Raw genomic sequence first — 115,343 nt, 5'->3', positions numbered from 1 at the left:
TATTTTAGTTTATTTTTTATGCTAATTCGCCAAACTATTTCCCTGTGATCGAATCCCAAAGACCACTAAAGAAGCTTTTGATATTTTCCCAAAGTCCCTTAGATTTTTCTTGAAGTTGTTCCTTCGTTTTGGTTAAATCTAGTTGGTTCACAAAGTCATCAAAAATGTTTTTATCCTTCATGTCACTCATCAAGGTAGTCAATTCATTGACTTGATCTGAGGTCATGACATCTTGGATGCCTTGGCTTTTTAATGCATTATCAACTGCTTGCTGGATATCTTCCTTGGTTAACTTTGTGCCATCAGCTGTTTTAGCTGCTAACTCTTTTTTGGCTTCTTCCTGAGCTGCATTTAGCGCTTCATCCGAATAACCTTCTTTGTCTTTATTTTCCTCTGTGATCTTAGATAAAACGTCCATTTCATCTTGCGCTACGCCAACACGGTCACGATTGATGATGCCGCCAGATTCTTCAACGATCTTATAGACACCAGCCAATGCGCCAGAACCATCGATCGGTACAGCGGAAGCAACGGTCAATTTGGCATCAGAGATACCAGCCGTCAAGGCGGCATTTTGGTATTGAGCGGCAGTGATTTTCGTGATATTTTCAGGTGTCGCAATATCTACTGTGATACCTGAACCTTTTTTCTGGGTTTCCATCCGAACCGAGCTGTATACTGCCCATTCTGCGTTAAAACCACCGTCTGGGATGAAGCTCATCAAATCAGCGCCATTTGTAGTATAAGTTGGTGTTTCGCCCTTTGCACCAAGTGCTTTCAAGGTATAGTCTTTTTGTTCCTGTGTTAAGGCGTTTCCTAAAGCAACTGCATTGATTTGAAGTACTTTTTCAGAGCTGCTTGTTGTTGTCGTAGATTCACTAGTTGCAGTAATTTCAGTTGACGTTTGTTGTGTGGCAAAAGCTGTGGTTCCATTATAGACACCTGCTGAAATCAAAAGTAAGGTCATCGCAAGTGCGAGTTTTTTTTGTTTATGTTTCATAAAAATCCTCCTATAAAAACTTGTTCTTGCATATTACTATACAGTAATCTTTTTCAATATGCTTTAAGGAGGCTCCGTTTTAAGAAAATTTTAGTAGATATCTTGCGTTTTTGTTATACTAATTTCTAACTATTTTAAGTTTCATCTAAATAGTACTATCAAATTCTTGGAACCGAAAATTCTTCCCGATTCCTTGCGTTGTCGTCGTATATTCTCTAAATTTGTAAATGAGCGGATGCCATAGATCAACATTTATGTATCGCTCATCATGCAAGATTTTTTCATCAATAAAAATCCCTTTTATCGTACACTCTACGATTGCAAACTCTTCTCTGAGGGAAATAGTTGCGACCGTTGCTTCTATTTGAATCGGACATTCCTTGATCCTTACTGTTTGAACCTCTTGACCAGCTAGCTTAGTGAAGTTCCCTAAATCAAATTTATCTGCACAATATGAGTATCCTGCCTGCTTTTTATACGCTGGAATCTGTTTGCTTCCTGTAACTTGCGCAATTCGTTCAATATTTTCCCAAAGGGTTTTATCAGCAAGATTAAGCGTCACTTCACTTCCTGTTTCGAGATTCAAAAATCCCTTATTATGCAAACCGATTCCTAGAACAATTGACTTGCCTAATGTCCAAGTAGAACTGATCGGAGTGATGTTGTCTCGATCAGTCTCTAAATCTTTCGTTGTCATCAACACGACTGGAAATCCATAATAAAAACTTGTTTTTTCTACTTTTTTAAACATATCTTTCACCTCTTAATATAGTATACTAACGATAAACCTCGATGCGTATCGAACTATTAAAGGAGAAAAAAAATGAATGGTTTTCCAGATTTACAGCAGACAACGAAACTATTAGCCGATCAGTCACGCTTAGAAATTTTGACACTTTTGATGGACGGAACATTTCACACGGTCCATGAAATCGCGCAAGCAGTGAAAATAAAAGACCAAACAGCTTCTTACCACTTGAAGAAACTTGAAGCTTTGGAATGGGTGACATATTACAAACAAGGCCGCCATGTTTATTACCAACTGATAAATCCTGCGGTAGCAGAGCTTCTAGAAAGCTTGATGTTGATCAGTCCTGTCAAAAAAATCAACTCCTATAATCAAAATAAAGAGTTTCAGGAATTGAAATGTGGTCGAACCTGTTACCACCATCTGGCAGGAGCTTTAGGTGTCATATTTTTTGATTTTCTGATCGCAAAAAATTATCTGATCTTAGCAAATAACCAAGTTGAACTCACGCATGAAGGTATGCTCTTCTTGAATCGTATTGAAGTAGACACTAATGAAGTGAAAAAAAGGGCTGGGATCTTCGCTAAACCCTGTTTAGATTGGACTGAACGAACATTCCACTTAGGCGGAAATTTAGGGAAAGCATTTCTAAAGATGATTATTAGAAAGGAATATATTTATCAGAATTCAGACAACCGGAGTGTCACTTTAACTCGAGCAGGAGAACAATTTTTTCAGCAGTTTTCATTGGAAAATCAGCGTTCATAAAAATTGACCTATAAATATTTTCTGTTGAGATAAATAGGGCAGAAAAAATAATAGATTAAATAGTAATTGAACCACCATGTACCTTTATGTAACTTGATCTATTTACTCATAATTTAATTAAAATATAGTTGCTTTTCATAAGGATACAATTCAAATTTTAATATCATTTTTGAATAGTAACAATCTAGATGCAGAATTCCAATTACGCCCTTTGCAAAAAATTGATAATGGACTAGCTTAGAGATACTTTTAAAAACTAAATCAAATTTATTCGTATAATCAGTAAAATCTCCAGGACCGTAACTCTCCCACAAAAAAATTAAATTTTAGTATATTGATATTTCTAGTATTTCCTATGACTATATAAACACATGCTCCTATGAAGATTAGGTCACTTAATAGATTATAGATTGTTTGCTTTGAAAAAAATTTGTTATTTTTTCTTATATATAATAGGGAGTGTTTTGGGTTTTATTTAATCATAAAATGTAAGATTTTTTACTGCGAACAGCTGTTTTTTTCGGTATACTAATAGCCATAGGATAGAAATAATTAACAAGGGAAATAGTAATCATCCACTTAGCACGAAATGAGTGAATTAGATGTAATTTCTCCTAACGATAAAACTAAATAATTGGCGCTTCCTGATCTGGCTACCAACCAAACTAGAGAAGTTTTGATTAATCAGAGTAACCTGCTTAAACAAATCGCCAATAGTGTTAGACATAATCTTGTTTTTACATTCTTTTGTATTCCAGAAGATTAACAACCTTCTCCTTTCAAACACAAAAAAGTAAAAATGATGTTTATTTGTCTTGCCTATTGTCAACGATTGCAGGTGAACTGTAGTCGTTTTTTTGTTTCTATACTTTAAAAATTGAGAAAAAGAATAAAATAAATAGGCACTTCATTTATCGGTACCACCCAATAAATGAAGCCCTGAATAGACAGCGTAACCTATCTATCCAAGTTGCCTGATTACCAGCACCGTAGCACTGGTTTCTTTATTGTACCTAATTTTTGTAAGAATTTCTAGACATTTTCACAAATTTTTGTGTTTTGTAAGGAAAGTGCTATTGATCGGTAATCATTTCAACGGTAGAGACGGCACTCTCTTATTGTTTTTCTTTTTCTCATTTGTCGACTGCTACTTAATAGATTTAGAAAAAGGAGAACTTACTTATGAAACATTCCGCAATTTGTATCAAAGCTGTTCCTTATCAGGAAATTATCGACCTTCGCAATACGCTTGAGCGTTTGGACTCTTGGCAAGAACCGTTGGCGGTTTTGGAGAAGTATTTTACCAATCCTGGTGCGCCAATCAATAAGAAAAAAGTGGTGAAGGAGTATTATGCTTGTTCGAAAATTTTCCAAACATTTAATCTAGAATTCAATCGATTGATTCAAGAAGCTGAATTGCAAATACTAGCTATTGGAACCCAAGAAAAAACAAAATATCATACATTAGTCTGAATTATTTATATACACTCAGGAAGTGATTTATTAGATTATTTAAATCACTTCTAATTTCATTTAAAGAAACTTATTTTACATACTTTTCATCATCTTCAGCTACTTTAATATATCGATTTTCTGTTGTATAGGGTTCATTGTTTTCTTTCATTCGTTTATAAATTTCATCCATAAACAAATCAAAGATAGCGTGCTTCATCTCATCATTAGATAGTAATGTATTATTGAAATTTTGGTTTCTATCCATCCCTTCAATCAATGCATCATCTAATCGTAAATTATATTCCAATCTAAAATCACTTTTATTATTTACTTTTGAAGAACGTTGTAATTCTTTATCCTTCGCAAGAATTTCTTTCACATGAAACACGGATTCTATTTCAATTTCAGTATCAAAATTGGTGCCATGTAACAGATTGAATTCTTCAATGATTTCAGATAATTTTTTGATAATTGGATCGTAAGGTTTGGGCGCATCTGCTCCTGGAAGCTTCAACTCTCCTTGTCCTGATTTTAGATTACCTGTCTTTATATTATCGATAATTTTTGGTGTTCCGAATTCAGCATCAATTTTCCCAGTTAAATCAACACCAGTATTTGCACCAGATACATCCATTTCTTTTAATAAAAATCGAATGAAATTATATTTTTTATGCAAATCAATATTTTTAAAACTTGTTACTTGAATTAAAAATGTATAGAAGCTGACAAAATGCTTTAACTCTAAAAATGCTTCTTCACGTTCTTCTTTTGACAGTCTGTAAAATCTTTTTACCGCCTTATCTAGGTAATATTCAACTTTTAGTCGTTCTTTTTTTAAGCGTTTTTCAAGATACATCAACGTATTAAAGGCATTAATATCATCATAATCTAAAATATTTCGCAACTCGATTTTTTCTTCAATTTCAAAAATGTCATGAGGATTTATCTCATTTCCTAAATGAGTGCCCGTATAGTATTTTGAAAAAGCTTTTTCAATGTCTTTGTATGAATTAACAAAATCTAATACAAATGTATGCTTTTCAGGATAGATTCTATTTAATCTAGACAATGTTTGAACTGCTGTAACGCCAGATAATTTCTTATCCACGTACATTGCACAAAGTTTGGGCTGATCAAAACCTGTTTGGTATTTGTTGGCAACCAGCAATACTTGATACTGATCTGTATCAAATTTCTCAGCCAAATCCTCTTCTGCAAACCCGTTAATTGACGTTTCACTGACTTCTCCAACCTTATCAAGTTTTACCTTACCACTAAAAGCAACTAATGGCTTAATATCCTTGTAACGTCGTTCCGACACATACTTTTCGAATGCATAATAATACTTTGCTGCAGCCTCACGAGAACTTGTTACAATCATCGCTTTAGCTTGTCCTTTTAACATGTGCTTTATATTTTCTCTAAAGTGTTCGACGATAATCTCAACTTTTTGGCGAATATTCACATCATGTAAGGAAACAAAACGAGTAATCTCTTTTTTCGCTTGAGAAGTATCTAAGTCAGGATCTTCCATCGCTTTCAAAATAATTTTGTAGTATGTTTCAAACGTTGTATAGTTCTCCAAAACATTGAGAATAAATTTTTCTTCAATAGCCTGTTTCATTGAGTAGAGATCAAATTCTTTTTCATGACCATTAATGTCTTTTGTTCCAAATACTTTCAGCGTTTTTGGTTTAGGTGTCGCTGTAAATGCAATCATGGTTACATTATTTTGTTTGCCATGTGCTTCAATATCCGTTTCAATTTTTGCAGTCACTAACTCTTGCTGATCAAGCTCTTCTCCTTCTTCATCTGCCATTTTTTGTGCCTTTTTGCTCAATACTTCAGTGACTCCATCCATCATCCGACCACTAGTTGATGAATGGGCTTCATCAATAATTACAGCAAATTTTTGCTCGTCTAATTCACGAACGTTGTCTAAGATGTAACTAAACTTATGAATCGTTGAAACAATAATCTTATAGCTACTATTTAATGCATCCGCTAAGTCTTGACTGGTAGCATCTTCATCCATTACCTTCACTAGACCTGACTTATGTTCAATCTGTTGAATCGCACGCTGTAACTGACGATCAACCACCACACGATCTGTAATAATGATAATACTATCTACCACCGCTTTTCCGTCAGCACCAATTAGTTGAGATAACTGATGAGATAACCAAGCGATAGTTTTTGTTTTACCACTACCAGCAGAATGTTGAATCAAATAATTTTTGCTTGTAGCATGGCTATGCATGTCTTCTATGACTCGATTTACTGCACGATGTTGATGAAAACGTGGGAAAATCAACGATTCTTTTTCCTTTTTCTTGCCCTCTTCTTTTGTACGTTCCAAAAATATAAACTTAGAAATTAAGGTTAATAACCTATCTTTAGTGAAAATTTCTTCCCACATGTAAGCTACACCAAAGCCATCTTCGTTCGGTTCATTGCCAGCCCCGTCTTGATATCCTCTATTGAAAGGCAGGAAAAATGCATTTTCTTTTAACTCAGTACACATATACACTTCTTTAAAATCCATGGCAAAGTGAACCAAGGCACCTTTTTTAAATCGAAGCAATCGAGTTCTATGGTCTCTATCCTTGCGGTACTGAACAATAGCATCTTTATACGATTGACCAGAAGTATTCGCTTTTAATTCAATGGTAATAATCGGCAACCCGTTTAAGAAAAGAACTAAGTCAATGCGTTCACCTTCTTTATGGTAGACCTCTTCCATCACTGTAAAACGATTTTTCTGATAGTTTTCTGACCACGTTCGGTTATAATCATTTCCTGGTTTTCGATACATTAACTCAAAATGAGTATTGTCAATATCTACTCCATGTTTTAGTGCAGTTAGCATCATACCGTTCTTTGTATCGATTTGTTTTAGAATGGTGCTAACTATAATTTCATCTGTATTTTCGCTGTAGTATGCATGGAGCTCATCATACTCGTCAGGCTGGGTATCTTTTAGGAATGTAAGTAGTTCTTTGATATCCATTGCTTTATGTTGATCGTAAGTGGCTTCTGAATATTTTCTTTCAACAAAATTGTTCTTTTCTACCAAATAATCAATAATGAACTTTTGGTACTCTGAACGTTCACGAATTGGATTTTTCAACAACTTTTTTTCCTCCTTTTTTTAGTTCATATAAATTTTATAAATCTACTCTTTTTTTACCCGTTACATATTCGAAAATTATGGATTTTCTAATTTGCTTCAATAGCTTTAATTCAACTTTTTTCTCATCTAAAATTTTATCTATATTTTCAGTCTTATAAACTAAATATTTAGATATTTCAAGTTGCTCAATATATGGAGGAGTTAACAACAAAATATTATTCAACTTTTCTTGAGATAATTTTGGTTGAGCTGATCCTGTTATAAAGTCAGAATAGTCTAAAGTTTCCATTAAAAATGCCATATAAGTTAAATCATGGTTTTCCTTCGGAGTAAGAATATGCGCATGATTATTTACCCAATATTTTCCTTTAGCAATATAAATCAATGGCAAACTTCTCATTACCAAGTTAGCCCCATCTTCACCAATAAGTAAGGCATCCATATCGAATATATAATCATCTATTTTATCAACAACCCCACTTGCTCCATAATAATCATAAAGAGTTTCACCGACCTGACTTCTCTCAGAAGCTTCAATTGGTTGCCTTTTAGAATCATGGTTATCCATTACATATTTTAAACGTTTAACTTCCCAATTTTCAGGTATTTTACCAATCCATTTTACTCCACTATCTTTCATTTTAACACTTGAATTAAGACCTTTTGTTACAGTTTCATAGATCAATGATTTCTTGAATTCACCTAACACTTTAACTTCTAACTCCAACAGGTTAATTGATTTGTCCATCGCACTAACTTTATTATCTAAAAATTCTGCTATGGCAATTTGCTCAGGGAAAGAAGGTCTAATAACTTTAGTATTTTTTAGTATTAATTGAGTTACACTATATACTTTTACACCACTTACGCTATCTTGAATTTGGCATCTAAACCAATCCGATTCAAATAAATACATAAAATATCTTGGATGATTGCTATTTTTTAGTCTAGCTATGATTGAATGGTATCCTGCAAAAATTAGACCATCTTCACTGACGTTCATTTTAAAATTTCCAGAACCATCAATATCTTCTGAAGTATCTGCAAAAACAAAATCCCCATAATTTAAAAGAGCAGACTTAGCTCTTTTTAAATACTTTAAAGAAATGAATGGAAGATTATCAAATTTACAATTTATTTCCATTCCCTTTATTGAATGAATTTGTCCATAATTAACAACAGCTAAACCTTCATCTTGAAGATTTTCTTTCGTTATACTTAATCCCTTTTCTGTAGTAAATATTGTTTTAAATTTATTGAGTTTCCATCCTGTAGGTAACTTTAACTCATTTTTCATTTCAAACACCTATCCTAATTCTTCTAGTAATTTATTTAATTCCAAATCGATATCCTTAAACTCTTTTAATAATTCATCAGAAGACTCGGGTGCCTGATATTTATAAAAATAACGGGTAAATGGGATTTCAGCCCCAGTTTTTATCGCCGGTGTAGATTTTCCTTTTGTCTTCTTACTTAAATCCTCTTCAAAAAATACCATTGCATCTGGAACATGTGGTAATACTTCTTTTTCCATATATTCATCTATAGACTGTTTATAAGGAACTAATTCAATATCTTTTGTTTCTTTATCAGGAATAATATTACCCAATGCGTCTTTTTGAATATCAGCTGTTTTATCCATTCTACTCATTGATTTAATAATAGAATTCACTACTCCAGCTGGGATATCTAAATCTTTAAATAGTTTCTTAACTCTTTTGGTGAACTCTTTTGGCTCTTTAAATTCACCAATTTCTTCACCTTTAGTCACTAAACGATGGATAATTTCTTCATACGTTGATTCATTCTCAAGAAACTTATTCAATAATAGCTTGGTTTTTGTAGGAAGAGGATCCATCAATTGATATTCTTCAATTTTGTCTTTGTCATAAAAGTTCTTCAATGTATTATTATCAATCATTGCTTGGATCCGTTCTTCATCAATTCGATAATTCCGTTGCATTGGTTGGTACACAGCGTACTCTTTGTAAAGAAATTCTTCATTATCAAAAATTTTCGAATAGTCATTTTCTTTAAAATCTGCATATAAATGAGTAATTTTCTTGATATGATCGTTTGATAGCTCATTACGTTTATTTCCCATAGATTTACGCATTTTTTTATAAAATTTTGTTGCATCAATTAACTGTACTTTTCCTTTTCTCTTAGGCTGTTTATTATAGCTTAATATATAAGCATAGATTGAAATACCAGTATTATAAAATAATTGATCAGGAAACCCAATAATTGCTTCAATCAAATCATTTTCTAGCATCCAACGACGAATCTGACTTTCACCTGAACCTGTACCACCAGAAAATAACGGCGAGCCATTCGTAATAATTGCTGCTCGACCATTTTCTTTATTTAACTTTTTTAAAGCATGTTGCATAAATAATAATTGAGCATCTCCACTTGCAGGTGTCATCGTGATTTCTGGTCCATCAATTCCTACTCGATGCTTGAAACGATCACTTTCCTCAACCGCTTCTTTAGTCCCATTCGCCGCTTTATCTCCACTCCAAGGTGTACCAAATGGCGGATTCATAATAACAAAACGAAATTCATCATCAGGGAAGGCATCCTCTTTCAACGTGTTCACTTGTTGAATATGACTTGCATCTTGGCCTTTAATTAACATATCAGCTAAACAGATAGCATATGAACTATCTAAAATTTCTTGCCCATACATATGGATTTTTGCACTTGAATTTTTACGTAAAATAAAATCATTTATCGTAGAGAGCATCCCCCCAGTACCACACGCAAAGTCACCAATTTTAACGATTTTCCCATCTTGATAAATATCATCGCAACCTTCTGCAAGTAATAGATTTGCTAAACAGCGAATCACTTCCCGTGGAGTATAATGATCTCCAGCGTTTACATTCTCTGAATATCGACGTAAAATATCCTCAAATAAATAACCCATTCGCATATTATCAACTGTTTTTGGAGATAAATCAAAGTTAGCAAAAGCTTTGATGATTAATAAAAGTTTATTCGCTTTGTCCAATTTATCGATTTGTTTAATAAAGTCTAAATCTTCGATGATTGTTTTTACATTAGCGGAGAACCCTTTAATGTAGTCTTTAAAATTACCTTTTATATCGTCTGCTTGATCTTGTAGATTACTAAGATTAAAATGACTAACATTGTAAAAGCTATGGCCTGACTTTCTTTCTAATACTTTTGGGGCAATCTTAGGATTTGCCTCATATGTTTTAACAACTTCATCTTTTGTGTCTTCTAAAGCACATTCGAAACGACGAATAATAACCATTGGAATTATCACATCTTGATAATCCTCTGCTTTGTATGTTCCTCTTAATTTGTTTGCAATAGCTAAAACGAGATTTGTCTCTTTAGTAACATTAATTTCTGTGTTCTCATATAATATTTCTACTGATTTCGTCATTATCTTTGTCTCTCCAATTTTCCCGTGTTTTATTTACATTAAGAATTATATTGATAAAGAAATAATTTCAATTTTTATTTCTATTACTAAGTTAATTCTAACATTTTTTCTACAAAAAAGTGTATTTCTATATAATAAGTAGAAATTTAAACCTACCTTAACCATCACTAAAGCATTCTTAACAAATCAATATGATCGTTACTTACAATTATTTTTAATCCAAGAAATAACTTCATCTTGCGAAACTTTATTAATAGCAATTCCCACACTCATATCTTCCAACTCTCTATTGTCCACCTCTAAAATCAATCCATTTCGCTTCAAAAAAACCAACAATGCTAAAACTGCCGTACGTTTATTACCATTGTGGAAACAATGCTTTTTGATCAATTTTTCATATAAAATATAGGCTTTATCAAAAACAGTTGGGTACAATTCTTTTCCAAATACTTCCTGCTTTGGTTGAGCAATAATCCTTTCCAAAGCGCCCATTTCCTTGACACCAATAACCTCAAGTGGACTGTATCGTTTAATCAATGCATAATTCATCGCAATGACTTCTTCTATCGTCAAATACTTCATTATTTCTCAACCAAATTTTTAAACGCTTGATCATGTTTATTCATAAAAAAGTCGATGTCATCGTAAAACTCATCAGGAACATTATCTGATTTGATCGATAATGGTTTCTCTAATAACACTTGCCCATCACGAATAACGAATTCAAGCTTATCACCTTCATGTAGAGATAACGCTTGAATTACCTCTTTAGGTAAAGTTGTAATGTATGTATTTCCTTGTTTTCTTGTTTTTCTCGTTTTTTTTATAGTCTCAGACATCCTTATTCCCTCCTTGATTTTATTTATTATATCATAAAAAGAAGGTTTTATAGAAAAAACTTCTTTTTTTCAATATGTATATTTTTATAAATAGTAACATTCTCATCGAATCTATAATTTTTAAAACTTTGCCTATCATAAATTATTTTTTTCTTTCATGATATACTATTCCTAGGGTAAATACTCTAAGATAGGAGGTGTGCTATCATGAAACTAAATAGAATGTTTGAAATCGTCTATCTTCTACTCGAAAGAAAAAAGATGACGACAATGGAGTTAGCAAAACATTTCGAAGTCTCTAAACGGACGATCTTACGGGACATAGAAGCGTTATCTATCGCTGGTATTCCAATTTACACAACTAAAGGAAAAGGTGGCGGGATCTCTCTGCTTGATCATTACGTGTTAGACAGATCGATGATTTCAGCTGACGAACAAGACCAAATTCTCTTTGCTCTTCAAAGCTTAGCTGTGACACATCATTTAAATGCTGCAACGACTTTATCAAAACTTCAAACTCTTTTTAAAAAGACTGACACTAGTTGGATCGAAGTTGACTTTTCCCGTTGGGGGAAAACAGATCCCGACAATCAAAAATTTGAACTTTTGAAAAATGCTATCCTTACAGAAAAAGCTCTCTCTTTTTCCTATGCAACCTCTTACGGATCAACAAGTTTAAAAATCGTTTATCCATTAAAATTACTCTTTAAATCTAAAGCCTGGTATCTACAAGCTTACTGCATTTCAAAACAAGATTACAGAACCTATAAAATCAATAGGATCACTGATTTGGAAATACTTGACGAAGCTTTTTCTAGAAGTAGCTACACCGTTCCTGCTCTTGAAGAAAAAGACAGCCCCACTTTATTGCACTTAACTCTTTTATTCACAAAAGAGATTGCTTTCAGAGCGTATGATGAATTTGATATGAAGGATATCCAGATCAATCAAGACGGCTCTTTACTTGTAGATGCGCTATTACCGGAAGATTATTGGCTATACTCTTTTCTCTTATCTTTAGGTGCTTCAGTCAAAGTCCTTTCACCAGCACATGTAGAAAAAAAGTTACTGACTCAGGTCGAAGAGATAAAAAAAAATTATTTAAATCTATAAAGTGACAAACAGCTGTCACCTTATCTATGCTACCATGAAAGTATAAATGCAAAGGAGAGTGTATATTATGCCTAGACCTACAACTAAAATAGACTTGATCACAACAGCAGACGAACAGTTTTCGAAATTATGGCAGCTGATCGATTCTATGTCTGCTGAAAAACAGAATGCATCATTTGTCTTTAGTGAAACCTTTTTGGAAAAAAGAAAGGAAGCTCACTGGCAACGTGATAAGAATTTGCGGGATGTGCTGATTCATTTATATGAATGGCATCAATTGCTTTTAAATTGGGTAGACTCTAATCAAAACGGCGAAACAAAGCCTTTCATACCCACTCCCTATAATTGGCGAACTTACGGTAAACTCAATGAAGAATTTATAGAAAAACATCAAAATACCTCTCTGAATGAGGCAAAGGAACTTCTAAAAAATAGCCATGCTGAGGTATTAAAAATGATTGAGACATTCACGAATGAAGAATTATTCGCTAAAAATACATTGCCTTGGACTGGAACATCTACACTAGGAAGCTACTGTGTTTCTGCAACTTCTAGTCACTACGAATGGGCAATAAAAAAGATCAAGCAGCATATCAAATCATAAAAGAGTTCTTATACAAAAAAAGCTTCTGTTGTTTAGACACATGTCTAAACAACAGAAGCTTTAAATTCTTATTTTGTGAACTCTTCAACCAATTCCATAACTTCTTCCATTGTATCGCAGTCATTCAACGCACGATCCGCAAGTTCAGTCATTTTCTTAGTATCTAGACGTTTCATCAAGCTGCGTGTTTTAAGGATAGATGTTGCACTCATAGAGAACTCATCTAAGCCCATCCCTACTAATAGAGGTACTGCAGTTTGGTCGCCCGCCATTTCTCCACACATACCAGTCCATTTGCCTTCAGCATGAGATGCGTCGATCACGTTTTTGATCAAACGTAAGATTGAAGGATTGTATGGTTGGTATAGGTAAGAAACACGTTCGTTCATACGGTCTGCTGCCATTGTGTATTGGATCAAGTCATTTGTTCCGATACTAAAGAAGTCAACTTCTTTGGCGAATTTATCCGCAATCACAGCTGCTGCAGGAATTTCGATCATGATACCGACTTGAATCGTATCAGATACGCTTGTTCCTTCAGAAACTAATTTTGCTTTTTCTTCATCGAAGATTTTCTTCGCTGCTCTGAATTCTTTCAATGTAGCAACCATTGGGAACATGATACGTAAGTTACCATGAACAGAAGCACGTAATAATGCACGCATTTGTGTGCGGAACATATCGTCGCCGCGTTCAGATAAGCTGATACGTAATGCACGGTAACCTAAGAACGGATTCATTTCATGCGGTAATTGAAGATAAGGTAATTCTTTGTCTCCACCGATATCCATTGTACGAACCACGACAGGTTTGCCGTCCATGCCTTCTAGTACAGCTTTGTATGCAACATATTGATCTTCTTCTGTTGGGAAGTCCGGAGAATCCATGTATAAGAATTCTGTACGGTATAAACCAACAGCTTCTCCGCCATTGTTGTGTACGCCTTCTAAATCTTTAGGTGTACCAATATTGGCAGCTAATTCGATATGTTTGCCGTCAGCAGTCACTGTTTCAGCATGTTTTAATTTATCCCATTCAGCTTTAAGGTCAGCATACGCTTTACCTTTTGCTTCAAAATCAGCTTTTTCAGCGTCCGTTGGATGAACGATCACATCGCCATCGATCCCGTTTACCGCTAAAATATCGCCTTCTTTCACTTTTGCAGTGATTTCTTTTGTTCCTACGATCGCAGGAATTTCAAGAGAACGCGCCATAATAGCAGAGTGAGACGTACGTCCACCGATATCCGTTACAAATGCTTTCACATATGTACGGTCTAACTGAGCAGTATCACTTGGAGTCAAGTCATGAGCAACCACAACCACTTCTTCGTTGATCATTGAAGGATTAGGAAGCGTAACTCCTAGTAAGTGAGCTAAAATACGTTTTGCAACGTCGCGAATATCTGCTGCACGTTCTTGCATGTAGGCATTGTCATCCATTGCTTCGAACATACCGATATACATATCAGTCACTTCTTTTAATGCTGCTTCAGCGTTTACTTTATTATCTTGGATGTTTTGTTTGATTTGACCAATCATTTCAGGGTCAGATAAAACCATCAAATGCGCATCAAAAACTTGCGCTTCTTCTTCGCCAAGGCTTTGAGCTGCTTTTTCTCTGATTGCTTGCAGTTCAGTCGTTGATTTTGCTAAAGCATCATCTAAACGTCTTTCTTCCGCAGCAGTATCTTCTACAGATTTTTTGTCGAAAGATAAATCAGGTTGAACTAACAGGTAAGCTTTAGCGATAGCGACACCATCACTTGCGGCAATTCCTTTTAGCATATCAGACATTATTCTGACAATCCTTCTTTTTTCATTGTGTCAACGATTGCTGCTAATGCATCAGCTTCGTCTACACCATCAACTGAGATAGTAACGTCTGAACCTTGGCCAACGCCTAGAGACATAACGCCCATGATTGATTTAAGGTTAACAGATTTACCTTTGTATTCTAAGTTGATATCTGAGTTGAATTTACTTGCAGTTTGTACTAATAATGTAGCTGGACGAGCGTGAATCCCTGTTTCTGCTACGATGTGAAAATCTTTCTTTTCCATATGAATCGGTCTCCTTCGTAAGTAAAATAATTTTTTATGTTAGGGTTTTCCTTTCTCTGCTTGATTCGAATAAAACAGACATCAAGAAAAGACCCTTTCAATTTTTAAGATTACCATTTTTTTAAAGTAGATACAACACTTTTCACCTATTTTTTATTGATTGAACGGCCCTCTTAATTTTCTTCTTTCATATAATGATATATAATTCGTCCATTTAATCCAGCTTCTCCGACAATCGACATCCGATCTGGTAAATTCTTCCACGCTTCCCTAAACGCAGGAAAATCCTGCGGATCAACGATCAGCTCAGAGATCGTTCCTTCTTTCAGCGCATTGATTTGTTCTTCAAACGAATTCTCGACCATTATTTATTCACCGCTTTCTGTATATTTTTAGACTGAGGTTATTGTATGACAAAATGAAGTATTTGTCTAAGCTATTTCTCGATTTTTATATGTGTGATCGGATTCTATTTAAAGTTCAATTGCTTGATTCTTCTGAGAAAGATGCTATAATATTCTCAAAGGTCAAAAATGGTCAATTGGTTTTTGACTTTCTTATTAATGACTTTGATACATGATTAGTCTTATTTTGAAAGGACGTGTTTTATCCTATGATCTGTCAAAATTGTCAGCAAAATCCAGCAACGATCCATTTATATGCGAATGTCAATGGTCAAAGAAAACAATTAGACTATTGCCAAAGTTGCTACCAAAAATTAAAAGCACAAGCAAATGATAATCAACCAACAATGTCTCAGCAAGATCCATTTGGTTTTGGAAGTTTAGATGATCTCTACCGCTCTTTATCTCGTCAAATGCAGGAACAACAAGGTAACCCGAATGGCCAAGTCCCTCCAACACAGTTTGGTGACGGTAACGGCTTCAATGGCGGACAACCTCCTCGCGGCGGTGTCGCACAAGCGGACGGCTTACTTGGAGAATATGGTATCAATATCACTCAAGCAGCTCGCAATGGTGATATCGATCCTGTTGTCGGTCGTGATGAAGAAATCAAGCGTGTGATCGAAATTCTCAATCGCCGGACAAAAAATAATCCTGTCTTGATCGGTGAACCCGGTGTTGGTAAAACAGCCGTTGTCGAAGGACTTGCTCAAAAAATCGTCGATGGTGATGTTCCCCAAAAACTATTGGACAAAGAAGTGATTCGTTTAGACGTTGTTTCATTAGTTCAAGGAACAGGCATTCGCGGACAATTTGAAGAACGCATGCAAAAATTGATCGAAGAAATCAAGCAAGCTGAAAATGTTATCTTATTTATCGATGAAGTCCATGAAATTGTCGGTGCCGGTGCTGCTGGTGACGGCAATATGGATGCCGGTAACATTTTAAAACCTGCGCTTGCTCGTGGAGAACTCCAAATGGTTGGGGCAACAACATTGAATGAATACCGCATCATCGAAAAAGACGCTGCTTTAGAACGTCGGATGCAGCCCGTTCGTGTAGACGAACCCACTGTCGATGAAACGATCAAGATCTTGAAAGGTTTGCAAAAACGCTATGAAGATTATCATCACGTAAAATATACAGATGAAGCAATCAAAGCGGCTGCAACCTTATCTAATCGTTATATCCAAGACCGTTTCTTACCAGATAAAGCGATCGACCTATTAGATGAATCAGGCTCTAAAATGAATTTGACGATTCAAATCGTCGATCCAAAAACGATCGAAAAGAAATTAGCCGAAGCAGAACAGCAAAAACAACAAGCCTCTGCTGAAGAAGATTTTGAAAAGGCGGCTTACTACCGTGATCAAATCAATAAGTTACAAGCGATGAAGGAAAAACAAATCAGCGATGAAGAAACACCTGTGATCGATGAGAAAAATATCGAAGCGATCGTTGAACAAAAAACAGGGATTCCAGTTGGTGATCTGAAAGAAAAAGAACAAACACAATTGAAGAACTTAGCAGTCGACTTGAAAGCTCATGTTGTCGGACAAGATGATGCTGTCGATAAAGTCTCAAAAGCGATCCGCCGTAACCGTGTAGGTTTGGGTAAACAAAATCGACCAATCGGTTCTTTCCTATTTGTTGGACCAACTGGTGTTGGTAAAACGGAATTAGCAAAACAATTGGCCTTTGAACTATTTGGATCAGAAGATTCAATGATTCGTTTTGACATGAGTGAATATATGGAAAAACATAGTGTCTCTAAATTGATCGGTTCACCTCCTGGCTATGTTGGATATGATGAAGCTGGACAATTGACTGAAAAAGTACGCCGCAATCCATACAGCCTAGTGTTACTTGATGAAATCGAAAAAGCACATCCAGATGTTTTGCATATGTTCTTGCAAATCCTTGATGACGGACGTTTGACAGATGCTCAAGGTCGAACAGTCAGCTTCAAAGATACGATCATCATCATGACAAGTAATGCTGGAACTGGGAATGTGGAAGCCAACGTTGGATTTGGCGCTGCTCGCGAAGGCGTGACGAAATCTGTTTTAGGCCAATTGAATAACTTCTTTACTCCTGAGTTCTTGAATCGTTTTGATGGTATCATCGAATTCAAAGCTTTGAGCAAAGAAAACTTGATGAATATCGTCAGCTTGATGCTGGATGAAGTGAACGGCTTACTTGCTCATCAAAAAATCCATATCGAAGTTCCAACAGACGTAAAAGAAAAATTAGTTGATTTAGGCTACGATCCTTCTATGGGTGCAAGACCATTGCGTCGAACGATCCAAGAACAGATCGAAGACGGAATTGCTGAATATTATTTGGATCATCCAGAAGATCATGATTTAGTGGCTAAATTGGATGATGATGGGAAGATCAGTGTAACTGGTTCAACTGAAACTGTTTCTGAAGAAGCTCCTTTATCTGATTCTCCTGATAGCGAACAAACAATAGAAGAATAAAAAAATGAGGTCAGCGAATGAACGCTGATCTCATTTTTTGTTTTAATGGGGAAAGCCATAAGTCGTTTTACTTTCATCATCATGGAAAATCACATGTGCCTGCTCTAATTCCGCAATTGCTTTTTCAGATAATCAATAGGGTCTTGTGACCAATCCAATCTAAAATCTTCTTGATCTTTGCACCTTCTGGCTATTCATCTACAAACGTTTAGACGCATCACAGCATGTCCAGCCTCTTTCATCTAATTGACGATCTATCCTAGGCTAGATCGATCGTTCAGCCAAATGATATTTCTCTCCATATAGCATATGTCAAATAATTCCGCTTTAAACAGTCGTTTTTAGTAGGTTCCTTCTCTGGTGTAGCATTACCTTCACTTCAAACTATTTTTAGTCTTTTACGACTCAAATAAAATGAAAACGATTGCGTTTTTTTGTTTATTCAGTGTCTTTTTTTCGTTTTTTTGAGTCAAAATTCTTTTTATTTAGGCTAAAAAAATTTATAATAATAATGAGTAAATCTACAACAAACGTCAAAAATGTCTATTTTAAGCGAAATTAGCACATTTTAAGTATCAATCTAAAATATAGAAATAAGTCGGGGTGAAAAAAAATGAAGCTAGTCAATGTAACCAACAGCTACAAGCAATTAGTCAATAAACAATTGGAAAATACTGATGCCTACTTTGTTAAAGTATACTCAGCAGGTAATACCACTGTCGTTTATTCTGAGGCAACAAAGCATGCAGAAATATTGATCGTCAATAAAAAACGTGCTGTACGCAAAACTGAGATCAACGAAATTTTAGCTTACTTCTTAAAGCGTATTCCTAAAGAAAAATACCGTCAAGAAGATATTTCGATCATCGAATTAAAAGACGTGACTGAAATTTCAATTCCTGTAACCTCTAGTTTAGTTGAACAGTAGATAAAACGGCATACTCTATTCTTTTGAGTAGAATGTGTCTTTTTATTTTGCCAAACACGTGATTATCACAATAGCAAGTGACACTTTCCCTCTTGCAAGCACTGCTTTCTTGCTAAGTTCTGTGATCCTCTTTATGCTTGAGAAACATCAGTGAAAGGAATTTAGACGATGGAATTTGGAGCTAAAATCAAAGTATTACGAACAGAAAATCAATTAACACAAGAACAATTTGCCTCACGTTTAAATGTTACAAGACAAGCCGTTTCAAACTGGGAAAATAATCGAAATTTACCAGACCTCGAAATGTTGATCCTCATTGCTCGTTCATTTCATATTTCACTTGATGATTTGATATTAGGAGGAAATACCGTGAATAATATAACTGAAAAACTGATTCAGGATGGTAGTGAAACAAGGCGGGCAAGATTCAATATGATCACAACATTGATTGGCGCTTTTTTATTGTTTTTTGGTTTTGCTTGTTTCTTTATCAAAGCAAACTCTGTCGAATATATCGATCAATCAGGAATTTTGCATGAAAATTTTTATCTTTTACCAATTGGTTTCTTCTTCATTTTTACAGGGATCATCGTCTTTTTGGTCATTGGAATCAACTATGTGAGAGAGTTGATCAAACGCAAAGTCTAGACTTTCAGCGATTTGTTCTTTCTACACTAAAAGAGGATGGGCCAGAAGTATTCAGCTTATTTCCGAAGTTTTCAACTCTTAGTACTTTAGCACTTAGAATTTTGCTAACTTCGCTTTGTTCTTTGAACAATAGTGAAACTGTATGCGTTAGCTGATGTGATCGAAGCGAAGCAGAGTGGTTACTTCTGCTTCCAACGTTTATTCGTTTTAAAAAGGACTGGGTCATAACTCTATGAGCTATGACCCAGTCCCTTTTCTATTTTATAATAAACTCTTTAATTCTACGTCTGGATACTTATCTGCAAACCAACGCTCAGCAAATTGATTTTCAAATAGGAACAATGGTTGATCAAAACGGTCTCTTGCTAAAATATTTCGACTTGAGCTCATCCGTTCATCTAAGTCTTCCGGCTTGATCCAGCGAGCGATTTTACTACCCATTGGCGTCATAACGACTTCTGCATTATATTCATTCAGCATCCGATGCTGGAACACTTCAAACTGCAATTGTCCTACTGCTCCAATGATATATTCTTCTGTCAGATAGGTTTTGTATAATTGGATCGCACCTTCTTGTACAAGCTGATAAATTCCTTTATGGAATGATTTTTGTTTCATCACATTTTTAGCGACAACTTTCATAAATAGCTCAGGTGTGAATGAAGGCAGCTCTTCATATTCGACTTTCAATTTACCTTCATATAATGTGTCGCCGATTTGATAATTTCCTGTATCATAGATACCGATGATATCACCAGCAACAGCTTCTTCCACATTTTCTCTAGAATCCGCCATAAATTGCGTCACATTACTTAATTTTATTTTCTTTCCAGTTCTTCCTAAGATGACATCCATCCCACGCTCAAAAGTTCCTGAACAAATTCGAACAAATGCGATACGGTCACGGTGAGCCGGATTCATATTCGCCTGAATCTTGAAAACAAAACCTGAGAACTCTTCCTCATAAGGACTGACTTCTTGTCCATCTTCTGTTTTATGACTGTACGGTGAAGGGGCAAATTGTAAAAAGGTTTCTAAAAATGTTTGTACACCAAAATTCGTTAAAGCTGAACCAAAGAAGACAGGTGTTTGATCGCCGCGAGCAATTTTTTCTGTGTCAAATTCATCTCCCGCTTCCACCAATAGCTCAACTTCTTCTAATACTTGTTGATACACGCTTTCCTTATGCAGTGGATGATCACTTGGAATATCCCCATCTACTAATGGAATAAAACGCTCATCATTGTTTGTCTCAGGTCGATACACTTCTACACGTTTATTATAGATATCGTAAAGTCCTTCTAGACCTTTCCCCATACCGATCGGCCAATTCATTGGATAGGATTCGATATCGAGCAGTTCTTCTAATTCTTCCAGCAAATCCAAAGGTTCACGACCATCACGGTCCAATTTATTGATGAACGTGAAAATCGGAATTCCACGTTTTTTGACCACTTGGAATAATTTCTTCGTTTGCGCCTCGATCCCTTTCGCACTATCAATGACCATCACAGCACTATCTACCGCCATCAACGTACGATACGTGTCCTCGGAGAAATCCTCATGCCCAGGGGTATCTAGAATATTGACACGTTTATCATCATAATCAAATTGCATCACAGAACTGGTAACGGAAATCCCTCTTTGTTTTTCAATTTCCATCCAGTCTGATTTAGCGAAGTTTCCGGTCTTTTTCCCTTTAACAGTCCCTGCTTGACGAATCGCTCCGCCAAATAATAATAGTTGCTCTGTAATAGTTGTTTTCCCGGCATCCGGATGGGAAATGATCGCAAATGTACGGCGGCTGTCAACTTGTTCTTTTAAATGTGAATTTTTCATTTGTTGCTCCAATCTATCGTTTTTTCTTAAATAGGTATAACAGATCAATCATTTATTTTTTAAGAATCCTTCTACATGGGAATATTCTCCTTGGTCTTTATTATTCAACTAGTGTAGTATATCATGTAATTACCCTAGTTTTCAAAGGCTTTAGCTAAGTTTCAAAAAAAGAGTCAGACAAAGTCTAAAGACCATGCCTGACACTTAATAATAGGGGAAGAAACACCTCTTGATAAGTTACCTAGGAAAAACAGTAGTAATTTAAATAGAAATTACTTTGTAACCATAAAACAAGTATAAAGTCAGAGTTATAATTGCGCAAATAAGCGCATAGACACACTATTTTAGTTATCTAAAAATAATTTTTGTTATTTTATCCAAAAATATCTTGATTTTCAAGCATCAATTTCAAACGTATGTTATTAATTGACGCTCTTTTATTCAAATTGTTCAAAAAAAACGAACTAACTTATTTTTATTGATAAATATTTTATACGAGGATGTGAAAAAATGTTAGATGCAATGATGTTGGAAAACACTGATAAACGTAAATTAACTCTTTTTCGACTACTAACCCTTTTCTCTGATAAGAGGTATAGCATCAAATTTTTTGAGAGTAAACTTGATTATTCGTATAGTCGAGTTGTCTATCTCCTTGAGCTGATTCAGCAAGATTTAACGGATATGACTGGTAAAAAGGTCGATCTGCTCACAAAAAATGGTGTCCATCACAAGCAAAATATCACTTATGATATGTATTATCAGTATTTGATCACACAAAGTATCCCATACAAATTATTGATCTCGTTGCTCTATTTTCCTGAAGATAATCTAGATCGATTTTGCGATAAACATTATCAAAGTAGAACAACTGTCGTTCGCAAATCAAAACTATTGATCGATTACTTCAAACACTTTACGATCAGAGTAAATATTTCTCAATTGAGTCTCTCAGGTGATGAACGTATCATTCGGATCTTATTTTATAATCTCATTTGGATGACCACTCAAGGAACCAACCTGCCAAAAATCAAGCGTAACCCAATCACTTATGATGAGGTCAGCAAAATTGTCAGCCCCTATTTTCCAGATACCTTTAGCTATGGCGCTCGCAAACAGATTTCTTTAATGCTTGATATCGTCTATTTACGAATACGAAAAGGAAATGTTTTAACAGAAAAAACAGAAATCGAGCCGTATATCAGTGTTCCTGAAGTATACACTATTACTCATTTTGGGAACCTGATAAAAGATCCAGATGCTTTAGCTGCTGAAGCTCAATTTGCAGCATTCTTATTGATCGCATCCCCTAATTTTTTTAGAGAAGGTGAGCATCGATTATTACTTCTAGATTCTTATTTGGAAAAACATTCAAATAGTGCTACAAAATTACTGGAAGAATTTACTGTTTTCTTTAGAGATAAGTTTATGCCTATTGGTTTTTCTTGGAACAATGAGGTAATCCTTTTTGGAAATGTTGCCAACATTCTTTTTTCTCATAGCATTATCCAGCAAAGGTTTCCTACCTTATTTCACTTGACTGATAATAATATTTATTCAAAAAATAAATATTATTATCAATTATTTACTGAATTCAAAGCATTATTTCAAAAAATTTCTAACAGAAAAAACTACGCTTGGCTAAAAACAAATATCGATGCTTTATCTGACACACTTTCGGCTTTACTTGTTCCACTTTATGAATCTTTTCTAGGGAATAATCTTATTCGAATTGCTTTAGTAGCAGAGTCAAACTATCTCTTGGTTGAACCATTGACGCAATTTATAAAAGATATTCCTTTCGTTCAGTTAGTCGCATACAAATATGGTGAATTTTCCTCTTTTGATTTTATGGTAACGACTTCTTCTTTCTTGATTCCCGAAGATTGTCCTTTACCTTCATTTGTGTTTCGTTTTTCTGCAGATAGTGATGAACAATATCTCAGTCTCTATCAAGCAATCAAAGATGTTCATAATCAAAAAGGAAGTAATTTAATCCAACAAAAAAAGACTAACATCTAACGTTAGTCTTCTTTAACTCTATCTTCTTGGTTCATCTTCTTCCAGCTCTTTACGGAAGAAACGACGATTTTCTTCTGGTTCTTCATCAACCTCTTCTTCATCATGAAAAACAACTTTTAAAGCTAACACTCTAGTTCCTTCCATTTCTTCAGAAGTCAATGTCAAATTCCCAACATCAAAGGATAATTTCTCTCCCTCATCCGGAATCGTTCCTAAAGCTGTGATCAAGTAGCCAGCCATCGTATCAACATCGCTCATATGAAGATCAGTTTCAAACGCTTCATTGAACTCATCGATCAGCATTCTACCTTGAATCAAGTATTCATGTTCATTGATCTTTGTATATAGATTTTCGACTTCATCAGATTCATCATCGATCTCTCCAACGATTTCTTCTAATAAATCTTCTAAGGTAGCTAGTCCAACGACACCACCGTATTCATCAAGCAAAATCGCCATTTGATTTTGTGTTCTTTTCAGCTCATACAATAGATCATCAATAAAAATTGTTTCAGGTACGAACAATGGCTCTTGGATGATATTTTTTAGCTGAACATTATCGAAACCGAATGTATGGGCAGCTTTCAATAAGTTTTTCGTATGAAGAATCCCTACGATCTTATCTTTATCTTCGTTATAAACAGGTATTCTTGAAAAGTTTTCTGATAAAACAGCATTGATATTCTCGTGGATATCATCTTCGATATCGATCATAAAGGCATCTGTTCGTGGAACCATGACCTCACGAGCAACTTTTGTATCTAGAGAAAAGACTCCTTGGAGCATTTCCAATTCGTCATTGTCCAGCACACCTTCTGATTCCAGCATATAGCGCATTTCATCACGCGTCATTTTAGAATCAGCATCATCAAACTTCATTGGTGTCAGCTTCGAAAGTAAATCTGTCGATGCAGAAAGCAACCAAACAAATGGTCGAGCAACAACACCGATCGTGCGGACAAAGCCAGACGTAAATTGAGCAACTTCCTCAGATTTATTCATAGCGATTCGTTTAGGATATAATTCACCAAAAACGATCGAAACATATGTCAGTAAAGCTAAAATAATAATGTTGGCAAGATTTTTTGCTGCAGCTCCTCCACCTAAAATTGGGGCTAATTTTGCAGACAAAGAATCAGCTAAAGATGCACCAGATAAAATATTGACTAAGGTAATACCAACTTGGATCGTTGATAGGAAACTGGTCGGATCTTTAAGGACTTTTAAAAGCTTGATCGCTTTTTTATCTCCTTCTTCTGCCTTTTGTTCAACACGATTCTTATTTACAGAAACTACCGCAATTTCTGATGCCGCAAGAAATGCATTGATCAAGGTTAACACGATCAATAATAAGACTTGTGCGATAAGCGACTGACTATCGGGGTCAGCATTGTTCATAATGTTTTCTCTCCTTAAATGTCTGTAAAATAGTTAAACAGGTCATTTAACTATTTTAGTATTTTGAAAGATCACTCTTTCGTTTTAAAAAACGTGACTACACAATGTAGTCACGATGAAATCGTATCACAAATAGAAAGTGATTTCAATATTCTCACCCTATTTTTCCTTACTTGATGGTGAATTTATTTCGCCACTTAAATCCAGCACTAAATCCTCAGCCATTTTATCCTTACGCACCATGCTATATACATGAATTGCTATCGTTTTACAAATCGCATAAAATGGAACACCTAAGAAAATCCCTAACAGTCCGGCAATATTTCCAGCAACAAGTAAAATGATAATGATCGTTAAAGGATGGATCTGTAAAGATTTACCGATCACATTTGGATAAATGATGTTTCCATCAATTTGTTGTACAACCAATACGACTAAACAACAAAGCAATGCTTTGAATGGCTCGTCAAAAACGGTCACAAACACAGCTGGGGCTAAACCTAAATACGGTCCTAAATATGGGATCAAATTGGTTATACCAGCGATAACACCGAATAAAAAGGCATAGCGTACACCGATCAGAGAATAGCCAATCACAGTAAATGTAGCAACGAATAAACATTCGATTGCTTGTCCGCTGATATAACTTGATAATGTTTTATTTAATTTATTTAATAATTCAACGATGTCATCCTGACGTTTTTTCGGTAAAAAACGCTTGATTCCAGGAACTAAGCGATCACCATCTTTTAGCATATAAAACAGGATGAATGGAGCTGTCACAATAATGATCGTCGTTGAGGCAACCGTTGAAACGATGGAGCCTAAACTACTTGATAAACCACTCAAAAATTGCTGGATGATATTCCCATATGAAATGTCCAATTGCTCAATATATTTCGTCAATTCTGCTTCTTTGAAAATCGGCAGCTCAGACATCTGAGTGACCCAAGCCTCCACACCCTTGAATACCTCAGGCATATTCGATGCTAAACTAGATAATTGAGAAACCAAACTAGGAATAACACTGACTAAAAGCAATACGATCGTTGCAATCAAAAGCAAAAATACGATCAAAATCGCATAAATTCGTTTCATCTTAGTTTTCATCAATAAATTGACGATCGGATTCAAAATGTAATAAAGAAACCCTGCCACAAGTACTGGCGCAAATAATGTCGAGAAAAATGTCCCTACTGGTGCAAAAATAAAATTGATTTTTGAAGAGACAAGAATCAACGTAGCAATAACCAATAACTCCGCTGACCAAAAAAATAACTTAGATTGCCTTAAACGTTCAAACACAAATACTCCTCCTTAAAATAAAAGCGGAACAAATCGTCTAATCCTGTAGAAAATTAGGAAATTGACTTTGTGACGCCCTTTGTCACACTGGCAATTTATCTATTTTCCTAAGGATTGATTTGTGCAGCTGGATAAAATAAATGATCAACACTTTCTTCGAAAGTCTTGTACTGTTCATCATCAACTCAAATTCTTCCATTGTGGTTCTCAGCAAATGATCAATACTCTCTTACGAAGATCTGATACTATTTTATATCTGAAAAAGTTCAATTTCTTACCTATAGATTTTAGCATACCTTTTCCTATATAAGATAGCAATACTTCTTTGGACCTATAAAAATCACCTCTGTTTATACTTGTTCAAGAAAGTCAAGGTGTCTTTAAATGCAATTTTCGCAGGTTCTGATTTCATTTCAAATTGGTACTCATGAGCTGTTTTATATTCTGATTTTGGAAAGAATCGTTGACTGACAGAAATATCTTTAGAAGCCAATGTTCTGACTAACTTTTTACCTTGGTTCTCAAAGGATAGCGTATTGCCGTCTGTGATATAGGCAGGTGGAAAATCTGCAGTAACAAAATTGGATATTACAGAACTCTCTGCCAATTTACCATGAAGCCAGTTTTTATCCCGTGCATAGCCCCAACCGATTTTTTGAAACATAAATTTAACTGGCGGTATTGAATAGGAGTGGACGACCTCTGGTACATCGTATACGCCACAATAAAGTAAACTACCTTTAATTTGATCTTTTTTTATTACTTGATCGATATTCATAAGTTCACGATATGCTTCGTTCGTTTGTGTTGTGATAAATTGACTTGCGATTTGAGCTCCGGCAGAATCACCTGCGATAAAAAGATTATCCAAATTGATCGAATAGTTTTCGGCATGCTTTTTTAAATAGGCTAAAAATTCTGAGGTCTGAACGACTGGTATAGGATATTTAGTTTCTGGAACAAGTGCATAGTTCATTACAGCAACTGTATATCCTTCTTCAGCTAGTTTTGTTGCAAATTCTTTTTCTTCTAATTTATCTCCACCAACAAAGCCACCGCCATGTACCCATGCGATAACGGGTTTTCCTGCCATTTGTTTTTTAGGCAAATAGAGATCAAATTGATTATTTTTATAAGCTGATGTATAGGACTCATTTACAAAAACTGTTACATTCCCATCCTCATATTGATTTGCTCTTGTTTCCTTAGGAATTTTAAACGCTGTATGCTTTGCGAAAAAGATTACGGGATAAGGTGAGATATTGATAATAATAGCAACAATGATAAACAGAATAGTAAATATCCCCAAAATATACACAAATTTTGCGTTCAAGGTTATCCCTCCTTTTCATTTATTCAACAGAATAGTTAAGATTTCAATTATAACTGATCTATAACTAAAAAAGTTACAAATCTTTATTTCAACAATGATTTTAAGGTATAATAAATAAAATAATAAGAGTTAGAGGTGCCAAATGAAAATCGTTCAAACAAGAGATACGATGAGCGACATCTATTTAGATGCCGTTCAAATCCGTCATCAAGTATTCATGCTGGAGCAAGGGGTTCCTAGCGAGATAGAAATCGATAAATATGAAGCAATGTGCATTCATTTTGTCTTATATGGTGATGATAACAAACCCATCGCTACTTGTCGCCTATTACCACTTGAAAATGATAGGATAAAACTACAACGAATGGCTGTTCAAAAAGAGTATCGAGGTAAAGAATACGGCCGGATCATTGTAGAAAAAGCCGAAGAATTTGCAAAAGAGCAAGGATATAAAGTGATCACTTTAGGTGCACAAATCACTGCTTTGGGATTTTATGAGCGGATGGGTTACGTTAAAGAAGGCGATATGTTCCTTGATGCTAATATAGAGCATTATCAAATGAATAAAACGCTACAGTAAAAAAATAATAAAACAGCAGCCAAAACATCTACTTGTTTTAGTTGCTGTTTTATTATTCACTTAACATCTTACATTCGCTATTTTCTAGATAGCTCCTGATAGCGTTGGTACCAGATATTCACATAGTCTTCAGAGAACGGACCTTTTCCACTATTAATCCAATCCACTAATGTCTTCACATTTTCTTTTAGAATAAAATCGATATCTTCCGGATACTCCATGATTTTACTGTGAAACTCGTATTCGTCTACATCTAACAAACGTTTTTCTCCATCAGGAAAAACCTTGATATCCAAATCGTAATCGATATACTTCAATGCTTCATCATCTAAAAGATATGGTGACGCAAGATTGCAGTAATAAGAAACCCCCTTTTCTCTGATCATCGCTATTATGTTGAACCAGTATTTTTTATGAAAATAAACAATCGCTGGTTCCCGAGTAACCCATCGACGCCCATCAGACTCTGTCACCAAAGTATGATCGTTAACGCCAATCAAAGAATACTCGCTTGTTTTCAATACCATAGTATCTCGCCATGTTCGATGCAAATGTCCATCGTGTTTGTAACTTTGGATCGTTACAAATTCACCTTCTTTTGGAATTGCCATAGTCCCCCAACTTTCCCTCGTACGAAAAATCGCATATCAAAGCTGATTGCGCTTCGTTTGGGTGTTCATTACACCGATATCACTATAATTATATCATAATTTTCAACTTTGCATACTAAGGAGTTTGATTTCTTACGACTGTTTTAAATGAAATACTATAAATTACGTTTAAATAACTTTTAGTCTATTATATTTCATAATAAAAAATCCAGCTCTAAATAGAGCTAGACAAAAAAGGGTGCTATATTTGGTTTCCGCTCGAAAATTTCAATCCACTAGCTCTAAACAGAGCTAGACTGTGAAATAGGCTGAAATATCTGACATATCCCAGCCGTTCCACGACTAAGGCGATTATAACATTAAATATAAATGAGAAAACAGCCTTTTACAGCTGAAATCTTAAAAAATTTCGGTGCGAATCTCCTAGCTATTTCATGGGCACTTAACGTTCGCACCAACTAATTATTTCTTCATTCTAAATTCTTTTTGATAAAGTTCTACCATTTTTTGCTGCGGCTTTGGAAATACATAGTTTGAAAATTCTTCTGGAGTTATCCAATTCTGATTGTCATTGATAGAAATTGGACCTGTTTGTCTTCCATAAAACACCAGAATATGCCATTTTAAATGGCTAAAAATATGAACGACTTCTCCCAAGTTTCGCTTTTGCCAAACAACCTGAGGATACTCTTCAAAAATCTCTGAATTTTCTTCTGCGACAAAAAGTGTTTCTTCAAATTCAAGAGATAACTGTTGTTCTTCTTTTACCCGTGATTTTTGTAGAAAATCAAATCGTTCCTTGCTGACTTCCTCTATCGGAAATAGCCACATATTCGCTAATAACCCTTTAGCACTACGCTGCTCCAGCAAGAACTCCCGTTGATTATTTTCGATGATCCCACCTACATAATAAACATCTTTCGGTTTTTGTTTCTTTGATTTGACTGGATAATCAGTCATTGTATTCATTTCATAACTCAAACAATATTGCTGAATTGGGCATTCCTCACATTTAGGCGACGTTGGTGTACAGATCGCTGAACCTAGATCCATCATTGCCTGATTGAAATCCCCCGGACGCTCCTTATCGATGATTCTATACATCGCTTCTTCAAAAACTTTGCGGCTGCCAGCTTTTGCAATATCATCACTGATTTCAAATAAACGGCTGACCACACGCATCACATTTCCGTCAATCGCTGGTTCTGGCAGTTGAAAGGCAATGCTGCCGATCGCTCCTGCCGTATACGGTCCGATTCCTTTCAATTGCCTGATTTCCTCGATCGTTTGGGGCATTTGGCCATCAAATTCTGTCATGATCTGTTGCGCTGCCACTTTTAAATTTCTAGCTCGGGAATAATAGCCCAGCCCTTCCCAAGCTTTTAATAAACGATCATCAGGTGCTTCAGCCAGGTCTTTGATCGTCGGAAACCACTCCATAAAACGATAATAATAATCGATCACAGTATCGACACGTGTCTGCTGCAGCATGATCTCTGAAATCCAAATACGGTATGGATCTAAATTGACGCGCCATGGCAAGTTACGTTTTTCTTTTTCATACCAATCAATAAATTCTTCTTGAAAAGACTGAAGTTTTTCTGTGCTCCATGTCTCCCAATATTTTTCATTCTTCATCCTCTAATTCCTTTTCATCAAAATATTGCTGGATCAATTCTGAATCAAACTGCTTTTGAAACAGACTTTGTTTGACCTTCATCGAGCGTTTATAAGGATCAAGCTTACGGTGTTTCTCCCAAAGCTTATCTCCTTCTTTTTTGATTGCCTCTATCTCTTGTTCCTCATCCCGTTCAAAAGCTAACCCTTCAAGCGCTAGATCGATCACCTCACGGTTAAATCCTTTTTGCATCAGGTGAATTTGAACTTTCTGCAATGCCTCTCTAAAACTTTTCGTTCTATAGCGTTTCATTGCCTTTTGAGCGGCAGCGGCAGCGACTTCAACTTGATCTTCCATTGCATAAAAAGTCAAACCATGCTGAATATCTTCATCGCTCAGCCCTTTGCGTTTTAGTTGTTGTTCGATCATCTTAGGCCCTTTATCACTGGTTCGCATCAAAGTCCGTACATAACTTTCACTGAAAGATTTATCATCCAGCAGATTCATCTCTTCTAACCGAGCAACGATTTTTTTTCGATCTTCCGGTAAAATCTCTTTCTCTTTCAAATGATCAAGAATTTCTTTTTTCGAGCGTAATTGATAACTAAGATAATTTAAAGACAGCTGCAGACCAACGTCATACGAACCAGCTTTTTTTATTTGTTCGATCATTGTATCAGTTAGTTCTTGTCCTTTTAATAAGCGCTGACGGACGAGTGTATCTTCTGATACGCGTAATTTTTCTCCCGAAGACAGCCAGACTAAATAAAACTGCCCTTTGTCCTTCGTGATTTTCGTGATTGTTTCCATCTTCCTCCGCCTTTCTAGTGAGAACATATATTCTACTATAACATATAAATGACAGAAGCTAAACCAGTCAAATTGTGCTAAAATAGGATGAAGTAAAAAAGCAAAGTTTTAGAACAACTACACAGTACTTAATAAAATCATGAAATAAAAGGATGAAACCATGACCACACATCAATTAAAAGAAGGCCAAAGTATTTCTTTGAAGATAAAACGTTTAGGCATCAACGGAGAAGGTATCGGGTATTATAAAAAGACGATCGTTTTTGTTCCAGGTGCTTTACCTAAAGAAGACATTTCTGTAAAAATCACAAAAGTCGCTCCCCGCTTCGTGGAAGCACAACTAACAAAGATCATTAAATCCGCACCTGAACGTGTGGTACCGCCTTGTCCTGTCTATGAAGAATGCGGTGGCTGTCAATTACAGCACCTTGCTTATCCAGCTCAATTGACGTTTAAAAAGGATCTATTAAAACAAGCCTTGAACAAATTTAAACCAAGAAATTTCGAGAAGTATCCATTGCGAAAAACAATCGGGATGAAAAAGCCTTGGAATTATCGGAATAAAGCACAATTTCAGTTACGGAAAATCGACGGAGAAATCGAAGCGGGACTCTATCAAGCGGATTCACACCACTTAGTTCCGATCGATGATTGTCTCGTACAGCAACCCGCTACAACAAAGGTTATGAACGCTTTAGTCGAATTATTAAATAAATATCAACTGCCGATCTACAATGAACGCAAAAATAGCGGTATCTTCCGTACATTGATGGTTCGTGTCGGCATCAAAACCAATGAAGTTCAAGTCGTTTTTATCACTCAATCAAAAAAGTTCCCGCAAAAACATGTATTGATCGATGAAATCACCCAGCAGCTTCCCGAAGTTGTGTCAATTATGCAAAACGTTCAAAACAAGCGGACATCGATCGTTATGGGTGACGAAACGATCCATTTATGGGGAAAAGAAAGCATCGAAGAAAAAATCAACGAGGTCACTTTTGATTTATCACCAAGAGCCTTTTTCCAATTAAATCCGGAACAGACCGAGGTTTTATATAATGAAGCGATCAAAGCATTAGATTTACAGGAAAACGAAACCGTTGTCGATGCTTATTGCGGTGTAGGTACGATTGGTTTAAGCCTTGCTAAAAAAGCTAAGGAAGTTCGAGGAATGGACATCATTCCTGCGGCGATCGAAGATGCCAAACTCAATGCTGAGCGCTTAGGTTTCACCAACACCCATTATGAAGTCGGCACAGCAGAAGAGTTATTGCCGAAATGGTTACAGGCTGGCTTTAAACCCGATGCAATCGTCGTTGACCCACCTAGAACTGGATTAGACCAAAAGCTGCTGAATGCGATCATGAAGCAGCCGCCTAAAAAAATGGTCTATATTTCTTGTAATGTATCGACCTTAGCAAAAGATCTAGTTGATCTAGCTAAAGTCTTTGACATCGATTATTTACAATCAGTAGATATGTTTCCACAAACAGCACGTTGTGAAGCTGTGGTAAAATTGACTAGAAAATAAACAGCTTTTTCAGAGTAGAATAAACTAAGAACCGTACAATGCAAGGCATGCATCGTACGGTTTCTCTATTCTTTTACATCTATATGTTCTATTCTTTTCCTTTTTCCAAATAACTTAGGTCACCGATTTTATCAATCGTAAATGTATCATCTTTGACTTTGACTGTTGTTACACTACAATTTTTGATGTCTTCTCCTTGATAGCCTCCTGGAACTAATATTTCCAAAATCGTCGGGATTTCACTACCATGAGCCACGATCAACACATTCCCGCCGCCTTTTACTTTCGCTTCTACTAAAATTTGGTCCATTGCTTCTTTCGATCGTTTAACGATCTGTTTGTAATTTTCAGCAGTGCCAGTTTTATCATTTGCGGCAATTTCATCAGCGATCTCTTCATCACTTAATTTTCTTGTCAGTTCTCCATATTGAGTCCATTCCTCATCAAATTTTAGCCCATTTTTTTCAAAAATCGGTGTCCACATATCCGCATTATCCCGACCTTCATAGCCGCCATAATTCCATTCCCTTAATCCTGATAAGGTCTCCAGCGTTACTCCTTTGCGATCGCCTTCATCGAGTATATGATTTGCCGTAGACATGGCTCGGCCTAAATCACTCGAGTATGCTAAAACAAAGGGTGTTTCTTTTAATCCTATCGCTAATTCCTTGGCTCCTTGCACCCCTTCGTCAGTCAGCGGCGTGTCAGACCAGCCCTGAACTTGGCCTGTTTTATTGAACATCGTTTTGCCATGTCGGACAAAATATAAGGTTGTTTCTTGTTTCGCTTTCGTTTCAGATGCTTTTGTTTTCTCAGTTGTTTTTCCAGTACTGCAGCCGCTCAACAAAAATACTAAACCAACAAATACTACCCAACTCTTTTTCACTATCGAACTCCTCCAATCGATTATAAAGCTTCCCCATTCGTCTCGATCACTTGTTTCATCCAGGCATAGCTATCTTTCAAATAGCGTTTTTGACTGCCTTTGCCATAATCATCCTGATCCACATAAATAAAACCATAACGCTTGCTCATCTCTGAAGAAGAACAGCTGATGATATCGATCGGCCCCCACGCACAATAGCCTCTAAGATCCACACCGTCTTTGATTGCTTCTTTCATTTGTTCGATATGCGCTTTATAATAATCGATTCGGTAATCATCGTGGATCGTTCCATCTGCTTCCAGTTTGTCATAACAGCCGATCCCATTTTCAGTAATGTAGATCGGACACTGGTAACGGTCATAAAAAGAATTCAGCAATGTTCTTAGTCCTAAGGGATCGATCGTCCAGCCCCAAGGATTTGCTGGTAATTCTTTATTTCGGTAAGGTTCATCATGCTTTGCATCACAAATTTGCGTATAGTAGTATGAAAAGGACATATAATCAGCTGTATTTTTTAAAACTGCTTCATCCTCTTCAGCAAAGGTGAGCTTGATTCCCTGCTCTTCAAAATAGCGAAACGCATAGCCTGGATAGTATCCTCTCAACAATACATCCGCAAAGAAATACTGCATTTGATTGATTTTTAATGTTGCCAATACATCTTCCGGCTGACAAGTCGCAGCGTATTCCGGTCCTCCACATAGCATCATGCCAACTTCATAATTTTCATCTACTTGATGCGCATATTCAGTAACTGCAGCAGAAGCCACCATCATATGATGCACCCCTTGATATTTTGCCTCCAGCAAATTATCTACTTTATCCTCCGCAATTCCTAAGTGATTGAAGGATTCATGCCCGATCAAATTGATCTGATTGATCACGATCCAATATTTTACTTTTCCCTTGTAACGATCTAAAATGACCTTGGCATAACGAATAAAGAAGTCTGCAACTTCCCGTGAGTACCAACCTTGATACTTCAATGTCAGGTTCAAAGGAATCTCATAATGAGAAAGAGTGATCATCGGTTCCATCCCATTTGCAATGATTTCATCGATCAGTTTGTCATAAAACTGGAGTCCAGCCTCATTTGGCTCCAACTCATCGCCATTTGGAAAAATCCGTGACCAGTCAATCGATGTTCTAAATAATTTTAAGCCCATATCGCCTAAGAGCTTCAAGTCATCAGGATACGTTTCTTTGAAGTTGATTCCCCATCTTTTCGGAAATACTCCCGTCTTGCTGTTCAAAGCTTCTTCAATATAACTAGTCGATATCTCTGCATTTGAGCGCTTTTCTAAAGGCAAATCTGCTCTAAATTCATTGATATCAGCAACACTTGTGCCTTTGCCTTCATATTCATAGGCTCCTTCACATTGATTTGCTGCAACAGCGCCGCCCCATAAAAAATCTTTTGGAAACCCTTTTGGTACTTGATACATCCGTCTTACCTCTTTTCTTTATTGTTTTTCAAGTTGTTGTAGTCGTTCATCGATCTGCTTGGCTATCTTGATCAAATGATTCGCCATATTGATCTCACTATAAATCGTCATCAATGTATCCTGTGCGTGTGTAAACAGTAGTGAATGAGGATGTTCTTCTGCTTCTTCTTCCATTTCACTTTGAATCGCTTTTGTCTGTACCTGATGTGCTTGTGTGATATTGCTTTTTGCAAGCTTCATTTCTTCATTTGCTGTATCAAAATCATTTTTCTCAATAGCAACAAGTGCATTTCGGCAATTGACTCTGGCATCTCCAGCATATAAAATGATTTTCATGGCTTGCTCTGATAATAGATCATCCATCCTTTTAAGCCTCCTTCAATGATTGGTTTTCTGCTTTTACTTCTTGATCGTCGTATGCTTTGAAAAATGGATACCAAATTGCAGCCGAGAGCATAAAAATCACGACCATCAAAATCAAACCTGTGATCGTTCCAGTGGTAAACCATGTCGCAAACGGAAACGGACAATACCACAGTTCAAATTGAACTTTAGGAATCGGTGCAAATGGGATCACTTTCGTAAAAATATAAATCACGATCGGTAAAATGATCCCCTGAAGCCACATCGGGATCATTAAAAGCGGATTCCAAGCAACCGCACCAAAAATCACTGGTTCATTGATGTTAAAAATCGAAGGTGCAATACAGGCTTTCCCCAAAGCACTGATTTTTTTTGAACGCGCCCGCATCATCATCAAAACAAGCGGCATCGTACAACCGATTCCGCCAATCCAAAGATACGCAGAATATAACGTGCTGCTAGTTACCAAATTCAATGTTTCAACACTTGCTGTACCATTTTGAACAAGAGCGATATTTTCAGCGATCGCTTTTAATAAAACAGGCTGTACCACTGGCGTCAAGACCCACGTTGAGATTCCCATTGAGTACAAGAAACAAATCAAGAACATCATACCGACAAAACCGCCTGGTGATTCCATAAAACTTGATAATGGCATAAAAATACTTAAAACGATATTGTACAGATCGACTTTCATGATCAAGACAACGACCCAGCCGAAAATCACAATGATTCCGATCGGCAGCATCGAATCAAACCACGCTCTAACAAAATCCGGAATCACCGATTCTTCTTTGAAGAAAGAGAATTTGCCTAGCGTCACCAAAACGAATCCTGCGATCAGCCCAGCTACGATCGCCACAAACATTCCACCAGCGCCCAAAGCATCGTGACCAAAACCAATGACACTATCTTTTTCCACTTGCGGTGAAATGATCATCAAAAATAAGACCAAACCACTCATACCAGCAACGATCCGCTGTTTTCTTAATCTTTTTTTTTCCATTAAATTAAATGGAATCAAAAAAGCAACAAATAATGAAATTTTCCCCATCGTCCAGCCAAACGGTACCCAAAAACTTGGTAATGCTGGAAAGTAATCATTTAGAATCGCCAGCATTGAAAAGACTGATCCTAAAAAGATAAACGGCAATGTTTGCATGATCGAATCCTTGATACTAACGATCCAAGGATTGTTGTTCACTTTATTCATCTTTGGTGAAAAACTATTTTCCAGCCAGAAAATCAATTTGTTCATCACTTACTCCTCCTTTTTTATTCTTCTTCCTTCATTGATGCTAATAAGTGCTCGATCGCAGCTTCTCCGTCAAGTGTTGCATAATATTCTTTCTTCATCAGAATTACTTTTACTGGAAATCCATGAATGATCTCATCGATTTCGTCAATAATGTACTCAAGGTGAGGCCCAACCATCAGCGCGTCGATTTCTTCAATATAATTTTCAATTTCCGACTCACTTCTAGCAACAATATTCATATTCAGGTCCTTGGACTTAGCTGCCTTTCGCATATTTGCTGCCATAAATCCACTGCTGGCACCTGATCCACAAACTAATAACACATTCAATTCACTCATCTTTATTCCTCCTATTTTTCAAGATCGACGTATTTACGTAACTAGGCTGCTGCATACAAACGGTATATCACTTAATTGAAACAGCTCTTTGCTACACTTTCATCTTCAACTTTTTTTTAAACAGTTTCAAATATACTTCTTTCCTCTCACAAGAGTTTTAGCGGAAACAACTATACTTGATTTGCCGTTTGAAAATCTCAATAATAAGAAGTACAAAAGGGAAAGAAGGTGAAAAATGTGTCGTTAAACAAAAAGGAAGCAGAACTGATCAAACTATTGTCCCAGCATCATGACTGGTTATCTGCCGCTTTTTTAGCTGAAACGTTATCTACTTCGACTCGAACGATCCGCAATTATGTTACTCGAATCAATCAATTGACTGAGCATGAAATAATCTGTTCTTCCAGACAAGGCTATAAAATCAATGATGCCGTCCAAATCGATGACATTCTCTCTCTAAGCAAAAAGGAAATTAATACACCTAAAGACAGAATAAATTATTTGGTGAACTTATTGATCCAGCATCATACTATAAATTATTTTGAGGCCGCTGAAACATTGTTTGTCAGCATTCCGACCATTGAAAAAGACTTGCTTCGTTTACGTAAAAAAATGGAAAAATATCGTTTAAAAATAATTAAAAACGGACAGCATCTTACGATGATTGGAGAGGAAATCGATTTTAGAAAGCTTACGAGTGATTTGCTGCAAGATGAAGCATTACGTAATTTCCAGTCACTTGACTATGTTCAGACGATTTTTCCAGATGTTCCTATTGAAACGATTCAAAAAATCGTTGTCGAGCGTTTAAGTAATCAGCATCTCTATGTCAATGGCTATGCAATCAATAGTCTATTACTACATATTGCAATTGCTATCGATCGTCTCTTACATCATCAACGCTCAGATATAGAAATGACTTCAGAGCTTCTCTCAGAAGATCAGTTAGAATATAAGATTGCCACTGATATTGGAAAAGACATCCATCAAGCTCTATCTATCGAAATGGATCTTTATGAAATTCATAACTTGGCTCTTTTACTGATGACAAAAATTTCTCCTGCAAATGAAACCTTTTTAAGAGAGTATATGGATACCAGCATTTATGCCTTTATTTCCCAAACAATGGAAACTGTTGCAGAAAAATATTTTATTACTCATATCTCAGAAGAATTGATTTTGAACTTAGCCTTACACGTTTCAAATTTAATTTCACGAGCAAAAAGAGGCAAACAAGTCAGTAATCCTCTTTCCGAAGAAATCAAACAGTCTTATGCTTTTATTTACGAAGTAGCGATTTTTATTGCCAAACAAATTCAAAAACAAATCAATATTCCCATTTCTGATGATGAAATCACATTTATTGCACTTCATATTGGTTCTTATTTTGAAGAAAAATTCGAAACAGAAAATAAATTGAATTGTGTGATCTATACACCTGAATACTATGACATGCACAAACGCTTAGTTTATAAGATCAGCGATATTTTTAAGAAAAGTATAAACATAACAGGCGCATTCTATCGTTTAGATGAGCAAAGTCGCTTAGAGATGAGCAATTCCGATTTAGTTTTGTCTACGATCGAACTCAAGGAATTTTCTAATACAGTTCAACTCTCACCTTTTTTGTCTGGGAAAGATATCGATAAGGTTCAAAAAGCGATCAATAGGTTGAAACAACAAAAACTTGTTGCTGATTTGAAAGAAAGTATTGGCAAGTATCTGACTTCTGAACGTTTTGAGCGAAATGTTTATCTATCGTCCGAATATGACTATATCGACTATCTAGGGAGTAAGTTGATTGAAAGTCAGCATATCGAGTCTTCTTTCATCGAGCTGATCAAAGAGCGTGAAAAAATGTCCGCAACCTCTTTCAATAACTCAGTTGCATTACCTCATGCAATTGAAATGAGCGCAAAAAAAACGGGCATTTCGATCATTCTGAATGATCGGCCAGTTCAGTGGGGCACTCATTACGTTCAAGTCATCATAATGATCGTCATGAACCAAAGAGATATGAAAAAGTTTCGGCAATTATTTGATTTTATGATAGATACATTTTCTACAAGTGAAAAACTAGAACAATTGTTACTAGTCCAAAATTATGAAGCTTTTATAGAAAAATTATTTGATTAGCACAAAAAAACCGCTTGGAAACAATGCTTCCAAGCGGTTTTTACTGAAAATACTTATTTTTTACCTAAAAAGAATGAAACGACTGCCACTAAAATCACCGCACCGATGATTGAAGGAATCAAAGCCATTCCAGCAAGCTGAGGACCCCAGCTACCAAGTAAAGCTTGACCGATCGATGAACCGACTAAACCCGCGATAATGTTGAAAATTATGCCCATAGATTTGCCTTTACTAGTGATTGCGCCAGCAATTGCGCCGATCACACCACCGACGATTAATGTCCATAACCAATGCATATTCATGTCCTCCTTCACAACAAAATTTAAAAATAAAAATGAGTACTTATTTATGCTAACAAATTCTATTATTTCATGCGAAAGATATGCATCAAAATGAGAAAATAATGAAATTTTCCATTGCAATGGATGATTAGAAGCTTCAATTTTATATAAAACTTTCGTTCTATTGTTAATCGAATCTACTAAAATGTCTAAAGAATATAAAATTCTAAATAAGTCTCACTTTATTTCATTTTCATGATATTGTTATCGCTTACTATGACTGATATAATATAAAAAACAAGTTAATAATTAGCTATTGACTTGTTTTTACTCATAATTTTATGAGAATATCCAAAAAATATCACACAATGAAAAGGGGAGTAAAATGAAAAAATTTATTTTGTTAGCTGTTGGGGTCAGCCTTTTAGCTGGATGTAGTTCTGGCGGAAAAAAAGAAAATGTTAAAACAAATAGTTCAACGAAAGAAACTACGGAAATGACCAGTTCTTCAAAAGAAGAGAGCAAAGCTAAAGATGAACCTGAGTCAGTTGAATTTGTCGCTAAAGGAGACTATATCGTAGGGACTGATATTGAACCTGGAACTTATTATGCTGTTTTGACTGAATTAAGCCATGGAGAAAGAGATACTGACAAAAATGCTTATGTGAGCATGAATGTTCGTGGTAATACTAGAAAAAGTGAAATGCTTAGAGATGTAGGAGCCAAACAACGATTGATCTTAAAAGAAGGTGACACGATCACTTTTGATGACAATTACTCTCCAAGCTCTTGGACAGTAAGTTTTTTAAATGATTCAGATTTCAAAAAATATATGGGCGGTAAAGATACGGATACTTCAAGCTCTAGTTCAAAAGAAGCTCCTTCTTCTAGTTCTAAAGAAAGTACTCCTTCTAGCTCTAAAGAAGAGACAAAAGCTTCTGAAAAATCTGAATCTACTGCATTTAAGCCTACTGATGTGTCTGATGAAACAATTAAATCGATCAAAACCTATGAAGATTATCTAGCGATGTATCAAGCGATTATCAATAACTTCTTATCCGAATATGAAGCTGCTGTAAAAGATACTGTGCTTTATGATCAAGCATCTTTTGAAGAACAAAAAAAACAATATGACCAAGCTCTTGAATCACAAAAGAAACAATATTCTAGCTACGGTAATAAGAAACTAGCTGGAAAAGATACGCTTGTTGATTTCCTTATTTCTTACAGAGATAGCTTAACTGAGATGACAAAGAGTATGAAAGAATCCTTACAATAAAGAAAGGCCTTCGGGTCTTTTTTTATTGTAAAAACAACAATTTTTCAAGTAACTTGTTCCAATAAAGCTAAATTTCTATATTTTATTTATAGAAAATTTCAAATAAATACTATTATCTGCCATCTTTATTGCTTAAAGATACTATGATCCTGTAAAAAGTTTGCTCACTAAAAATTCATCAAGATAAATCGATCATTGTTACACACTGGAAGTATATTTCTTTATTTATATGAAAGAATAAAAAATCAAGTTCATCAAAACAAAAAAAGTCAGAACCCTTATTGCTAAGGATTCTGACTCGAAATAATCAAATTGAATTATTTTAATGTTACAGAAGCGCCAACTTCTTCTAAAGCAGCTTTTAATGCTTCTGCTTCTTCTTTAGATGCGCCTTCTTTAACTGGTGCAGGAGCGCCATCAACTACAGCTTTAGCTTCTTTCAAGCCAAGACCAGTTGCTTCACGAACTGCTTTGATAACTTTAACTTTTTGATCTCCAGCTGCAGTTAATTCTACAGTAAATTCAGTTTGTTCTTCGCCGCCGCCAGCTGCAGGACCTGCTGCTGCTGCAACAGGAGCTGCTGCTGATACGTCAAATTTTTCTTCGATAGCTTTAACTAATTCGCTTAATTCTAAGATAGTTGCTGTTTCTAGTTCAGCAATAATGTTTTCAATGTTTAATGCCATTTGAATTTCCTCCATTTAATTTAAAATTGTTTTTTTAGTTTGTGTAAATTAGGCTGCGATTAAGCAACTTCTTCTTGTTTGTCTGCCACTGCTTTGACAGCGTAAGCCACGTTTCTGACTGGCGCTTGCAATACAGATAATAGCATAGAAAGTAATCCATCGCGGCTTGGTAGTTTTGCCAAAGCTGTGATTTCTTCGATAGAAGAAACTTTCCCTTCGATAACGCCACCTTTGATCTCCAATGCTTTCGCATCTTTCGCGAATTCATCGATGATTTTAGCTGGTGCTACTACGTCTTCATTACTGAAAGCGACAGCAGTTGGACCAGTAAATACTTCGTCTAAACCTTCTAGACCTGCTTTTTTAGCTGCACGTGAAAGGATAGAATTTTTGATAACTTTCATTTCAACGTTTGCATCACGTAATTGTTTACGTAGGTTTGTTACTTCTTCTACTGTTAAACCACGGTAGTCTACAATAACAACTGAAGATGCTGCTGAGAATTTCGCTGCTGCTTCTTCAACTAGGGTTTCTTTTTTAGCGATTGCTGCTTCACTCATTTATTTTCACCTCCTGAATAGTGATGGTGGAGTTTCGACGTATATGTAGCAAAAAAATCTATTTTGCCACAAAAAGTTAGTAACAATAACGAAAACTTCGCTCACTTTGTTCGCCAAGTATTGTTTTACATCGTCTTTTTTTCAAAAAGTCGTGTAAAACAACAAAACTCCATGCCACCGTTGACATAGAGGGACCATTGATCTATTTCATCAATCATTGTCCTCGGTAGGAAATTAAGACTTGCGTCACCTACTGTCTTCGGTACAGTTAATTATTAACCTCACTCACTTTACCACAAGGTAAGTGAGTGAGTCAAGAATAATTTTAAAAATCATTCAGCTTTTCTATTGATCTAGTTCCATAGACCAGATTGCTCGACAAATAGATAAACTTCCTTCAAAGATAAAAACCATCTTTGAGTAAGTTTTCTAATTTGCTCACAACCTAACTGGTCTATTGTACTTTTCTATTGATCTAGCTTTATGAACTGAAACTTCGGAAAAAAGACAAATACTATTGGTGACAAAAAACGTCACAAATAGTATTTTCTATTTTTCTGTCAGTCTCGAACGAGTTCATTCAGCTTTTCTAATTAAAATGAAGCTTGGTCAACGTGGATTCCAGGTCCAAATGTTGTTGTTACTGAAATGTTTTTAATGTATTGACCTTTTGCTGCTGATGGTTTAGCTTTCAACAATACGTCGTTGATCGTATTGAAGTTTTCAACTAATTTTGCATCATCAAATGATACTTTACCGATCGGTACGTGGATGTTACCAGCTTTGTCAACACGGTAAGTTACTTTACCAGCTTTTACTTCGTTGACAGCTTTTGTTACGTCCATTGTTACTGTACCAGTTTTAGGGTTAGGCATTAGACCTTTAGGACCTAAGACACGACCTAATTTACCAACTTCAGCCATCATGTCTGGAGTTGCTACAACTACGTCAAAGTCAAACCATCCACCTTGGATCTTTTGAACCATGTCAGCATCGCCTACGTAATCTGCACCAGCTGCTTCAGCTTCTTTTGCTTTTTCGCCTTTAGCGAAAACTAAAACAGATTGTGTTTTACCAGTTCCGTTAGGTAATACTACAGCACCACGAATTTGTTGGTCTGCTTTTTTAGGGTCTACATTTAAACGGTAAGCAACTTCAACAGTTGCGTCGAATTTTGCAATATTTGTTTCTTTAGCTAAAGCGATCGCTTCTGCTACTGGGTAAACTTTTGTTGATTCAACTTTTTTCAATGCTTCTTGCATTTTTTTGCTCTTTTTAGCCATTTTGTTTCCTCCTTGATTGTGGTTATAACGGTAGAACCTCCCACGTAATTCATATCTTTAAATATGAAATAAACTGAGAAGCTACTTCTTCGGGACGATAGAATAAAATTATTCTACAGTGATTCCCATGCTTCGTGCAGTTCCTTCAACCATGCGCATTGCTGACTCAACGTTAGCTGCGTTTAGGTCTGCCATTTTAAGTTCAGCGATTTCTTTTACTTGATCGCTAGTTACTTTAGCTACTTTAGTTTTGTTTGGCTCACCAGAACCTTTGTCGATTTTTGCAGCTTTTTTCAATAATACTGCAGCTGGTGGTGTTTTAGTAATGAATGTAAATGAACGGTCTTCATATACAGAAATTACTACTGGAATGATCAAACCAGCTTGATCAGCTGTACGAGCGTTGAATTCTTTAGTGAATCCCATGATGTTGATACCCGCTTGACCTAGTGCAGGACCTACTGGCGGAGCTGGTGTTGCTTTACCTGCAGGAATTTGCAATTTAACTAATTTTTCTACTTTTTTTGCCACGAGACATACCTCCTTGAGTCCGTGATGTGGTTAATTGGAGATGAAGATTTCTCCTCCCACGTCAGTCCTTCTTTGTTTGAGCAAAGAATTATGATGTACAAAATTGCACACTAAGTCAGTATACACTCTTTTTATCCGTATTTCAACAGCTTACTAAATAAAAATGAGCAAGTTATCTGTACCCATGCCAAAAATAGATCCCAAAATCTAGTTCTTTAGGCTCAGCACATACCGCTTGCTCTTTTTTATCTATTTGATATATCCACTATAAGTAATAAACCAGATAATACCTGGTGCTTGGCTATGATGAGATTCTTTCGTCAGATAGCCTGATTTTTTACCGTTGCTATACCATCGTAAAACAGGAGGAAATCCTGCAGTTGTAACATGGATTCTGACAAATTCCGGCTTGCCATCGCTCTGCGGAAACAATGGCTTGATTCCATCGCCTATAGTGATCGTGTCTATTTTATTAAACCTTATATTGACGTTCCCTTCTTTTACTATCCGATCATTGCTGCTTTCAGCACTTGCTACTGCAACATTCCCAGCAAAACAACTACAGAAAATCACCATTAAACCTGCAAAAGTCATCATTCTAATTTTTTCCATCGTTTTATCTCCTTTTTTCTTTTTATACATTAAATATAACATTAAGTTAAAATAAATTCAATTTTTATTCTCTAGTATTATTTATACAAATATGATAGACTTTCGTTAGCAAAAATCTACGTTCAAAAATAAGAAAATAGGTGAATGAAATCATGGAAAATTTACGTTATAAAAGTGTCTTTGACATTATTGGTCCAGTAATGATCGGTCCTAGCAGTTCCCATACTGCAGGAGCAGCACGTATCGGTAAAATCGTCCGCAGTATTTTCGGAGAACAGCCTGATACTGTCGATATTTATTTATATGAATCGTTTGCTAAAACCTATCGCGGGCATGGGACCGATATTGCTTTAGTCGGAGGATTATTGGATATGGAGCCTGATGATGAACGATTGGCAGACTCATTAAAAATCGCTCATGAACAAAATATGGAAGTCCTATTTGTGCCACTCAAAGAAAAAGCAGAGCATCCCAATTCAGTAAAATTACTCGTCTCTAAAGGAGATCGTAAATTGTCAGTTACTGGAATTTCGATCGGCGGCGGTAATATTCAAATTTCCGAGCTGAATGGTTTCAAGATTTCGTTGACTATGGGAACTCCGACATTTATCATCGTCCATCAAGATGTTCCTGGAATGATCGCTAAAGTGACCAACCTTCTTTCTGAAACAAATATCAATATTGGCACAATGACTGTCACACGGGAATCGAAGGGTGAAAAAGCTATCATGATCATTGAGATCGATCATGCAGATATTGGGGACATTACTATGAAACTAGTTCAGATCCCTCATATTTTCAGTGTAAATTATTTTGATTAAACGAAAGGAGCAGTAAAAATATGTTTCTATCAATAGAAGAGTTAGTAGAACAAGCAGCAGCTTACCCTTCTGTGGCTGAATTGATGATCGCAACAGAAATCGAAAATCATGGTCATAGTCGTGAAAAAATCATTGAGACAATGGAACGCAACCTTGCAGTTATGAAGCAGTCGATCGAAGAAGGTGTCGCTGGTGTGACATCAGTCACTGGTATCACGGGAGGGGACGCAACCCGATTAAATACATATATTCAAGCTGGAAATTTTTTAAGCGGCGAAACGATTTTAACCGCTGTTAGAAATGCGGTTGCTGTAAACGAAGTCAATGCCAACATGGGCTTGATTTGCGCCACTCCGACAGCTGGAAGTGCTGGGGTCGTTCCCGGTGTTTTGATGGCAGCTATTGAAAAATTACATTTAACACATGAACAACAGCTGGATTTCTTATTTACTGCTGGCGCTTTTGGCTTGGTGATTGCCAATAATTCCTCTATCAGTGGTGCAGAAGGCGGCTGTCAGGCCGAAGTTGGTTCAGCCAGTGCAATGGCCAGTGCTGCTTTAGTCAGTGCTGCCGGCGGCTCCGCCGATCAGTCTGCTCAAGCGGTTGCGATCACTTTAAAAAATATGATGGGGTTAATTTGTGATCCTGTCGCTGGACTTGTTGAAGTTCCTTGTGTGAAACGCAATGCCTTAGGTTCCTCACAAGCATTTATCTCAGCAGACATGGCACTTGCCGGCATCCGCAGTGTCATACCACCAGATGAAGTCGTAGCAGCAATGTATCAAGTAGGACGTCAAATGCCTCAAATCTTCAAAGAAACTGCCGAAGGCGGATTAGCGATGACACCAACTGCTCAACGGCTGACAAAAGAAATCGCAAATAATCAAACAAAATAAGCTAAAAAACTGTTGCACTCTCCATTGAGTTTCATCTGGAGTGCAACAGTTTTTCATTTTTATTTTTCAGACAGCCACAAAAAGTTTGCAACAGCCTGATCTACTTCTCTATTTTCATGCAGCTGACTATGCTGTGCGTTTTTCCCATAAAAGATTTTTTCTTGAACACTATTTCCATGTGCTTTAAATAAGGCTACTACGCTTAGTGCATCTGCTACTGGAACGATTTCATCACTTAAACTGCCGTCCTCTATATCTCCGGCAAGAATCAGTACAGGCATTCCTGCTGAAACTTTATTGATCCCGTTTGCATAATCTGCATAGCGTTCACTTTGAACAGACGGTCCATTTGCAAGCAATCCATCAATCGTCTCCCCTTCTGACAATTCAACAAAATTATTGAAAGGAGCGGCAATCGCAACAAATTTTTGAACTGCCGGTAAGCTTGGATCATCGCCATATGTCGTCAAATACCTTAACGCACTGACGCCGCCCATTGAATGTCCGACAAGATCGACTTGATCGATTTCAAATGTATTTCGAAGATAAATCAGGCAATTCTTGATCCACTCCGCTTGGTTCCATTCATTATTTTTATTATCTTCAAATAATACTTGGATACTTGGATTGTCCTGTTTTCCCGTAAGATTTCCTGAAGCTTTCACTTCTCCTTCAACACTTACCGTTAGAACAAGTTCTTTCTTCGTGACGCGATCTGCTTCTAGTCGTTTGATCATTCCGCCAAAAGAACCGCTGCCGCCACTATAACCATGAATAAAAAGTGTAGGAACTGCTGATTTTAACTTAGTTTCACTAGAACTTGTCGGGTCTGATGAAGGTTGCTTCTCCACTATTTTTTTACTTGTACAGCCTGTAAAAAGAAGCGCTAAACCAATCAGAACTGTATAAAACATCGTTTTTCTTTTCATAACCGAACCTCCATAACAATAAAATCAAAAAAAGCAAGCCAAACCGAATCTCCAGTCTTGACCTGCTTTAGTATATTGGATCTTTTAAATTGAATCTACTTGTTCAAAGTCTAGCTCTGTACTTGTTTCACGACCGAACATATCGATATTTACTTTCAGTTTTTGACGTTCTTCATCTACTTCAGTCACTTCTCCTTCAAGTCCAGAGAATGCTCCTTCAATGATTCGAACCGTGTCTCCTAAAGAAACATCTAGATCAGACTGACGAGTACTCATACCGATCGAACGCAAAATGTGGTTGATCTCTTCTTGTAATAACGGTGCTGGTTTACTCCCCGCTCCATGTGAGCCGACAAATCCTGTAACACCTGGTGTATTACGGACAACGTACCAAGAATCATCCGTCATCGTCATTTCTACTAAAACATATCCTGGGAATGTTTTATTGACGATTTCTTTTTCTTTCCCATTTTTTATTTCTGTGGCTGTTTCTTCTGGAACAACAACACGGAAAATAAAATCACCCATTCCCATGCTTTGCGCACGTGATTCAATGTTTGCTTTGACCTTATTCTCGTAACCAGAGTATGTATGAAGTACATACCAATTTTTTTCAAATGATTCCATTTTGATGCAGCTCCTTTGATTTTATAGTAAAAATGATCATTCAAGAATCGTAAACATCTAGTTAAAACTCATTTTCTTTTGTAAGTGAAAATAAAAAAACCTCAGTTCCCCGAAGTTTTTCTCCACTGCAATTATAGCATCGTTTCTGCTAAATTACTAGTTTTATTATTTAAGAATCCAGCCAAACACTGTTTGAACTGCAGTATCCATGACAAAGAACAATGCTGCGAAAATAATTGACGTTTCAATAACGACCAATGTATCTTTGCGTAATTGTTTTTTTGATGGCCAAGTTACTTGTTTCATCTCATCTTTAACACTACGTAAAAACTTCATTTGAGTCCCTCCAATATCTATTTCGTCTCTTTATGTAACGTGTATTTTTGACAGTATTTACAGAATTTCTTGATTTCTAACCGTTCTCCACGTTTTCCTTCACTGACGGCTTTAGAATAGTTTCTGGAGCCACAATCTGAACATGCAAGTGCTGCTTTTTTGGTTGCCATTGTTCAACCTCCTCTATTCAAAAATTTACTAACTAACATTATCATTCTTTTGACAGAATGTCAATCTATACTCAATAAACTATGGTTTTCAAGGGAATTATGGTATGATTAGCTTGTCAGAAGAATTTATCCTACGGGGGGCTTATCATGTTATTAAAATCCGTTGTTATCAAAAAGAAAAACCTTACAACTGTCAATGAATCTTGTACTTTAGAAGAAGCATTGAACATCCTTGAAGATTCAGGTTACCGCTGTGTGCCGATTCTTGATGAATCAGAAAAAATCTTCCGAGGAAATATCTATAAAATGCATATCTATCGCCATAAAGCAAACGGCGGAGACATGAGTCTACCAGTGACTTATTTATTGAAGAATGCCACTAAGTTTATTTTTGTGAATACTTCTTTCTTCAAAGTATTTTTCACGATCAAAGAGTTGCCTTACATTGCAGTTCTAGATGAAAACAATTATTTTTACGGCATTTTAACACATAGTACGTTATTAAATATTTTGGCGCAATCTTGGAATATCGAACGCGGAAGCTATGTTTTGACGATCGCAACAACTGGAAGACAAGGTGATTTAGCTGCAATGACGAAAATCATTGCTAAACACAGTAGTATTGCTAGCTGTATCACTTTAGATATTGGCGAAGATGAGTTTATCCGCCGTACATTGATTACTTTACCAGCTGAAACAACTGAAGAAACTTGTGCTCAAATAGTTGAAAATCTAGAGCGTAAAAACTTAAAAGTTGTTGAAATCGAAGATTTAAAAGCAAATAATGCAGAATAGATAAAAAAAGAGCTTGCACGGTGCAAGCTCTCAGACTGTAGACAAATACGTTCAACATTCAGAAAATAGAGTGTTGAGCGTATTTTTTTATCTTAGTATCAAAATCAAAGCAAAAAAATAAAGGCATTCGCCTTTCTCTAGCCCCACAGGGCTAATTTCTTTAAATTCATTGCAGCAAAAATCAGTCTCGTATGCACTGCGACTTTTTCCAAGGTTCGGTATTTTGTCCAACGCATCCCATGCTTCTCTTTTGCATCGGCAAACACTCTTTCAATAGTTTCTTTACGTTTGCGGTATGTTTCTCGATTGAAGGAAGTATGACGAAGATGTTCTGCATTCTCCAACCCAGCTTGCCAAATATGACGGGTCACTACTTTTTGATGATTTTGACTTCTTGTGCACTGCTTCAATTGCGGACAATTCTGGCAAATGTAAGATTTTGACTTATATTCACGGTATCCCTCTCGAGTAAGTGTAGAAAAATGTAAGGGTTGATTTTCAGGGCACAGGTAACAATCGTAGTATTCGTCATAGACAAATTGATTTTTGGCTAGTAACGTTCGATCACCTCTAGGTCGTGTATAAGGAAGAACAGGGTGAAGTTTTCTCCGTCGGAGAAATTCTATAAAAGTGGCAGTTTTATACCCAGCATCAGCTGCTACAGCATGTATCGCTGGAAATTTAGTACAGATAGAGGCAACTAGATCAGGAGCAATTTGACTATCATGACGGTTACCAGGCGTTACAATGACATCTAAAATGAATCCGTGTTCATCACAACCAGTATGAGCAGAATAAGCAAATTGTTTCTCTCGTTCTCCTTTTACATAATACCCGCTCTCAGGGTCTACTTTACTTATTTTTCGTTCTTTCAGCTCACTTTCTGTCGGGAAAGTAAAAGGGCGCTTTCCTGCCTTGATGCGTTCCTCGTTAATTTCTTTCTCTAATTCTGATTGATAGGCTTTTGCTTCAATATGCGTCATTTCTCTAGTAAAATAATGCTTGTTTGCATTAGCTTTGATATGAGTAGAATCCATATAGAGAACATCTTCCGTAATCATCCGAGCCTTGACAGCTTGTTCCAGTATGTAGGCGAAAATATCTTCAAAGAGTGTAGTTTCTCGAAAGCGGCGAACATAGTTTTTTCCAAAGGTAGAGAAATGTGGAATGGTTTCATTGAAATCGTAGCCTAAAAACCAACGATAAGCGACATTAGTGTCTATTTCTTTTATCGTTTGACGCATGGAACGGATACCAAAGAGATATTGAATGAAGACGATTTTGACTAAAACCACAGGATCAATACTTGGTCGACCTAAGGTCGAATAAGTTGATTCAACAATTGGATAAATGAAGGTAAAATCAATTGCTTTATCTATTTTTCGGATCAAGTGATCTTTTGGGACAAGTTCTTCCAAGGAAATCATCATGTATTGATCCCTTCCATTCATTGGGTGTTTTGACATCATTTTTTACGCGCTCCTTTAAAACGTTTTCATACATTAAGTATAAAAGAAAAAACTGTAGACGTCATCCTTTTTTAGGACTTTGTCTACAGTCTGAGAGCTTGCACGGTGCAAGCTCTTTTTTTATCTTCGATCATTCTTTATTTTTCTTCCCCGATGATTCGAACCTCTGTTTCTAATGAAACATCAAATTTTTCTTTGATGACTGCTTGAATATGTGCGATCAATTCCACATAGTCAGTTGCAGTGGCGTGATCGATATTTACAATGAAGCCGGCATGCTTTTCAGATATCTGCGCACCGCCCCATTTTAGTCCTTGTAAACCTGCATCTTGAATCAGTTTTCCAGTAAAATGCCCTTCCGGACGTTTAAATACACTTCCACAAGAAGGATATTCCAGCGGTTGTTTAGAAACTCTCAGCTCTGTCAGCTCATCCATTTTCGCTTTGATCAGTTTATGGTCACCTTTCGTCAGGCTAAATCTAGCTTCAAGAATGATACAATGCATTGTTTGGATCACACTGTGGCGATAAGAAAAGTCCATTTCTTCATTTGTAAGAGTCTTGATCGTACCGTCTTCTAATAAAATATCGACAGATGTAAAAACATCCTTGATCTCTCCACCATAAGCGCCAGCATTCATATAAACAGCGCCACCCACACTTCCCGGAATCCCGCAGGCAAATTCAAAACCAGCCAAATCATGATCCAGCGCAACGTAGGTCGTATCGATCAATTTTGCTCCAGCTTCGACCACTAATCCATCATCCAAAACCGATACTTGCTTCATTTCTTCCAACATAATGACCATTCCGCGAATCCCGCCATCACGCACGATCAAATTACTGGCATTTCCTAAAACAAGCCAAGGAAGGTCATGATTTTTACAATAAGCAACTAATAAAGCGACTTCTTCTTTTGATTTTGGGAAAGCCAAAACATCGACCGGGCCTCCCGTTTTCGTAAAAGTAAAGTTCATCAAAGGCTCATCAAATAGTAGTTTTATATCTTTTAATTCAGTCATCATTTCATTTTTATTCATCGAAAGTCGTTCCTTTCTTTCAAACATCCTATTTATTCTAGCATGCCTAAGGAAAACTTTCTAGTCCGATTCTATAAAATATGCTGTTGATGCTGACGAATCATTTTGGCGCATAATTCATGACTTGTAAAAATGTCCGCTTGCCGTAACGTTTCTATTTCTTGGTTTTCTATTGCAGCAATAAATGTCGTCACCATTTGCTGAAATCCTCTTTTTTCTAAAGTCGGCGTCCAATCACCAAATCCTTTTTGTTCTGTCCCCTGAATAGTTCTGACTGTCAAATCAGTTAGATTTTCTAAAGTATACGTTCCCTCATCACTCATCAATTGATACGTTTCTGTATTGGCTCCAGCAAAAAGATTCATCGAGGCAATCGCTGTTGTTGTTTCTGTTTCAACCTGAAGAACAGCTCTTTTTAAGAACCCTTTTTCCTCAATGATCTTCGTCTGAACCTGGCGGATTGAATCATCCAGTAAATAAACTAGTGTATCTGCAACATGTAAAAATAGATCATAGATGACAAAATCTGTCGTTTGCTGTGCAGCGGTCCGATTCTTTTGGATGAATAACATATTTTTATTTTTCACTGCCTTTAGTTCATCTACTAAAGGTGCAAACCGGCGATTGAAGCCCACCATCAAAAGTAAGTTTTTTTCTGCTGCCAATGTTTGGATTTCCTGCACTTCCGCCAAATTTTCACTTAACGGTTTATCTACAAATACATGGACACCCGCTTCAAGCAATTGCTTTACTACTTGTCCATGCACTTTAGTCGCTACATGGACAAAACAAGCATCGATCCCTCTTTCGATCAATTCCTCGATGGATGATACTATCTCCGTAAATCCATATCTTTCACTAACTTCCCGACGCGTTGCCTCATTTCTGGTAGATAAGATAAAGGTTGCCTGATCTCTCAATTCAGCATATATAGGTAAATAAGCTTTTTGGGCAATATTCCCTAAACCGATCACTCCGATTTTCATCTGATTTCCTCACAATCATTAATTGATAGCTCTATCATACTATATTTTCTCAATACAGCACCACTTATACCTTATATAAAAAGTTTTAAACTCTCGATATTCCTCTTCTTTATGTTAAACTAAGACTATCAAATCATTACTCTAGAAAGGTGCTGTAAAGATGAAATGTATCTCATGGAATGTCAACGGCTTGAGAGCTGTTGTGAAGAAAAATTTTATGGACGTCTTCAATGAATTAGATGCAGACTTTTTCTGCTTACAAGAAACAAAATTACAAGAAGGTCAAATCGATTTGGAGCTTCCTGGTTATTATCAATACTGGAATTATGCTGAAAAAAAAGGCTACTCTGGCACAGCGATTTTTGCGAAAAAAGAAGCGCTAAGCGTTCGCTACGGTATGGGGCTTGAAGAACACGATCAGGAAGGTCGGCTGATCACATTAGAGTATCCAGAATTTTTTATGATCACGTGCTATACACCTAATTCTCAAAACGAATTGAAACGTTTGGATTATCGCATGACTTGGGAAGATGCTTTTCGTGCGTATTTGAATGAATTAAGCAAAGAAAAACCTGTGATCTTATGTGGTGATTTAAATGTAGCTCATCAAAATATCGATCTAAAAAACTGGAAAACGAATCAAAAAAATGCTGGCTTCACACCTGAAGAACGTCAGAAATTTACTGAGCTTTTAGACAGTGGATTTATTGACACTTACCGTTATTTCAATCCAGATCAAGAAGGTGTATATTCTTGGTGGAGTTATCGCTTCAATGCACGGAAAAATAATGCTGGATGGAGAATCGACTATTTTGTTGTTTCTGATGGCTTAAAAGAGCAATTGACTGATGCAAAAATCCATACTGATATTATAGGTAGTGATCATTGTCCAGTCGAAGTCGATTTGGCTTTTTCATAGCCTTTAACGAATTTTATTTCATTTTTATTAATATTTTTCAATTTGCCTTACCATCTGTCTAATCTTTTGATATACTGCATGTATGAATTAATTTTGTTAATCGAAAGGGATAATGACCATGAACTTTTATTCCATAGACTTTGAAACAGCCAGCTATGCTAAACATAGTGCCTGTTCCATCGCTTTAGTAAAAGTAGAAAATAGTAAGATCGTTGATGAATATTATTCACTGATCAAGCCAGAAACAGATTTCTTCTGGAAAAACATTCAAATCCACGGAATCAAACCAGAAGATGTGGCTGATGCACCCAAGTTTCCAGATGTTTGGCAGCAAATTCAAGCTTGTTTCAAACCAAACAGTTTAGTTGTTGCTCATAATGCTCCGTTTGACTGTGGTGTTCTTGCTGGCTGTTTAGATTATTACGGATTAAATCAGCCGAACTATTTATCCTTATGTACAGTTAAAACAAGCCGCAAACTTTTTCCCGAAATGCCAAATCACAAGTTGAATACTGTTTGTGAGAACTTAAATATTCAATTGAACAATCACCACGACGCCCTTGAAGATAGTCGTGCCTGTGCTGAAATCTTACTTTATCAGGAAAAACATTTCGGTGTAGAACCCTTGAAAAAATTAGTAACAATCAAATAATCCGGCTTTCTCCGCTTCGTTCACTTGATTTTCAAGTTGTAGGAAGCGGTCTTTTTTTGGTATACTCTAGACTACTACAAAAAAAGGATGTTCTAGATGAAAAAAATTAGTTATGCATTGGCTGGTGCGACTGTTCCTATCATTATATTTATCCTCTATTTTTTCTTTGCCGCAAATCCTGCAAAAGAAAAAACGATGGAAGCTGCCGAGTCAAGCACATTTGAAACAAACGAGTCAACGTCAACTACCAATGAAGTTTCAACAAGCCTACCAGAAAAACTTGTATATGCTCCGATGGGCGATAGCTTGAGTGCTGGCTGGATCGTTGAAAAAGAAGACGAGAAATTTACTTCTGTTTTAGCAACTAAACTTTCAGAAGAGTTTGATATAAACATCGATCAGAAAGGTATTTTCAAAGCAGGCGAAAAAGCAAGTGGCTTAGGAATATCCAGCATTGAAGACATAAAGGAACAAAAACCAGATTTGGTAACGGTCGAATATGGTACCAATGATATTTTAGCTTATAAAGATGATCAAAGCTTACTTCAGTTTGAAGCAAATATTTCTCATATCGTTACAGAGTTGCAGGCTGAACACATTTTTATCGTTTTAGTGACTACTTGGAATCGCGATCAAAAACTATCCCAGCGCTATGATGACGTTCTTTTTAAAGTAGGAGCAAAATATGGTGTTCCAGTCGCAAATATTCGTGGTCTATGGACTACTCAAACGGATACTATCGATCCCAAAAAGTATCCGAACATTATCGATAGAAAAGAACTGGATAAGGATATGCATCCTAATACTAAAGGGCACGAAGAAATCGCTCAGCGGATTTTCCAGACGATCGAACGGCCTTTTTCAGAGTACCTAAATGAAAAATATGGACTATCGAAATAAAAGAGAGGCTTGCAAAATGCAAGCCTCATTTTTGTTCGCTTATTTTTCTAAAATCTCAATGATTTCTTCCATGTTTTTAGATCCAAAAACAATGTCTTCATCATCAATGATCATTGCTGGTACACTCATGATTTTTTTCTCTGCTTTTAGTTCTGGGAAAACACCGATGTCGATCATTTCTGCTTCGACATCGTGATTCAGTGACGCAATTCGCTGACATGAAGCTACGACATCTGGGCAATAATGACAAGTCAAAGAGACAAAAATTTGAACTTTCTTCTTAGGCAATTCTTTTATTTTAGCAACTACCGGTTCTTCTATCGGCTGACCTTCGCTCCCTACATTGTAGACAGCTAACACGATCGAGTTGACTTCATGACCACTTGGAATACCGCTAAACTTGATGCCGGTATATTTTCCTTGATCATCTAAAACAACTACACTTGGTAATTTATCAATGCCGTATTGCTCTTCTAAATCAGTTTTCTCGCCTTTTTGGATCGTTTCTAAAAGAATCTTGTCACTTAGTGAAGCGAACTCTGTTAAGAATGAATTCAATTCAAGTGATTTTTCTGCACTGCTGTCCATAACTTGCAGCAATGTTACGTTTTTTGTTAGTTTGCCGAAGATTCCGCCAAGCTGTTCTCTCATCGCATCTGGGAACCAGGTACTGCTTCCACTTGTTTTTGCCGGCTTTTGCTCTTTAGGTTTTACTTCTTTCTTTTCAGCACGTTGTTTTTCTAAACGGGCTTCCAGACGTGCATTAACGATTGGCAAACCAGCTTTTGTCTTTTCTTCTGTCACGTATTTTTGTGCACTTGTTGCTGCAATTGCACCATCTGCAACAGCTGTGACGATTTGGCGTAATTCTTTGATTCTAAGATCTCCGGCTGCATAAACGCCTGGTACATTTGTTTCCATATTTTCATTGGTTGGCACATAGCCGCGATCTAATTCGACTTTGCCTTCAAAGATTTCTGTGCTAGGTTTGTTTCCAGCAAAGACAAACATGCCGAATGTGCTGCCTTCTGGTGCTTCATAGGTTGTTTCCTCACCTGTTTCGTTATTGAAAAAGACCGCTTTACGGACAAAATCATCTCCTGTGATCTCTTTTACCTCGGTATTATAAACGATCTTGATATCAGGATGTTGTTTTGCTGCTTCAGCTGTCAGCTTTGCACAAGTAAAATCAGGCTCACGAATGATCATCGTTACTGATTTCCCATAACGAGTTAGATAAACAGCTTCTTCTGCCGCAGCATAACCGCCGCCTAAAACAAAAATGTCTAGTCCTTGGAAAAATTCACCATCACAGGTTGAGCAATAAGCGATTCCACGTCCAGTAAATTCGACTTCTCCAGGAAAACCGATTTTACGTGCAGAAGCCCCTGTAGCAATGATCACTGCATATGCTTGATAGGTTTTAGTTGCAGACTTTACTGTTTTAACTGTCTGACTCAAATCAACATCAATGATTTCATCTGTTGTAAAATCCACACCAAAATCTAAAGCTTGTAACCGCATATCTTCCATTAATTCTGGACCTGTTGTTGCTCTGATCGCTGGGTAGTTCACGATTTCAGATGTAGTCGTCACTTGTCCACCGATTTTATCTTTTTCGATGATCAATGTATCCAACATCGCCCGTCCAGCATAGATCCCAGCTGATAAAGCAGCAGAGCCTCCGCCAATAACGATCAAATCATAAATTTCTTGACTCATATATTTTCTTCTGTCTCCTTTTTTAAAAGAAGCCGAACCAGAAGTTTGTACGCTTCTGTCTCAGCCTCTAAGTTTTACTATTAAAAAATTAGATTTTACCAACTAAGTCTAAGCTTGGCGCGATCGTTTCTTCACCTGGTTTCCAATTTGCCGGACAAACTTTATCTCCGTGTTCAGCAACAAATTGAGAAGCTTCCAGCTTACGAACTAATTCATCTGCGTTACGGCCGATTCCCATATCGTTGATTTCGTACGATTTGATTTCGCCTTCCGGGCTGACGATGAACGTGCCGCGGTATGCTTGACCTAACTCTTCATTTAAAACACCGAAGAAACGAGCGATTTTACCGTTTGGATCAGCTAACATCGGGTATTTGATTTTGCCGATCGTGTCTGTTGCATCTGCCCATGCTTTGTGGACAAAGTGGCTATCTTCTGATACAGAATAGACTTCACAGTTCAACTCTTTTAAGTGGTCGTAGTGATCTTGCATATCCCCTAATTCTGTTGGACAAACAAATGAAAAGTCAGCTGGATAAAAGAAGAAAATGCTCCATTTGCCTAAAACATCTGCTGTACTAACTTTAATAAAGTCTCCATCTTGGTATGCGTCGCATTCAAAATCCAATAATTTTGTGTTGATTAAATTCATTTATTTTTCCTCCTAATTTTTATGTACTGAATGAAAGCTCGACTCTTATAAAATTAAAAGACAAACTGACTTCAGCAAACTTTTTTTCCTACAACCCTAGCCTATCAGTTTGAAATAATTGTGTCAATAGAATTATTATAATTTAGTTATTTTATCTTTGATATTTCAAGCTTCTCTTTGAGAATATACAAGCTTCATTCTCAATAACATCAAAAAGGGAGCTTAAATAGAATCCTATTGATTTTTACATAAAGTAATGAAACATTTTTCATGGCTTAAATAAAAAAACAGCAGAAGTAGAAATGAACGTTTTTTCATTTCTACTTCTACTGCATTACGTCTCCCAAAAGAAGGCTTGTAGCTGTTTGATGAATTCTTCATTTTCAACCAGCTCGCTATGTTTAGTCCTTTCTCCCTGAATCAATAATTCTTGGTAGTCAGACACATTTTCTTGGTAGATCATACTTCCAGAAAAAACACTTTGAACTGGAACAGTTCCATCTGTGGCACTATCTTCGATTTCTCCAGCAATGTTCAACATGGCGATCGTTGAAGGAATCTCATGACGGTTTTGGACGTAGCTCTTTAGTAACTGACTAACTTGCTTCACTTCGCCAGCATTAGTTACTGTATCATTTTTTTTATAAGAAGTTCCATTATACGGTGTTCCTAAAGTGATCAGCTTATTCAATTTAGGATCTTCTGTTAAAATAAAGTTTTCTAAATAGGAAGTGATCACCAATCCGCCATTGGAATGCCCCAAATAATTATAGGTCTTAAAGATATATTTCTTTTGAATAGCTGTTAATGCTTGTTGATACCATTTACCCTGAATAGCTAATGTGTCGTCACTACTATCTTCAAAAGCAATCACAATGATCGGATGCTCAGATGATGGTGAAAGTTTTCCACTGAAAGAAGTTGTTCCATCAGTTGCTACTGTTACTTTTAAAACTTCTGACTGTTCCTTTACTTTTAAAGCTTTGATCAAGCCATCAAAGCGATCCACAGTTCCGTTAGTTCCAGGTACCATGATCGTTGGTGTTTGAATGGGTATTGGCTGATTATTTTCTAGTGATTTATCAGCAAATACTGTCAGACTTTTTTGTCCTAAAAAAATGAACAGCAACATGATCGTTGCCATTGAAAAAAGTTGAATCATCCAGCTTTTAACTGTTCTCTTCTGCTTCATTGCGATGCCTCCTGTTCAAAAAGAGCATATGCCTTGAAACTTAAATGAACATTAAAATACTAGGATACAACTTCTTTTTATGCTAAAAGGAATTTTTCATCCATCTTCTTATTTCTAGCGAACTGTTTTCCATGAACATCAATTGCTGCATGCCATTCTTTACATAGCTGATGGGGAATTTGCTCAGTCAAATGATTGAATTCTTTACGCATCGCTTCATAATTTTTGTAAGGACCGTAACCAAAGCGGGCAAACAAGCGCATAGCATATTGATCTGCAATAAAGACATTTCTTTCAAAGATGTATAAAAGCATCGCATCTGCGGTTTCTCCTCCCACACCTTTGATTGCTAAAAGTTCTTTTCTAAGTATATCTGTCGGATAAGAACGAAATTTGTCAAGATCAGCATCATGTGAAGCAAACCACTCGATCAACGCCTTGATATAGCTGCTTTTTTGTTTGTAAAAGCCTGCTGGACGAATCAATTCCTGCAACGTGTCTAGATCGATCATCAGTAGAGACTCCACAGTAAGATGAGGTGTCAGATTATCTAATGCTTTATTCGCATTTTTTTCAGTTGTTTGCTGGATCAAAATCATCGATACCCAGTCAGCGATTCGATTTTCCTGTTCCCACCAATACTGATATCCGTAATGAGCCACTAAATTATTCAATATTTTTATTTTTTGTTCATCATTTTTCTTCAATTTCGATTCCTTCATTTAAGATAATCACTTTCCCAAAGCTACCGCTGCTTTGTAAATATTCATGTGCTTTTGATAATTCTTTGAGTTGAAAAATTTTTTCTGGTTTGATGTTTATCTTATTTTTATCTATATAAGTCAATAATTGAGTTAATTTTTCACTATCGACATTCCCAGAATAAAAGCTTGTTAAGTAGCTGTTCCTTTTCAGATCAATGATCGGATCAAAGTTTTCAAGGAACCACTTTCCTCCTAACTGACCAGTGCTGCATAAAATACCGCCTTCGTTAAGATAGTTAAAACTATCTTTGATCGTTGCCGGACCAATCAATTCTAAAATTTTGTCGTAAGAATTAGCTGTTTGTAAATACCCATTTCGATCTTCGATCACATGATCAAAACCTGCTGCGAGCAATTTCGTTTGTTTATCCATCTGTCTGCTGGTCCCGTCTACCACGATTTTAGGATATTTTCCTTTGAGTAATTTAAGAAATGCATTGCCTACTCCGCTTGTTGCACCTCTTACGAGCACCTTATCTGTTGGCTGTATATTTAAATTTTGCATAGAGCCAAATGCTGTGTAATAGGTTTCTGGGATCGTTGCTAAGGTTTCCCAAGAAAGCTTAGTACAGACTGGATAAATCTGTTCATTTGGTAATAGCGCATATTCCGCATAACTGCCATCGTAGTCTCGTCCCATTTCTCCCATAATCGAAACGACTTTTTGCCCTAGCGGCAACTTAACTGGATCTGTTGTTTCTTCGATCATACCCACACATTCAATACCTAAAATGCGAGGGAACTTGACTGAAGGAGACTTTCCTTCTCTTGTAAAAATTTCTGAATGATTGATGCCAAACCCCATCACCTTGATCAATGACCAACCTTCTTTAAGTGTTGGCGTTGGAACAGTTTCATAAACTAAATTTTCAGGTCCTCCTGCTTCATAAATGACAACCGCTTTCATTCCTCTCTCCTCCTATTGTTTGATTGTGGATGTAGAAAAACTCAGACCAAATGATGCTATTTTGATCTGAGTAGATGAATTATTCAGTTAGCTCTTTATTTTTAGTGATCATGATCACACCATCACCTAACGGTAACAGAGTTGAAGTCAAATCTGGATGAGTCATCACAGTATCTAAAAATTGATTTAGCTTTCTGTGGATCGTCCGCTGGCTGCGGGGGATCTCTTCGATTGGATCTAAGATCGTTCCTGCCTGAAACACGTCATCCACCATTAAAACACCACCAACACGTAATAAACGTAAACATTCAGGTAAAAACTCAATGTACTTTGATTTTGCACTATCCATAAAAATAAAATCATATGGACCAGTTAATGTAGGTAAAATTTCAGCAGCTTGTCCTTCAAGTAGAGTCACTTTCTCCTCTAAACCTAAGCGTTTATAAGTAGCTTTCGCTTTTCTGATCATGACATCAAATCGATCGATCGTCGTGACATGCCCTTCTTCCCCGACATATTGTGCCATCAAACTAGAAGAAAAACCGATCGCAGTCCCAATTTCCAAAATATTTTTAGGCTTCATTTGATCTAAGAAAAATTGTAAAAAAACCACTGTTTCATGAGGAATGACCGGAACTCCAGCTTCGTGAGCTTCTTCTTCGATCACACCTAATTCACCTTCGATTTTCTTTTGTTTATCTCGCATAAAATCGACAAGTTCCTTTTTGACAACTGGTCGATGCATCATTTCATTTCGCATACATTTCGCTCCTTTTCGCTTCTTTATTATACGAAGAGATAGCATTGATGTCAAAAAAGAATGTAGAGCAAAACCAAAAATCAGTTTTGTTCCACACTCTTTAAATTTAAGTAAACAGCTAACAAAAAGCAGCCGATAAGCGACCTCTACTTGGCTTATAAGATCGATTTCTTTTTTTGTTGTCCTATTTAGTATAACAATGAGACTAGATCGGCTTTTTCGATATTGCCGAAGTATTTCTTCACATCGATTTTGTCGACAGCTTCTTCGATCGCTGCTTTTTCATATTTTGTACCAGTTAGAATTTCTTCGACATCTTTGATTTCACCTAAGCCAAAGAAATCACCGAAAATTTTGATTTCTTTGATTTCACCGTCTTCTACATTCATTTGAGCATCGATTGCCCCAATTGGGAAGCGATGGCGGCGTTCTAAGTTGAATGCAGGAGATTTGCCGTAGTTCCAATCCCAATTACGGTAATATTCATCAGATATTTTATTGATTTTTTTCCAGTCATCATCAATCAATTCGTACGTTTTTACTTGATTGACAGAATCTACTCCAAAGATTTTCAATAAAATGTCCTCACGAAATTCTTCTGTCGTCATTCCTTGTTTTTCTTCAGGTAAGAATGGTTTGATATTCGTTACACGTGAACGAACAGATTTGATTCCCTTTGATTCAATTTTATCTTTGCGAACTTTTAAAGCGTTGACTACTTCGTCGATATCGCTATCAAACATCAATGTTCCATGAGCAAACATTCTACCGGCAGTCGCGTACATCGCGTTGCCTGAAAATTTCATGCCGTCGATCACTAAATCATTACGACCTTTTAATTCAGCTCCGGAAACACCAAGCTCATGCAAGGCTTGAATGATCGGCTGCGTGACTTTAGCAAAATCACGGAAGGAATTGCCATCATCCGGCATGATGAAGCTGAAATTCAGATTGCCATGATCATGATACACTGCACCACCACCGCTTAAACGACGAACAACATGGATCCCTTTTTCATCTACATATTCTTTATTGATTTCTTCGATGGTGTTTTGATTACGACCAATGATGATCGATGGATCATTGATATAAAATAATAATATCGGTTCATCCAATGGCTTTTCTTTTAGAAGATATGTCTCGATTGCTAAGTTTACTCTTGGGTCATTATTTTCATTTGGTACAAAAATCACACTCGCTCACTCCTTAAATAGTAATAACTAAATTTCTCTCTGCTAAACAAACTTCGACTTGATCTCCAGCTGCTTTTTGCGCTTGCTCTTTTAGCTCTTCCAACGAACCATGTTGAGGCAAATGAGTCAAAACAAGCGTTTTAACATGAGCAGCTTTAGCGATTTCTCCTGATTCTTTGGACGTGAAATGCGCATGATGCTGTTCATTTCCTTCAAATAAATACGTATCTGCTAAAAAAACATCCGCATTCTCAGCAAAATCAATAAAGCTTTCTAAGTAACCTGAGTCTCCCGTATAAACAAAAACCTTGCCTGTTTTTTCCTCTACAAAACGCATGGCATAACAAGGAACTGGATGGATCGTTTTCATGAAGGTAATCAAAAATGGCCCTATTTTTAATTCTTCAGCCTCAAAATACGGTACCGCTTTTGAGACATTCGGCATATTCAATGCCTCAAAATGAATTTGATCATCTGTATGTCCATAAATCGGTAAAATAGGCGTCGGTTCCATCACCGGATATAATTGGCGGTAATACTGCAATACACCTAGATCAGCGATATGATCATGATGGTAGTGAGATAAAATCACAGCATCAAGGGTCAAAGGATCGATATGCTCCTCCAAATTTACAAGCGTTGTACTTCCTGCATCTAATAAAAGCTGAAACCCATCCGATTCCAACAAATACGAACTTGTTCCTTCGCCTTTATATGGATATGCGCCTAAACAGCCTAAAACGGTAATGTTCAACTCCATCGACCTCCTTCATTCTTCTCATCCTTATGGTAACATAAAAATGGAAAATAACGGGAAAGAATTAACTGAGGAAACAAAAAAAGAGCATGCCTATTGAAAGACAGCTCTAGTTTATATTAATCAATAACTTTTGGTGCTCCTTTTTCATCACGGGATGTGTCATAAAAGCTTGCAATTGCTACATCATGATAAGGAATCACCCATAGTAATCCGATACCAAACACTAATGTTCCAATAATAAACCAGCCAATAAATGAAAGCTGTAAAAGTAAATATTGACCAAAACGGCCTTTCATCAAGAACAGTGCATATTTAAGTGCATCACTAACTGACAGCTCAGGATCATCCATTTTCACCCAAACAGCGAATTGGAACACTCCGCTAACAAACACACTGATCAAGATCATCAACAAACCAAAAATGATCAATAACAAAGCTAAGGAAATATCCCCAGTCATTTCAGTTCTAAATTGGTCAACTGTCACTGTATTGAACATCAAGCCAAAATAGATTGTTGCACCATATGAGATGAAAATCGGCAATAACACAAGTACGTTCAACACAAGCTCAATAATAGTCTGAGTAAAATTGATCAATAGCATTGGCAAATAGAACTTCCCCTGAAAAATCGCTGTCAGCATATTTGCCTGCACGCGCTTGCCGCGAAGGACTTGCAGCGCACAAAAATACGTACCATACGTAATCGCAAAAAACAGAAAATTATTTAGTAAAAAAGACATCACATTATTTCCTGCACTATCTTGCGGGAAGTTAGCGATCCCTCCCACGACTGAACCAATAATAAATCGAATAAAAACCGCCAAAAAGGTAATCCAAGCCATCGTTCCCCATTGATTCTTCAAGGAAATCCGTGCTTGCTCTCGATGCATAGCATTTGTAATTTGACTTTTCATAAACAAAAACCTTTCTTAATTAATACTCACGGATCTTCGCAACCGTTTCTTGATCCAATCGCTTGATCACTTCTGTTACTAATTTAACTGTATTCAAATAATCATCTTCATGGATCATTGATGTATGTGAATGTAAATAACGAACCGGCACTGTAATCGCCAATGAAGGAACACCGTTTCGAGTCAAATGCATTCTGCCAGCATCCGTTCCTCCGCCTGTGATAACTGTATATTGGAAAGGTATATCATTTTCCTCCGCTACCTGAATCACAAAATCACGTAGTTTTTTATGTGGAATCATCGATGCGTCAAAAATCAAAATTTGTGGTCCCTTACCTAATTCAGAATCAGCTTCCTTCGGTGTCATGCCCGGTGTATCTCCTGCTGTTCCAGTATCAAGTGCGAATGCGATATCAGGATCGACTAAATGAGTACTGGTTTGAGCACCACGCAGACCGACCTCTTCTTGTACATCACTTCCAGCAAAGATAACATTAGGGTGCCCTTGCTCAGCTAGATTCTCCAACACTTTCAATGATACCGCTGTCCCGATACGATTATCCCAAGCTTTAGCTAACATAAATTTTGTATCATTCATACGACGATATTCAATATATGGTGTGATCATATCCCCAGGTCTGATGCCCCATTCGGCAACTTGTTCTGAACTTGACGCACCAATATCGATAAACATATCCGCCACTTCATATGGCTGTTTTCGCGCATCCGGTGTTAATACATGAGGTGGTTTCGATCCGATCACTCCATGAAACAGCTTGCCTTTTGTAGTTTTGATCTGTACTTGTTGTGCCAGCATCACTTGTCCCCACCAGCCGCCAAGCGTTTGAAATTTGATAAAACCTTTATCCGTGATTTGAGTCACCATAAAACCAACTTCATCCAAGTGACCTGAGAAAAAGACTTTTGGTCCTTCTTTATCACCGATACGTTTAGCAATGATACTGCCTAATCCGTCATATATGATCTTATCTGCAAAAGGCTCCGCATATTTTTTGAACAGATCTCTGACCTCTCCTTCATTTCCGGGTACACCTTTGGCATTTGTAAGCTCGATCAGCATTTGTTCTTCTTTTTGATCCACAGTATAAAACTCCCTTCCTGAATAGTTCCTCTAGTATTATACCATTCATTTTTAAATAAAAATAAAGAAACTATTTGTTTTTACTTCAAATGATCCATTTTCAGCATCGTTTGATATGCTATAATGATACAAATTTACTAATTGGCTTTGCTCAATAAAAAAAATGAATAAGGAAAGGAAAACAAGTGTATGAAGTATACAGCTATTGATTTAAAGCAAAAATTAACTCTTTTTAATAAACATTGGTCGCCAAAGGTCATCGCAGAAATGAATGATTATCAATTTAAATTAGTGAAAATCTTGGATCGTTTTGTGTGGCATCAACATGAGGACACAGATGAAGTATTTTTAGTTTTGGATGGAGAAATGACTATTGAATTTCGAGATGGAAAAGTTGAATTAGCGCAAGGACAAATGTTTGTTATTCCAAAAGGAGTGGAACATCGACCTTTCTCAGAAAAGGAATGTCAAATTTTGCTGATCGAGCCAAAAGGTGTGGTCAAAACTGGCGATAACAGTAGCGAGCTGACAGCAGAAAATGATGTTTGGATTTAACTTACTTTTGCTTATAAAAAGAACGGAGAATGAAACAACGCAGCAATGGCTCTGTTTCATTCTTCGTTCTTTTCTATTCGGAGCCTAACATTTATTTCTATAAATCAGCTGGGTCTTGTTCCTGCCATTCCTTTGAATAAAAGGCTGGATTCAGCTGATAATTTGGTGTAGTTACTTTCTTGTCTTCCAGAAATGGTCGAATCCGCTGATCTGCTGCTAACCAGCCGCGCCAGCCTAAATGAATCGTATCCGCCATGAAATATTGTGTGTCGCATTCCTTTGAAAAATCAGCAATATTCGTAAATCCCTGACTTTCGAGCTGATATTTCACTTTCTTAGAAAAACCCTGCAGCATTTCCTGAGACAAACCAGTAAAGTCTGTCCAGCGTTTGTTGACTGGCGGAATAATGAATAACACCTCTGCATTGTCTTGCGACAATTGACTCAAAGCTAATTGTAAGTCTGAATATTCCGGTGAGGAAAGATAATTCCAATTCTTTTGAGAATTTTCTAAATGATTTAATTTCTTCTTCACGCGCTTTGTATAAAAAGGATTAGAAATTTCAAACGGGTTATTACTTGTTGCTTTTCGTCCGATCGTAATCGCTAGATCATCAAGTGCCTGTTCATCATAGACATTAGGCAGATGTTTCTCTGCTTTTTCGATGGCTTGATTTTTGCTGACCATCCCAATTTTACTAAACAATTCATCTTCTCTTGAGAACATATTCAGCATCAATTCAATATATTGTTTATCAGAAGTATCCGGCAGCTCTCCTGCTCGAATATCGGACAATGCGCTTGTTAGGCGTTTATCATCTCTTACCTTGGGGAAATCTAATAAACGCTCCGCAAAATATTTATCATCTTCTGTAACTGTCTTTAAATCACTCACCCACTGATACGTCTGTAGTTCTGAATAATAGGCATTGAAATAGTCATTCGTCACTCCTTGCTCAACAAACCATTGAGGAGAAAGGATAAAAACTACTTTTTTATGCGAAAGATTTTTCCCCATCGACTGCATCATCATGGCTTGTGTCAATGACTGCGTACCTGGCGCTCCCAATAAAAACGGCCGATAATCTCGGTCATATTTTTCCGCCAAGACAGAAGGATGAAACGGACTGATCCGGCTCAGTTCAGAAGAACCAAAAAATGGGACATATTCCTTTGAGCCAATCGCTTTATTTTTGATTGCATCTCCTTTTAAAACATTCGTCGCCATCGATGTAGATGCATCAGCTAAAACATGCTTGCTATCTACATCTATTTTGAACGGTGCAAAGAAAAATACAGCCAAAAGAACCGCGGAAACCAGGATCGGCCCAATGATTCCCCAAATCTTTTTTTTCATTGTCATTACTGTAATGCTTTCACTTGTTCAATGACTTTATTAGGTGTGTTCCACAATTCGCGGTCAAATTCTGAAACAGGGACTTGTACACCTAATTGTCCTTCGATTTCGACTAACAATTGAACCGTTGCTAATGAATCCATTAGTCCTTCGTCGAATAAATTTACCTCTTTATCTTCTTTTACCTCATCCGTACCTGTGATTTCTTCTAAAATATCTAAAACTGTTTCTTCTACATTCATGATCCATTCTCCTTTAACTCATATTTTATTTGAAAAATAACGTATCCAAAAATCCTGAAAAAATCAGGAAACTGAAACATACTGCATTAAATGTTAAAAATACTGCCATTGCGTGCGTAAACTTATTGGATGGGATATTTTCTTTGTGTTTTTTCTTAAAACGCAGCCAAGCATCCGTCACACAAATCAATGTTGCATGATATATACCATAAGCTAAATAATACCAAGTCAGTCCGTGCCAAACGCCCATCAGTAAAAACAAAGCGAAATATCCGACATTAGAAGCAACGATCCGACTCTTAAACACTTTCTTTTTTATCAGTGTGAACATCAAGCGCATATAAATATAATCACGGAACCAAAAAGATAAAGTCATATGCCAACGATTCCAAAATTCTTTGATATTCCAGCTCAAGAAAGGTTTATTAAAATTGACTGGCGTATCGTAGCCCATCAAATAACTTGTCCCAACTGCAAACAGGCTATAACCAGCAAAATCAAAAAATAGATACATACTATAAATATACATGTACGCAACCAATGCCCAGGAGAAGCCGCCATTTTTTTCAGCTATCTTAGCTGCAACAGGCATCAAAACCTGACCAAAGTAATACCCGATAATAAATTTGTATAAAAAGCCTAGGAAGAAATTATGAATTCCTTTTCCTAAAAAATCAACATATTTTTCAGGTGCTGGCGGATTTTCGACATCTTTCTCAAAACGGCGATACCTGTCAATAGGGCCGGAAGATATCGTTGGGAAGAACAAAAGGAATTGGATGTATCGAAACACATTGTACTCCTTGATCGAACCATCCCGCATTTCCATGATGATTTGAACAGATTTAAATGTCAAATAAGAAATTCCCAAAAAGCCCAACAATGAGGCATGACCTGATACAAACGGCACTACTTTAACAAGTACTAATGGCAAGATGGCCAGAAAAACAGCTAAATAGAAAGCCCATGCGGCATTTTGTTTTTGTCGATAATGAAAATAGAACCAAACCAAAATCGTTTGCCAAATCACATAACCAATCAAGGCAACGCCTTGCTTCCAATCCTCTCCGCCAAAGCTCATATACAAGAAAAATAGTGTAACTAGCACTTGATACCATGACCAGCGCTTTCCTTTGATCAATAAGGTCAAAATCATTGGCAACAGTGCGACTAGCAAATAAATAAAATAGAGCGGATTCGCGTAGGGAATCATATGCGGAAAGCCCATCATGTTACATTCACCTCATTCATCAATCCCTTACGATCGATCTTTCCATTGGGAGTCAGCGGCAACTGCTCCACGTAAACAAATTTTTGTGGAATCATATAATCCATGACCGTTTGACCTAGTTCTTCTTTGATTGCTTTTGTTAATTTGAATTCTTTTTCAAATTCATTTGGATGAGCAACGACAAACGCAACTAACTGCTGGACTTTATGTTCATGATATTTTGGTACGACTGCAGCTTGTTTTACGTAGGAAACGTTAGCCAGATGGTGATCGATATCTTCAAGCTCAATGCGGTAACCGTGCATTTTTATCTGAAAATCGATTCGTCCGTCATAAATCAGCATGTTTTCTTCCAGCTTTCCAGCGTCGCCTGTACGATATGCTGGCTGGCCTTGATACTCAAAAAAGGCTGCTTCTGTTTTTTCTTTGTTGTTCATATATCCTTTAGAAACACTTGGTCCTGCAATGATGATTTCTCCTACTTCGCCCTCTGGCAGTTCAGTATTTTCATCCATAATATATACGTGTGTGTCTTCTTTTACATATCCGATCGGTATTCGATCATACTTTTCTAACAATTCTGGTGTAATCTCAACTCCGGAAATAGCCACAGTTGCTTCCGTTGGCCCATAGGTATTAAAAATATGAGCATCTGGAAAACGCTCCAGTAATTTTTGCGCAGTTGCTTTCGGTAACTCTTCTCCGCAGAATAAGAAAATTTTCAGACTCTTTACATTTTTTTGTTCAAAATTTGGTTCCATCAAACAGATATCCATGAATGAAGGAGTCGAAACCCAAACCTCTATCTCTAGAGTCGGAAGAACCTTGAACAGTTGTTTAAAATCGGTGATGATTTCTTTCTTCATTGGCGTCAAAGAGCCTCCTGAAACTAATGCAGGATAGAGATCCATTACCGACAAATCAAAGGAATATGGTGCTTGCGATAAAAAGCGCATCCCTTCAGAGATGCCAAAATCTGCCAGCTCCCAGTTTACAAAACTCAATAAGTTGGTGTGACTGATTTGAACCCCTTTAGGAACACCTGTCGTTCCAGAGGTAAAAATAATATAGTAGGTTTGTGATCCTTCAACTGGTCGAAGCGTGTCTGCTGAAGTAGAAATCGTATGCTCTTCCTTCACTTTTTCTAAAGAAATAATTTCAGCTTGGGTCGCGATGTCCGGCCAGTCTGCTATAGAGAAGATCAACGCTGGCTCCGCAACATCTAAAATCATTTCGATCCGTTCAGCCGGTGTATGAGCTTCGATTGGGATATAGGCATGACCAGCTTTAGAGGCGCCAAGAAAGCAGGCTAACATGTCGAATTCTAGTTCCCCATAAACAACCACAGGACGAGAGCGTTCTATGTTTTGCTGTAAATATCCAGCAACAGCATCGGAGTCTCTTTTTAATTCTCCGTAAGTATATGTTTGATCAGCTTCAATATACACAGGTCGATTTGGCTCATTTATTCCCCAACGATCGACTGCTTCAATAATATCAGTAATCATGTTGAAGTCTCTCCTTTCTAAAACTCATTATAAATAAATGATCCACCATCAATATTTTTATAATGATACAAGTAAATCAGCATCAATAGTATGCCAAAATAAAAAATTGTTTTTCCGATAAATTTGCTCCAATATTGAACATTGCTCCTATTCAAAAATTCTTTCAATTTTTAGCCCTCCTAAACAGTCACCTATTACCTTTTTTGTAAGGTAATTGTAATAAAGTAAAATGAAAAAAGAAATCCAATTTGCTAACAAATAACTGTTTTTTACTAACAGTTTTGTCACTTCCATAAAAAAAGGGTGGACAAAAGTCATAAGCTTTGCTCCACCCTTGATTGAGTATTTGGAAACGTTAGAAATTTATTTTTTTAGTATCATTATTTTTTTAAAAAATCATTAAGGTTATTCGAATTTTCTTAGTTATATTAAACACATTTACCTATTATATACTTGAATGCCTAGAAAATGAAGCATAGTTTTATTTTATTATCCATTTTTAACCTTCTTCTACATTCATTTATTTAATCTTTCTCAAGTACGATTCGAATATAAATCGCTGAAGTTAAAAAATAATACGCTAAATATATTAAAATCAACAGACCACAAGATAAATAGGCTAACCAATAGCCTGAACTGGTAACGATTTTACTAAAAATATAAATAGCAAAGCTCGCATGGAGAACACCAATGATCATTGGTGGAAAAAAGATGATGCTATTTTGTTGATAGACAAGTTTTCGAATCTCTTTTTCAGAAATTCCGATTTTCTTTAATAGCTCATAGCGCTCCTTTTCTCTTTCAGCTTCCGAAAACTGATGCAGCATCAGAATACTCCCTGTAATGATCAATGCTAAGATTCCCAGAAACATAGCAACATAGATAAACAAGCCCATCTCTCTTCTTTTGTATCTCAAATCAGAAAAACGACTGGTATAATTTAATTGCCAATACTCTTGCTCGTCTGAATCAGATTGATCTTGTCCTTCTTTTTTTTCTGGATGCTGACTTGTTTTTGAAGTGTAGCCTTCAATTTTCTGATTTTTCCACTGATAATTATAATAAACAGGTGCGATCCATTTTGGTTTTATTTCTTCAGCTATTTTATCAGAGAGAGCCTCTTCATCTTTCGACTCTACATTTATCGCATATAATGAGTAGCTGATCCCTGTATTGATTTTGTTGAACTCTTCGTCTGAGACGATCACCGTTGGAAAACTATAACGAAGCAGATCCTGACCTAAATAATCCGGTCGAACATCGGCGATCTGAAATCTGGCATTTTCGGAAAAAATAAAGTCAGAATCATAACGGATAACGCCGGCTAATGTGTTTTGAATACTATCCAAAACAACCAGATCGGTCGGATGTTTCAAGTCGATATTCTTTAAGTAATGGTTATATTTTTGAAATTCACGGTAATTTGAAAGAGCCATTATATTGACTGGGCTTAAATTACTTTGACTCGCATCTTGACCAATCTTAAGACTATATCGGCTGCCGGTCAGCTTATAATTCAATTCTACTTGCGATTTTATTGAGGTGTCTGGCTCATTTTCGATTGTCCCCACTATTTTATCAAGATCATCCTCCGCTACGATATAGTCATTTGGAGCAACAATATTCACAGAATTCATGCCAATCGTATAAACAGAGGCTGAGCCTCCGATCATACCCAATGCAATGGCAATAAAAATCGTGACCGCAAAAAGTGTACTGCCCACTCTTGTCATATGAAGTTTTGTATTTCCAATAGTAACCATATTCAAATTTCGATAATAAGCTGAGCGATTTTTTGTAAATAAATAAACCACTAGATGCATCGTATATTTAAAAAATAGAAAAGTACCAATACAGCAAATTGCTAAAATAACTAGAGGAGCAATAAAAAAACCGCTAAATCCCAGTGAAGTTTTCATCAAAAGTGCAATAAACCGTACAATATTATATGATAAAAAATAACCCAAAAGAATCAAGAACGCACCGAAAACACCAAGCCCCGCTTTAAATCCGGATAATCGACTAGAAGTAGCTAATCGTTTATTTTCAGGTGTTAGTAAATTGGTCACCTGATACAGATAAATCAGCCAAGTACTTCGAATCGATACCGCCAGTAACATAAAAACGAATACAACACTCGTTTGAATCATCGAAGGAATCGAGATAGAAAACAAGCTTTCTACCTGTATAAACATCGCTTTGGCAAGAATCATCGAAAAGAGCTTCGAAAAAATCACACCTAAAAACAAGCCCGTGATCAAGGAAATAGCGCCTAAAAATAATGTTTCAATAAAAAACAATAAGGATATCTGCGCCTTTTTCATTCCAACCAGCTGATACAGCCCAATCTCTTTTCGACGTTTCAATAAGAAGAAATGATTTGCTGCAAACATAAAACCTAAAATCATGATGACAATCAAAACACCACCTAGATTCATTGCACCATCTATATGGATTTCCTGCCCTAGCCGATTCGTCAATGAACGATTGTATGTAATTGCGCTAAAACAATAATAAACAACTACCGCAAACGTCATACTGACAAAATAAACTAAATAATTCAAAAATTGCCCTTTAAAATTTTTCCAGGATAAGTTAAAAATCATTGGCACGACCACCTCCGCCAATCGTGGCCTGCATATCGATCACTCGATTGAAAAATTCCTTTCTTGATCCTTGGCGTACGACTTCTGAAAAAATCACCCCATCTTTGATAAATAAAATACGATTACAGTAACTTGCCGTATAAGGATCATGCGTCACCATCATGATCGTTGCATCATCCTCAACATTCATATTCGTCATATATTGGAGCAGCTCCGCAGCCGACTTAGAATCTAGTGCGCCGGTAGGTTCATCCGCAAAAATCAATTTGGGCTCTGTGATCAATGCTCTAGCTGCAGCAACCCGCTGCTTTTGACCTACCGAAATCGTATTAGGATATTCTTCCAATAATTGCTCAATTCCCAAAATAGTAGCCACATGGTTCAAACGCTGCTCCATCTTTTCAATCGGTATTCGATCGATCGCTAACGGTAATAAAATGTTGTCTTTCACATTCAACGTATCCAGCAAATTGAAATCCTGAAAAATAAACCCTAATTCTTTGCGACGAAAATCGCTGATTTGATTATTTCGCATTTTTAAAATATCCTGACCATCGATCTGAACTGTGCCAGTCGTCGGCAAAGCGATAGTCGAAATCGCATTCAGCAATGTTGACTTCCCCGCTCCGCTTGGTCCCATGATCCCAACAAATTCGCCTTGTTCTACAGAAAAGGAAATATTGTTTAGGACCTGAACCTTATTATTTCGATAGCCATAAGATTTACTTAGATGATTCACTTCTAAAATTTTTTTCATCTGATTCGCTCCAGTTTATTCATTGTCCTTATTCTACCAATTTTTTGAACTGGTGAACATCGATTCCTCTTACAATTAAGTAATGATAATAAAATGTTTAGGAAGTATTTATTTTTCCTGACAAAAAGTTGTGACACTTTCCACAAACCTTTTAGGCAGTCGTTTTCATACTTTTTTCATTTTTAATAAACACTATATATAGTTGTTCACGTGATAAAAAATAAAAAATAGCCACTATATATAGTTGAAACTTTCGATAATTTGATTTATGATAGGAAAGGAATAAATCTATGAGGAGATGGGTTATAAATGATGGAGATTAAGCAAGCTAAAAATGACGTGGGTGCTACTGATTTACCTTTGCATACGATGAAAATTATCAAAAGAGATGGACGTCTAGTTGATTTTAATGACCAGAAAATTTATGATGCTTTGATCAAAGCTGAACAAAAAATTCGTGGTTCATTAGACCCCCTTGCTCATGAGCGCATTCAGGAAATCGTGGAACGAATCGATCAAGAAATTGCGGAACGTTTTGCAGATAATGTCAAAATCTATGAAATTCAAAATATCGTAGAACATATTTTACTTGCTAAAAATGAGTACGAGCTTGCAGAAGAATATATCAACTACCGTACACGCCGTGATTTTGAACGCAGCAAATCAACAGATATCAATTTTACGATCGGTAAATTGATCAATAAGGATCAAACGGTCGTCAACGAAAATGCAAATAAAGACAGCGATGTATTCAATACACAGCGTGATTTAACTGCAGGGATCGTTGGGAAATCGATTGGATTGAAGATGCTTCCTCCACATGTGGCAAATGCCCATCAAAAAGGAGATATCCACTATCATGATTTAGATTATCATCCATATACCCCAATGACAAACTGTTGCCTGATCGACTTTAAGGGCATGTTGAATAACGGTTTTAAAATTGGTAATGCAGAGGTTGAATCGCCTAAATCGATCCAAACAGCGACTGCTCAAATTTCTCAAATCATCGCTAATGTAGCTTCAAGTCAATATGGCGGCTGCTCAGCTGACCGTGTAGATGAACTGCTTGCTCCTTTTGCAAAATTAAATTATGAAAAACATTTGGCAGATGCGAAAGAATGGATCGACGGCACTGAACGCCAAGAAGAATTTGCCAAAGCTAAAACGCAAAAAGATATCTACGATGCGATGCAAAGTTTAGAATATGAGATCAATACTCTGTTTACGTCAAACGGGCAAACTCCTTTTACTTCTTTAGGCTTTGGTTTGGGATTAAACTGGTTTGAGCGTGAAATTCAAAAAGCGATCTTACAAATCAGGATCAATGGATTAGGTAGTGAAAAACGAACAGCGATCTTTCCTAAGTTGATTTTCACATTGAAACGCGGTGTCAATCTAAATGAAACTGATCCAAACTATGATGTAAAACAATTAGCGCTGGAATGTGCAACAAAACGGATGTATCCAGATGTTTTGAGTTACGATAAAATCGTTGAATTGACTGGCAGCTTCAAAGTACCTATGGGTTGTCGTTCTTTCCTACAGGGCTGGAAGGATGAACATGGAGAAGAAATCAATGTCGGTCGTATGAACCTTGGGGTAGTTACGTTGAATCTACCAAGAATCGCAATGGAAGCAAACGGCGACTTAAATAAATTCTGGACACTTTTAGAAGAACGTTTAGGTATCATGAAAGACGCTTTAGTCTATCGTGTGGAACGCTGTAAAGAAGCGATCCCAGCCAATGCACCGATCCTTTATATGTATGGCGCTTTTGGGAAACGTTTATCTAGAAAAGAATCAGTCAATGAATTATTCAAAAATAAGCGTGCAACCATTTCATTAGGTTACATTGGTTTGTATGAAGTCGCTGCTGCCTTTTATGGTGGCGATTGGGAAAACGATCCAGAAGCAAAAGATTTCACGCTTGCAATCTTGAAAGATCTAAAAGCCCATGCCGATCAATGGGGCAATGATTATGGTTATCATTTCAGTGTCTATTCTACGCCTAGTGAAAGTCTGACTGACCGTTTCTGCCGCTTGGATGCTGAAAAATTTGGAGTAGTAGAGAATATCACCGATAAAGAGTATTACACAAATAGCTTCCATTATGATGTACGTAAAAATCCAACGCCATTTGAAAAACTAGATTTTGAAAAAGACTATCCTCAATATTGTTCTGGTGGTTTTATTCATTATTGTGAGTATCCTGTCTTACAACAAAACCCTAAAGCTTTAGAATCAGTTTGGGATTATGCTTATGACCGTGTTGGTTACCTCGGAACAAATACACCGATCGATCATTGCTATGAATGCGGCTTTGAGGGAGATTTCAATCCAACTGAACGAGGCTTTGAATGTCCACAATGCGGCAATCATGATCCAAAATCTTGTGATGTTGTAAAACGGACTTGCGGCTATCTAGGTAATCCACAAGCAAGACCGATGGTTCATGGCCGACACAAAGAAATCTCTTCACGAGTGAAGCATATGAAATAAACCATTCAGCTAAGCAACTGGAAAAATAGTCTCACCTTTTCAGTTGTTTAGCTATTTATTGTACTTCTTATTCATAATCGTCATTTAGATGAACTACTATGGAAATGTTGTTTACTTTTATTTGAAAGAAGGAACTGTCATGAGAAATCCTAAACCTCAAGAGTGGCTAGCAGATGAGCTTAGTCAAAACTATGTTGCTGATTACAAGGCATTCAATTTCGTTGATGGCGAAGGAGTTCGAAATAGCTTATACGTCAGTGGCTGTTTATTCGCTTGTGAAGGATGCTTTAATCAAGCCGTGCAGAGTTTCCGGTATGGAAAGCCTTTTACAAAAGAGTTAGAGGATAAAATTATTGAAGATCTCTCTCACGATTACGTTCAGGGATTGACTTTATTAGGTGGGGAGCCTTTTTTAAATACACAGGTTTGCTTAACTGTTGTCAATCGTGTTCATAAAGAATTTGGTTTAGCTAAAGATATTTGGTCCTGGTCCGGCTATACCTTTGAAGAACTGCTGCTGGAATCTCCTGATAAATTAGAGTTACTGAGCAAAATCGATATTTTAGTCGATGGACGCTTTGAGCTATCAAAAAAGAATTTGAACTTACAATTCAGAGGAAGCAGTAACCAGCGAATCATCGATGTAAAAAAATCCTTAGCTTGCGGCCAAGCGGTCATTTGGGATAAATGCCATGATGGAGAACAGGCCTATGAGCAAATCAAAAAATCTGAATTGATATAATTCACTCTAGCTAAAAAAAGTGCAGAACAAAACTAAAAATCGGTTTTGTTTCGCACTTTAAAACACAATGATCGATGCCAAAAGTCAGATTCTTTGGCGATTTTCCAAAGGGACTGGGTTGTAACTCGTGGAGTTATATCCCAGTCCCTTTGAAGTTGAACACTTCTGTCCCAGCCTTCATCTCGTTTAATGATTTTCCTTAAAGAAAGTAAGGATCTCTGCCCGCATTTTACTATGGTCAACAATCGGTTTCGGGTAGTCTTTCCCGATGAAAACATTGAGTGATTCTTGTAATTCTTTCGGCATTTTACTCGGTTCATGAATAAATTTATTAGGAACTTTGTTCAATTCTGGTAGATATTTACGGATAAACTCTCCTTTAGAGTCAAATTTTTCACTCTGAGTCGTTGGATTGAAAATCCTAAAATATGGAACCGCATCTGTCCCAGTTGAAGCGGCCCACTGCCAACCGCCAATATTGCTGGCTGCGTCATAATCGATCAATTGTTTTTGAAAATATTGCTCTCCTAACCGCCAGTCGATCAATAAATCTTTCGTTAAGAATGATGCCACGATCATCCTCAAACGATTGTGCATCCAGCCAGTTTGATTCAATTGGCGCATAGCTGCATCTACGATCGGATAACCTGTTTCACCTTTTCGCCAACGCTCAAACAGCTGCTTATTGTATTGCCATCGGAGCTGACGATACTGTTCCTTGATTTCTTGTTTCTTTTGATCAGGGTTCGCAAAATAAATCATATTATAAAAATCTCTCCAGCAAAGTTCAGAAATAAATGTTTGCCGACCATCAGAATCCGGCTCAACAATAACTGCCTGCCAAACTTTTCGAATAGATAATTCTCCTGTTCTTAAAAATCGGGAAAGCTTACTTGTCTGATCTATAAATGGATAATCTCTATTTTTTTCATATGCATGTAATTCATTTTTGATGAATGCTTTCAAAACTTTTTCTGCATTGGCTTCACCACAATCATAAGTAAAGGGCAAATCTATCTTTTCTACTATTTCATTAAATCTATTTTCGCCCTCAAGAAATAACGAATGGGATACTTTTGAAAACGTACGATCGATTGTCGCTAACTTTTCATACGCTTTTTTTGGTTGATTTTGCCAGTTTCGATAATAAGGTGTAAAAACTTTATACTTTTCTCCCGTAGGCTTTTTGATTTCCTCAACACCATGCAGATGGCTATCCTGATAAGCATGAACTTGGATCTTCTGCTTTTTAAAGAAGTCCGTCATTTTTTGATCCCGCTTTCGACCAAAGCCTCGCTCATCTTTATTAAAAAAAATAGTTTGCCAATCATGAAAAGCAGTCTTTAACTCTGAAAAATTCTCTTCTGGATCACCATATAAAAAATGAAGCGGTATTTCTTTTGTTTTAAGCTGCTCACGAAATGCTTTTACACTAGAAAAAAATGCGTCATGATTATAGCTATTCGGGATAAACTGTGCTGGATTCAATTGAAAAATACAAATAAGCTCTTCAGTTGCAGCTGTTTGTTCTAACAGTTGGATAAACGCTGTATTGTCATCTAAGCGCAGGTCTTTTCTAAACCACATGATTGTTTTGCTCATCTATTTCCCCTACCTTTATTCTTGAGTGTAGCATAAAAAGAAGAGTAAAACGAAAGCTTCGCTTTATTCTTCTTTCTTTTCCCATAAAGGTAAAATAATATTTTCATATGCCATAGGATCTAGATTGGTTAGCGTGATACCCAATAATCGAATCCCTTGTTCTAAGCCTAAAATTTCTTCCCATATCAAATTCGCTTGATAAAATAGTTCTTCTTTTGTTGAAATATACTCAGGTAATGTTTGCCTTCTCGTCACGGTTGTATAATCAGTATAACGAACTTTTAGAACGACCGTTTTCCCATGCTTTTGAACATGCTCCAAGGACGCTTCCACCCGTTCTGCCAACTGCCTCAATTGAGCTGTCACTTGCGCCTGTGTGGTCAATGGCGTGCCATACGTATGCTCTTTGCCAACTGATTTACGGTCTCTCGTCACGTTGACAGGTGAATCATGGATCCCACGAACTTTTCGATAGAGTGAATACCCCATTTTACCGAACTTGCTGATCAGTTCCATCTCATCTTTTTCGTATAAGTCTGCTCCAGTAAAAATACCTAATTCATGCATTTTCGGTACTGTTTTTTTGCCAACACCGTGAAATTTTTCAATAGGCAGTGCTTTTAAAAAAGCTTCTGCATCATCCGGCATCACAACAGTCAAGCCTTTTGGTTTTTGAAAATCTGAAGCTAGTTTTGCTAAGAATTTATTGTAACTGACACCTGCCGAACAGGTTAAATGCAGCTCATTCCAAATATCAAACTGTATTAGTTTCGCGATCTTGATCGCTGATTTACTATTGATTTTATTGACGGTGACATCAAGATAAGCCTCATCGATCGAAACAGGCTCAATAACATCCGTATATCTCCGGAAAATTGCACGAATCTGCTGAGAAATTTCCGAATATTTTTGATGATCGCCTGCTTTAAAAATAGCCTGCGGACAAAGTTCAAAAGCTTTTTGCGCACTCATCGCTGAATGGATACCAAATTTTCTTGCTTCATAATTGGCTGTCGTCACTACGCCTTTTCCTCCTGTATCACTGGGATGACGGGCAATCACGAGAGGATGACCAACTAATTCAGGATGATCACGCTCTTCAACTGAAGCGAAAAAAGCATCCATGTCGATATGGATAATCTTACGTGATGTATCTTTTCGTAAAGGGAAACGCAATTCACTGATCATCAATCTATCCTCCTTTGGTCAAATTCACTCAAGCCATCATCAAATCAATTTAAGATAAATTCCTTGCTCACTATCCGAACGCAGCTGTTCTACCTTGCTCCTTGCTTTTTCAGATACAGTTGATGCTGGAACTAATTGCTTGTCTCTTATAAGAACAGGGTCTACGATTCGTGTCTTCTTTTTTTGATAGATATCATAATTATCTTCTTTCTTACAAACAACATAAGAAGCTGGTGCTTCCATTCGCTTTATCAAGGATTGAATCACTTCAGAGTCTATCCTTCTGATTTTTTCGATAAACGCTGTGTCTGTCCCCATCAAGTCCATCATCGTTATCATATCCTCGGCTAAACCGATACGAATGATCTGAGCCATCCATTCATAACTGCAAATATTCCGAGGATCATAGAAAAAGTCGATCACAACTTTATAGTATTGATCGATAAACCAAACAGCCCAGTCGATCGATCGTAAGGTGATTTGCCCGTCATCGATCTGAATATCTTCGATGAATTGTTTTATTTCATAAAGAGGAACATCAAAATAGCGGTGTACCTCCCTAAGTGTATAGTCTATTCGATCACAGCACAGTCTTGGTGCTTCTTGCTCTAATAATGTCCATTTTTGATCGTCAAATAAAATCTGTTCATAATCAAAACCATATGCCTGCAATAACTTAGGTAATTCTGAATGTTCAACCAAATCTGCCTTGATTTTTTCATGATAATCATCTGATTCATTTTCCAAAGCAAGATCAATCACGTGAGAAAAAGCTGTATGCGAAACATCATGAAGTAATCCTGCTATCTGTTCTTCCAACGTACCGCCTAATTTTCTGATCAATAGCATTACACCGACAGAATGTTCATAACGTGTCTCATTCCACAATGGATTTTGTAAATAGGCTGGGCCAGCCATATGTACATCTTTTAACCGCTGAACCTCATTTGACAAAATCAGCTGTTCTAGAACTTCTTCTACTTCAAAATGTCCATACAAAACGTCTCCGATTCTCATGAATTATCCCCTGTCTACACTTTCATTTATGTCTTTATTATATACGAACGTTTGTTCATTTACAATCAAAATCGACTGCTTAAATAAGTGGCAAAAAAGAGTGCAGGACAAAACTAAAAATCAGTTTTGTTTCGCACTCTAAATCTTAATAAACGGTGGAAACAGAAGCAACTACTACGCTTCGCTTCGATCACATCAAATTCTAAGTGCTAAAGCACTAAGATTTGAAGGCTTCGAAAATAAGCTGAAATTCACAAAAATTTGAAGAGCAATTTTCGTGAATTCTCTCTTATTTCTCGAAGCTTGACGCTTCTGTCCCATCCTCTTTTTAAACTATATTGCTTCTTTTCCTCTTTCACCTGTTCTGATCCGAATAGCTTCTTCTATTGGAGAGATAAAAATTTTACCATCCCCAACTTCTCCTGTCTGACAAATAGTCAAGATCAATTGAATGATGTCTTCTACTTTTTCATCGAAGACAACAAAGCTAACATTTATTTTAGGTAAAAGACTTGTAATGATTTCTTGTCCACGTACATACTCTTTCAATCCTTTTTGATTGCCGCATCCCAATACTTGTGTGACAGTCATTCCTGTCGTATCCAACTTCTGATCTAATGCGAGTTTCAATTCTTCTAACTTTTCTTGCTGAATGATGGCTTCCACTTTTTTCATTTCTTTTCCTCCTATGAATCTAATCCCATAAACGTAGGATATGCTGTTTCATCATGCTCGATCCGGTCTAATCCCAATGCCTCTTCTTTAGCTGAAACACGAATCGGCATAAACAGCTGAATTCCTTTGATGATCAAAAAGCTGGCTGCTCCTGCAAATATCAGCGTGAAGACGATACTAGCAATCTGTGCCATAAATAATTCTGTTCCGCCATAAAGCAAGCCTGTTTTGCCTCCGATCACCGGATCAGCAAAAATTCCTGTCATGATCCCGCCAAATACACCACCAACACCATGACAGCCAAAAGCATCCAACGCATCATCATACCCAATTTTATGTTTGACAAAAGAAATGAAAAAATAGCAAAATGGACTAACTAATGCGCCCAATACAAAAGAGCTCCAAAGAGAAACAAATCCAGCTCCTGGTGTGATCGCAACTAAACCAACGACTGCTCCTGTACAAGCACCAACAACTGTTGGCTTACCAATTTTCCACTTCTCTAAAAGCATCCATGACAGCATCCCACTTGCCGCCGCAGTATTTGTTGTCAACATCGCATGAATAGCTAAACTATCAGCTGCTAAAGCAGAACCCGCATTGAATCCGAACCAGCCAAACCAAAGTAAACCGGCTCCTAAAACAACGAAAGGAATATTGTGCGGTCTATATTCCGTTTGATGATATTCACGACGCTGCCCTAAAACCATTGCTAAAACTAAACCAGAGATCCCCGAACTGATATGAACTACATTTCCACCAGCAAAATCGATCGATCCGATTTTATCTAAAAATCCTCCGCCCCAAACCATGTGAGCCATCGGATAATAAACAACAAGCGACCAAATCCCAATAAATAAAAAAATTGCTGAAAAACGCATTCGACCAACGACCGCTCCAGTAATAATTGCTGTTGTGATCAGAGCAAACATCATTTGAAAACCAGCGAATAATGCCTCCGGAATTTTTTCTCCTTCTGTCAGCGATACATGGTTAAAGAATAGCTTGTCAAGATTCCCAATAAAATCATTTGAGCCGCTAAAAGATAAAGAATAGCCGATCATCACCCATAATACTGAAGCCAGTCCCATTACACAGATGACCATCATCATCGTATTCAAAATATTCTTGCGCCGTTCCAAACCTCCGTAGAAAAAAGCCAACGCAGGCGTCATCAAAAAAACCATACCCGAACATATCAAAATAAACGCAATATTTCCTGCCTCCATACTAAACCCCTCCATCAATAAATTAAGCCAACCTTCATTTAGCTTTATCGGTATTTTAGCATCCTTGTTTTCATTTTCCTATGAAAATATCTTGAAAATAAAAAATAATTTGATTTTTCTGACAATTCACGTGATGAAAAATGACATCTATACCAATAGAGCGATTTCACCAAAAATAAGGACTGAAATGACAATGATTTCAATCCTTGTTTTTTATGTGCCGAGATATTTTATTTCTCTAATTAATTGATGATACCAATATCTTGTCTTAAACTAGCGTTTCCTGAAGTTCCTTCTATATAGTATTCACCAATGATATTCTTGTCTGCTAATGCTGCTGGTTTATCTACAGTCATTGCTGTCGTGCTCGTTAGGTTTTCAGGGATTCCTAGATAAAGAGTTTGATCATAAGGTAAGTTGATCAATTTGTATTCACCGATGCTAGCTGGTGTTTTCACAGTGCTCAAAACATTTCCTTTAGCATCATAAATAGTTAGATCGATCGATTGTAGTCTTTCTAACAGATCTTTTTTACCATTTTTATTCTTATCATTAAACGCATATCCTGATAAGGTTGCATATTTTTTGATGCCAAAGAAAAACTGATTTGTACGTTTGAATTTCAGACCTGTCAAATCATAGCTATTCCCGAAATGATCTACTTTGACAAAGCGCATCGCAGGAATCTTATTAAGTAGCGTTTCAATTGCTCGTAACTGATTGGTCGTTTTCGTGATCACGGCAGCATTATCTTCTCCAATGATCTCATTATAGTTGATTTTATCCACTTCATCAGCTATTTTTGGTAAGATCGATGCTAACAGATGGATATATTCATTATCTGAATTTGTATCGATATCACCTGCCGCGATCAATTCCGGATCATTCAAAATCGCCTCGATATCCCCACCTTGTATAATAGCCAACAATGCATTGATCTTGGTGATGTTACCAACCATCGAGGTCAAAGTCAGATCAAATGGAGAGCGAATAATAATATATAAATCTGAAGTGACATCCGGCATATTTATGAGCTGACCATTTTTTGTCGTTCTAAAATAAATCGCATCTGAGATGTCGAGATTGCCTCCTAGAGCACCCGAAAGCAATTTGGATACATCCAAACCATCAAGTTCTTTATTCTTGATAACTTCAGAAAAACGACGAACATTCAAAATGATCATTGTTTTACCATCCATAATTGCTTCTTCTGGATCCATTAACCCATTCCAGTTTTTATCTTCAAAAGGTAAAATTTCCAAATTGGTCACACGCTTTTGCGGAAGGTCGATTGTATATAATAATTTAGAACGATTTGTTGCATCTATTTTAGCGATACCACTGGTTTGAATACCAGCATCATCTAATACATTTTGAGCAAAGTTGACCGGACGAGAAGCCTTGTCAAAGTCGTAACGGATATAATAATTTCCTCGTTTTAGTTTACTAAAGCTAAACATACCTACTGCATTCGTATTAGTCGCACTAATGACATTTTGATCTTGTTGTGCATCTACCAATGAATGATACAAACGAACCTGTTGTTTTGGAACTGTGATCTCAAAATTTTTCAGCTCCATCACACCATTTTCATTGATATCTTGATAAACAGAACCTGTAATTGTATTGACTGGTAAATCAAGTTGAGCCGCTTCCGTTGTTTCCCCAAACACAACAATACCCAAAATCATTAGAATTAAAGTAACTATTCTTTTCTTGCCCATCCTTCTTCTCCTTTGTTATTCTCAGCACATTTATCAAGTTTTTTTATTCTTTAAATAAAAAATACAAAACTTAATACCCTATTTTACAAAAAAAAAAGACGTATTGTATCATATTTTTTCAGAAATGATAAATTTAAGAGAAAAAAATGGAACAAAAATCAAAAAAATGATGATTGTTCCATTTCATAAAATATAAAAAAAGAAGAGAAAAGACACGCTAATAATTAAGCTCTTCTAAATTTTAATTAATATGATATTCCTTATAGACCTCTTGCTTTTTCAAGTTTCTTTGTTTCGCAACTTCTTTGATCGCTTCTTTTGAAGAAAGTCCTTCATCGATCAAAAATTCGATATGTTCTTTGATCGATAAATGAAGCTCTTCTTGGTCAAGCGTTTCTCCAGAAAACCCTTCTACTAATAGACAGCATTCTCCTTTTAAGGTGTGATCAGCCAAATAATCTCTTAATTCAGCTAAAGTTCCTCGTAGATATTCTTCATGAAGCTTTGTCAATTCACGGCAAATCACAGCCTTCCGTTCCTCTCCAAAAACTTCTGCAACATGCTTCACTGTAGTTGCGATTCGATGAGGAGATTCGTAAAATATCTGTGTTGGACGATCCTGCTTCAGCTGCTCTAAACACTCGAGCTGTTCTTTTTTCTTTCTAGGCAAAAAACCATAAAAAGTGAAGGGTTGAGGAGATAATCCTGATGCGATCAGCGCTGTGATGCCAGCTGTTGGACCAGGGAGTGCAATGACTTTAATGTCATTTTCAATACAAGCAGTCACTAATTCATGACCCGGATCACTGATGGATGGCATCCCTGCATCGCTCACTTGTGCGATCATTTCCCCAGAAGCTAAACGTTCAATGAATTGCGGAATTCGTTCTTTATAATTATGTTCATGAAAACTGATCTGAGGAGTAGAAATCTCAAAATGATTCAATAACTTCTGTGTATTTCTGGTATCCTCACTCGCAATGATCGTCGCTTCTTTCATAATATTGATACACCGAACACTCATATCTTCTAAATTTCCAATAGGGGTCGGCACTAAGTAAAGCTGCCCCTGATTAGCTGAATCAAAACTTTTTTGCTTTTGCATACATTCTCCTTTTACACAAAAAAGGTGGGACAAATGTTTCACTCCCAGCCTCTTCAAAGTCTAAAAGTGCAAAACAAATGTACATAACCACTGTCCTACACTTTCCATGTCAACTCTTTATTTGTATCGTTCACCATAAATAACATCTAAACAAAAAGCACACTCTTCATCGTTTTCACGACGAGAACCATATAAGATATTACATACATGAAATCCTTCTTCATAAAGCTTTTCTAAATTCATACGAGATTTAGATAGCTCTTGTTTTGCCGGATCAGTAAGATCATCAGTATTTTCTGAAAGCTTCGTGACTTCCTGTAAATGCTCACGTAATCGCTGATTCTCTATCTCAAGCGTTGTATTTTTTTCGACTAGCTCATGAAGTGCTTCTTTGATTTCGGATAATTGTCCCAAAGTTCCCTGTAAATCTGTTTCAAGAGAACTCAGTCCATCGTATAAAGAACGCTTATCCATTCTGATCACCTTTTTCAGCTTGTGCTTTTTCTGTTGCTTCTTTGATTTCTTCATAGTCGTATTCGACGGCCGTTTCACGTCCGACTAAACGAACTTTGATAATTCTACTTAAAAGATTCAAACCAACTACTCGGCCTTTGCCATCTGGTGTCATGACATCTTTTCCATAGTCAGGTAATTCTTTTTTCGCTGCTTCATATTCATCATTTTCGTATTTCAAGCAACACATCAAGCGCCCGCATAAGCCAGAAATTTTTACAGGATTTAAAGATAGTCCTTGATCTTTTGCCATTTTTATCGAAACAGGCATAAAATCACCTAAAAAAGTTGAACAGCATAATTGTCTGCCGCATGGACCGATTCCGCCTAAAATTTTCGCTTCATCCCTAACACCGATCTGACGCAATTCGATCCTTGTACGGAAAATTGCAGCTAAATCTTTGACTAGTTCACGAAAATCGATTCGTCCATCTGCAGTAAAATAGAAAATCATTTTGCTACGGTCAAATGTATACTCGACACGAATCAATTTCATCTCTAATTCATGCGCACGAATCTTCTCTTTCGCCACACTTAGTGCCGCTTGTGCATCATCCACATTTTTTTGTTCTTTTTCTAAATCAGTTTCTGATGCTTTATTTAAAATAGGCTTCAATTCTTCCGGCAAATCTTCCGGATCGACCGTCTTTTTAGGTATCGCAACTGTGGCCAGCTGTTTAGACTGCTGTGATTCCACAAGAACTTTATCATTGTAAAAATACTCTGATTTTCCAGGAGCAAAATAATAGATGTGACCAGCTTCACGGAAACGAACTCCTACTACTTCTACCATTTTCTTCCTCCTATTTATGTTTTAGGGTGGATCATTCGAATCACTAATTGTTCACAAACACTTTGCCAACTGACATTTGCTTCCCATTTCTGGCGTGCTTTTAAAATCAGCTCGATCCGTTGTGCCTGTTGTTCGATCACACGCTTGAGCTGTTCCTTAGAGACACTGTCAGTGAGTTGTTTGCGGTAAAAAGCAAGTAGTAAATCAAAACTCAATGCTTGCTGTTCTTTTTCTTTAAAGACTTTGACCATCTTTTTTTGAACATATACAAAGGCCTGCAGATCATCTTTGATCAAGTAATCAAACCATTGCTGCATAATTTCCCTAGCTTCATTAAACCATTCATCCTTGGATAATTCAACTGCTTTGTCAAAACTATTTGTGAGTTCTGCTAAAAGAGCTGCACTATTTTTACTGATACCTGTTTCTGTCAATGTATGAATCAATTTTTCTTTTACAAGCGGTTGAAAATGCAGTACCTGACAACGGGATTGAATGGTTGGCAAAATTTTTGTTAATGAAGTTGTTTCCAAAATCGCCAATATTTTTCCTTCCGGCTCTTCCAAAAATTTTAACAAACTATTCGCTGCGCCAATACTCATCTTATCTGCCTGCTCGATCAAAAAAACCTTTTGCGCTGTTTCCACACCGCTTTTACTGAACTCCGCTTTTAATGCTCTGATCTGATCGACCTTGATCGTTTGACCGTCAGGAGCTACACGCAACACATCAGGGTGTTCATTGTCATTGATCCTCAAACAATTATTGCATTGATTACATGGAGTATTATCTATTAAATTGGTACAAAAAACATGCTTAGCCATCCACAACCCGAATTCTTTTTTACCAGTTCCTGTATCCCCTTCAAAAAGATAAGCATGGGCAAGACGACCATGCTCAAAGCTTTTTTGAAGTTGTTGGTAAAGCAACGGCTGCTGCTCACTTAAATATTGTGCTTCGTTCATCTTAATATTGGTGGAATCCTTCTACTGGGAGTACAAAGACTGTTGCTCCTCCAACCTCGACCTCTACAGGATAAGGTACTTGACCATCCATCGTAATATCTAATGTCACTGGTGTTGACACATATTGTTTACGAGACTGGCAGGTTTGTTTGATCAACTCTAATGCTTCTTCTACACGCTCATCATCGATACCAACGATAAATGTGCTATTTCCAGCTTTCAAAAAGCCCCCGGTCGACGACAACTTCGTTGCACGAATATTTGCATCGATAAACTCATTGGCTAAACGGTTACTGTCTTTGTCTTGGACGATCGCTAAAATAATTTTCATAGTCAAACACCTTCCTAAATTCTAAAATATTCTGGGTAACGAGTTACAATTGCCTGAAAAGTCGCTTCGACAACATTTTCTAAGCTCATTCTAGCATCGATCTTGGTGATTCGCTGCGGATTTTCTTCAACTAACTTCAAGTATTCATGACGCACACGCTGATGAAATTCCAATCCCTCAGAATCCAATCGATCGATCTGCTGTTGACGGTTATTCCTGATTCGGTTCAAACCTGTATCAGAATCGACATCCAAATAAATCGTAAAATCAGGAACTGTTCCTTCGATCGCAAACTCATTGATCGAGGCAATAGCTTCAACGCCGATACGGCGGCCAGCTCCTTGATAGGCTAATGAACTGTCTACAAACCTGTCGCATAAAACGATCTTGCCAGCTTCAAGCGCAGGCAACACTTTCTCCATCAGATGCTGACGTCTAGCTGCTGCGTAAAGCAACGCTTCTGTTCGTTCATCCATCTCTTGATTTTTTGGATCTAAAATGATTTTGCGGATCTTCTCAGCTATAGGAATGCCGCCTGGTTCTCTTGTTTTGATGATGCTTTTTTCTGCTGCCAAATCCAATCTTGGATATAATTCATTCAAGACACTTGTTTTTCCAGCGCCATCTGGTCCTTCGATCGTTATAAAAATACCTTGCACTTTACTAATCCCCTAACTTACTTTGATTCCTTCTACCTATTATACTTTATCTATCACAATCAGTCTAATTGAATTGTCCGAGATGAATAGACTTTCATTTATTTACTTTCATGATACACTGATGCTATAAAGAAAAAGGAGTGAATCCGTTGGAACATTCATTCTCTGATGTAGATGCTTATTTTAGTGAAAAACTGGTAGGAAGCGACCCACTTTTTGACAAACTCCTACAAAATAACGCAAAGCACGGATTACCGCCGCACGATGTCTCTCCCAGTCAAGGAAAATTTCTCTATCTTCTTGCAAAAATCAAAGGAGCTAAACGAATTCTAGAGATCGGCACCCTAGGCGGTTACAGTACCTTGTGGTTTGCTAAGGCTCTTGAACCTGGTGGGGAAATAATTTCTCTTGAGTTTGATCCCAAACACGCGGCTGTTGCCAAAGAAAATTTAATGATGGCAAATGTTTCTGAACAAGTAACGATTCTGATCGGCGCAGCTGCAGAAAATCTCGATCGCTTAGCGGCCTCTGAAACTGTTCCATTTGACTTGATCTTTATTGATGCGGATAAAGAAAACAACTCTGTCTACTTAGAATATGCACTGAAATTAGCCAAACCAGGAACAATCATCATTGGCGATAATGTCGTACGTGATGGTGCTGTTCTAGACGCAAATAGCTCAGATGGCCGAGTGATTGGTGTACGCTCATTCATCGATGATCTTGCTGCCCATCCTGAATTGAGCTCAACAGCCATAGAAACCGTTGGTGTTAAAGGATATGACGGCTTCACGATCAGTATTGTTGAATTTTGATAGTCGTTCTCTAAGAAAAACCGAATAAAAATTATTTACTCATTAAAATTATGTCTAAAGAAAACTTTTAATAAAAAACTCCAAACTCAAATCACACGGATTTGTATCTGGAGTTTCAGTTTTGAATTCTGTTATATTTTTTCTAAAATATTTTTATTAATCACAGTTTACTTTCTGTTTCTGGATTTTCTACTAAATTAGCGCCCCACATACCTGCAAAAGAAGTAATAATCATTCCAAGGACCATAGCTATAAAACTCCAAATAGAAGCTTTTGCCACCGTATTTGAAGCATCTTCTGCTTTTTCTCTCGCTTCTTTGATCGTTTCATCCAAATCATCCTTAGCTTTTTCAAGATTAGTTTGGGCTGTTTCAATTTGTTTTTGTGCTTCGTCAGAGGCTTTTTGTAATTCATTATAAATGTTCTCTGTTGCTTGATCAGCTTCTTCTTTTGAAAGTTCCGTATTTGCTGAGACAGCATTTACAATCGCTTCACGATCAACAGAATCACCTATATTTTTTGCTCTTTCTTTTAAAGAGTTCCCAGTATCTTTAAAGATTTTATCAGCATTTTCTGGATCTTTTACTAATTCTTTGCCTGCATCTGTAATTTCATTAGTTGCTTCTTTCATTTGATCTTCTAAATAATTTGGTTGTAGTTCAGGGACATCAGTATCGGACAATACTTTTTTTACTTGAGATTGAAGTTCATCTGTATTCACTGACTGAACATTCTCTGTAACTTTATCGAAAGATTTACCAATTGTATCTGCAGTCCCAGACGCTACTGTCTGTATACCACTTCCTGTTGCTGAGACGATATCGCCAAATAAAGATCCTACTGCTGAAAAAGCTCCAATTGCTGTATACGAAAGAATAGCTACTAAAACTAAAACACTCGTTGCCCAAGTTAGAAAACCATGGAGTAACCCTATTCTTCGCGCTGCTACTCCGGCAATAAAGCCGCTACAAAATAAAGCCAAAATAAACGTTACAACTGTCCAAATTGTCAATCCAGTACCAACACCATCCAATGGATTATCAGAGGTTGGTTTAACTATACCAAAACCAATTGCTGAACCAATCAAACTTAATGTAATAAAGATTGCAAAGAATGAAACTAAACCAGCTACGATTGCTCCCCACGAAATATTCACGCCCGCGCCTTCATCAGGTGCCAAATAAGATACAAGTCCTCTTTTTCTTGTGTTCTTTTCCATAATTTCCATCCTTTCATAAAATATTCAAACCATTTGTACAATTATTACTATAAAGGCTAAAATTATTTGGTACAAATGATACGATTATCTATAAGAGAATACTCATAAAAAACAGAAAAGAGCTATATTTTTTTTCGCTTGAATTCACCTTTCCACGTTAAAATGTGTAAGTTTAAAAAGTTATGTATCAGATTTTATTCGTTTTATTGAATCGGAAAATTGAAATTCAACCCGAAATATTGCGCAACAATCACCAATTCTTTCATCTAAACTTTACTAATGTCCTTTATCTATTATCCAAATCCCATTTATTATTTTACTCTCAGTAAAAAAAGCCATAATAACTTGTGACATTTAACTAATTATACTTTATAAATATTAATGGTTTGTGTCCACATTGGACTTCTGCGATAACATTATCATCTCACATAAAAAAAGCCACACAATGGCGGCTTTTTTTATGCTTTATGGATGTTAACAGCTTGCATTCCACGTTGACCCTCTTCAGTATCAAAAGTTACTGCTTGACCTTCGTCTAGTGATTTAAATCCATCCGCTTGAATAGCTGAAAAGTGGGCAAACACATCTTGACCATCTTCTCCTGTGATAAAACCAAAGCCTTTGTCTGCATTAAACCATTTTACTGTACCGTTATTCATATATATTATAATTCTCGTCTTCCTTCGACTGCTTTTAATAGGGTCACTTCATCTGCATACTCAATATCACTACCCACAGATAGTCCATGTGCCAGACGAGTTACAGTAATTCCAGCAGGCTTGATCAAGCGGGAAAGATACATGGCTGTAGCTTCTCCCTCTGTCGTCGCATTCGTTGCAATAATGACTTCTTTGACTTCATCATCATGTAAACGCTGGATCAATGGCGCAATGTTGATATCTTCTGGTCCAGTTCCCTCCATCGGTGATAAAACTCCATGTAAAACATGATATAAACCATGATACTCACGCATTTTTTCCATTGCCATGACATCCTTGGGCTCTTCAACTACCAAAATAATACTGCGGTCACGCGTTTTATCCTGACAAATCTCACAAGGATCTTCTTCTGTGATATTTCCACATATACTACAAAAATGTAAATCGCGCTTCACACTGATCAACGCCTTAGCAAAAGCATTGACATCTTCTTCTTTCATATCAAGGGTATAAAAAGCTAAACGAACAGCTGTTTTTTGCCCGATTCCGGGTAATTTCATATAGCTTTCAACTAGTTTAGCAATAGGTTCAGGATAATGCATATTTTTTTAAACTTCCTTTCACATCAAGTGTTGATAGTGCCTATGATTTCAGGCGGTAACAAAAACAGTAACAACGTTTATTAAAAAACTAATAAGAATCAAGAATATCGCTTATATATTCAGGAAGTCTATCTAGGAAATCACTCATTGATCTTTATTTTTTCAAGCAGTTTTTTTCTACATTATTTCTCAGAACGTATATTGTACCATCTTTTTACCATAATTTCTCAATTACTTTTACTACTAACATCTCTTTATTTTCATATTTTCCATTTTAACATACTCTGCTGAGTATGATTAGTCAACACCATTGTAATGAGAAGTTTTGTCTGTGATTTTTCGTTTAGTTTAAATAATGATGAATTCTAGTAAGGCGACATATTTTGCTAATAATAAAGGTATACGAAAATTCATAGCATTTTTTGCTAAAAATTTTCGTATACCTAAATGAAAATTTTACTTACCTCAATTATTATCTAACCACTTCTTTACACTACACGGATCATCAAACGGCGCTATTTTTTTCAAACATTCTTTTGATTGCTCTTTCAACTCTCGTATTCCATCTTTTAATTTAGCTGGTCTTAAAGATTGAATATCTTCTAATTCGCATCCTAACTCTATAATTTCAATAACATCTTCACTTAATCCTTTTTCCTCTAGAATACTCACAGAATACGGACTGAACAAATAATTTTCACAATCCTCAATTGTTAACAACTCATTTTCCAAAGATTCTAAAAGTCCTATAGCCGTAACTAATATCAATCTCTCTGCTTCATTCTTTTTGACAACACTAAATTTTAATTCCATATCCATACCTCCTAAGGATTACTCCATCCTGATTTAACTTTCACTTCTGTATTTTCAGAACTTCGTTTTGCTTAATAGAAACTTCTAGACACTTTTCTATGTTTAACAAATCTTGTTGCGGCAATCGTGGAATATCCTTTCTTGCTTCATCTTTCGTTTTTTTAATTGCATTGGTTAATTCACCAATCGAAAATGCAGTCATCCATTTTTTCATTTTCCTATCTTCATACTACATAAAATAAGTATCTGATAAATCGGGCTTGTCCGACATAATAATCACCTTCCTTTAAGACAGTTCAACTATAAGAACATACATTTCCTTTGTCTACTAGAATTGTCTAATTAAGTGCAACAGTTACAAATTTGACATTAATATAAAATAGAAGTAATATAAAAGTACGATATCGCACTAAAAGGAGAAGCCTATGGATTATAAAAAAATAATGATTCGGTTGAATAATGCATTAAATCAGATTGATTTGGCATATTCAGATATAGCAAAAAAGAATGGACTGACTTTCAATTCTTTAATGTTGCTTTATATTGTCAATGATTCTGTTAACGTTACACAAAAACAGATTTGCGACAGGTTGCACCTTCCTAAATCTACCGTTCATAGTATTTTGAAAAACTTCATTAGTAAAAATTTGTTAGTGCTTGTTAATGGAAGTAACAAAAAAGAGAAATACATTCATTTCACTACGTCTGGTATTCAACAATTAGAAAAAGTTTTCAAAGAAATTGAACTATTCGAGAGCAATATATTATCGACCCTTGGCGTGGAAAAATGCTCGCAACTAATTACTATATCCGAACAACTTAGTAGTATCGTTGAAAATGAAATTATAGGAATAGAAAATACTGGAGGCAATAAAAATGGCAATTGAAATAAAAAAATTAGATAAAAAAGATTTTGGTAAAGCAATTGATTTTGCCATAGAGGGAATGAATTTTGATAAATACATTGACAATAAATTTGCACTCAGATTATATGGCAGGTTTTTTCTTTACACAGAACTAGAACGTTCTACACAAGTATTAGCTGCGTATATGGATGATAAACTAGTTGGTATTCTTATGGCAGATATTAAAAATGAACCGAAACATTATTCGTCAATTTGGAGAAAAATGTATATTCAAATATTTGAAATTCTTATGTCAATTCTTTCCATAAATGGAGCCGATACTTATGATGTAGCCAACAAAGAAATGTTTGAGGAATATTCGAAAGATATTACACCAGACGGTGAAATTTGTTTCTTAGCTACCGATCCTACAATACATAGAAAGGGAATTGGAACAATATTGATAAATGAAATTAGCAAACGTGAAAGAAATAAATTGATTTATCTATATACAGATGACAACTGCACTTATCAGTTTTATGAAAAAATGGGATTTAAACGTGATAAAGAAAAAGTTATCAAGATGGAAATTGCAGGTAAAGATATTCCTTTGACTTGCCTATTGTATAGTAAATTGTTGTAAAGTTTAAAAATTAGTAATTATCTTATTAGTAATTGTTGTCTGCTATAAAAAACTTCATAAGGGGTTTTCCAATTTAGGCATTTTCTTGGCCTATTGTTCAATTTATCAATAACTGATTCAATATATTCCTCTGAAACAGGCGTCATATCCGTGCGCTTTGGTAAATATTCACGTATTAACCCGTTGGTATTTTCATTTGTTCCACGTTGCCATGGAGACCAAGAATCTGCAAAATAGCAATCAATACCACATAATCACTAAAGTACTTATATTTTGCAAATTCTGGTCCTCTATCTGGTGTGATAGTTTTACATTGTTTCTTGTTTAGAGGAGATAATAATTGTATAATCATATCCCTTACACAAATTGGATCGTTTTTAAGAATTCTACCCGCTAACAAAAAACGAGATTTCCGATCAACTAATGTTACAAGGCAAGATTTCCCTCGATGTCCCAGTACAGTATCTGTTTCCCAGTGACCAAGTTCTTCTCTATTTTCAGCTTTAATTGGACGCTCATGAATCGTTTTCACATCAGTAAATCGTCCACGACGATCACCAATCCGTTTATTCACTGATTTTCTTCCTTTTCGTCTTAACATTTTGCGTGCCCCAGGACTACCTACAGGAAATCCTTCATCAAATAGACCACCGTAAATAGATCGATAAATAGTAGGATAACTAATAATAGATTCGTTACTTTCTAAATTAATTCTATTCGCTATCTGTTCTGGAGACCATTGGTCTTCAAAAAGTAGTTTGCGAATGGTTTCTTTATAGGGGGATTGATCCAATATTTTCTTTCGCCCACATTTCTGCTTATTCTTATGATACGATTTTTGTGCTTGAGAAGGCGAATAAGCTCTAAACTTTGTAGTATTCCTCTTAAGCTCTCTCATAATCGTTGAAGGGCTTCTTTTGATCAAACGTCCAATTCTACGAATAGTAAAACCAAAGCCATGATAGAGAAAGATCATTTCCCGCTCACGTATCGTAAGGTGTGTATATGAAGTCATAGCTAAATACCTCCTAGTCGATATAATTCGTCAACACCATTATAACAGGCTTTTCCACCTTCAATTTATAGTGTTGCACTTAAATTATACATTCTAGTAGTGTTAGGTTTTTTACTAATAGTAAAGGTATACGAAAATTTTCAGCTCTTTTTTTGCTAAAGATTTCCGTATACCTAATCAATTAATATCATAAATAGGTGAGTTTAGTCCATCATCTTCCCTAAATTTATTTATATTACTTATTATCAATTCCTTGTTCATTTTTTCAATTTCTCTAATTGATGTTTCTAATTTTTCAGGAATTAAGCTTGCAACATCTTCTAATTCACTGCCTAAGTGAATCGCTGAACCTAATTCAGGAAACTTAGCTTCTAATTTTTCTATATTAAAAGGCTGATACAACAATGCCATCGCATCATCATAATTTAATATTCCTTCCTCAATACATTTCAATAGTCCTAAAGAGACAATAGACAAATATATTTCAGTTGTATTTTGATCTTTTAAATTAATTACCATCCTGTACTCCACTTTCCTTTCACTTTTACGTTAAACACTCTACCAGATTTACTTTCAAAATAATGAATGGATATTCTCTTTCCTGATTTATCGTAACCATTTTTATATACCTTTTTCCATTCCCCAGCTTCAACTCGCCTTAATCCATCTAGAATCGACCCATTATTTACTTTAACTTTTTTTGTACCATTTTTTACTCCAGTAAACCCTTCCGGATATTGTGGCGCATCTTTTATTCCATTATACGTATTTTTGACTTCAAAATTACTATAGTTATCACCACTCATAATATTTTGAACACTCATACCACCAACTGCTGTTGCATGTGCCCAAACACCTAATGTATTTGCCCCCACCGCTGGAATTGCACCTAGACTAGCCCCTCCAGTTGCAGGTGCGGTGACAAGACTACCAGCCGTACCACCAAATAACCACATAGCACCACCGACATATTCCGCACCAGCTTGAAATACACCTAATAAGTTTCCTACAAACACACCTTCATTATACCCTTTATGCTGTTGCAGGGAGTCTTTTACATCTCTTTCTCCAAAAAGACCATCCAACAATGCTTTCACACCATTGTTTTCTAAAACCTGATAGCTTGCTCCAGCTAGAAAAGATTTTAATGATTTTAAATCGTCTTTTGCGATTTCAACTGCTAATTCATTCGTTGCATCTTTATCTAGCTTACCATTTCTATAGACTTCATAAAATGTTTCACCATTTTGAAGCGTTACTTTTTTCACTTCTAAATTATCTGCATGCCGTTCTTCATACTCAGCCCATTTCGCAGAGATCGTGTTTTTCCACGAAAGATTTTTCGGCACTATAAACGTTCCTGTTGCCCCATTCCAAGCGGTATTAGCTTGTGCTAAACCCTGATTGACCGCTTGCTGTAAACTAGCGATTTCAGAAAAAATAGAAGAGGAACTTCCGTTAAATGCCAACAATTTTTGTAGCTGTTCTTCTAGTTTCTGTTTTGTCGCACTATACATGCCGATCAACGCTGCATTTCCTAATAGCTGAAATGCTTTGGTTGCATCTGGTGTTTTGGACGAATGTAATTCTCTACGAATATTTTCCGCCTGACTCAATAATTGATCTGCTTTACGAATATTTTCTTCCAATTCTGATTGTTTCAAATCGCCACTATCCACTTGAGAAATATATTCTTCTGGAAATTTCTTAACGGCTTGCTCAACAGCTTCTGATAATAATATACCCCCTTGTGCTAAAGGATACAGCACCGTATTAAAATAAGCCTTCGCCGAATCATACGCTTTCCCCGTCAAAAAAGGACTTCCGACCACAAAATCAGTGATTGCTTTTTTGTAATTCTTGATACCCTTCTGTTTGTGCCTTACACATTGAAGACACGCTAGAAGCTTGACTTTGAGACGATGAAACATACATATCAACACTCATTCGTATCCTCCTCTACTAATAATTTTCTCTTTTCATAATCGATATCCTCTAGTTGGTCTAGCACTCTCTTCTTTTGATCATGGAGTTCTGTTTCATCTATTTCCAAATGTTCCAGTATTTTCCTTGATTCTTGAGAATATTCATCCATCAAAGATTGATAAAATGTGCCTTGCTCGTTTTTATGGAATAAATAGCATAGATTATCTAAAAAATGACGTGCTTCATGAAGGTGTTGTTCATAGCTTTCTTTTATCCGCCTTACTTGCTTTTCTTCATTTGCAATCGATTCTTCTTTTGACTGCAATTGCTGTTCTTCTTTTTGCAGTATTTCTAATTGCTTCATTTACCTAGACCTCGAATCATCGTATTCGCTACTTTTTGATCCAGCGCTTCAAACTCCTTTGCTACACTTTGAAGATTACTGGAAGCTTGAAAAACTGCTTGTGCAATTTTTGTGGCTGTTTCTTGAGCTGTCGTGATTGCTTCCTGCGCATTTGTATTACCTGCCACAGTTGTTTGAGTATCTTTAGTAATCGAAGCTGATTGAATCAATTTATCTGTTGCACCCTTTAAAGCAGTAGCCTTTTGACTAGCACCAGTAAAATCACTTTGTATCTTCATAAAATTATCCACCTTTTTATAAAATATATCATACAAAAATAATATCACATGCCTATTTTTTTGGATAGATAATATTCACTTTAAGTAGCTAAAAAACTGATAAGTATTTTTCATCGATCTTAACTCTATTTCAATAAAGCATTTAGTTGACTTAATCAACTAAACGCTTTATTATTATCATATATTAATGAGAAAGGATGTTTTTTATGAAATATACATTTATTGTTTTATTAGAATTTTACCCAAAATGGCTAAAGCTTTCTCGAGAAGTTCGAAATGAACAGGCTAAAAAATTACTTTCTGTTATTGATAGATATCCAGCTATCTCAGTTCGGTTCTTCGACGCAGAAGCTTTTCCAGGTGCTAACTACACAGATTTTACGATTTGTGAAACAACCGATTTAGCAGCTTACCATTTTATGTGGGAAGAAATACGTGATACAGATCTTTATACTGAAAGCTACTTTAAAATAAAAGAAGTCATTTTTGGGATAGAAGACGCTTTCAAAGAATTTGAAAAACAAAAATTGCCGCTCGTAACATAATCTATAAATGGAAAAGAGGTTTCTCTAATGAATAACGATGCTATCCTTGGTAAATGGATTGACCGTGTTTATCGTCAACTTTTACATGTAAACAAAACAAAAATCAAAGAATTTGATATTAGCCCAGCGGATTACAATTATTTTCTCACTATTGAAGAATATCCCGGTTGTACTCAAAATTTTCTTGCAGAAAAAAGAATGGTCGATAAAGGTTTGGTCGCTAGAGTCGTTAAAACATATACTGAAAAAGGCTATATCATAAAAAAACAGAGTTTACAAAAGAAAAGTTCTTATAATCTATTTCTTAGTGACTCTGGTAAGCAGCTAGTAATCGACATGAGAAAAGCTATTACAACGACAGAAAATTATTTAGAAGAACAGGATGGCAGCAAAAATTTCGTAGATTTGATTGACCATTTAAAACGAATCTCTATGTATCTTGAACAACAAAACAATAACTATGAATAAAAAAAGAGTGTGAATTAAAATAATCTCTAAAAGTTGTATTTTTCAGGTACAACCTTTGGAGATTATTTTATGGATTCAAATCAAAAAATAACTTTAAACAAATCCTTTTTTATTTTTTATCACGGCATTTCGAAAATTTCATGAACTATTTTTAACCGATCCAAGAAAGAAGTTCCTTTGGTTCATCGATCAGTAAATCAGGTCGTTCTTTCGCCAATTCTGCTTTCGCGTGGCTGCCCCATGTCACCCCGCAAGTTCCGACTTCTGCCGCTTTGCCCATTTGGATATCAAAAATAGCATCGCCTACTATTAGCGTTTGAACTGGATTCATCGAATATTTTTTTAGTAAATAATGAATACCTTCTGGGTCGGGCTTATAGTTAGACACTTTATCAGAACCCACGATTTCCGTGAAATAATCACTAATAGTCAACGACTCTAAATTTCTTTTTAGCACATCTGTCTTTTTACTCGATACGACAAACAGCACTTTTTTATGTGTTTTTAACGTTGTTAGTAACTCTTTGATCCCTGGAAAAATCTTTAGATAGTCGTTTTCGTATTCTTTGTAGCTAGTTCGAAATAAGCCAAGCAGTTCGTCAAATTCATTTTGTGAAAGAGCTCGGTTCGACATTTCCTTAAATGATTTTTCAATCGGTATGCCCATATAATATTCAATCGTTTCTTTTTTTGGGATCGTCAGTCCCATTTTTTTAAACGCTTCTTCTGTTGCTTTAAACCCACACTCTTTTGAGTCTCCTAACGTTCCGTCAAAATCAAAAATCACATACTCATAGCTCACGCTTCAACACTCCTTTTATTCCCTTTTTCTAGACAAAAAAACGCAGAACCATGCAGTTATGCGATTGGCTCTACGTTTTTATTTCGTTTAAAATCCTGGTAATCCTTTAGTGTATTTACCCATTGTTGCTTCTGATTCCTTGTCAACTTTAGCTAAAGCATCATTGACTGCCATGATCACAAGATCTTGAAGCATGTCGATATCTTCTGGATCTACAACATCTTCTTTGATAGAAATGTCTTTCATTTTACGGTCACCAGTGAAAGTTGCTGTGACTAATTCGTTGGTTGATGCACCGATAAATTCTCTTTCGTTTAATTCAGCTTGCGCTTTTTCCATGTCCTTTTGCATTTTTTGGACTTGCTTCATCATTCCTTGCATATTGCCCATGCCTCGCATCATATTTATCGTCTCCTCTTAATCATTTATTACTTCAACGAGCTCTGAGCCAAAAATGGCAATCGCTTCGTCTACTACTTGATTGTTCACTTCTTGCGGTAATTCTTCTTCGTCTGTCAGTAAATGGGCACCTTCGCTTGATGTATCCTGTTCGTTTGCTGTCTGATCATTACCACTGTCTTTGTTTTGACTAATGAATGATTGTCGTAATTTTGGCCAGCTTTCTTTTGTGATGCAGACCATCTCCGGTGCATAATTAGCTAAACGACTAAGATTATTATGCAATGCTAATTGCAGCTCTTCGTCCTCCATAGCACGTCCACAAACGATTTCATATTCAAAAGCAATCACTAAACCTTTGGGACCTGCTGCGACCGGTTCACTAGCCTTCAGCATTGCCCGTTGTGTTACTGACATCATTTGCAGCAGATCATCCCACACATTTTTAACATTCAGCAAATGATCTTTAGTTGCCTCATTCAAGACCTTATAAACCATTTCTGTCGGGATCCTTAAGGTACTCTTACTGCTTGTGGCCCGTGTTGTTTTAACAGGCTCAGCTTCTTTAGCTGCAACACCGTTTTTCTTTAAATCAATCAATTCTTTTTGCAGCTGTTCGATTTGTTGTTGTAGTCCATTGATATCTTCAGTGGCTGCCTGCGGGACATTTTCATTTGTCATGATCGCAGGTTTGACTGCTTTAGCCAGCTTGACCGTTGCGACTTCTAAATAAATATTGGCATTATTTGTAAAACGAATATCGTTTTGAGTCTCACTTAAAATTTGGATCATTTGATAAATTTTTTCAGCATCTGTTTGACCAGCCAGTTCTTTAAACTGATCCGTCAAATTTCCGACTTTTTCCGCCAAGAGCTTTGGTGCTTGCTGGAACATCAATAAATCACGGCAATATAATAGTAAATCTTCTAAAAAGCGTCGGGCCTCTTTTCCTGAACCCAGAATACTTTCTAACGTTTCCAACGCTTTTTCGACGTCACCTGCGGTACAGCTTGAAATGTACTGATCCATCATTTCATATGTCAAACTACCTGTGACCTGCATCGCATCTGTCAGTGTGACCTTTTCATCACTAAAGGAAATCGTTTGATCTAAAATACTCAATGCATCCCGCATCCCGCCTTCGGCTGCGCGACCGATCACATATAATGCCTGCTCTTCAAACGCTACATTGATTTGATTTAAAATGTATGCCATATGATCGACAATATCTTGCGTCCCAATACGCTTAAAATCAAAACGCTGTGTTCTAGAGATGATCGTTAATGGGATTTTATGAGGTTCTGTCGTCGCTAAAATGAAAATAACATTTTGAGGCGGTTCTTCTAGCGTTTTCAACAGTGCATTGAAAGCGCCGGTTGACAGCATATGTACCTCATCGATGATATAGACTTTATATTCAGCTTGGGTCGGCGCATATTTAGCTTTATCACGAATATCACGAATTTCTTCAACACCATTATTACTGGCCGCATCGATTTCGATGACATCATTTAAACGACCTTCAGTGATCGCGATACATGTTTCACATTCATTACATGGCTCGCCATCCACACTGTGCTTACAGTTGATGGCTTTTGCAAAAATTTTCGCCGCACTAGTTTTTCCTGTTCCTCTGGGGCCGGTAAATAAATAGGCATGTGAGGTTTTCTTTTGCACGATGGCATTTTTTAAAGTTTGAGTAATTGCTTTTTGTCCTACTACATCATCAAAGCGCTGCGAACGCCAGACACGATACAAAGCTTGATAAGCCATGATTTACCCCTCCCTCGAAATTTCACTAGTTACTATTATACGTGATTTTTACAGATAAGGCATTAAAAAAATGTTAAAGCTGTGATAGTTTTCCTATGTCCCGCTCTAAGTTCCTTTGTTCCTACTCTTAAACCGATCCATGTACCAAGACAATTTTCTAACAAGCAATTAACAAACACGCGTTATTTTAAAATCAAAAAAATAATCGTTCTCATGAATTCAAATATTGCACATCTTTTGGTAGTACTAATCTTTTTCTATCAATGAAACTTCTTAGATCCATGATATTTTTAAAGGAAGGAATATCCTCTACGATCATATTGACTCCCTCGGTTATATGTGTTAGCGCATAATTTGAAATGTACAGATCGAATGTATTGTCTTCTGTTTGCAGCGGTTGGTCATAATAATGATATTCTTGGATCGTCATTGAAATTTTGTCTCTAAAATTATCATGTAAAATCGAACCTAACAGCTTCGCATGATCTTTCCCTAGATCACTAAGCACCAAAACAGATACTTGATGACGTTTTGCATCAGATTGCTCTGTTAACTGATCCCAGCGAATCGATATTTCATGCAGCATTTCGTTAAAATACATCGATTCCCAAGGAAAATTCGTCTTTTTTTCCAAATCGCTCAATGCTTTCGTTACCACAGCACCTAAAACCACATAAGTCTGTCTAATTATTTTGCTCGAATATAAAAAACGATCGTACACCATATACTTTTTATAGGGAAACATTTTATGTTTTGCGTAAATATGTTCAACTAGATTAACGATACTTGCTCTACTCGCAGCTGAAATCTCGATCTTCAATGCATTCTTGATCGTATCGACTAAATCATTTCCTTGATTGAGTATATTTTCTTTTTCCTGTAAATTATCCCAACCAAAATCCCACCAAAAAATCGAATAACAAAAATCTTCATACCAATTCTCAGGTAAAACGATCTCTAAAGGCTTTAAGATTGCTTCGACATCTTTCTGATATTTTTTGATATCGATCGTTTTTTTGACAAAGCTGTGGATAGGGTCTCTTCTATCCTTGATCAAAAATCCCTGAGATTCACGAATGATCGTTACTGCGATCGAGTTGACCAAATGAACAAGCTGGCCATCATTCAATTCTAAATCAAATTTAGCAGCTATTTTGTCCGCAAGAGCAAATATTTTAGCTCGGTCAAACGGAAAAGGCCAGTCTCTGGTTCCATAAACTTCTATGAAATACGAGGTAAAAAAGTAACGAACTTTTCGTTCATCTTTTCCATAAACATAATATGGCGAACGACTCATGTTGATTTTTCGATCTTTCAGCGCAGACAATATCGAATTCGACAGACGGTATAAACTGGAATTACTTAAATAGATTTTTTCTTCCCAATAAGCTGCTGATTGATTCGGTTGAAAGAAAATCGATTCTAGTAATGTAAACGCATTCGATTCTTTGATGATTTCTATATAAATATCATGTATCGAATGGTACGGTGACGTAATCAACCGAATGCCGTATTTTCTTGAAACTTCTAATGTAAAATAATCTGACCAACGATCCTCTATGTACTGACAATCCAGCATAACTGTTTTTTTGGAACAATCGATTTTTTCAGCTAATTCTTCCGATGTGACCCATCCATTTGGTTCATCCAATAAATTCAATAACAGAACTCTACGATGCATTGCTGGTGACAATAATCTTTCCATTTTTCCCCCTCTTTTCAATTTAATGTACATTTCTTCAAATTTTTCCAATGATGAGGAATATTTTGAAGAAATCCTTATTTGACAATAAGTATAGCATTATTTTGCCCTTTTTTGAATCGATTGAAAGCGCAACTCAATTGGATTATTCAAAAACAGCTTTTATTATATAAGTGTAAAAAACGAGGATTTAAAGTTTATCGATAAATGGAAAATCTCACCACTTTTTTGGAGGGATTAGACATGAAAAAAAACACAATAAAACAAACGATCATCGCTGGTTTCATCACTATTTTAGGTGTAGCCTTATTTATCGGCGGCTACATTTGGACAGATACTATCAGTAGAGCAAACACTCCGGATCCTTCATCTAAAACAACAAAAATCCATCTTATAAAAAATGTACCGACAGACCAGGATATGAAGAAATTAGTCGCAACTCCTAAGAAAAAACAAATGAAAGAAAAAATAGTAGCAGTCAATGTAAAAAAAGATACGATCGCTCCCTTGATCGACGTCCCTGAAGTAACACTCGAACAAGACGCACAGGTCGATATTTATGATGGCGTTAGCGCAACCGACGATCATGATGGTGATCTTACAGCCAAAGTATCAGCAGAAAATACGTTAGATACTTCAATTATCGGCGATCAAACGATTCACTTTTCTGTTACAGATCAAAATGGAAACACCGGTCATGCTGATCGACTCTATCATATTGTTGCTAAAAACGAACCTATCGCTGTTACTCCAGCTCCTGTCGAAGATACCACGATTGCACCAACTCCTGAAGCACAAACAACCGCTGCTTCTGCCACAGCAACCCCTGAACCAGCGTCAACTCCAGCTTATGCTCCTATGACATTGACGATGAATGGACAAACGATTCCTTATCAAAATGGCGGTCAAGGCAGTGGTCAAAGTATTATCGATTCAAATCCCGGCGGTGTTGCTTCCACTTGGGGCGGTGCGGCTGTCCAATCAGGAGATGACGGACAAAATACCCACTTCATCGGACACAATCCCGGCATCTTCTCTAATTTATTTTCCTTAGGCGCAGGCAGCCAAATCGTTGTGACTGATGCAACTGGTGCACCAACAACTTACACTGTACAGACGTTATTGCAGCTAGACGATTATGGCAACGAAGTTGGTACTGGAACAAGCTATTGGGATTTCACGGTTGGTACTGGTGGTGGTGAACGAATCACCTTACAAAGCTGTATCAATGATGATGTGAATTTGTTTGTCATTGCTTATAAATAAGAAAGAGCATCTACGAATATTATCTCGTAGATGCTCTTTTGATCAATTCGGTAGCAACTGTGATTTTTCTTGCCACTGGTGCTGCTTCTTCTATAATGGAAAAAATGGTTGCTACTGCCAGTTCCCCCATCCATTCAGTATGAATCTTCACTGTAGTCAATGCTGGGCTCACATATTTTGCTACACTGATGTCATTAAAGCCAATCAGTGAAATATCTTCCGGCACTCGATAGCCCAGTTCCTGAATCGCCTTTAAAGCACCGACCGCTAGTGCATCACTTGAAACAAAAAAGGCAGAAGGATACTCTTTCGGATGCTGTTTTAGGTACTCTTTCATCACTTCATATCCACTGTTGACAGTAAATTGTGCTTTCAAGATATATGCTTCATTCAATAACTCTTTGGATGCTAATATTTCTCTAAAGACCGTTAGACGTTTATCTTCCAAAGGCGTCAGACAGCCTTTGGTACGTTCTTCACCAGATAAAATACCGATTTCTTGATGTCCCTGCTGAATAAAATAATTCAAAACAGTGGATACACTTTGCTGAAAATCGACGACAAGCGAGTTATAGCCCCAATCTAACGCATCAAAATCAACAAATAGCAGGTTGCTGTTTAACTCAAATAAGGCATCAGCCTGTTCTTGATCAAACTTACCCAACGCTAAAATACCATCAACAGCTTCATCATTCAGCTCTTCCATTGAACGCTTGATCAACTCGATTCCCAGTTCCTCTGCTTTTTTTTCGATGCCTAAACGAATCGAGAGATAATAAATATCTTCTAACTCTTCAGCCTCGTCGTACCACTGAATAAATAGAAGCTTAGCCTTCGCTTTTTTACTTACTTTTTTATGCTTGGTGTAATTCAACTTTTCAGCTGCTTCAAAGATTTTCTGTTTGGTTTCAAGTCCTACTGAAAGCGTAGGATCATAATTTAATACTCTAGACACGGTTGCTGGTGAAACGTTCGCTAACTCTGCGATATCTTTGATCGTTGCCATTTTCTCACCTGCCTTCTTATAAAATATCTATAAATCGCTTAAAGGCAGCCTGGCCTTCTATCGTCCGTTTATATACACCTGCATCTGCTAAGACACGAGCAAAAATTTGACCCACTTCTGTTTGAATGATATCTTTCGCATTCTGATCATCGAACGTATACTTTTCTTTCATTTGGTCGGCCCATAATTTATGATAATCCGCTATTTGATGGTCTTGTTCAAGAACATATTTTTCGACTTCATGCAATTCTTCATTTAAACGCGGAGGTAAAACAGCTAGTCCCATTACCTCGATCAGACCGATGTTTTCTTTTTTGATATGCTGCACGTCCTGATGAGGATGAAAAATACCATCTGGATACTCAGCTGTTACATTGTTATCACGTAAAACTAAGTCCAATTCAAACAACGGGCCTTTACGTCTAGCAATTGGTGTGACCGTATGATGAGGGGTGCCATCCTCAGAAAAAGCCTGAATCGATACGTCTTCATCGGAATAATGACGCCATTTTTCTAAAATATATGCTGCTGCTTCGATTAGATCCTCAGACTTGGGACTTTGCAGCCGAATGACTGACATTGGCCATTTGACGATTCCAGCATTCATCAATGGAAATTCTTTTAATTCAAAATAATATTCGATGTCTGCTTTTTCCATAGGGAACACGTGACGGCCGGCCTGGTAATGATCATGGCTTAAAATAGAACCCCCAACGATCGGCAAATCAGCATTTGAACCAACAAAATAATGAGGCAGCACTTCTGTGATTTTTAGCAAACGACGAAAAGTGTCTTTAGAAATCACCATTGGCCGATGCTCCTCTGACAAAATGATCGCATGCTCGTTATAATATGCATATGGAGAATATTGAAATCCCCAGCTCTCTCCGTCAAGATTCATTCGGATAATACGATGATTCGTTCTTGCCGGATGATCGATACGTCCTTTATAGCCTTCATTTTCCATACATAATAGGCATTTAGGGTAATCAACTTTTACTGCTTGGCGCTCTGCTGCAATCTGTTTGGGATCTTTTTCCGGTCGGGATAAATTGATTGTGATTTCAAGATCGCCATACTCTGTTTTTGCCGGAAAAAGAATATTCTTAGCGATCGCGCGTGTTTTGATGTAGTCATTTTCCTTACTCAATTTATAAAAATAATCAGTTGCTGCGGCAGGATCTTTCTCATAATACTGAGCAAAAAGTGCATTAACAACAGATGGCGGCGGTGTTAAAAAATCCATTAGTTGTGCTTCAAAAATCTCTCGTGCAGAAACATCATTTTCTACAGCTCCATTTTTTACTGCTTCGCTTACTAATTCATCCAGTAACTCTAATGAGCTTTTACTGACCACTTGAGGAGCAACGGTTTCTATAGATTCCGCTCCGATCATTCCGAGAATTCGATTTTGCAAATATAAACGGTCAAGGTCCATCCAGCCGCCTGCTTGGATCGCAAGTGTTACAAAGTCGGTAATCGTTTGACTCATCGACATCATTGTTCCTCCTAGTCTTCATAGCCCTTCGGATGACTGATATGCCAGTCCCAAGCTGTTTTGATGATTTCTTTGATATCTGTTACTTTAGGCTGCCAGCCTAAAATTTCTTTTGCTTTTTCACTTGAAGCAACCAATTTACTAGGATCTCCAGTTCGGCGCGGTAAAATTTTTGCTGGAATCTCTTTTCCTGTCACTTCACGAGCTGCCTCCAGCATTTCCTTCACTGAATAGCCATTATTGCTGCCAAGATTGAAGATATTGCTTTCGTTGCCGTTTTGTAAATACTCTAATGCAGCAATATGAGCAGCAATCAAATCTTCGATGTAAACATAGTCACGGATACACGTCCCATCCGCCGTATCATAATCATCGCCATAAATTCCTAAGTATTCTCGTTGACCTAATGCCGCTTGTAAAATGATCGGTACTAAATGGGTCTCTGGATCATGATCTTCTCCGATCGATGCATCAGCTTTTGCCCCAGCCACATTAAAATAGCGTAACGCAACATAGCGCATTCCGTATGCTTGATCACACCACTTCATCATTTTTTCCATCATTAGTTTACTTTCACCATACGGATTTTCCGGATTCGTAGGCACTGTTTCTACGATCGGCATTGCTTTAGGTTCACCATAGGTTGCAGCGGTTGAAGAAAAGACGATTTGTTTTACACCAAACTCCGCCATCACTTCTAATACAACCTGAGTTCCATAGACATTATTGTTGAAATAGATCAACGGTTTTTCAACCGACTCACCAACAAGAGAGCTTGCTGCAAAATGAATGACGCCGTCAATCGATTCTTTCTTAAAAATATCCTGCATAAATGCTTTATCTCGAATATCTCCTTGGTAGAAAACAGCCTGTTCATGAACCGCCTGCTTATGACCTGTTTGAAGATTATCAACGACTATAACTTCATAATTTTTATTAATTAATTGATCCACAGCGTGGGAACCAATATAACCGGCACCGCCTAATACTAAAATTGACATGGTATTGCCTCCTTGGATTTTCTTATCCTCTTCATTTTAACATAGCTCCTATTTTACTGCTTTTTTGCGCCATCAGCAATCTTTGCTACGTAAAAATCCGCCGAATACCCTACTTTGTCTAAATAGATTTGTCCCACTTTTTGAGTAAAAGCTTCAACATTTTCTTTCTGTACCAAAGCAATACTGCATCCGCCAAAACCTGCTCCAGTCATTCTTGCGCCAAGTACACCTGGTTGATCTTGAGCAGCAAAAACTAGTGTATCCAGCTCTACTCCAGTTACTTCATAATCCTCTCTTAAAGAAGCATGGGAAGCGTTCAGCAATTGACCAAAAGCAGTTAAATCATTTTGAACCAACGCATTCTTTGCTTTGATCGTTCGTTGATTCTCTGTAATTGCATGTTTCGCCCGCCGAATCAAGCGTTCATCCGAAATCAGTTGTTTGTTTGCTTCAAAGGTCTCTTCTGATAACTCACCTAATGAGTCGATCGGTAACTGTGTCTGTAAAAGCTGCAACGCCTTCTCACACTCTGCACGCCGCTCATTATATTTTGAATCAGCTAGCTCTCTACGCTTGTTGGTATTCATGATCACAATAACATAATCACCAAAAGCCGCTGGAACCATTTCGTATTCTAGTGTGTTGGTATCTAACAAAATAGCCTGATCTTTTTGTCCCATACCGATCGCAAATTGATCCATGATCCCAGAATTGACACCGATAAATTGGTTTTCCACTTTTTGGCCCGTTTTAACTAAGTCCAGCATCGGTACCTCCAGTTGAAATAAATCGTTTACAATCACACCCATCAGAAGCTCTATGGAAGCAGAAGAGGAAAGCCCGGCTCCATTTGGGATCGTTCCATAAAATAAAAGATCCATTCCCTGATCGATTTGATAGCCTGCATCGATCAAATACTTGATCATTCCTTTCGGATAATTCGTCCAATCATGTCTTTTATCATAGCTCAAATCATCCAATGAAACTTCAATGATTCCCAACTCAGAAAAATTTTCTGAGTAAAAGCGAATCAATCGATCATCACGTTTTCCAGCCAAACCATATGTCCCGATCGTGATCGCGGCAGGAAAAACATGTCCTCCGTTATAATCCGTATGTTCACCGATCAAGTTGATTCGTCCTGGAGCAAAGTAATTCTCTTGTGCTTCTTTTCCAAAGGTGGATCGAAATAATTGATCAAGCTCTTTTTTCATGTCTATTCTCCTTCTTTTTCATTTAGTAAACTTATTATAAAATATTTACTAAATTTTATCAATAGTTTTAATTACCTTGATCTTTTCAAGCTATTGGATTTTTTTTGACTTTTAGTTCATAATAGAAGTGTCTAAATGAATGGAAAGGAGCATTATCATTATGAAAAAATTTATTTCTGGTATGCTAGTAGGAACTGCTGTTACTTGTGCCGCAGTAGCCGGCTTAGCTGCAACGATCAAAAAAACGGTCATCGATCCGATTGAAGAAAAAGAAGATATGATCGAGGAAAACCGTAAAAAAGCAATGCGCAAACGTATTTCACGTTAAAGTGAAGAAGATGGACAGGAGTTACTTCTGCTTCCACCGTTTATTCGTTTTAAAGAGGACTAGGTCGTAACTCGTAGAGTTGTGTCCCAGTCCTTTTTTTTGAACAGATGATCCTGATCAATCTTGATAGAAAGAAATTTCAACAGCTCACGAGCATCCTTTACATCAATTGACAGACTGGTCAATCCGCTTTAAGATAGACATTATAAATAAAAGTGAGACAGGAGATTTTATAATGTACAGCTATTTTAATTGGGGCTATACTCAGAAAATAATTACTTTACTAACAGAAAGGAGAGGATAAAAAATCAAATAACGGAGGATGTACGATGTTAAAAAAACGAACAGCAAATAATAGAGATCATCATTTAATTATAGAAATGTGGGAACGATCTGTAAAAGCGACTCACCATTTTTTATCAGAGGAAGATGTGGCTTTTTATAAAAAAATCATTCCAGAAAGTTTAGCAAGTGTCGATTTATCTTTATGGGTCGATGAGGAGTGTGTAGTCGGTTTTAGCGGAATCGATGAGGATGAGTTAGTGATGTTATTTCTGGATCCGGATTTTATTGGAAAAGGATATGGCAGCAAGATAATCACTCATTTGATCAACAATGATGGGATAAAAAGAATTGATGTCAACACCCAAAATGAACAGGCAAAAGCGTTCTACCTACATCATGGATTCACTATTGAATCTGAAGATGAACGTGATGGATTTGGTAAACCTTATCCTATTACCCATCTAATCAAAAAATAGAAGTTGATACTCTAATGAGAGTCTTTAGGATCACAAAAGTGACTGAGACAAAACTCTGCGAGTCAAATCCCAGTCACCTGTAATCCGGATAAACGGTGAGAGCAGAAGCAATCCCTTCGGAAATAAGAAAGAATTCACAAAAATTGGCAAAACAATTTTCGTGAATTCTTTCTTATTGCTGTAAAACACAACGAAGAATGAGTTTATGTTGCACAGTACCTACTTGGTTCTCGGGATTAAACACTTCTGTCTCAACCTCTTTTAGTATTACTCTTTTTTAGGATAAATTTCTTGAGAAGTGCGCCATTGTTCCTTTGACTTCAGCCAGTTTCTCAGGTTTGACCAAAGGCAGTACTTTTGCTTGTAATGCATGGAAATCCTCTAAAGTCATTTTTTTCGTTTGTTGATCAGCAAAACTTTGTACAAGGATCGCTTTGGCTTCTTCTTGTTTTTCTGATAATGTATTTTCTAAGAAAAACGCTAAAAATTTCTGTTGTCCGCTATGCATAAGCTTTCTCTCCTTTTTCATCAATCGAATCACATGCTTTATTACTATATCAGTTAAAAATCGTTTCGGCAATTCTATCAGCTTCTCTTAAATTCCAAGGATCCGTACCTGGTCTAGCTGTCGCCGCAGTCAGCCAATGAAGTCCCTCTGTTGGAATCCCATAACAGAACAGACCGTTGATGACCTTTTTATCCGCTCCGATCATTTGACTGTTTCTTTTATCTACTAAAAGAGCACCCGTGGGAGAAATATCTCCAGAGGATAAGGTCAAATAATGAATCGTTCCTAAACCATCTTTTAGAAGTTGCTGTACTAACAGGTTTAAACTCAGCTGATTTTCAGTTTTTGGCAGACGAGCTTCGATCAGAAAATGAGCCGCATATTCATTTTCTGGATCGTCTTTAGGAAATGCGATAAATGTTTCGTTTCGCATTTCTATTTGCATTTCTCCTGCTAAAATATTCACGATTCCTGCTTCGATCAATGCTTCTAACTCGGCAATCCGCTCAAGCGGCGGACCGATCGATAAGAAAGCATTCAACGGCGTAAACCAATCCCATAGCCATTCTTTCGTTTCGTCATCTGTAAAAAGGTCATGATCCAGCATAAAGCGCACTTCATCCCGCAAATCCTTCAGACTATCTAAAGCTGCTGCAAATGGCCCGAAGACATTTCCTTTTTTGGCTGCTTCAATATCCCATAATAAATAGTCCTGTATAAATTTTTTGAAAGACTCCTTCTTTTTGATTGCTTGTTTTGGTTGTTCAAGAAAAGACCAATCCCACCACTCTTCTTCCTTGATCCCAAATTTCTGAAGAACAGTTTCATGCCCTTTGGTCCGAATAAAATCGTCTGTAAACTTACTCCTATTTACCTTTGGATAGTGTTCTTTGAGCAATACCGAATAATAGGCAAATTCAACTTCCTTTTTCAACAAAAAGAAAAATTGCTCTGCAGATAGGTTTTGTTTACGCTTGAATCGATTCAAGCTTTTCTCTTTTAAGAAACGAGGACGATATTCTTCCCCATACCCTTTTTGATTTAATCCTCTGGCATGATATGGGATTCCCCGTCTTGCTCCTGCAATGATTTTCGGTTCTTTTCCAGAAGGATGATAAACTAATTTTCCTGATTTTTCGGTGTAGGTGCCACCTCGATCACTTGTCAGTAAGGTAAGATAGTCAAAAAAAGCCAAGCCTAGTCCCCTTATCAAAAGCGGTTTTTGCTCTTTGACCGCTTCTAGATGAGCATCAGCAGCATTTTTAGGAGCAGAATAATACAAGCGGTGTTCACTGGCGTATGCTGCTAAATTATTCATTTCCCCTGTCAGTTCATTTTCTTGATGACCTAATGCCAAAATCACCTTATCCGCAGTTGTCTCAACAGCTTTGGTGTATACTTGGAAAAGTTCACCCTCTCTTCGGACTGCACGTACAGTATCTTTGAAAAATTTTACCGACGTTTGTTCTGTCATTCGTGTTTGAACATACTCATAAAACCATTGCTGGTATACGCCATATAAAGCTCGGGAACAATGATCGTTCGGACCTAATCTTTCACATTCTTCGATGAAGAAAGCACTATTTTCGCTATTTAGTTTTCTGATAAATGGTATTGCTTCCTGCTTTAGCCACTCAAATAAATTAGGGCCTTTTGCTATTGGACCTGCTGTGCTTAAAGTTTCATCGGTAAATAGAGTAACATGTGAAACGACTGAGTTCATCAATAGTGACGTTGATTGATCTATACGCCACACTTTTCCTCCTGGACCATAAGGATCAAACATTGTAATTTGGACTACCTGTTCATCTCTGGACCATTCAATGATTCGTTCCAACGCTGAAAGTCCACGCGGTCCTCCACCAACAATTGCTATTTTCATCTTATCCCTCCCTTCCCTGAATACAATTTTTTAGTCCAACCTATTCTCTATAATGTCTTTCAATGCAGCAGCATTATTATACGTTTGATCTTTCGCACCATAAATAAGTGTCACGACCGGATAATTCTGTACGATCCTTAAAAGCGTTTGTAAGGCTGTTTTGGCGTCACCGTTCTGTAATTCTACTTGGTATTTTTCTACAAATTCTGGAAATTTATTTTGTTCGTGATTAAACCACTGTCTTAACTCTTTACTAGGTGCAACTTCCTTCAACCATGAATCCAGATGCTCTTTTTCCTTTGACATTCCTCGTGGCCATAATCGATCGACCAATACTCGAAAACCATCTTCTTTTCCAGCTGGTTCATAGGCTCGCTTCAATTGAATCATTTCAATCACCTCATTCTTATTTTATCTTAATTGCTAAAAAAAGAAATGATTATGCTGTCCACTAAAAAGAAAAAACACAGAGAAACAAACGCCGTTCTGAATAGAGTCACCGTTTATTTCTGCTGTGTTTTGATTCATTACATATTTTTCTTCTTCGTTTTACCAGTCCAGCCTTCATAGCCGCCCTTTAAAATATAGACATCGCTAAAGCCATTTTTACGTAATTGGTTCGCTGTACGGATACTCAATGATTTTTTCTGATCATAAAGATAAACTGGTTGGTCTTTACGAATCGAATTCAATGTCGTTTTGATCGTTGTATAAGGCATATTACGCGCACCAAGAATATGACCTGCATCGAAAGAATCTTTTTCGCGGACATCAATGATCTGTGCTTTTCTCATGCCTTCTTTAAATTCTGCTTCTGTGATCGTTTTGGCAGAACGTTTCGCCATAATTCGCAGATATAACTCATTTAATCCCATTGCTAGTAAAATCGTTGCTAAAACAATATTAATAATCCATAAAACGTTCATTCCAAAATCCCTTTCTTACTGTTTCTCCATAAATTGTAAAGCTAAAGAAGCTGCACCGATAACACCGGCTTCATTCCCTAATTGTGCTAGTTTGACCTGTGTGCTGTTGCGAACCTCAGGAAAAGTAAACTCTTCAAAATAAGCTTGGACGCGGCTACGTAAAAATTCCCCTGCCGCAGAAACACCACCGCCAATAACAACACTAGATGGATTTAAGGTATTTCCGACATTTCCAACCGCTAGCCCTAAAAAGTAACAAACACGATCAACGACCATCAGACCAAAAGGATCATCTGCCTGTGCATAGTCAAAGACATCTTTACTTGAGACATCTTGTCCATCGTCGATTGCTTGTTTCAGCTTAGAATCACCTGCATATTCTTCCGACATATGGCGGGCAACACGCACAACTCCAGTTGCACTTGAAACAGTTTCTAAACAGCCACGTTTTCCACATGTACATTCAAAACCACCAGGATCTACGGTAACATGTCCGATTTCACCAGCACAGCCGTTCACCCCATGCAGTAAGTTACCTTCTGCGATGATTCCGCCACCGACGCCAGTTCCAAGTGTGATAAACACAACATCAGGATTATTTTCGCCGGCTCCCTTCCAACGTTCGCCTAAAGCAGCTACATTGGCATCATTATCTAAAACAAAAGGGATTCCTGTTGCTTCTTCGATCTGTGTTTTGACCATCTGTTTTTTGGTCCAGTTGAGATTATAAGCCCCTACAACTGTTCCTTTTTCAATGTCGACACTGCCTGGAGTTCCCATGCCGATGCCAACAAAATCTTCATGTTTCATTCCATAAAGCGACAGACGATGATTGATCGATTCAATAATATCCGGCACGATATGACTGCCTTCTTCTTGAATATTTGTTTCGATGCTCCATTTTTGCTGAATCTCACCGTCTACAGTCAAAATCGCAAACTTAATCGTTGTCCCGCCTAAATCAATCCCTATCAGTTTCTTGTCCATTTACTCGGTTCCTTTCTCAGTTGCTCTGCTTTCTTCAATTCGATGTTCTCTTTGCAAGACACTTCTTGCATGAAGATAGGTGTCTTTGTCGATCAAACGACTTTCATAAATATTTTTCAATTCGATCATCATCAGCTCGATATCATAGATTCTCGCACCAACATAAATATAGATCCCGAATTGTTTAAATAACTGCTGCACATCGTATAACGTTTCCATTTTACCTGCACTTCCTTATAAAAACTAGAGCAGATCGACCACCATACATCTATTGATCCACTCAATCATTATACAAGCTAACTGTATTTTTTAAAACCCAAGACGAAGCATACGCCTAGTAAAAATACAAAAAAGATTCCTGAAATAATTCGTTCATGGATATTGAATTCATCTGAACGATCCGGTACCGCTAACGCCGTGGCAGTCAAAAAACCACCGATCAATCCGCCAATATGGCCCATGATATCTACTTGACTACTAAACAAATTAAAAATCAGATTGATACCGATAAACGTTGCATAACGTTGTACCATAAAGGAAATCGCAGGATTGTTTCTAAAATGGCGACCTAAAATAACAAATGCACCAAATAATCCAAACAATGACGTACTAGCACCTGCTGAAATTGCATTTTGTGAACCAAAAGCAAAGCTGGCAATATTTCCTGCCACTCCGCTAAGCAGATAAATTGCTAAATAACGCCAATGTCCATAAATGCTTTCAACCTGAGAACCGACATAATACAAGGTAACCATGTTTACGACAAAATGCAGCCAGCCAATATGCAAAAACATAGGAGTGAAAAGACGCCAATATTCATGCAAATAAATAATTTCAGCGCGAGACATCGCGCCCCAATCGATCAACACCTGACTGCTCGTCGAACCACCTGAAAGCTCCATCCCCAAAAATACCAGCGTCGTGATACCAAGCAATAGATATGTCACCAACGGCTGATTGAATAGTCGTTTTAATTTCATTTG

The 115,343-nt window shown here is 36.8% G+C and carries 117 protein-coding genes, 1 pseudogene and 1 other annotated feature (1 of these 119 running past the window's edge); of the genes and pseudogenes, 29 read left to right on the top strand and 89 right to left on the bottom strand.

Annotated elements, in window-relative coordinates; all coding sequences use genetic code 11:
- Positions 1-34: 34 nt before the first annotated feature.
- Together A5889_RS14250 and A5889_RS14245 are read right to left on the bottom strand one after the other, a co-directional pair.
- Entirely contained in the window at positions 35-1,000 is a 966-nt protein-coding gene (locus A5889_RS14250; RefSeq protein ID WP_087639463.1) for a DUF1002 domain-containing protein, read from the bottom strand.
- A gap of 145 nt (positions 1,001-1,145) precedes the next feature.
- Positions 1,146-1,751, bottom strand: a complete 606-nt coding sequence (locus A5889_RS14245; RefSeq protein ID WP_087639462.1) for a flavin reductase — start codon at positions 1,749-1,751, stop codon at positions 1,146-1,148.
- Between the two features lie 72 nt (positions 1,752-1,823).
- On the opposite strand from A5889_RS14245, the gene A5889_RS14240 reads away from it, so the two are divergent.
- Together A5889_RS14240 and A5889_RS14235 are read left to right on the top strand one after the other, a co-directional pair.
- Complete coding sequence (locus A5889_RS14240; RefSeq protein ID WP_087639461.1) at positions 1,824-2,516, top strand: ArsR/SmtB family transcription factor; 693 nt, start codon at positions 1,824-1,826, stop codon at positions 2,514-2,516.
- 1,182 nt (positions 2,517-3,698) lie between these two features.
- Positions 3,699-3,989 (top strand): hypothetical protein, encoded by a 291-nt coding sequence (locus tag A5889_RS14235; protein WP_087639460.1) that lies wholly within the window; start codon positions 3,699-3,701, stop codon positions 3,987-3,989.
- Between the two features lie 70 nt (positions 3,990-4,059).
- Here the strand turns inward: A5889_RS14235 and A5889_RS14230 are convergent, their stop codons facing one another.
- The 5 genes from A5889_RS14230 to A5889_RS14210 form a co-directional block, all read right to left on the bottom strand.
- Positions 4,060-7,104, bottom strand: coding sequence for a type I restriction endonuclease subunit R (locus tag A5889_RS14230; RefSeq protein ID WP_339087801.1), 3,045 nt, complete (start codon positions 7,102-7,104; stop codon positions 4,060-4,062).
- A 34-nt stretch (positions 7,105-7,138) separates the two neighbouring features.
- The gene (locus A5889_RS14225; RefSeq protein WP_140405314.1) at positions 7,139-8,401 is read right to left on the bottom strand and encodes a restriction endonuclease subunit S; all 1,263 of its coding nucleotides are present in this window, start codon (positions 8,399-8,401) and stop codon (positions 7,139-7,141) included.
- A gap of 9 nt (positions 8,402-8,410) precedes the next feature.
- The gene (locus tag A5889_RS14220) at positions 8,411-10,522 is read right to left on the bottom strand and encodes a type I restriction-modification system subunit M (RefSeq protein ID WP_207114628.1); all 2,112 of its coding nucleotides are present in this window, start codon (positions 10,520-10,522) and stop codon (positions 8,411-8,413) included.
- Between the two features lie 198 nt (positions 10,523-10,720).
- Entirely contained in the window at positions 10,721-11,104 is a 384-nt protein-coding gene (locus tag A5889_RS14215) for a type II toxin-antitoxin system death-on-curing family toxin (protein WP_242585573.1), read from the bottom strand.
- Positions 11,104-11,361: an AbrB/MazE/SpoVT family DNA-binding domain-containing protein gene (locus A5889_RS14210; protein WP_207114627.1), complete on the bottom strand. Its 258-nt coding sequence runs from the start codon at positions 11,359-11,361 to the stop codon at positions 11,104-11,106. Before A5889_RS14210 ends, A5889_RS14215 begins: the two co-directional genes overlap by 1 nt.
- Before the next feature lie 207 nt (positions 11,362-11,568).
- Here A5889_RS14210 and A5889_RS14205 point away from each other — a divergent pair, with 207 nt between their 5' ends.
- Complete coding sequence (locus tag A5889_RS14205; RefSeq protein ID WP_087639453.1) at positions 11,569-12,474, top strand: helix-turn-helix transcriptional regulator; 906 nt, start codon at positions 11,569-11,571, stop codon at positions 12,472-12,474.
- A gap of 67 nt (positions 12,475-12,541) precedes the next feature.
- Entirely contained in the window at positions 12,542-13,078 is a 537-nt protein-coding gene (locus A5889_RS14200) for a ClbS/DfsB family four-helix bundle protein (protein ID WP_087639452.1), read from the top strand.
- A gap of 68 nt (positions 13,079-13,146) precedes the next feature.
- Here the strand turns inward: A5889_RS14200 and ptsP are convergent, their stop codons facing one another.
- The 3 genes from ptsP to A5889_RS14185 form a co-directional block, all read right to left on the bottom strand.
- On the bottom strand, positions 13,147-14,874 hold the full coding sequence (gene ptsP, locus A5889_RS14195; protein WP_087639451.1) for a phosphoenolpyruvate--protein phosphotransferase: 1,728 nt from the start codon (positions 14,872-14,874) through the stop codon (positions 13,147-13,149).
- The gene (locus tag A5889_RS14190) at positions 14,874-15,140 is read right to left on the bottom strand and encodes a phosphocarrier protein HPr (RefSeq protein ID WP_010765749.1); all 267 of its coding nucleotides are present in this window, start codon (positions 15,138-15,140) and stop codon (positions 14,874-14,876) included. The genes ptsP and A5889_RS14190 overlap by 1 nt, the downstream gene beginning before the upstream one ends.
- A 173-nt stretch (positions 15,141-15,313) precedes the next feature.
- Entirely contained in the window at positions 15,314-15,505 is a 192-nt protein-coding gene (locus A5889_RS14185) for a hypothetical protein (protein ID WP_087639450.1), read from the bottom strand.
- Positions 15,506-15,753: 248 nt separating this feature from the next.
- Here A5889_RS14185 and A5889_RS14180 point away from each other — a divergent pair, with 248 nt between their 5' ends.
- The 3 genes from A5889_RS14180 (at position 15,754) to A5889_RS14170 (ending at position 19,603) form a co-directional block, all read left to right on the top strand.
- The gene (locus tag A5889_RS14180) at positions 15,754-18,027 is read left to right on the top strand and encodes an ATP-dependent Clp protease ATP-binding subunit (RefSeq protein WP_087639449.1); all 2,274 of its coding nucleotides are present in this window, start codon (positions 15,754-15,756) and stop codon (positions 18,025-18,027) included.
- A gap of 613 nt (positions 18,028-18,640) precedes the next feature.
- Positions 18,641-18,955: a DUF1827 family protein gene (locus A5889_RS14175; protein WP_087639448.1), complete on the top strand. Its 315-nt coding sequence runs from the start codon at positions 18,641-18,643 to the stop codon at positions 18,953-18,955.
- Between the two features lie 168 nt (positions 18,956-19,123).
- Positions 19,124-19,603, top strand: a complete 480-nt coding sequence (locus tag A5889_RS14170) for a DUF3955 domain-containing protein (RefSeq protein ID WP_087639447.1) — start codon at positions 19,124-19,126, stop codon at positions 19,601-19,603.
- Between the two features lie 261 nt (positions 19,604-19,864).
- Here A5889_RS14170 and A5889_RS14165 read toward each other — a convergent pair whose 3' ends face one another.
- Positions 19,865-21,442, bottom strand: coding sequence for a peptide chain release factor 3 (locus tag A5889_RS14165; protein WP_087639446.1), 1,578 nt, complete (start codon positions 21,440-21,442; stop codon positions 19,865-19,867).
- Between the two features lie 510 nt (positions 21,443-21,952).
- Here A5889_RS14165 and A5889_RS14160 point away from each other — a divergent pair.
- A complete protein-coding gene (locus tag A5889_RS14160; RefSeq protein WP_087639445.1) occupies positions 21,953-23,464 on the top strand; it encodes a helix-turn-helix domain-containing protein in 1,512 nt (503 codons plus the stop codon).
- 18 nt (positions 23,465-23,482) lie between these two features.
- On the opposite strand, the gene A5889_RS14155 is transcribed toward A5889_RS14160, so the two are convergent.
- From A5889_RS14155 to A5889_RS14145, 3 genes are all read right to left on the bottom strand, one after another.
- Positions 23,483-24,862 (bottom strand): hemolysin family protein, encoded by a 1,380-nt coding sequence (locus A5889_RS14155; protein ID WP_087639444.1) that lies wholly within the window; start codon positions 24,860-24,862, stop codon positions 23,483-23,485.
- A gap of 159 nt (positions 24,863-25,021) precedes the next feature.
- Complete coding sequence (locus A5889_RS14150) at positions 25,022-26,167, bottom strand: AI-2E family transporter (RefSeq protein ID WP_087639443.1); 1,146 nt, start codon at positions 26,165-26,167, stop codon at positions 25,022-25,024.
- Between the two features lie 340 nt (positions 26,168-26,507).
- A complete protein-coding gene (locus A5889_RS14145) occupies positions 26,508-27,500 on the bottom strand; it encodes an alpha/beta hydrolase (protein WP_087639442.1) in 993 nt (330 codons plus the stop codon).
- A gap of 142 nt (positions 27,501-27,642) precedes the next feature.
- Between A5889_RS14145 and A5889_RS14140 the strand changes: the two genes are divergently transcribed.
- Positions 27,643-28,080 carry a GNAT family N-acetyltransferase gene (locus tag A5889_RS14140; RefSeq protein ID WP_087639441.1) on the top strand — a complete coding sequence of 146 codons (438 nt, stop codon included), beginning with the start codon at positions 27,643-27,645 and terminating at the stop codon, positions 28,078-28,080.
- Between the two features lie 77 nt (positions 28,081-28,157).
- Here the strand turns inward: A5889_RS14140 and A5889_RS14135 are convergent, their stop codons facing one another.
- From A5889_RS14135 to recX, 3 genes are all read right to left on the bottom strand, one after another.
- Positions 28,158-28,691 (bottom strand): nucleoside tri-diphosphate phosphatase, encoded by a 534-nt coding sequence (locus tag A5889_RS14135; protein ID WP_087639440.1) that lies wholly within the window; start codon positions 28,689-28,691, stop codon positions 28,158-28,160.
- Positions 28,692-29,153: 462 nt separating this feature from the next.
- Positions 29,154-30,329 carry an A/G-specific adenine glycosylase gene (mutY, locus tag A5889_RS14130; RefSeq protein ID WP_087639439.1) on the bottom strand — a complete coding sequence of 392 codons (1,176 nt, stop codon included), beginning with the start codon at positions 30,327-30,329 and terminating at the stop codon, positions 29,154-29,156.
- The gene (recX, locus tag A5889_RS14125) at positions 30,319-31,119 is read right to left on the bottom strand and encodes a recombination regulator RecX (RefSeq protein ID WP_087639438.1); all 801 of its coding nucleotides are present in this window, start codon (positions 31,117-31,119) and stop codon (positions 30,319-30,321) included. Before recX ends, mutY begins: the two co-directional genes overlap by 11 nt.
- A gap of 160 nt (positions 31,120-31,279) precedes the next feature.
- Between recX and rlmD the strand changes: the two genes are divergently transcribed.
- Positions 31,280-32,650 (top strand): 23S rRNA (uracil(1939)-C(5))-methyltransferase RlmD, encoded by a 1,371-nt coding sequence (gene rlmD, locus A5889_RS14120; RefSeq protein WP_087639437.1) that lies wholly within the window; start codon positions 31,280-31,282, stop codon positions 32,648-32,650.
- 88 nt (positions 32,651-32,738) lie between these two features.
- Here the strand turns inward: rlmD and A5889_RS14115 are convergent, their stop codons facing one another.
- The 5 genes from A5889_RS14115 to A5889_RS14095 are packed head-to-tail and all read right to left on the bottom strand — an operon-like array spanning position 32,739 to position 36,940.
- Positions 32,739-33,536 (bottom strand): histidine phosphatase family protein, encoded by a 798-nt coding sequence (locus A5889_RS14115; protein ID WP_207114626.1) that lies wholly within the window; start codon positions 33,534-33,536, stop codon positions 32,739-32,741.
- A 20-nt stretch (positions 33,537-33,556) separates the two neighbouring features.
- Positions 33,557-34,981 carry a glycoside hydrolase family 1 protein gene (locus A5889_RS14110; RefSeq protein WP_087639435.1) on the bottom strand — a complete coding sequence of 475 codons (1,425 nt, stop codon included), beginning with the start codon at positions 34,979-34,981 and terminating at the stop codon, positions 33,557-33,559.
- Between the two features lie 18 nt (positions 34,982-34,999).
- A complete protein-coding gene (locus tag A5889_RS14105) occupies positions 35,000-35,344 on the bottom strand; it encodes a PTS lactose/cellobiose transporter subunit IIA (protein WP_087639434.1) in 345 nt (114 codons plus the stop codon).
- 4 nt (positions 35,345-35,348) lie between these two features.
- Positions 35,349-36,602 (bottom strand): PTS sugar transporter subunit IIC, encoded by a 1,254-nt coding sequence (locus A5889_RS14100; protein ID WP_087639433.1) that lies wholly within the window; start codon positions 36,600-36,602, stop codon positions 35,349-35,351.
- 17 nt (positions 36,603-36,619) lie between these two features.
- Complete coding sequence (locus tag A5889_RS14095) at positions 36,620-36,940, bottom strand: PTS sugar transporter subunit IIB (RefSeq protein WP_087639432.1); 321 nt, start codon at positions 36,938-36,940, stop codon at positions 36,620-36,622.
- A 237-nt stretch (positions 36,941-37,177) separates the two neighbouring features.
- Here A5889_RS14095 and A5889_RS14090 point away from each other — a divergent pair, with 237 nt between their 5' ends.
- Complete coding sequence (locus A5889_RS14090; protein WP_087639431.1) at positions 37,178-39,076, top strand: BglG family transcription antiterminator; 1,899 nt, start codon at positions 37,178-37,180, stop codon at positions 39,074-39,076.
- Positions 39,077-39,129: 53 nt separating this feature from the next.
- On the opposite strand, the gene A5889_RS14085 is transcribed toward A5889_RS14090, so the two are convergent.
- Positions 39,130-39,372, bottom strand: a complete 243-nt coding sequence (locus A5889_RS14085; protein ID WP_087639430.1) for a GlsB/YeaQ/YmgE family stress response membrane protein — start codon at positions 39,370-39,372, stop codon at positions 39,130-39,132.
- A 370-nt stretch (positions 39,373-39,742) separates the two neighbouring features.
- Here A5889_RS14085 and A5889_RS14080 point away from each other — a divergent pair, with 370 nt between their 5' ends.
- Complete coding sequence (locus A5889_RS14080; RefSeq protein WP_087639429.1) at positions 39,743-40,636, top strand: membrane lipoprotein lipid attachment site-containing protein; 894 nt, start codon at positions 39,743-39,745, stop codon at positions 40,634-40,636.
- Positions 40,637-40,953: 317 nt separating this feature from the next.
- Here the strand turns inward: A5889_RS14080 and rplL are convergent, their stop codons facing one another.
- The 5 genes from rplL to A5889_RS14055 form a co-directional block, all read right to left on the bottom strand.
- On the bottom strand, positions 40,954-41,322 hold the full coding sequence (gene rplL / locus A5889_RS14075) for a 50S ribosomal protein L7/L12 (protein WP_087639428.1): 369 nt from the start codon (positions 41,320-41,322) through the stop codon (positions 40,954-40,956).
- Between the two features lie 59 nt (positions 41,323-41,381).
- The gene (rplJ, locus tag A5889_RS14070; protein ID WP_087639427.1) at positions 41,382-41,882 is read right to left on the bottom strand and encodes a 50S ribosomal protein L10; all 501 of its coding nucleotides are present in this window, start codon (positions 41,880-41,882) and stop codon (positions 41,382-41,384) included.
- Between the two features lie 151 nt (positions 41,883-42,033).
- Positions 42,034-42,163 (bottom strand) — a sequence feature (ribosomal protein L10 leader region).
- A 312-nt stretch (positions 42,164-42,475) separates the two neighbouring features.
- Complete coding sequence (gene rplA / locus A5889_RS14065) at positions 42,476-43,165, bottom strand: 50S ribosomal protein L1 (RefSeq protein ID WP_087639426.1); 690 nt, start codon at positions 43,163-43,165, stop codon at positions 42,476-42,478.
- Positions 43,166-43,273: 108 nt separating this feature from the next.
- The gene (rplK, locus tag A5889_RS14060) at positions 43,274-43,696 is read right to left on the bottom strand and encodes a 50S ribosomal protein L11 (protein ID WP_087639425.1); all 423 of its coding nucleotides are present in this window, start codon (positions 43,694-43,696) and stop codon (positions 43,274-43,276) included.
- 249 nt (positions 43,697-43,945) lie between these two features.
- Positions 43,946-44,308: a hypothetical protein gene (locus tag A5889_RS14055; RefSeq protein WP_087639424.1), complete on the bottom strand. Its 363-nt coding sequence runs from the start codon at positions 44,306-44,308 to the stop codon at positions 43,946-43,948.
- A gap of 152 nt (positions 44,309-44,460) precedes the next feature.
- Between A5889_RS14055 and sdaAB the strand changes: the two genes are divergently transcribed.
- Both sdaAB and sdaAA read left to right on the top strand, forming a co-directional pair.
- Positions 44,461-45,129 (top strand): L-serine ammonia-lyase, iron-sulfur-dependent subunit beta, encoded by a 669-nt coding sequence (gene sdaAB / locus A5889_RS14050; protein ID WP_087639423.1) that lies wholly within the window; start codon positions 44,461-44,463, stop codon positions 45,127-45,129.
- Positions 45,130-45,149: 20 nt separating this feature from the next.
- A complete protein-coding gene (gene sdaAA, locus A5889_RS14045) occupies positions 45,150-46,025 on the top strand; it encodes an L-serine ammonia-lyase, iron-sulfur-dependent, subunit alpha (RefSeq protein WP_087639422.1) in 876 nt (291 codons plus the stop codon).
- A 59-nt stretch (positions 46,026-46,084) separates the two neighbouring features.
- Here sdaAA and A5889_RS14040 read toward each other — a convergent pair whose 3' ends face one another.
- The 4 genes from A5889_RS14040 to rpmG form a co-directional block, all read right to left on the bottom strand.
- Positions 46,085-46,954 (bottom strand): alpha/beta fold hydrolase, encoded by an 870-nt coding sequence (locus tag A5889_RS14040; protein ID WP_087639421.1) that lies wholly within the window; start codon positions 46,952-46,954, stop codon positions 46,085-46,087.
- 84 nt (positions 46,955-47,038) lie between these two features.
- Positions 47,039-47,581, bottom strand: a complete 543-nt coding sequence (nusG, locus tag A5889_RS14035; RefSeq protein ID WP_087639420.1) for a transcription termination/antitermination protein NusG — start codon at positions 47,579-47,581, stop codon at positions 47,039-47,041.
- Positions 47,582-47,746: 165 nt separating this feature from the next.
- Positions 47,747-47,917 (bottom strand): preprotein translocase subunit SecE, encoded by a 171-nt coding sequence (gene secE / locus A5889_RS14030; protein WP_087639412.1) that lies wholly within the window; start codon positions 47,915-47,917, stop codon positions 47,747-47,749.
- A 17-nt stretch (positions 47,918-47,934) separates the two neighbouring features.
- Complete coding sequence (gene rpmG / locus A5889_RS14025; protein WP_087639411.1) at positions 47,935-48,087, bottom strand: 50S ribosomal protein L33; 153 nt, start codon at positions 48,085-48,087, stop codon at positions 47,935-47,937.
- A 147-nt stretch (positions 48,088-48,234) separates the two neighbouring features.
- Between rpmG and cbpA the strand changes: the two genes are divergently transcribed.
- The gene (gene cbpA, locus A5889_RS14020) at positions 48,235-48,882 is read left to right on the top strand and encodes a cyclic di-AMP binding protein CbpA (RefSeq protein WP_087639410.1); all 648 of its coding nucleotides are present in this window, start codon (positions 48,235-48,237) and stop codon (positions 48,880-48,882) included.
- 137 nt (positions 48,883-49,019) lie between these two features.
- On the opposite strand, the gene A5889_RS14015 is transcribed toward cbpA, so the two are convergent.
- The 3 genes from A5889_RS14015 to A5889_RS14005 form a co-directional block, all read right to left on the bottom strand.
- Positions 49,020-50,351, bottom strand: coding sequence for an IS1182 family transposase (locus A5889_RS14015; RefSeq protein ID WP_140405313.1), 1,332 nt, complete (start codon positions 50,349-50,351; stop codon positions 49,020-49,022).
- Positions 50,352-50,488: 137 nt separating this feature from the next.
- Entirely contained in the window at positions 50,489-51,391 is a 903-nt protein-coding gene (murB, locus tag A5889_RS14010; protein ID WP_087639409.1) for a UDP-N-acetylmuramate dehydrogenase, read from the bottom strand.
- Between the two features lie 71 nt (positions 51,392-51,462).
- Positions 51,463-52,377 carry a Gfo/Idh/MocA family protein gene (locus A5889_RS14005; RefSeq protein ID WP_087639408.1) on the bottom strand — a complete coding sequence of 305 codons (915 nt, stop codon included), beginning with the start codon at positions 52,375-52,377 and terminating at the stop codon, positions 51,463-51,465.
- 160 nt (positions 52,378-52,537) lie between these two features.
- Between A5889_RS14005 and A5889_RS14000 the strand changes: the two genes are divergently transcribed.
- From A5889_RS14000 to A5889_RS13990, 3 genes are all read left to right on the top strand, one after another.
- Positions 52,538-53,296 carry an exodeoxyribonuclease III gene (locus A5889_RS14000; protein WP_087639419.1) on the top strand — a complete coding sequence of 253 codons (759 nt, stop codon included), beginning with the start codon at positions 52,538-52,540 and terminating at the stop codon, positions 53,294-53,296.
- Between the two features lie 118 nt (positions 53,297-53,414).
- Positions 53,415-53,948 carry a 3'-5' exonuclease gene (locus A5889_RS13995; RefSeq protein WP_087639418.1) on the top strand — a complete coding sequence of 178 codons (534 nt, stop codon included), beginning with the start codon at positions 53,415-53,417 and terminating at the stop codon, positions 53,946-53,948.
- 96 nt (positions 53,949-54,044) lie between these two features.
- Complete coding sequence (locus tag A5889_RS13990; protein ID WP_087639417.1) at positions 54,045-54,848, top strand: SGNH/GDSL hydrolase family protein; 804 nt, start codon at positions 54,045-54,047, stop codon at positions 54,846-54,848.
- 39 nt (positions 54,849-54,887) lie between these two features.
- Here the strand turns inward: A5889_RS13990 and A5889_RS13985 are convergent, their stop codons facing one another.
- The 10 genes from A5889_RS13985 to A5889_RS13940 all read right to left on the bottom strand — a co-directional run bounded on the left by A5889_RS13985 (position 54,888) and on the right by A5889_RS13940 (position 64,814).
- Positions 54,888-56,570 (bottom strand): FAD-dependent oxidoreductase, encoded by a 1,683-nt coding sequence (locus tag A5889_RS13985; protein ID WP_087639416.1) that lies wholly within the window; start codon positions 56,568-56,570, stop codon positions 54,888-54,890.
- An 88-nt stretch (positions 56,571-56,658) separates the two neighbouring features.
- Positions 56,659-57,222: an alkyl hydroperoxide reductase subunit C gene (gene ahpC, locus A5889_RS13980; RefSeq protein ID WP_087639415.1), complete on the bottom strand. Its 564-nt coding sequence runs from the start codon at positions 57,220-57,222 to the stop codon at positions 56,659-56,661.
- A gap of 334 nt (positions 57,223-57,556) precedes the next feature.
- Complete coding sequence (locus tag A5889_RS13975; protein WP_087639414.1) at positions 57,557-58,414, bottom strand: alpha/beta hydrolase; 858 nt, start codon at positions 58,412-58,414, stop codon at positions 57,557-57,559.
- Positions 58,415-58,491: 77 nt separating this feature from the next.
- Positions 58,492-59,136 (bottom strand): endonuclease III domain-containing protein, encoded by a 645-nt coding sequence (locus A5889_RS13970; protein WP_087639413.1) that lies wholly within the window; start codon positions 59,134-59,136, stop codon positions 58,492-58,494.
- Positions 59,108-60,085 carry a zinc-binding dehydrogenase gene (locus A5889_RS13965; protein WP_207114662.1) on the bottom strand — a complete coding sequence of 326 codons (978 nt, stop codon included), beginning with the start codon at positions 60,083-60,085 and terminating at the stop codon, positions 59,108-59,110. Before A5889_RS13965 ends, A5889_RS13970 begins: the two co-directional genes overlap by 29 nt.
- A gap of 79 nt (positions 60,086-60,164) precedes the next feature.
- A complete protein-coding gene (locus A5889_RS13960) occupies positions 60,165-60,845 on the bottom strand; it encodes an O-methyltransferase (RefSeq protein ID WP_087639406.1) in 681 nt (226 codons plus the stop codon).
- Positions 60,846-61,033: 188 nt separating this feature from the next.
- On the bottom strand, positions 61,034-62,038 hold the full coding sequence (locus tag A5889_RS13955; protein ID WP_087639405.1) for a lipoate--protein ligase: 1,005 nt from the start codon (positions 62,036-62,038) through the stop codon (positions 61,034-61,036).
- A 13-nt stretch (positions 62,039-62,051) separates the two neighbouring features.
- The gene (locus tag A5889_RS13950; RefSeq protein WP_087640389.1) at positions 62,052-62,792 is read right to left on the bottom strand and encodes an MBL fold metallo-hydrolase; all 741 of its coding nucleotides are present in this window, start codon (positions 62,790-62,792) and stop codon (positions 62,052-62,054) included.
- A 122-nt stretch (positions 62,793-62,914) separates the two neighbouring features.
- Complete coding sequence (locus A5889_RS13945; protein ID WP_087639404.1) at positions 62,915-63,712, bottom strand: DUF975 family protein; 798 nt, start codon at positions 63,710-63,712, stop codon at positions 62,915-62,917.
- 19 nt (positions 63,713-63,731) lie between these two features.
- On the bottom strand, positions 63,732-64,814 hold the full coding sequence (locus tag A5889_RS13940) for a M42 family metallopeptidase (RefSeq protein ID WP_176372736.1): 1,083 nt from the start codon (positions 64,812-64,814) through the stop codon (positions 63,732-63,734).
- A gap of 189 nt (positions 64,815-65,003) precedes the next feature.
- Between A5889_RS13940 and A5889_RS13935 the strand changes: the two genes are divergently transcribed.
- Positions 65,004-65,369, top strand: coding sequence for a cupin domain-containing protein (locus A5889_RS13935; RefSeq protein WP_087639403.1), 366 nt, complete (start codon positions 65,004-65,006; stop codon positions 65,367-65,369).
- A gap of 97 nt (positions 65,370-65,466) precedes the next feature.
- Here A5889_RS13935 and dltD read toward each other — a convergent pair whose 3' ends face one another.
- From dltD to A5889_RS13900, 7 genes are all read right to left on the bottom strand, one after another.
- Positions 65,467-66,732 carry a D-alanyl-lipoteichoic acid biosynthesis protein DltD gene (gene dltD, locus A5889_RS13930; protein ID WP_176372735.1) on the bottom strand — a complete coding sequence of 422 codons (1,266 nt, stop codon included), beginning with the start codon at positions 66,730-66,732 and terminating at the stop codon, positions 65,467-65,469.
- The gene (dltC, locus tag A5889_RS13925; RefSeq protein ID WP_087639402.1) at positions 66,732-66,968 is read right to left on the bottom strand and encodes a D-alanine--poly(phosphoribitol) ligase subunit DltC; all 237 of its coding nucleotides are present in this window, start codon (positions 66,966-66,968) and stop codon (positions 66,732-66,734) included. Before dltC ends, dltD begins: the two co-directional genes overlap by 1 nt.
- A 25-nt stretch (positions 66,969-66,993) precedes the next feature.
- Positions 66,994-68,199, bottom strand: coding sequence for a D-alanyl-lipoteichoic acid biosynthesis protein DltB (dltB, locus tag A5889_RS13920; RefSeq protein WP_176372734.1), 1,206 nt, complete (start codon positions 68,197-68,199; stop codon positions 66,994-66,996).
- On the bottom strand, positions 68,196-69,707 hold the full coding sequence (dltA, locus tag A5889_RS13915) for a D-alanine--poly(phosphoribitol) ligase subunit DltA (protein ID WP_087639401.1): 1,512 nt from the start codon (positions 69,705-69,707) through the stop codon (positions 68,196-68,198). Before dltA ends, dltB begins: the two co-directional genes overlap by 4 nt.
- A 17-nt stretch (positions 69,708-69,724) precedes the next feature.
- Positions 69,725-69,874: a teichoic acid D-Ala incorporation-associated protein DltX gene (locus tag A5889_RS13910; protein WP_087639400.1), complete on the bottom strand. Its 150-nt coding sequence runs from the start codon at positions 69,872-69,874 to the stop codon at positions 69,725-69,727.
- 357 nt (positions 69,875-70,231) lie between these two features.
- The gene (locus tag A5889_RS13905) at positions 70,232-72,313 is read right to left on the bottom strand and encodes an ABC transporter permease (RefSeq protein ID WP_087639399.1); all 2,082 of its coding nucleotides are present in this window, start codon (positions 72,311-72,313) and stop codon (positions 70,232-70,234) included.
- Positions 72,303-73,070 carry an ABC transporter ATP-binding protein gene (locus tag A5889_RS13900; protein ID WP_087639398.1) on the bottom strand — a complete coding sequence of 256 codons (768 nt, stop codon included), beginning with the start codon at positions 73,068-73,070 and terminating at the stop codon, positions 72,303-72,305. Before A5889_RS13900 ends, A5889_RS13905 begins: the two co-directional genes overlap by 11 nt.
- A gap of 309 nt (positions 73,071-73,379) precedes the next feature.
- Here A5889_RS13900 and nrdD point away from each other — a divergent pair, with 309 nt between their 5' ends.
- Entirely contained in the window at positions 73,380-75,572 is a 2,193-nt protein-coding gene (gene nrdD, locus A5889_RS13895; protein ID WP_087639397.1) for an anaerobic ribonucleoside-triphosphate reductase, read from the top strand.
- Positions 75,573-75,711: 139 nt separating this feature from the next.
- Complete coding sequence (gene nrdG / locus A5889_RS13890) at positions 75,712-76,314, top strand: anaerobic ribonucleoside-triphosphate reductase activating protein (RefSeq protein ID WP_087639396.1); 603 nt, start codon at positions 75,712-75,714, stop codon at positions 76,312-76,314.
- A 186-nt stretch (positions 76,315-76,500) separates the two neighbouring features.
- On the opposite strand, the gene A5889_RS13885 is transcribed toward nrdG, so the two are convergent.
- The 12 genes from A5889_RS13885 to tmk form a co-directional block, all read right to left on the bottom strand.
- A complete protein-coding gene (locus A5889_RS13885; RefSeq protein WP_207114661.1) occupies positions 76,501-77,916 on the bottom strand; it encodes a cryptochrome/photolyase family protein in 1,416 nt (471 codons plus the stop codon).
- Between the two features lie 63 nt (positions 77,917-77,979).
- Positions 77,980-79,104, bottom strand: coding sequence for a DNA polymerase IV (gene dinB / locus A5889_RS13880; RefSeq protein ID WP_087639390.1), 1,125 nt, complete (start codon positions 79,102-79,104; stop codon positions 77,980-77,982).
- A 39-nt stretch (positions 79,105-79,143) separates the two neighbouring features.
- Positions 79,144-80,121: an HD domain-containing protein gene (locus tag A5889_RS13875; RefSeq protein WP_087639389.1), complete on the bottom strand. Its 978-nt coding sequence runs from the start codon at positions 80,119-80,121 to the stop codon at positions 79,144-79,146.
- Between the two features lie 333 nt (positions 80,122-80,454).
- A complete protein-coding gene (locus A5889_RS13870) occupies positions 80,455-80,796 on the bottom strand; it encodes a P-II family nitrogen regulator (RefSeq protein ID WP_087639388.1) in 342 nt (113 codons plus the stop codon).
- An 11-nt stretch (positions 80,797-80,807) separates the two neighbouring features.
- A complete protein-coding gene (locus tag A5889_RS13865) occupies positions 80,808-82,025 on the bottom strand; it encodes an ammonium transporter (protein WP_087639387.1) in 1,218 nt (405 codons plus the stop codon).
- Positions 82,026-82,267: 242 nt separating this feature from the next.
- The gene (locus A5889_RS13860; RefSeq protein ID WP_087639383.1) at positions 82,268-83,749 is read right to left on the bottom strand and encodes an SdrD B-like domain-containing protein; all 1,482 of its coding nucleotides are present in this window, start codon (positions 83,747-83,749) and stop codon (positions 82,268-82,270) included.
- A 241-nt stretch (positions 83,750-83,990) separates the two neighbouring features.
- Complete coding sequence (gene rsmI / locus A5889_RS13855) at positions 83,991-84,854, bottom strand: 16S rRNA (cytidine(1402)-2'-O)-methyltransferase (RefSeq protein ID WP_087639382.1); 864 nt, start codon at positions 84,852-84,854, stop codon at positions 83,991-83,993.
- 117 nt (positions 84,855-84,971) lie between these two features.
- On the bottom strand, positions 84,972-85,328 hold the full coding sequence (locus A5889_RS13850) for a DNA replication initiation control protein YabA (protein ID WP_087639381.1): 357 nt from the start codon (positions 85,326-85,328) through the stop codon (positions 84,972-84,974).
- The gene (locus A5889_RS13845) at positions 85,321-86,160 is read right to left on the bottom strand and encodes a PSP1 domain-containing protein (RefSeq protein ID WP_087639380.1); all 840 of its coding nucleotides are present in this window, start codon (positions 86,158-86,160) and stop codon (positions 85,321-85,323) included. Before A5889_RS13845 ends, A5889_RS13850 begins: the two co-directional genes overlap by 8 nt.
- A 14-nt stretch (positions 86,161-86,174) precedes the next feature.
- Positions 86,175-87,125: a DNA polymerase III subunit delta' gene (holB, locus tag A5889_RS13840; protein ID WP_087639379.1), complete on the bottom strand. Its 951-nt coding sequence runs from the start codon at positions 87,123-87,125 to the stop codon at positions 86,175-86,177.
- 1 nt (position 87,126) lies between these two features.
- Positions 87,127-87,456 carry a cyclic-di-AMP receptor gene (locus A5889_RS13835; RefSeq protein WP_069662228.1) on the bottom strand — a complete coding sequence of 110 codons (330 nt, stop codon included), beginning with the start codon at positions 87,454-87,456 and terminating at the stop codon, positions 87,127-87,129.
- 14 nt (positions 87,457-87,470) lie between these two features.
- Entirely contained in the window at positions 87,471-88,115 is a 645-nt protein-coding gene (gene tmk / locus A5889_RS13830; protein WP_087639378.1) for a dTMP kinase, read from the bottom strand.
- A 149-nt stretch (positions 88,116-88,264) separates the two neighbouring features.
- Here tmk and A5889_RS13825 point away from each other — a divergent pair, with 149 nt between their 5' ends.
- A complete protein-coding gene (locus tag A5889_RS13825) occupies positions 88,265-88,930 on the top strand; it encodes an O-methyltransferase (RefSeq protein ID WP_087639377.1) in 666 nt (221 codons plus the stop codon).
- 160 nt (positions 88,931-89,090) lie between these two features.
- Here the strand turns inward: A5889_RS13825 and A5889_RS13820 are convergent, their stop codons facing one another.
- From A5889_RS13820 to A5889_RS13800, 5 genes are all read right to left on the bottom strand, one after another.
- Complete coding sequence (locus tag A5889_RS13820) at positions 89,091-90,149, bottom strand: hypothetical protein (RefSeq protein ID WP_087639376.1); 1,059 nt, start codon at positions 90,147-90,149, stop codon at positions 89,091-89,093.
- 458 nt (positions 90,150-90,607) lie between these two features.
- The gene (locus tag A5889_RS13815) at positions 90,608-90,808 is read right to left on the bottom strand and encodes a cold-shock protein (protein WP_087639394.1); all 201 of its coding nucleotides are present in this window, start codon (positions 90,806-90,808) and stop codon (positions 90,608-90,610) included.
- Positions 90,809-90,813: 5 nt separating this feature from the next.
- Positions 90,814-91,410: a recombination mediator RecR gene (gene recR, locus A5889_RS13810; protein WP_087639393.1), complete on the bottom strand. Its 597-nt coding sequence runs from the start codon at positions 91,408-91,410 to the stop codon at positions 90,814-90,816.
- 465 nt (positions 91,411-91,875) lie between these two features.
- Positions 91,876-92,223, bottom strand: a complete 348-nt coding sequence (locus A5889_RS13805) for a DUF3969 family protein (RefSeq protein ID WP_087639392.1) — start codon at positions 92,221-92,223, stop codon at positions 91,876-91,878.
- 40 nt (positions 92,224-92,263) lie between these two features.
- On the bottom strand, positions 92,264-92,437 hold the full coding sequence (locus A5889_RS13800) for a hypothetical protein (RefSeq protein ID WP_176372733.1): 174 nt from the start codon (positions 92,435-92,437) through the stop codon (positions 92,264-92,266).
- A gap of 211 nt (positions 92,438-92,648) precedes the next feature.
- Between A5889_RS13800 and A5889_RS13795 the strand changes: the two genes are divergently transcribed.
- Both A5889_RS13795 and A5889_RS13790 read left to right on the top strand, forming a co-directional pair.
- The gene (locus A5889_RS13795; RefSeq protein WP_087639386.1) at positions 92,649-93,110 is read left to right on the top strand and encodes a MarR family winged helix-turn-helix transcriptional regulator; all 462 of its coding nucleotides are present in this window, start codon (positions 92,649-92,651) and stop codon (positions 93,108-93,110) included.
- Positions 93,100-93,711, top strand: a complete 612-nt coding sequence (locus tag A5889_RS13790; protein WP_087639385.1) for a GNAT family N-acetyltransferase — start codon at positions 93,100-93,102, stop codon at positions 93,709-93,711. The genes A5889_RS13795 and A5889_RS13790 overlap by 11 nt, the downstream gene beginning before the upstream one ends.
- Positions 93,712-93,728: 17 nt before the next feature.
- Here A5889_RS13790 and A5889_RS13785 read toward each other — a convergent pair.
- The 5 genes and pseudogenes from A5889_RS13785 to A5889_RS13765 all read right to left on the bottom strand — a co-directional run bounded on the left by A5889_RS13785 (position 93,729) and on the right by A5889_RS13765 (position 97,294).
- Positions 93,729-94,726, bottom strand: a pseudogene (locus A5889_RS13785) (IS30 family transposase).
- 177 nt (positions 94,727-94,903) lie between these two features.
- On the bottom strand, positions 94,904-95,245 hold the full coding sequence (locus tag A5889_RS13780) for a DUF3969 family protein (RefSeq protein WP_087639374.1): 342 nt from the start codon (positions 95,243-95,245) through the stop codon (positions 94,904-94,906).
- On the bottom strand, positions 95,239-96,558 hold the full coding sequence (locus tag A5889_RS13775) for a T7SS effector LXG polymorphic toxin (protein WP_254909535.1): 1,320 nt from the start codon (positions 96,556-96,558) through the stop codon (positions 95,239-95,241). Before A5889_RS13775 ends, A5889_RS13780 begins: the two co-directional genes overlap by 7 nt.
- 104 nt (positions 96,559-96,662) lie before the next feature.
- Entirely contained in the window at positions 96,663-97,016 is a 354-nt protein-coding gene (locus A5889_RS13770) for a DUF3958 family protein (RefSeq protein ID WP_087639372.1), read from the bottom strand.
- Positions 97,013-97,294, bottom strand: a complete 282-nt coding sequence (locus A5889_RS13765) for a TIGR04197 family type VII secretion effector (protein WP_087639371.1) — start codon at positions 97,292-97,294, stop codon at positions 97,013-97,015. Before A5889_RS13765 ends, A5889_RS13770 begins: the two co-directional genes overlap by 4 nt.
- 206 nt (positions 97,295-97,500) lie before the next feature.
- On the opposite strand from A5889_RS13765, the gene A5889_RS13760 reads away from it, so the two are divergent.
- Positions 97,501-97,839, top strand: a complete 339-nt coding sequence (locus A5889_RS13760; RefSeq protein ID WP_087639370.1) for a darcynin family protein — start codon at positions 97,501-97,503, stop codon at positions 97,837-97,839.
- A gap of 27 nt (positions 97,840-97,866) precedes the next feature.
- Positions 97,867-98,307 (top strand): MarR family winged helix-turn-helix transcriptional regulator, encoded by a 441-nt coding sequence (locus A5889_RS13755; RefSeq protein WP_087639369.1) that lies wholly within the window; start codon positions 97,867-97,869, stop codon positions 98,305-98,307.
- 151 nt (positions 98,308-98,458) lie between these two features.
- Here the strand turns inward: A5889_RS13755 and A5889_RS13750 are convergent, their stop codons facing one another.
- From A5889_RS13750 to A5889_RS13735, 4 genes are all read right to left on the bottom strand, one after another.
- Positions 98,459-99,109: an HAD family hydrolase gene (locus A5889_RS13750; protein WP_087639368.1), complete on the bottom strand. Its 651-nt coding sequence runs from the start codon at positions 99,107-99,109 to the stop codon at positions 98,459-98,461.
- Between the two features lie 87 nt (positions 99,110-99,196).
- Positions 99,197-99,511: a YbaB/EbfC family nucleoid-associated protein gene (locus A5889_RS13745; RefSeq protein WP_087639367.1), complete on the bottom strand. Its 315-nt coding sequence runs from the start codon at positions 99,509-99,511 to the stop codon at positions 99,197-99,199.
- Positions 99,512-99,526: 15 nt separating this feature from the next.
- Positions 99,527-101,281: a DNA polymerase III subunit gamma/tau gene (gene dnaX, locus A5889_RS13740; RefSeq protein WP_087639366.1), complete on the bottom strand. Its 1,755-nt coding sequence runs from the start codon at positions 101,279-101,281 to the stop codon at positions 99,527-99,529.
- Between the two features lie 211 nt (positions 101,282-101,492).
- Positions 101,493-102,986, bottom strand: a complete 1,494-nt coding sequence (locus tag A5889_RS13735; RefSeq protein WP_087639365.1) for a helix-turn-helix domain-containing protein — start codon at positions 102,984-102,986, stop codon at positions 101,493-101,495.
- Positions 102,987-103,226: 240 nt separating this feature from the next.
- On the opposite strand from A5889_RS13735, the gene A5889_RS13730 reads away from it, so the two are divergent.
- Positions 103,227-104,249, top strand: coding sequence for an immunoglobulin-like domain-containing protein (locus A5889_RS13730; protein ID WP_087639364.1), 1,023 nt, complete (start codon positions 103,227-103,229; stop codon positions 104,247-104,249).
- A 19-nt stretch (positions 104,250-104,268) separates the two neighbouring features.
- On the opposite strand, the gene A5889_RS13725 is transcribed toward A5889_RS13730, so the two are convergent.
- The 4 genes from A5889_RS13725 to A5889_RS13710 are packed head-to-tail and all read right to left on the bottom strand — an operon-like array spanning position 104,269 to position 108,968.
- A complete protein-coding gene (locus tag A5889_RS13725; protein WP_087639363.1) occupies positions 104,269-105,255 on the bottom strand; it encodes a LacI family DNA-binding transcriptional regulator in 987 nt (328 codons plus the stop codon).
- Positions 105,256-105,271: 16 nt separating this feature from the next.
- The gene (gene galT, locus A5889_RS13720) at positions 105,272-106,753 is read right to left on the bottom strand and encodes a UDP-glucose--hexose-1-phosphate uridylyltransferase (RefSeq protein ID WP_087639362.1); all 1,482 of its coding nucleotides are present in this window, start codon (positions 106,751-106,753) and stop codon (positions 105,272-105,274) included.
- Positions 106,754-106,764: 11 nt separating this feature from the next.
- Positions 106,765-107,754 carry a UDP-glucose 4-epimerase GalE gene (gene galE / locus A5889_RS13715; RefSeq protein ID WP_087639361.1) on the bottom strand — a complete coding sequence of 330 codons (990 nt, stop codon included), beginning with the start codon at positions 107,752-107,754 and terminating at the stop codon, positions 106,765-106,767.
- A gap of 53 nt (positions 107,755-107,807) precedes the next feature.
- Positions 107,808-108,968: a galactokinase gene (locus tag A5889_RS13710; RefSeq protein WP_087639360.1), complete on the bottom strand. Its 1,161-nt coding sequence runs from the start codon at positions 108,966-108,968 to the stop codon at positions 107,808-107,810.
- A 160-nt stretch (positions 108,969-109,128) separates the two neighbouring features.
- Between A5889_RS13710 and A5889_RS13705 the strand changes: the two genes are divergently transcribed.
- Positions 109,129-109,296: a DUF3042 family protein gene (locus tag A5889_RS13705; protein WP_087639359.1), complete on the top strand. Its 168-nt coding sequence runs from the start codon at positions 109,129-109,131 to the stop codon at positions 109,294-109,296.
- 329 nt (positions 109,297-109,625) lie between these two features.
- Entirely contained in the window at positions 109,626-110,057 is a 432-nt protein-coding gene (locus A5889_RS13700; protein WP_087639358.1) for a GNAT family N-acetyltransferase, read from the top strand.
- Positions 110,058-110,334: 277 nt separating this feature from the next.
- Here A5889_RS13700 and A5889_RS13695 read toward each other — a convergent pair whose 3' ends face one another.
- From A5889_RS13695 to A5889_RS13665, 7 genes are all read right to left on the bottom strand, one after another.
- Positions 110,335-110,565, bottom strand: a complete 231-nt coding sequence (locus tag A5889_RS13695; protein ID WP_087639356.1) for a hypothetical protein — start codon at positions 110,563-110,565, stop codon at positions 110,335-110,337.
- A gap of 49 nt (positions 110,566-110,614) precedes the next feature.
- Complete coding sequence (locus A5889_RS13690) at positions 110,615-112,447, bottom strand: FAD/NAD(P)-binding protein (protein WP_087639355.1); 1,833 nt, start codon at positions 112,445-112,447, stop codon at positions 110,615-110,617.
- 30 nt (positions 112,448-112,477) lie between these two features.
- Complete coding sequence (locus A5889_RS13685) at positions 112,478-112,837, bottom strand: DUF488 domain-containing protein (RefSeq protein WP_087639354.1); 360 nt, start codon at positions 112,835-112,837, stop codon at positions 112,478-112,480.
- Positions 112,838-112,974: 137 nt separating this feature from the next.
- Positions 112,975-113,373 (bottom strand): rhodanese-like domain-containing protein, encoded by a 399-nt coding sequence (locus A5889_RS13680; protein WP_087639353.1) that lies wholly within the window; start codon positions 113,371-113,373, stop codon positions 112,975-112,977.
- A gap of 15 nt (positions 113,374-113,388) precedes the next feature.
- Entirely contained in the window at positions 113,389-114,360 is a 972-nt protein-coding gene (locus A5889_RS13675) for an ROK family glucokinase (protein ID WP_087639352.1), read from the bottom strand.
- The gene (locus A5889_RS13670; protein WP_087639351.1) at positions 114,361-114,579 is read right to left on the bottom strand and encodes a YqgQ family protein; all 219 of its coding nucleotides are present in this window, start codon (positions 114,577-114,579) and stop codon (positions 114,361-114,363) included. It abuts the gene before it with no gap.
- Between the two features lie 77 nt (positions 114,580-114,656).
- A protein-coding gene (locus A5889_RS13665) for a rhomboid family intramembrane serine protease (RefSeq protein ID WP_087639350.1) crosses the window boundary here: on the bottom strand, positions 114,657-115,343 show its 3' portion. Its footprint extends 15 nt past the window's final position; only the last 687 of its 702 coding nucleotides appear in the window; its start codon lies off the right edge, out of view — the gene reads right to left on this strand; the stop codon is at positions 114,657-114,659.

The organism is Enterococcus sp. 9D6_DIV0238 (genome assembly GCF_002174455.2).
Classification (GTDB): domain Bacteria; phylum Bacillota; class Bacilli; order Lactobacillales; family Enterococcaceae; genus Enterococcus_L; species Enterococcus_L dunnyi.
This window is presented reverse-complemented; position numbering and strand designations above follow the sequence as displayed.

Excerpts from the sequence above, each read along its gene's own strand:
- A5889_RS14250 (WP_087639463.1), bottom strand. The coding sequence starts at position 1,000 with ATGAAACATAAACAAAAAAAACTCGCACTTGCGATGACCTTACTTTTG.
- A5889_RS14245 (WP_087639462.1), bottom strand. The coding sequence starts at position 1,751 with ATGTTTAAAAAAGTAGAAAAAACAAGTTTTTATTATGGATTTCCAGTC.
- A5889_RS14240 (WP_087639461.1), top strand. The coding sequence starts at position 1,824 with ATGAATGGTTTTCCAGATTTACAGCAGACAACGAAACTATTAGCCGAT.
- A5889_RS14235 (WP_087639460.1), top strand. The coding sequence starts at position 3,699 with ATGAAACATTCCGCAATTTGTATCAAAGCTGTTCCTTATCAGGAAATT.
- A5889_RS14225 (WP_140405314.1), bottom strand. The coding sequence starts at position 8,401 with ATGAAAAATGAGTTAAAGTTACCTACAGGATGGAAACTCAATAAATTT.
- A5889_RS14220 (WP_207114628.1), bottom strand. The coding sequence starts at position 10,522 with ATGACGAAATCAGTAGAAATATTATATGAGAACACAGAAATTAATGTT.
- A5889_RS14215 (WP_242585573.1), bottom strand. The coding sequence starts at position 11,104 with ATGAAGTATTTGACGATAGAAGAAGTCATTGCGATGAATTATGCATTG.
- A5889_RS14210 (WP_207114627.1), bottom strand. The coding sequence starts at position 11,361 with ATGTCTGAGACTATAAAAAAAACGAGAAAAACAAGAAAACAAGGAAAT.
- A5889_RS14205 (WP_087639453.1), top strand. The coding sequence starts at position 11,569 with ATGAAACTAAATAGAATGTTTGAAATCGTCTATCTTCTACTCGAAAGA.
- A5889_RS14200 (WP_087639452.1), top strand. The coding sequence starts at position 12,542 with ATGCCTAGACCTACAACTAAAATAGACTTGATCACAACAGCAGACGAA.
- ptsP (WP_087639451.1), bottom strand. The coding sequence starts at position 14,874 with ATGTCTGATATGCTAAAAGGAATTGCCGCAAGTGATGGTGTCGCTATC.
- A5889_RS14190 (WP_010765749.1), bottom strand. The coding sequence starts at position 15,140 with ATGGAAAAGAAAGATTTTCACATCGTAGCAGAAACAGGGATTCACGCT.
- A5889_RS14185 (WP_087639450.1), bottom strand. The coding sequence starts at position 15,505 with ATGGTCGAGAATTCGTTTGAAGAACAAATCAATGCGCTGAAAGAAGGA.
- A5889_RS14180 (WP_087639449.1), top strand. The coding sequence starts at position 15,754 with ATGATCTGTCAAAATTGTCAGCAAAATCCAGCAACGATCCATTTATAT.
- A5889_RS14175 (WP_087639448.1), top strand. The coding sequence starts at position 18,641 with ATGAAGCTAGTCAATGTAACCAACAGCTACAAGCAATTAGTCAATAAA.
- A5889_RS14170 (WP_087639447.1), top strand. The coding sequence starts at position 19,124 with ATGGAATTTGGAGCTAAAATCAAAGTATTACGAACAGAAAATCAATTA.
- A5889_RS14165 (WP_087639446.1), bottom strand. The coding sequence starts at position 21,442 with ATGAAAAATTCACATTTAAAAGAACAAGTTGACAGCCGCCGTACATTT.
- A5889_RS14160 (WP_087639445.1), top strand. The coding sequence starts at position 21,953 with ATGTTAGATGCAATGATGTTGGAAAACACTGATAAACGTAAATTAACT.
- A5889_RS14155 (WP_087639444.1), bottom strand. The coding sequence starts at position 24,862 with ATGAACAATGCTGACCCCGATAGTCAGTCGCTTATCGCACAAGTCTTA.
- A5889_RS14140 (WP_087639441.1), top strand. The coding sequence starts at position 27,643 with ATGAAAATCGTTCAAACAAGAGATACGATGAGCGACATCTATTTAGAT.
- A5889_RS14135 (WP_087639440.1), bottom strand. The coding sequence starts at position 28,691 with ATGGCAATTCCAAAAGAAGGTGAATTTGTAACGATCCAAAGTTACAAA.
- mutY (WP_087639439.1), bottom strand. The coding sequence starts at position 30,329 with ATGAAGAATGAAAAATATTGGGAGACATGGAGCACAGAAAAACTTCAG.
- recX (WP_087639438.1), bottom strand. The coding sequence starts at position 31,119 with ATGGAAACAATCACGAAAATCACGAAGGACAAAGGGCAGTTTTATTTA.
- rlmD (WP_087639437.1), top strand. The coding sequence starts at position 31,280 with ATGACCACACATCAATTAAAAGAAGGCCAAAGTATTTCTTTGAAGATA.
- A5889_RS14110 (WP_087639435.1), bottom strand. The coding sequence starts at position 34,981 with ATGTATCAAGTACCAAAAGGGTTTCCAAAAGATTTTTTATGGGGCGGC.
- A5889_RS14105 (WP_087639434.1), bottom strand. The coding sequence starts at position 35,344 with ATGGATGATCTATTATCAGAGCAAGCCATGAAAATCATTTTATATGCT.
- A5889_RS14100 (WP_087639433.1), bottom strand. The coding sequence starts at position 36,602 with ATGAACAAATTGATTTTCTGGCTGGAAAATAGTTTTTCACCAAAGATG.
- A5889_RS14095 (WP_087639432.1), bottom strand. The coding sequence starts at position 36,940 with ATGAGTGAATTGAATGTGTTATTAGTTTGTGGATCAGGTGCCAGCAGT.
- A5889_RS14085 (WP_087639430.1), bottom strand. The coding sequence starts at position 39,372 with ATGCATTGGTTATGGACATTAATCGTCGGTGGTGTGATCGGCGCAATT.
- A5889_RS14080 (WP_087639429.1), top strand. The coding sequence starts at position 39,743 with ATGAAAAAATTTATTTTGTTAGCTGTTGGGGTCAGCCTTTTAGCTGGA.
- rplL (WP_087639428.1), bottom strand. The coding sequence starts at position 41,322 with ATGGCATTAAACATTGAAAACATTATTGCTGAACTAGAAACAGCAACT.
- rplJ (WP_087639427.1), bottom strand. The coding sequence starts at position 41,882 with ATGAGTGAAGCAGCAATCGCTAAAAAAGAAACCCTAGTTGAAGAAGCA.
- rplA (WP_087639426.1), bottom strand. The coding sequence starts at position 43,165 with ATGGCTAAAAAGAGCAAAAAAATGCAAGAAGCATTGAAAAAAGTTGAA.
- A5889_RS14055 (WP_087639424.1), bottom strand. The coding sequence starts at position 44,308 with ATGGAAAAAATTAGAATGATGACTTTTGCAGGTTTAATGGTGATTTTC.
- sdaAB (WP_087639423.1), top strand. The coding sequence starts at position 44,461 with ATGGAAAATTTACGTTATAAAAGTGTCTTTGACATTATTGGTCCAGTA.
- sdaAA (WP_087639422.1), top strand. The coding sequence starts at position 45,150 with ATGTTTCTATCAATAGAAGAGTTAGTAGAACAAGCAGCAGCTTACCCT.
- A5889_RS14040 (WP_087639421.1), bottom strand. The coding sequence starts at position 46,954 with ATGAAAAGAAAAACGATGTTTTATACAGTTCTGATTGGTTTAGCGCTT.
- nusG (WP_087639420.1), bottom strand. The coding sequence starts at position 47,581 with ATGGAATCATTTGAAAAAAATTGGTATGTACTTCATACATACTCTGGT.
- secE (WP_087639412.1), bottom strand. The coding sequence starts at position 47,917 with ATGAAGTTTTTACGTAGTGTTAAAGATGAGATGAAACAAGTAACTTGG.
- rpmG (WP_087639411.1), bottom strand. The coding sequence starts at position 48,087 with ATGGCAACCAAAAAAGCAGCACTTGCATGTTCAGATTGTGGCTCCAGA.
- cbpA (WP_087639410.1), top strand. The coding sequence starts at position 48,235 with ATGTTATTAAAATCCGTTGTTATCAAAAAGAAAAACCTTACAACTGTC.
- A5889_RS14015 (WP_140405313.1), bottom strand. The coding sequence starts at position 50,351 with ATGATGTCAAAACACCCAATGAATGGAAGGGATCAATACATGATGATT.
- murB (WP_087639409.1), bottom strand. The coding sequence starts at position 51,391 with ATGAATAAAAATGAAATGATGACTGAATTAAAAGATATAAAACTACTA.
- A5889_RS14005 (WP_087639408.1), bottom strand. The coding sequence starts at position 52,377 with ATGAAAATCGGAGTGATCGGTTTAGGGAATATTGCCCAAAAAGCTTAT.
- A5889_RS14000 (WP_087639419.1), top strand. The coding sequence starts at position 52,538 with ATGAAATGTATCTCATGGAATGTCAACGGCTTGAGAGCTGTTGTGAAG.
- A5889_RS13995 (WP_087639418.1), top strand. The coding sequence starts at position 53,415 with ATGAACTTTTATTCCATAGACTTTGAAACAGCCAGCTATGCTAAACAT.
- A5889_RS13990 (WP_087639417.1), top strand. The coding sequence starts at position 54,045 with ATGAAAAAAATTAGTTATGCATTGGCTGGTGCGACTGTTCCTATCATT.
- A5889_RS13985 (WP_087639416.1), bottom strand. The coding sequence starts at position 56,570 with ATGAGTCAAGAAATTTATGATTTGATCGTTATTGGCGGAGGCTCTGCT.
- ahpC (WP_087639415.1), bottom strand. The coding sequence starts at position 57,222 with ATGAATTTAATCAACACAAAATTATTGGATTTTGAATGCGACGCATAC.
- A5889_RS13975 (WP_087639414.1), bottom strand. The coding sequence starts at position 58,414 with ATGAAGCAGAAGAGAACAGTTAAAAGCTGGATGATTCAACTTTTTTCA.
- A5889_RS13970 (WP_087639413.1), bottom strand. The coding sequence starts at position 59,136 with ATGAAGGAATCGAAATTGAAGAAAAATGATGAACAAAAAATAAAAATA.
- A5889_RS13965 (WP_207114662.1), bottom strand. The coding sequence starts at position 60,085 with ATGAAAGCGGTTGTCATTTATGAAGCAGGAGGACCTGAAAATTTAGTT.
- A5889_RS13960 (WP_087639406.1), bottom strand. The coding sequence starts at position 60,845 with ATGCGAAATGAAATGATGCATCGACCAGTTGTCAAAAAGGAACTTGTC.
- A5889_RS13945 (WP_087639404.1), bottom strand. The coding sequence starts at position 63,712 with ATGAAAAGTCAAATTACAAATGCTATGCATCGAGAGCAAGCACGGATT.
- A5889_RS13935 (WP_087639403.1), top strand. The coding sequence starts at position 65,004 with ATGAAGTATACAGCTATTGATTTAAAGCAAAAATTAACTCTTTTTAAT.
- dltD (WP_176372735.1), bottom strand. The coding sequence starts at position 66,732 with ATGACAATGAAAAAAAAGATTTGGGGAATCATTGGGCCGATCCTGGTT.
- dltC (WP_087639402.1), bottom strand. The coding sequence starts at position 66,968 with ATGAATGTAGAAGAAACAGTTTTAGATATTTTAGAAGAAATCACAGGT.
- dltB (WP_176372734.1), bottom strand. The coding sequence starts at position 68,199 with ATGATGGGCTTTCCGCATATGATTCCCTACGCGAATCCGCTCTATTTT.
- dltA (WP_087639401.1), bottom strand. The coding sequence starts at position 69,707 with ATGATTACTGATATTATTGAAGCAGTCGATCGTTGGGGAATAAATGAG.
- A5889_RS13905 (WP_087639399.1), bottom strand. The coding sequence starts at position 72,313 with ATGATTTTTAACTTATCCTGGAAAAATTTTAAAGGGCAATTTTTGAAT.
- A5889_RS13900 (WP_087639398.1), bottom strand. The coding sequence starts at position 73,070 with ATGAAAAAAATTTTAGAAGTGAATCATCTAAGTAAATCTTATGGCTAT.
- nrdD (WP_087639397.1), top strand. The coding sequence starts at position 73,380 with ATGATGGAGATTAAGCAAGCTAAAAATGACGTGGGTGCTACTGATTTA.
- nrdG (WP_087639396.1), top strand. The coding sequence starts at position 75,712 with ATGAGAAATCCTAAACCTCAAGAGTGGCTAGCAGATGAGCTTAGTCAA.
- A5889_RS13885 (WP_207114661.1), bottom strand. The coding sequence starts at position 77,916 with ATGAGCAAAACAATCATGTGGTTTAGAAAAGACCTGCGCTTAGATGAC.
- dinB (WP_087639390.1), bottom strand. The coding sequence starts at position 79,104 with ATGATCAGTGAATTGCGTTTCCCTTTACGAAAAGATACATCACGTAAG.
- A5889_RS13875 (WP_087639389.1), bottom strand. The coding sequence starts at position 80,121 with ATGAGAATCGGAGACGTTTTGTATGGACATTTTGAAGTAGAAGAAGTT.
- A5889_RS13870 (WP_087639388.1), bottom strand. The coding sequence starts at position 80,796 with ATGAAAAAAGTGGAAGCCATCATTCAGCAAGAAAAGTTAGAAGAATTG.
- A5889_RS13865 (WP_087639387.1), bottom strand. The coding sequence starts at position 82,025 with ATGGAGGCAGGAAATATTGCGTTTATTTTGATATGTTCGGGTATGGTT.
- A5889_RS13860 (WP_087639383.1), bottom strand. The coding sequence starts at position 83,749 with ATGGGCAAGAAAAGAATAGTTACTTTAATTCTAATGATTTTGGGTATT.
- rsmI (WP_087639382.1), bottom strand. The coding sequence starts at position 84,854 with ATGCAAAAGCAAAAAAGTTTTGATTCAGCTAATCAGGGGCAGCTTTAC.
- A5889_RS13850 (WP_087639381.1), bottom strand. The coding sequence starts at position 85,328 with ATGGATAAGCGTTCTTTATACGATGGACTGAGTTCTCTTGAAACAGAT.
- A5889_RS13845 (WP_087639380.1), bottom strand. The coding sequence starts at position 86,160 with ATGGTAGAAGTAGTAGGAGTTCGTTTCCGTGAAGCTGGTCACATCTAT.
- holB (WP_087639379.1), bottom strand. The coding sequence starts at position 87,125 with ATGAACGAAGCACAATATTTAAGTGAGCAGCAGCCGTTGCTTTACCAA.
- A5889_RS13835 (WP_069662228.1), bottom strand. The coding sequence starts at position 87,456 with ATGAAAATTATTTTAGCGATCGTCCAAGACAAAGACAGTAACCGTTTA.
- A5889_RS13820 (WP_087639376.1), bottom strand. The coding sequence starts at position 90,149 with ATGGAAAAGAACACAAGAAAAAGAGGACTTGTATCTTATTTGGCACCT.
- A5889_RS13815 (WP_087639394.1), bottom strand. The coding sequence starts at position 90,808 with ATGAATAACGGTACAGTAAAATGGTTTAATGCAGACAAAGGCTTTGGT.
- recR (WP_087639393.1), bottom strand. The coding sequence starts at position 91,410 with ATGCATTATCCTGAACCTATTGCTAAACTAGTTGAAAGCTATATGAAA.
- A5889_RS13805 (WP_087639392.1), bottom strand. The coding sequence starts at position 92,223 with ATGGAATTAAAATTTAGTGTTGTCAAAAAGAATGAAGCAGAGAGATTG.
- A5889_RS13800 (WP_176372733.1), bottom strand. The coding sequence starts at position 92,437 with ATGAAAAAATGGATGACTGCATTTTCGATTGGTGAATTAACCAATGCA.
- A5889_RS13795 (WP_087639386.1), top strand. The coding sequence starts at position 92,649 with ATGGATTATAAAAAAATAATGATTCGGTTGAATAATGCATTAAATCAG.
- A5889_RS13790 (WP_087639385.1), top strand. The coding sequence starts at position 93,100 with ATGGCAATTGAAATAAAAAAATTAGATAAAAAAGATTTTGGTAAAGCA.
- A5889_RS13780 (WP_087639374.1), bottom strand. The coding sequence starts at position 95,245 with ATGGTAATTAATTTAAAAGATCAAAATACAACTGAAATATATTTGTCT.
- A5889_RS13770 (WP_087639372.1), bottom strand. The coding sequence starts at position 97,016 with ATGAAGCAATTAGAAATACTGCAAAAAGAAGAACAGCAATTGCAGTCA.
- A5889_RS13765 (WP_087639371.1), bottom strand. The coding sequence starts at position 97,294 with ATGAAGATACAAAGTGATTTTACTGGTGCTAGTCAAAAGGCTACTGCT.
- A5889_RS13760 (WP_087639370.1), top strand. The coding sequence starts at position 97,501 with ATGAAATATACATTTATTGTTTTATTAGAATTTTACCCAAAATGGCTA.
- A5889_RS13755 (WP_087639369.1), top strand. The coding sequence starts at position 97,867 with ATGAATAACGATGCTATCCTTGGTAAATGGATTGACCGTGTTTATCGT.
- A5889_RS13745 (WP_087639367.1), bottom strand. The coding sequence starts at position 99,511 with ATGATGCGAGGCATGGGCAATATGCAAGGAATGATGAAGCAAGTCCAA.
- dnaX (WP_087639366.1), bottom strand. The coding sequence starts at position 101,281 with ATGGCTTATCAAGCTTTGTATCGTGTCTGGCGTTCGCAGCGCTTTGAT.
- A5889_RS13735 (WP_087639365.1), bottom strand. The coding sequence starts at position 102,986 with ATGGAAAGATTATTGTCACCAGCAATGCATCGTAGAGTTCTGTTATTG.
- A5889_RS13730 (WP_087639364.1), top strand. The coding sequence starts at position 103,227 with ATGAAAAAAAACACAATAAAACAAACGATCATCGCTGGTTTCATCACT.
- A5889_RS13725 (WP_087639363.1), bottom strand. The coding sequence starts at position 105,255 with ATGGCAACGATCAAAGATATCGCAGAGTTAGCGAACGTTTCACCAGCA.
- galT (WP_087639362.1), bottom strand. The coding sequence starts at position 106,753 with ATGTCGATGAGTCAAACGATTACCGACTTTGTAACACTTGCGATCCAA.
- galE (WP_087639361.1), bottom strand. The coding sequence starts at position 107,754 with ATGTCAATTTTAGTATTAGGCGGTGCCGGTTATATTGGTTCCCACGCT.
- A5889_RS13710 (WP_087639360.1), bottom strand. The coding sequence starts at position 108,968 with ATGAAAAAAGAGCTTGATCAATTATTTCGATCCACCTTTGGAAAAGAA.
- A5889_RS13705 (WP_087639359.1), top strand. The coding sequence starts at position 109,129 with ATGAAAAAATTTATTTCTGGTATGCTAGTAGGAACTGCTGTTACTTGT.
- A5889_RS13700 (WP_087639358.1), top strand. The coding sequence starts at position 109,626 with ATGTTAAAAAAACGAACAGCAAATAATAGAGATCATCATTTAATTATA.
- A5889_RS13695 (WP_087639356.1), bottom strand. The coding sequence starts at position 110,565 with ATGCATAGCGGACAACAGAAATTTTTAGCGTTTTTCTTAGAAAATACA.
- A5889_RS13690 (WP_087639355.1), bottom strand. The coding sequence starts at position 112,447 with ATGAAAATAGCAATTGTTGGTGGAGGACCGCGTGGACTTTCAGCGTTG.
- A5889_RS13685 (WP_087639354.1), bottom strand. The coding sequence starts at position 112,837 with ATGATTCAATTGAAGCGAGCCTATGAACCAGCTGGAAAAGAAGATGGT.
- A5889_RS13680 (WP_087639353.1), bottom strand. The coding sequence starts at position 113,373 with ATGAACGTTTTATGGATTATTAATATTGTTTTAGCAACGATTTTACTA.
- A5889_RS13675 (WP_087639352.1), bottom strand. The coding sequence starts at position 114,360 with ATGGACAAGAAACTGATAGGGATTGATTTAGGCGGGACAACGATTAAG.
- A5889_RS13670 (WP_087639351.1), bottom strand. The coding sequence starts at position 114,579 with ATGGAAACGTTATACGATGTGCAGCAGTTATTTAAACAATTCGGGATC.